Raw genomic sequence first — 114,476 nt, 5'->3', positions numbered from 1 at the left:
ATCGCCGGAGTGGACGGCGAGCGCATCGACGAGGTGATCGAGCGCGTCCGACGCTCGGTGCGCGCTCGGTTGGATGCCGACGAGACCGAGGACCGCGAGAAGCGGATCGCGGCGGCCGGAGCGCTGTTCGACACCCTGCGACACAACGTCCTGGTCGCGCAGCGGGCGGCCCTCATCGCAGCCCGCGACTCGGGGGAGCTGGAGGACGAAGCTCTGCGGGCAGTGTTGAATGGCTTGGACGTGGAAGAAATTGCGGCCGAGGCTCGCATCGCACGACGCACACCGTAGACGACGCACTATGTAGGAGCGCAGAGACAGTGAGGTCGACCGGGCTGGTCGCCGCCGCGGCGCTGGTGTTCACCCTTGCCGCGTGCAGCACTCCTGCTGCCGATCCTGTCGAACCCGGCTCCGCGACCACCGAGACCGCGGCGCCCGAAGGGCTCGAACGCGGGGAGATCGTGTCGTCGACGTTGCTCGGTCAGGTCGACATCGGTGTGGCCTACCTCGGCGGAACGGCCACGAAGATCGTCTACCGCACCACCGACGGGGTGAGCGGCGGCGGTACCGAGACGTCGGGAACGGTGTTCGTGCCAAGGGGTTCTGCGCCCCCGGGTGGTTGGCCGATCGTCTCGGTGGGACACGGCACCACCGGTGTCACCGACGAATGCGCGCCCTCGCTCTACCCGAACCTGTTGGGCACCATCGGATTGGTGACCCCGTTCCTCGAACGCGGCACAGTGGTCGTGGTGACCGACTATCAGGGTCTCGGCACACCGGGGGATCCGGCCTACCTCGACCGCGACGCCGCGGCCTACGACATCATCGACGCCGTGCGTGCGGCCCGCAACGTGGTTCCCGAGGTCGGCACCAGGTGGGGCGCAGTGGGTACCTCTCAAGGCGGACAAGCAGTCTGGGCTGCTGCCGAGCGCAACGCGGATTACGGGGACGGTCTGCAACTGGTCGGTGCTGCGGCGCTCTCGCCCACGGTCGATCTGAGTCGATTCTTCGCTCCCGAGACCGAACAGACCCTGTCGCGTCAGCTGCTGGTGCCGTACCTGTACGAGGGTCTGCGCATCGCGAATCCGAGTGCCGAACGCTCGGACTACATTCGCGGCAATTTCGCGGACAACGTGACCGCGTTGACCGCCTGCAGTGATCTGCTCGGCTTCTCCAAGGCCGACGCCGGTGCCGTCCTCGATCCGGCGGACGCCGTCCCGGCCACCGAGGAAGCCGCGGACCGGATGACGGACTGGCTCGAATCGGTGGCCCTGCCTACCTCCGGCACCGAGGTGCCGATGTTCGTGTTGGTCGGCGAGCGCGACGACCTAGTCGATCCGCGGTGGACCCGCGACGCGGTGGACGCGGCCTGCGGACTCGGCGACGACATCGAGTTTCGCTCCGAACCGCAGCAGGGCCATGCCGAGTTGGCCGCCAACGCGATCGGCGTCGACTGGCTCGTCGAACGCTTCCTGAACACGCCGACGTCCAGCACGTGCATCCGATGACCGCGGCTCTCGCGTGGATGGCGGTGATCGTGGCGCTCATCGTCACGGTGATCGCTCTGATCAGCCTGCGTGGTCGACGCGATCTGACCACGCCCGCCGAACGGGCCGTGCACTCCACACTGCACACCGCCTCGCTGGCGGCCAAGCCACTGCGCGACGGACTCGACGCCCGGTCGGCAGCCGTTGCTGCGCCGCACCTGCGCGTGCTGACGGGTGCCGACGCGCTGGGCATCTGCGATCCCGACGGTTCGCTGCTGGCCTGGGACGGGCCGTGGGACGAGCTGACACCGGCCTTCGTCGAGGCGGCGAAGCGGGCGGTGGACGGGCAGCGGCGCGTCCTGGTGCGTCTGCCGCTCGGTTCGATTCACGAGGTCAAGGCGCTGGTGGTGCAGCCCATGGTCGTCGACGAGTCCCCGGTGGTCGGGGTGCTGGGTGCCGCTGTCGTCGCCGAGCCGGGGCCGGGCATGCTCGGGGCCATCGCCGAGGTCGCGCGCTACGCCTGCGGTCAGATCGAACTCGCCGAACTCGACGCCTCGCGCGCACGCTTGGACCGCGCCGAGGTGCGGGCGCTGCGCGCGCAGATCAGCCCGCACTTCATCTACAACGCACTCGGCACGATCGCGTCGTTCGTCCGCACCGACCCGGATCGGGCGCGGGAGCTGGTGCTCGAGTTCGCCGACTTCACCCGCTACTCGTTCCGCAACGCAGGCGAGTTCACGGTCCTCGCGGACGAGCTGCGCAACATCGACCGGTACCTGACACTCGAACGTGCCCGCTTCGGCGACTCTCTGCAGGTCACGCTGCAGGTCGCTCCCGAGGTCTTGGGCGTCGCACTGCCGTTCCTCGCACTGCAGCCCCTCGTCGAGAACGCCGTCCGGCACGGCCTCTCCGGTAAGGCCGACGGCGGCCGCGTCACGATCATCGCCGCCGACGAGGGCACCGACGCAGTGATCAGTATCGAGGACGACGGTGTGGGCATGGATCCCGACGTGTTGCGCTCGGGAAGCCTGCATACCGAGGACGCGGCCCATGTCGGATTGGCGAACGTGGACGATCGGCTGCGGGCGGCCTTCGGAAACGACTACGGTCTCGTCGTGGACACCGCACCGGGCGCAGGCACCAAAGTGAGCATGCGGGTGCCTAAATTCAGGCCGGGTGTGCGGGCATGACGCAGGCCGCGAACACCACTTCCGGCCGGGGACTGACCGTCCTCGCCGTCGACGACGAGCGCCCGGCACTGGACGAACTCGCCTTTCTGCTGCGCCAGCAGGACACCGTCGCCGAGGTGTTCACAGCGCAGGACGCCACGACTGCCCTGCGGCAGCTCCAACAGACCTCTGCGCAGGCAGTGGTAGACGCAGTATTCCTCGACATCAACATGCCAGGACTCGACGGCCTCGAACTGGCCGGCATCCTATCGGCGTTCGCGCGGCCACCCGCGGTCGTGTTCGTCACCGCCCACGACGACCGAGCGCTCGCTGCGTTCGACCTCGGTGCCGTCGACTATCTGCTCAAGCCGTTGCGAGAGGATCGTCTCGCCGAGGCACTGCGCCGGGTGTTGCTCGCGCGCCGTCGACCGGCCGAGTCCGCGGACACCTCGGCCGACGAGGTCATTCCCGTCGAACTCGGCGGTACCACGACGTTGGTGCATCGGTCGTCGGTCGCCTGGGTGGAGGCCGACGGTGACTACGCGAGACTGCACACCTCCAACGGCTCGCATCTGGTGCGTATACCGATCTCCGCTCTCGAAAGTCGCTGGGCCGAGGCCGGATTCCTGCGCGTGCACCGCTCCTACCTGGTCTCGCTACGGTTGGTCACGGGGATCCGAAGCGTCGGTTCGGGTCTGGTGGTGTGCCTACGGGCCAGCGGAAACCTGGCAGCCTGTGAACTGCCGGTGAGCCGTAGGCACGCCAGAGAACTCAAGGACCGGCTGGTCCGCGGTCCGTTGCAATCGTGGTCGTCCAGGTGACGAGGAGTAGGCAGTGAGCCAGCCACACCGGCAGCGGGTGGTGCTCTCGCAACGTCGCGGCGCACGGATGGTGCGCACCCGCGTCGAGGTGCAGGAGCAAACCGAGGTCGGCGACGCCCTGGTCCGTAGCCTGGTTCGTGCACAACTGCTGCTGTCGGTGCGCCTGGCGGTGATGACGCTGTCGATCCTGTTCGCAATTCCCCTTCTGGGGCTGGGTCTGGCACGTGTGACCGACGTTCAGCTGCTCGGCATCGGGCTGCAGTGGATCGTGCTGGGGGTAGCGATCTATCCGATGCTGTTCGGCGTCGGCTGGATGTACACACGTCGAGCCGAACGCAACGAGCACGACTTCATCGTCCTGATGGACGATTGACGCGATCGACGATCAGATAGCGTTCACAGTCATGTACAGGCCGAGGGCCAGCAGTATCGCGATCAGGACCATGTCGCTGTACTCGACGAACCGGTCGACGACGGTGCTCATGGGTCGTCGGGCACGGTCGCGGAAGACGAGCAGCGCGACGGCAGGTGCAGCGACGCCCAGGCTCGATACGACCACGAACACCACCGTGGCGGCGATCTGGGCGGCCACTACCGAGGACGCGTCGACGATCACCGCCACGGCCGAAAGCGCGATGACGGCACTTTTCGGATTCACCGAACCGAGCAAGAACGCAGTGACGAAAGCCTTGGCCCCGCTGAGGTTGCGGGCCGTTCCGACCCACCCCGGTTCTTCCTGCGTCGGGCCGTTCCGCACCCGCGCGACCAGCTTGCGGATGCCGAGAAGGAGCAGCACGAGACCGAGAGCGACTCTCAGCCAGCGCACCCAGCCGGACGAGTCCGACGCCAGGACCGCAGTGTCCATGACCACCAACCCTGCGGCGGTGACGGCCGCGACGCCTGTCAGCCATCCGGCAGTGAATCGAGCGAGCACGGAACCGGTGTTCAGAGAGCCGAGGCCCGCCGCCACCGCGGCGGTGGGCAGATGCGCGAACACAGCGCCTGCCGCGAACGGCAGACATGCGGCGACGGCCGTCGATACCGTCATCGGGTCACGCTCGGCACGTGCATCGACTCAGTGTCCCACCCCGACTCCGATCACCACATGAGTTTCGGTGCTCGGAGCCACGATCAGGAGATCGGCGTCCAGTGAACCAATCCATCCCGATCGCGACGGTGATAGCGCTGCTCGCCGCAGCTGTGGCCACCGTCGGCATCGGTGTCTACGGAGTTCGGTTGGCCCGCACCACCTCCGACTTTCTGGTGGCCTCCCGCTCCGTCGGACCACGCTGGAATGCCGCCGCCATCAGCGGTGAATATCTTTCTGCTGCATCGTTTCTCGGGGTCGCAGGGCTCATCGCGAAGTATGGAGCCGATGCGCTGTGGTATCCGGTCGGCTTCACGGCCGGCTACCTGGGTCTGCTGCTGTTCGTCGCCGCCCCCCTGCGCAGAAGCGGTGCGTACACGGTGCCCGACTTCGTCGAATTTCGGCTCGGCGCACCGTGGTTGCGGACCGTGGCGATGCTGGTGGTGGTGGTCATCTGCGCGCTGTACCTGGTGCCACAGTTCCAGGGCGCGGGCCTGACTCTGAACATTCTGCTCGGCGTGCCCGGTTGGGTCGGGGCACTGGCCGTGGGGTTGATCGTCATCGCGAACGTCGTCGGCGGCGGAATGCGCTCCATCACCTTCGTCCAGGCGTTCCAGTATTGGCTCAAGCTCACTGCGATCGCCATTCCGGCTCTGGTGCTGGCCGTGCACTTCTTCGCCGACGACCGAAGCGTCGGCAGCCCGGCCCCACCCACGGTGACCGAACAGACCGTCGTCGACATCACCACCGACGTGCTCGTGCAGGTCGACTCGCCGATCGTGGTGTCCGTGACAGGAACCTTGGACGAGCAGAGCGTTGACGGACGTGTGAATCTCGACGCAGGCGAACACCGACTCGGCTCGGGTACGTTGCTCACCCTGGACGCAGGTTCTCCGGTTCCGGTGGTCGCCGGCGCGCCGACCACCGACCGCGCCTGGGCGATGCCGGGCGGGGGACTGGGCGGGGCACACCCGCTCTACCAGGTGTACTCGCTGATCCTGGCCACGTTCCTCGGCACCCTCGGGCTGCCGCACGTGCTGGTGCGGTTCTACACCAACCCGGACGGCCGAGCCGCGCGACTGACCTCGCTCACCGTGCTGGCGCTGCTCGGCATGTTCTACCTGTTCCCGACGGTTCTCGGCGTCTTCGCCCGGCTGTACGTACCGCAGCTGCTGATCACCGGAGCATCGGACGCCGCCGTCCTGCTGTTGCCCGGCTCGGTACTGTCCGGCATTCCGGGCCAGCTGCTCGCCGCACTGGTGGCCGCAGGTGCCATCGCTGCTTTCCTGTCGACCTCCTCGGGTCTGCTGGTCAGCATCGCAGGCGTGCTCAGCACCGACGTCCTCTCGGGCAAGGTCCGAGACTTTCGCGTCGCTGCGATACTCGCCGGCGCGGTACCGCTGGCACTGTCCATCGGCGTTGTCTCACTCGACCTCTCGCGCACCGTCGGGCTCGTCTTCGCCGTCGCGGCATCCACCCTGTGTCCACTACTGGTGCTGGGCATCTGGTGGCGGGGACTCACCGCAGCGGGAGCGGCAACCGGACTGCTCCTCGGTGGCGGCATCTCACTCGTCGCCGCATCGATCTCCGTCGTCACCCCCATCTCCGACGGCGTCCTCGGCGGCTGGGCGGCAGCGATCCTCGGCTACCCCGCCGCAGTCAGCGTGCCGATCGCCTTCGCCTCGATGATCGCCGTCAGCCTGGCGACCCGAAAAACGATCCCGTCGGACATCTCCCGTATCTTCGCGCGACTGCACCTCCCCGAAGGCCTCGACATGGGCAAAGATCGCGAGCGCGAACTCTGAAACACCTGGGTCATTCCGCAGGCTCCACTCCTGACCGACTGGGTCATTCCGCAGGCTCCACTCCCGCAGGGCCGCTCAACTGCCATTCTCGACCGCTCGTCGCACACTCCCGCAGCCCATCGTGTGATCGACACCACCTCCTGATTTTGTGACCTGACTCTCACTACTGTTCCGAGTCAGCTACAGCTCACATCTACTTCAGGAGTCCAAGGTGACCGCACCGGAAACCAATTCGCCACCGGACGCGCAAGCGTTCGTCGACATGCAGGCCAGTCCCGAGTTCCAGGAACTCAGGCGTCGCCTGCGTAGCTTCGTGTTCCCGATGGCCGGGTTCTTCCTGGTCTGGTACGTCATCTACGTGCTGCTGAGCACCTACGCCGTGGACTTCATGTCCACCAAGGTGTGGGGCAACATCAACGTCGGTCTGCTGCTCGGCCTCGGCCAGTTCGTCACGACATTCGCCATCACCGGCATCTACGTGAAGTTCGCCAACCGTGAACTCGATCCTCGCGCCGCAGCCCTGCGCGCCGAGATGGAAGCCTCCCAGGGAGCCAAGTCGTGAACATTCTTGCCCAGGCCGCCGACACCACCGTCGGTGAACCACTCGTCAACATCGCGATCTTCGGCGCGTTCGTCATCATCACGATGGCCGTCGTCATTCGCGCATCGAAGAAGAACGCGACCTCCGCGGAGTTCTTCACCGCGGGCGGCGGCTTCTCCGGGCCGCAGAACGGCGTCGCCATCGCCGGTGACTACCTCTCGGCGGCAAGCTTCCTCGGTATCGCCGGCGCCATCGCCGTCTACGGCTACGACGGCTTCCTGTACTCCATCGGCTTCCTCGTCGCCTGGTTGGTTGCGCTGTTGCTCGTCGCCGAATTGCTCAGGAACACCGGTAAATTCACGATGGCGGACGTGCTGAGCTTCCGGCTCAAGCAGGGTCCGGTTCGTACCGCGGCCGCACTGTCCACCTTGACGGTCTCGCTGTTCTATCTGCTCGCGCAGATGGCCGGAGCAGGCGGACTCGTCGCACTGTTGCTCGACATCTCCGACCGCACCGGGCAGTCCATCGTCATCGCCATCGTCGGCGTGCTGATGATCGCGTACGTGCTCATCGGCGGCATGAAGGGCACCACCTGGGTCCAGATCATCAAGGCCGTTCTGCTCATCGCCGGTGCCGCGTTCATGACCGTGCTCGTGCTCGCCAAGTTCGGCCTGAACTTCTCCGAGCTGCTCGGCAGCGCGCAGGCCATGGTCGCCGGATCGGCAAGCGAGGCGGTCGCTGCCCGTGACGTCATCGAGCCCGGTGCTCAGTACGGCGGCAGTGCCACCTCGAAGATCAACTTCCTCTCGCTCGGTATCGCACTCGTCCTCGGTACCGCGGGTCTGCCGCACGTGCTGATGCGCTTCTACACCGTTCCCACCGCGAAGGAAGCTCGTCGCAGCGTCGTGTGGGCCATCGCGCTCATCGGTGCGTTCTACCTGTTCACCCTCGTGCTCGGCTACGGAGCCGCAGCGATCGTCGGACCCGACCGCATCCTGGCCTCGGCCGGCGGTCAGAACTCCGCTGCTCCGCTGTTGGCCTTCGAGCTCGGCGGCGTGATTCTGCTCGGTGTCATCTCGGCGGTCGCCTTCGCGACCATCCTGGCCGTCGTCGCCGGATTGACGATCACCGCCTCGGCGTCGTTCGCTCACGACATCTATGCGAGCGTCATCAAGAAGGGCAAGGTGGACGACAAGAAGCAGGTCAAGGTCTCGCGCATCACGGCCGTCGTCATCGGTCTGCTGGCCATCGGCCTCGGCATTCTCGCCAACGGGCAGAACATCGCCTTCCTGGTGGCACTCGCCTTCGCTGTCGCCGCAGCTGCGAACCTGCCGACCATCCTGTACTCGCTGTTCTGGCGTCGCTTCACCACCACGGGCGCGCTGTTCAGCATGTACGGCGGCCTGATCTCGACCATCGTGCTGATCATCTTCTCCCCGGCCGTCTCCGGATCGCCGACGTCGATGATTCCCGGCTCGGACTTCGCCTGGTTCCCGCTCTCCAACCCCGGCATCGTCTCGATTCCGTTGGCATTCATCCTCGGCATCGTCGGAACACTGATCTCGAAGGACACCGAGAACACCGACAAGCAGGCCGAAATGGAGGTTCGCTCTCTCACCGGTATCGGTGCGGAGAAGGCCAGCGCTCACTAGTCGACCGCAGCTCCACCGAAAATGTCCGTGTGAGGAAGCCCTCACACGGACATTTTTCGTACAGCGGTTACCATCCCTGCTGTGGCCAAGCTGAAGGTTTCCCTCGACGTCCCGCTGACCCCCGAGCAGACGTGGGCGCACGCGTCCGATCTGTCCGGCTACGAGCAGTGGCTCTCCATCCACGAAGCGTGGCGCGGTGAGCTGCCCGAGCAGCTGGCCGTCGGCACCACCCTGGACTCCATCGCCAGCGTGAAGGGCATGCGCAACCGGGTGTCCTGGAAGATCGAGTCCTACGATCCGCCCAAGAAGCTCGAGCTCAAGGGAAACGGTAAGGGCGGAGTCAAGATCGGCCTCGATCTCACCGTGAAATCCAAGGGCGACGGTTCCGAGATCACCATCGACGTCAACCTCGGCGGTGCGCCACTGTTCGGCCCGATCGGCTCCGGCGTCGCACGCGCACTCAAGGGCGACATCGAGAACTCGCTGAAGACGTTCGTCAAGATCTACGCCTGACGGTGTAGGAGTGGAGATGCATGCCCGGTAGGCACAGTGCGCCGTCGTCCGCGACGAGCAGCAGAGGGTTCGCCAAGTACGTCGTCGTCGCCGTAGTTCTGCTGCTCGTGGTCGGCGGCGGAGCGTTTGTCGCGCTGAAGGCCTTCGGGTCCGCCTGCGGCGACACGCAGTCCTACTCGCTGGCCGCTGATCCGGCGATCGCACCCGTGCTGGAGCAGATCGTCGACAACACCTCCGCCGAGGACCTGGGTTGTGCCGGTATCGAGGTCACCGCCACCGAGTCGGGTCAGGTCTCGGCCGCGGTGGCCAAGGGCGACGATGTTCCCTCGCTCTGGGTTCCTGATTCGTCGCTGTGGATCGGCAAGACCGTGCGGTCCACCGCGTCGTTGATCGACCTGGCGAGTCAGTCAATTGCCGGTACACCGGCCGTGCTCGCTGCCCGCAAGGACGAGGTGCCGTTCTTCGACACCTGGCTCACCGCATTGAAGCTCGAAGGCCTGCGTATCGGTAACCCATTGGCCAACACCACGTCCGACGCGGCCATCCTCGGAGCGGTGGCCGAGGCAGGATCGGACGAGGAGCTGCTCGACGCGGTCGGGTCGGCGCTCGTTCCCATCGCGCAGGCTCAGGCCGCCACCCGCGGCGAAGCCGATCCGACGGTACGGCTCGACGATCTGGTCGCCGACGGAGGCGTCGCGGTGGTCTCCGAGCAGGCCTTCCTGGCTTATCAGCAGGACACGGGCGTCGAACTGGGCGCGACGGTGCCGCCGACGGGCACCATTTCCCTGAACTTTCCGCTGGCGGTGACCGAACCCGCAGGCGATCGACACGAGACCGCGAAGTCCGTCGGGACGGCACTGGCCGCGGCCATCGAATCCGATCGAGGACAGCAGGCGTTGTCCGACGGCGGGTTCCGGTCCGCGGACATGGCCCCGCTGGACGCCGATCGTGGGATTGGGGACGTCACACCCCTGACGATCGCCGATCAGCAGGCCGCCGAGTCGACGTTGCGTCAGTACCAGGTGTTGGCGCTTCCGTCACGGACGCTGGTGATGGAGGACGTCTCGGGATCGATGAACTACAGCGCCGGGGCCGATTCACGTATCGCATTGACGGTGCAGGCCAGCGAAACCGGAAATCGGCTCTTCCCCGACAACGCGTCGATGGGGTTGTGGGCTTTCTCGATCGGACTCGGCGGCGAATCGCAGGACTACCGTGAGCTCGCACCGATCCGGCGAATGGACGAAAAGGTCGGCAACACCACGCAGCGTGAGGTGTTGCTGCAGCAGACTCGAACGCTTCCGACCCTGGTCGGAGGTGGTACCGGTCTCTACGACACCACGTTGGCAGCGTTCCGCTCCGTGCAGGAGGGCTACGACCCCGATGCCGTGAACAGCGTCATCATCCTCACCGACGGCACCAACGAGGACCCCGCCAGCATCTCGCTCGACGAGCTGCTGTCCACTCTCCGAGCCGAGCAGGACCCGTCCAAGCCGGTCGTCATCGTGACCATCGGCATCACCGACGACGCAGATGCCGGTGTGCTGCAACAGATCTCGGCCGCAACCGGTGGGACGAGCTTCGTCGCTCGAAATCCCGCCGAGATCCCCAACGTCTTCGTCAATGCGCTGAGAAGCCGTTCTGGTCGCTAACGACGGCATCGACCCGAAAGGTTCGCGACGACAACGAAATTCGCGGCAATCATGGGCTGTGTGCAGGTTTTCCGAACTGAAATATTCGAATAGTCGATTTCGGGCAACTATTTGCCGGCGTTGGGTCTAGCGTTCGAGATAGTTCGCAGCGGTCTTCAGACCACGGCAGGTTATTGACACTCCCGGTCGTCCTCTCCTCGCCAGCGAACTTCGCTACTTTCTGACCGGAGGACACCCCGTGATACCCGATACTCTCACCACCGCCCAACACGACACCATCTACAACATCTTCTCGTTGGTCATTGCGTCGCAGCTCTTTGCTGCGTTATTCATGATCGCCTGTCTCCCTAGGATTTTGCCCCGGTACAGGCAGGCCATGTGTGTTGCAGCCGTCGTCTGTGGCATCGCCGCGTACCACTACTTCCGAATCTTCAATTCGTTCAACGACTCGTTTCAGACCGACGCGGTCGGTGGACGCGGCACCTACAGCCAAGTTGTAGGAGAGGGGTTCAACGAGGGTTACCGATACGTCGACTGGCTGCTCACTGTGCCGTTGCTTCTCCTCGAGTTGGTCGCCGTACTGGCGCTCGCGCGCAAGCTTCAGACCAGTCTGCTGCTGCGGCTCATCCCCGCTGCGGCGTTGATGATTGCACTCGGATATCCTGGAGAACTGAGTGGGGACAACGGAATTCGAAACCTCTTCGGAACGCTGTCGTCCATTCCCTTCGTCTACATTCTCTACGTCCTGTTCGTAGAGGTCACGAAGTCCCTCGACAATCAACCGGAACAGGTGCGCAAGTCGATCGGTCAGCTCAGGCTTCTGCTGCTGATCACGTGGGGTGTGTACCCGATTGCATACCTGTTGCCGCAGTTGGGCATCGACGGTGCCGCGGCCTGGACCGGTAAGCAGATCGGTTACTCGATAGCCGACATTCTCGCGAAGGTTCTGTACGGTCTGATCATCTACCGAATTGCGCGGATCAAGTCCTTCGCTGACGATCCGACCTTCGCCGCGAGTGAACTGTCCACGAGTGAAGCCATGGAACTGGACCCGAGGCACGAGGAGGATCGACCGATTCCGAGAGGCGCCGCCTGAGTCATCTCAGCCAGTAGCGAGCCGGAGCCCGAGGTTGAGCTCCTGTACCGGTGACCCGCTATGGTATGCACCACACGCAGCGAGGCACTTCGATGCGCGGAGGATCCGGGGCCCCATCACGTCGGTGATGATGGGGATCGAAGCAGGGGGAGCCAGCGATGTCGGGACGTCACAGCGGTAGTAGTTCCAGGTTCGGCCGCGTGTGGACCTGGGCGGTTCTCGCGCTGACTGCGGTGGTCTTCGTGGTCGGTGGCTGGTTCGGAGTGCAGGCGGTGCGCGCATCCGGCGCGAATTCCTGCGATTCGCTCGATACCGTGTCGCTGGCGGTGGACACCTCGATCGCCGAGCCGGTCGAGCAGATTCTTTCGCAGGCCGACGAGGTCGCCCGCGGTTGCGTGAACTTCGAGGTCCGGCCCGAGCGGCCCACGGACACCGCCACCGAAATCGCGGGAACCGATGACGATCGTCCGGACCTGTGGATCCCGGATTCGACGCTGTGGCTGCTCAAGACCCTGCGCTCGACCGGTGCCCTGCCCGAGCTGGCGAAGACATCCGTCGCCAACACACTGCCGATCCTGGTGTCGAGTTCCGATGCGGTGCCGGTGACCGATACCTGGCTCAGTGTGCTTCAGCTTCCCGGTCAACGCATCGGTGACCCTCTGACCAGCAGTGCCTCCAATGCCGCGATTCTCGGTGCGCTGGCCGAATCCGAGGTGGCGATCTCGGACGCGAAGGCCGTATCGGCGGCACTGGTTCCGATGGCGCAGGATTTCGGGCGCATCGCGGACACTCCGCACGACACGCCGGATCTGGTGGCCCAGGTAGCCGCCGAGGGCGGTACCAGTGTGGCCACCGAACAGGCACTGCTGGCGTACGAAGCCGGAAATCCGGGATCGACTCTGACCGCATCGGTTCCGCCGACCGGAAGCTACTTCCTCAACTACCCGCTGGCGGTGACCGCTCCTGCCGGGCCCGACTACGATCGCGTCAAGCAGGCAGGAGCGGCACTGGGCTCCGTTCTCGCCACCGCCTCGGCCGCTGAGACCATGGTTGCAGCAGGCTTCCGAACGTCCAGTGGCACACCACTTCCCGAGGGCCGAGGCGTCGGGCCCGTCGCGTCGCTCGAGATCAAGAACCCGTTGTCGATCGAGACGACGCTGCGGGATTGGGCCGTGCTCGCGCTACCGCTCCGCACCCTCGTCGTCGAGGACGTGTCGGGTTCGATGGCCGCGAGATCGGGCGACTCGACGCGCATCGCGTTGACCGTCGATGCATCGGTCGGTGCCAACGATCTGTTCAGCGACCAGACCCAGATGGGTCTGTGGGCATTCTCCATCGGACTCGGTGGTGGAAAACAGGACTATCGAGAACTGGTACCGCTCGGCCCGGTGAGCAATACGTTCGACGGCAAGCCGCAGCGTCAGGCGATCCTCGACGCCATCCGGGGCCTGCCCAGCCTCGTCGGGGGCGGAACAGGGCTCTACGACACCACGTTGGCGGCGTTCCGGCGGGTGAAGGAGGGGTACGACCCCGACTACGTCAACAGCGTCATCATCCTGACCGACGGGGCCAACGAGGACGAGGGCAGCATCAGCCTCGACCAGCTGCTGGCGTCACTGCAGAAGGAACAGGATCCGGTGCGTCCCATCGTGATCATCACGGTCGGCGTCACCGGCGATGCAGATCCGGTTGCACTGCAGCAGATCTCGGCTGTCACCGGCGGTACGAGCTACGTGGCCGAGGATCCACGGGATATCCCGGAGGTGTTCGTGAAGGCGCTGAACTCGCGCACCGAACGCCTCGCGGGGGAGTAGATCAGCTCCACAGGAAGCTGATCGCGATGGCTGCGGCGCACGCGAGCGTCACCACGATCAGCGTCACCGCGTCGGAGGCCTTGAAGCGCGCCTCGGTGGCGGTGATCATTCCGGTGCCGCCGCGGGCGGTGATGGCCCCACCCATCTCGTCGGCCCGTCGGATGGCCACCGACATCACCGTCGTGACGATGTCGACCAGGGAGTTGTCCGAGGCGCTGTTGACGACCGGTTTGGGGCGAAGGCGTCGGGCAGCGTTGAGGGTGCGCATCTCCTCGATCAGCAGCGGAAGCGACCGCAGGCTCAGGGCCACGGCGATCGCCCACTCGTCGACCGGCAGTTTCAGCTTCTTCAGCGGTGTGCCCAGTTTGGAGACCGCAGGGGCGATGTCGCTCATCGACGTAGTCCAGCCGATCATCATCGATGCGCCGAGCAGGACGAAGATGAACAGCGTCGCGCGCAGATACACGAGCACTGCCGCGCCGCCGATCGGCAGATTGATCAGAGCTCCGACGCCGAACAGGGCCCAGATCCACCACGGTGGACGTGGCACTGCCGTGATCGGGACGTGCGCGATGATCGCGGCGATGACCAACAGCACGAAGACGATGCCGAGCGCGGGCCAGGTCGGTGCCACCACGAGAGTGATGGACAGCAGCACGACGACGACGAGCTTGGTGCCGGCCCACAGCCGATGGATCGGCGAGAACCGCGGAACCTGACGCAGTACGACGGTGGTCACGAATGCACGCTCCCCAGGATCGAATCGGAGACGATGTGGCCGTCGGCCATGGTGATGGTGCGGCTGCAGACGGTGTCCATACCGTCCACGTCGTGCGAGATGACGACGATGGCGACGCCGCGATCGCGCAGTCCGGCGAGAACGCCGATGATGTCGTCGCGTCCGGGTGGATCGAGCCCGGCCAGGGGTTCGTCGAGAACCAACATTCGAGGCCGTCGCGCGATGAGCCCGGCCAGTACGACGCGGCGCATCTGGCCACCGCTGAGCGAGTCGATATCGCGAGCGGCCAACGATCTGTCCAGGCCCACGGCGTCCATTGCGGCCGATACTGTGGCAGAACCGGTTTCGGGTCCAGCGGCGGCCGCGATGTCCTCGGAGACGGTGCGCCGCTGCAACTGGAGGCGGGAGTGCTGAAACGCGAGGCCGACGTCGCCGACTCGTGCGGTCATCGCCTTGCCGTCGAGCTGTGCGGTGCCTGCCGTCGGGCCGGTGAGGCCGGCCATGATCCACGCGAGAGTGGACTTGCCCGAACCGTTTCCGCCGAGAACGAGCACACCCTCACCGCGCTTGACGGTGATGTCGATACCGTCCAGTGCGGCCTGCGCCCACGGGGTGCGTCGGTTGTAGGTGTGCTGGACGCTGTTCAGCTCGAGGAGCCGACCACTCGAATTATCATGCAGTGCAACGGGATTCTCTGTTCGAGCGTGCATCCACATCGAGTCGTGCTGCACCTGATATCCCTCGTGCAGATGTACGACGCGATCTGCGGCGACGGTGTCCGAGACATGGTGGGTGACGAGGACGACCGACATCGTGTGCCTGCGGGGCAGTTCGGCGAGGAGCGAGACCAGGTGTTCGCGCCCCGAGGCGTCGATCATCGCGGTTGCCTCGTCGGCGATGAGCAGTGCGGGACGGCGAGCCAGTGCTGCGGCAACGGCGAGTCGCTGCATTTCGCCGCCGGACAGGGAGGCGGTGTCGCGGGCTCCCATGCCGCCGAGTCCGACCTCGTCGAGCAGCGCCTCCACGTCGGGACGCGAATCGCCGGGCGGCAGTCCCCACACCACGTCGTCGGCGACGCGGGTGCCGAGGATCTGGCTTTCGGGGCGCTGCAGCACCACCGCGGTGCCGCCGTACCGTCCGAGACCGGTCGAGCCGGGCCGACTCACGGTGCCCTCCGACGGTTCGAGGCCGGCGAGGATCCGCGTCAGCGTCGATTTCCCGGAACCGTTGTGGCCGACGATCGCCACGAACTCACCGGTTTCGATGCGAAGGGCGACGCCCGTCAACGCGGCTGTCGTACTTCCCGGGTAGCGGAATCCGACCGCATTCAGCGTGACCGGCAGCGGCCCGATCTCGTCGTCGGCGCTCGAGCCCAGAGGCTCGGGGGTGGGAATGGTGGAGAGACGGTCGAGGATGGCGGTGAGGATGAGCCACGCGAACAGCGTTCCGGTGACGATGCCGAAGGCGATCGACCCGCCGGCCCACCACCACCAGTTGTCGAGCACGGCCGTGGAGCCGGTGCGGATCACATCGGCAACGCCTTGCAGCGCCGATGTCCGCTCGAGCAGCCGAGAGATGCCCTCGAAGGTATTACGGAGAGTCTCGAGAAACAGCTCGCGCAGCGGAACGAGAACGAGCAGGATCAGCACTGTCAGGGCTCCGAGCACCGGCCCGACGACCATCGAGGTGACCAGAACACCGAACAGTCCCTGCTTCTTGCGCTTCGCCCGCCCCACCAGGCCGCCCAGTAGGGCGGCGCTGGCGACGGTGATGGCCGTCTGAGTTCCGGCTGCGACGAATCCAACGAGGGTGCCGGCCACCGCAGCCGTGACCAGTGCCCGAGTCCGATACCGGAGCGCAACCACCGACATGGGAATCGCGGCGACGACCTGAAGGATCGCCGCCATCGGTACGAGCACGCCGATCACCGTCAGGGCAACGGTGAAGCTGCTCATGACGGCAGCGGTCGCGAGTTCCTGCGGACCGAGGGGCCCTGACTTGGGCGTGGACGAAGAGCTGACGGTCACTGCTCCAGTGTGCCAGCCTGAGATCAGCGGCTGCGCTGGCTCGTGGCAGGCCCTGCTGCGCGACGGCTGTGGCCGCCACCACCGCTCCGCGGCTGACCACCACTGCGGGGCTGTCCGCCACTGCGCGGCTGACCACCGGAGCGGGCCGGGCCGCCGCGGCGCGCGTTGTTGCTGTTGCGCGGGGTTCCGGCGCGGGCCGGTGCCGGCTCGGCCTTCGGTGCGGGCTGGACGTAGCGAGCCTGCTCGCCGACGAGATTCGCCACTGCGGGCGAGTCGGCGGTGACGCGGATGGGCGTGACCTTGATATCGGCCTTGCGCAGGAGAACTGCGGTGTCCTTGCGCTGCTCGGGCAGGACGACGGTCACGACGTCGCCGGCGCTTCCCGCGCGCGCCGTGCGACCGGAACGGTGCAGGTACGCCTTGTGCTCGGCCGGGGGATCGACGTGAACGACGAGCTGGACGTCGTCGACGTGGACGCCGCGGGCCGCAACGTCGGTGGCGACGAGAACGCGGGCCTGACCGGAGGAGAAGGCTGCGAGGTTGCGGTCACGGGCGGCCTGCGAAAGGTTGCCGTGCAGGTCGACGGACGGGATTCCGGCGTCGGTGAGCTGCTTGGCGAGCTTGCGGGCCTGGTGCTTGGTGCGCATGAACAGGATGCGGCGTCCGGTGCCCGAGGCGAGCTGGTGGACGAGCTTCTTCTTGGCGTCGACGCCGTCGACCTCGAACACGCTGTGCGTCATGGCCTCGACGTGTGACGTGGCCTCGTCGACGGAGTGCGTGATCTGGTTGTGCAGGAAGCGCTTGACGAGCTTGTCGACACCGTTGTCCAGGGTCGCGGAGAACAGCATGCGCTGGCCCTTGTCCGGGGTGGCGGCGAGGATGCGGGTGACGACGGGCAGGAACCCGAGGTCGGCCATGTGGTCTGCCTCGTCGAGGACGGTGATCTGAACGCCGTCGAGCGTGAGGTGGCGCTGCTTCATCAGGTCCTCGAGGCGTCCGGGGCAGGCGACGACGATGTCGACTCCGCCCTTGAGTGCGGAGACCTGGCGAACCTGCGAGACGCCACCGAAGATCGTGGTGACCTTCAGCGAGTATGCGGCGGCGAGGGGCTCGATCGCGACGGCGATCTGGGTGGCGAGCTCACGCGTCGGCGCGAGAATCAGGCCACGCGGGCGGCCGGGCTTGCGGTTGCCGGGAAGCTGCCCGGCGAGGCGAGCGACCATCGGGATGGCGAAAGCGAGTGTCTTTCCGCTGCCGGTCTTTCCGCGTCCGAGCACGTCGCGTCCCTGCAGTGTGTCGGGGAGCGTATCGGCCTGGATGGGGAATGCCTCGGTCTTGCCCTGGCTCGCGAGTACGTCCGCGATGGCCTGGGGTACGCCGAGCGCAGCAAAAGTCTGTGGGGTCGTCATAGTGATGAAAAGTGCCTTTCGGGCAGGGTGTTGCACCTGCGGGCCTTGGGCCGAGATGCAAAGGTGGCGAGACTGCCGGTGGGCAGTTTCGATCGCCGTAAGAGAAGCCTGTGCAGGGTGCACATGGTGATTCGGGAGCAATTCCACGACGTCTGGCGTGCACTTGTGCGCGCCGTTGTCGAGTGTAACCGAGTTGTGGCTCGGTCTCTTCCCGCGGCAACCTGTCATGCGGCGTCGTCATCGAAGAGGCCGGTGAGTATCACGTTCTCGATTCGCGAGTTGTACAGCTCCACCACCGGCATCGGCGGCGCACTCGAATCATAGGTGTGCCCGGTCGGTGGGATGAGTGTATATCGGTGTCGTGCGTTGTGTTTGTCTCGTCTTGCTTCGGCCGTCCAGCCGTCGCCTTCTTTCGCGTAATTGCATGCGGCACAAAGGCCTGCGCCGTTCTCGGCACTGGTAGTGCCGTTCGCGGAGTGGGGTCTGATGTGGTCGTGGTGACGGATCGGCGCGTCGCACCACGGGGTGCGGCAGGTGCGATCGCGGAGATCGATGAGGCGTCCGAGCGCGGTGGGAAACGCGCGCGATCCGGACTCGACGGCCGTCAATGCGCCGGACTTCGGGTGGGCGTAGAGGCGGCGCAATGCGACGTGCGTCTCACTGTCGAGTGTGTCTCGAATGAGTTGCCGTGCGACGTCGGACGGAATGTCGCCGTAGCCGTGCATGTATGCGGACGTGTCACCGCCGGCAAGGAGGGTGGAATCCGAGATGACGACGTCGACGGTCACCGGAGGGCCCTGTGCTGCGGATGCGCCGGTGACGCGCTCGAATACGAGGTCGGCCATGATCTGGTCGCGGGTGCGTGTGTCGCCGCCTGCGTTGATGATGGTGTCGGCGTCTCGTCGCAGCGTCGCCCACATGCAGACCATCTTCTCCATCGAGGTGAGGACCGTGAAGAAGCCCATCGATTCAGGTGCTGGCCGGGTGCTGGTGCGCCGGGCGGCATAGGCCTTGGCGCGTCGTTTCACCTGGGAGGCGGCGTCGAGTTCGTTAGCGAGTGCGCGGGCGCGGCCTTCGATGGTGCGGTCGCCGGCACCGGCGAGTGTGGCGGGATCTGCGCAGAGTCGCTCGTCGATGGTGCGGCGATCGTCGACGGTGAGGCATGCGGTTTCGCGAGCGAGGATCATGGCGCGCCACTCGTTGAGTTCCCCGGCTCGTAGGCGAGCCAGGGTGTGCGGCATTTCGTGTACGAGCGCACGAGCAAGGCCGAGGTGGGTGCCGCCGCGGTTCGGTGATTCGCGTCGGGCCAAGCCGATCTGTGACGCAATACCGATGCGCCACTGGGCTTTCGGTCTGCCGCGCTCTCTGCGTTCGTCGCTGATGGCTGTTGCGACGGCGTCGGTCACCACCGCTTGTGTTGCCACGCTGGCGCACTTGACGGTCTCGAGAGCGGAGATCAAATCGATGCCCGCTGCTGCGTCGACAACGACATCGGACGCCTGTAGGCGCGCGACGAAACGCAACACTTCATCGGATGTCAGCGGCGAATCTTGTACAGCTGTGACCACGAGTTCCTCCCCAGTACTCGAATGCATGTTCGATGGTACGGGTGATTTTGGGCAGCGCAATAGCCGCAGGCAATCGGGGAGGGTGGAGCGCGGAGTCGACTCAGATGGTGCCCTCGGCAGGATTCGAACCTGCGACCTACCCTTTAGGAGAGGGTTGCTCTATCCCCTGAGCTACGAAGGCTGGTGATCGTTCTGCTGATCCGAAGCCATTGTCCAGCAACGACTTTCGATCCATCGAACAATCGGTTGCGGATGGGTTCACTGTCTGGGTGCACAGCTGGCCCACATCGCGCTCGCTAGTCTAGCGGCCCACCGTGGCGATCGTGAAGCAGGTTGCCGCTGCTCGTCACCGTCCCGGTCAGTGACGTGATCAGGTTCAGGGCGGTGAGGTGCTGGTGAGCGGTGTAGTCGGCGATCGATTCGATGCCGACGAAGCACAGGATATCGCGGGCGAAAGCGTCGAATGTCGTCGCGAGAATTCCCGCCGATGCGAACACTCCCACGATGATGAGCTGGTCACGGTCGCGTCGGCGCAGTTCTACTTCCAGATCGGTGGCGTAGAAGGCGCTGTAGCTGCGCTTCGCGATCGGAACGAAGTCCGGCTCGGAAATCGCCGCTTCCTCGGCGGACGGGCCCAACCCCCACATCGGTCCCAGCAGTCCGCGCTGCTCGATGGCACTTGCAGCCCGCGGGCCACTCGCCAGGATGGGTACCTCAACGGCCCGGGCGCGCGTGACCACCTTCGACGCCTCCGCAGCGACCCGCGAGCGCACCGAGTGGTGCAGCACGTTCAGGTAGTACGGCTGCATGTCGTGGACCAGTACGGCGGCACGCTCGGGCTGGACCTCCCACTCGGGACCGCCCGCACAGTCCCGCAGGCTCTTGGCGTCGTACTCCTCGACTTCGACGCTGAATGTGGCCACGTCGATCACCCTTCCCTCCCGCAAACGCGCGCGCATTTGCCAGACGCGCGCAGGCTCGTCACACCATTCCGCTCGCATCTGACAAACGCGCGCGCGTTTGCGAACCCTGAGGCCCCGACCGAGCCCCAGACCCAGGCCGCACATGAGGACCTAGCCCACCACCTAATCCGCCGCAATAGCTTCCACGATGTTCAGTCGAGACGCATGCACGGCAGGGGGAGCCGAACCCAACAGTGACAGGCCCAGGGCCACGAGTCCGTACAGCAGCACCGACCAGCTCGCGGTGTAGGCGACCGGAATTCCGATGCTGGCTCCGAGGATCAGGGTGCTCAGATATTGCAGACCCGCACCGATGATGAGGCCGAGGACACCGCCGACGATGCCGACCGACAGAGCCTCGGCGAGCACCATTCTCGCCAGGGTTCCCCGGCCGCCGCCCATGGCCCGCAGCACCCCGAGTTCGCGGCGACGCTCCAGTACCGACAGCGTCAACGTGTTGAGCAACGCGACCGCAGCGACGAGCGCGACGATCCACTGCAACGCGATGGCCAGTGCACCGGACTGTCGGATGGCCGCACTGGTTCCCTCGAGTGCGGCTGCGCCGGTGTAGACGAACGCCTCGGGCGGCAGCGTCGAACGCAGTGAATCCTGCACGGCGGCAACGTCTCCGTCGACACCGATCTCCAGGTAGGTGGCCCCGGGCCGGTCGTACCACCGCTGCATCGAGTCCAGCGAGATCGCCATCGTGCCGCCGGCGGCGTTGATGTAGTCGACCAGATCCAGCACCCGCACGTTCTGTACGCCGGTCGGCGTCGGGAGGTCGATGTAGTCGCCCACCGAGACGCCCAGCGTTCTGCCGAACCCCTCGGACAGCACCACCCCGTCACCGGCGAGCACCTGGGACCGCACGTCGTCGGTGAGCGACGCGAGCGTCACTGCATTGCTTCCGTCGGCGACGCCCTGGATGGATACCGTCTCGCCGTCGATCGTCGCGTATGCCCACTGCCCCTCGACGACGCGAGAGACACCGGGAGTCGATGCCACCGCGTCGGCCACCTCGGTGGGGACGATCGGGCCCGACGGTATGGCGTCGGGCGAGGTCATCGACACGTACAGGTCGGTGTTCGCCAACGACGACAAGGACTCGGCTGCGGAGTCGGTCATGTTGGTCAGCGAACCCGACACTCCCACACTGACTCCCACCGCGATCACGATCGTCATCACGGTTGCCCAGATACGCCGCGGGGCGCGTTCGATGGTGGCGGTCGCGAGGCGTCCGGCACCACCCCAGCGGCGGGGGACTGCTGCGGTCACCGACACGATCGGCCCGGTCGCGCCGACGCACAGCGCGACGACGCCGAACATGAACAGGGCGCCGGCTCCGAGGGTCAGCTGTCCGTCGACGTTGACGGCGAACACGAACGCCCCGGCGATGGCGAGCACCCCGAATGCGGTCGTGGCCAGGGTGAATCGCAGACCGGGGCCACCCGAGGTCTCTCCGCCGCCGACCGCGAGCGCCTCGATCGGCGAGATGCGATACACCTGCACGGCGGCGACGGCCGAGGCTCCGACACAGGCCAGCACGCACGCCACGATCGCCACCGGAATCGCGAAGCCGGGCAGCACGTACTCGATCCGCGCATCGAACGCCTGCGACAGGAACGGCGGCAGACTCTCGATCGCGATGCGGCCCATGGCGATTCCCAGCGGGACTCCGACGGCTCCGCCGACCAGACCCACCAGCACGGACTCGAACAGCAGATCTCGCACGATATCGGCGCGCCTGCCACCGACGGCTCGGAGCAGAGAGATGGTGGGTCGACGCTTCGCGATGGCCATGTTCATGACGTTGAAGACGAGGAAGGCCGCGACGACGAACGCGATGAGCGAGACCATCAATGTGGCATTGCGAGTCAGGCTCATCGCCTGGTTCGCGCGATCGGCCCGGAAGTCCGGATTCATCACCGACACTCGTCCGGCCAACGCCGTGTCGAGGTCCGACCGCAGCGTCTCGCCGTCGCCGAGGACGAAGATCGAATCGAGCTGATCGGGGCGGTCGGTGAGCGCCTGAGCCGTCGGGAGAAGCGCGACGGCGAACATACCTCCGCCGATACGCTGCGTCCCCGGGCCGTCGACCACGCCGACCACCGCCGTCGGGACGTCGTCGATGGTGACGGTATCGCCCTGCGTCAGACCCGTTGCGGCTCCGACCAAGACACCGGACGGGTCGGTCAACAACCCCGCCGCGTCGCCGACGGCACCCTCCAAGTCCGACTGCAGTGCCGTGATGGACGAGTCGACACCGAGAACGGTGAGATCTCCGGCGTCGGACCGAACCGTGCTGCGCAACAGAGGAACCGCTGTTTCGACGCCGGGAACAGCACGGACGGCGTCGAGTTCGCTCTGATCGAAGCCGGAGTCGGTGACACCGACGACCTCGTAGTTCGCGTTACCGGCGATCGACACTGCAAGACGCTCGACGGATCCGGTCAAGGATCCGTATGTGCCGAGGACGGCGATGAGCAACCCGGCTGCGACGGCGACGACGCCGGCCGACACCAACGAACGCACCCAGTGCATGCGAAGGTCGCGAAGGCTGATGACTCGAAATCTGCTGAGCGCGGTACCGATCACCGATCGAGACCGGCCGTCAAGGTGTCGGTCTCGACGCGTCCGTCGATCATGCTGACGATGCGATCGGTGGACCGTGCCGCCTCGAGGTCATGGGTCGCCATCACCACTGCTCGACGCCCCTCGCTGGCGTGCGCCACGTCGGCGAGGATCTCGAGGACGTTGTGGGAGGTCTTCGAATCGAGATTGCCGGTCGGTTCGTCGGCGATCAGCAGTGCCGGATCCATCATCAACGCTCGCGCGATCGCGATGCGCTGGATCTGACCGCCGGACAACTGGGCCGGACGGTGCTCGGATCGGTTCGAGAGTCCGACCATCGCGAGCAGACGCATCGCGTCGGATCTGGCCTTCTTGATGGGGGTGCCGTCGAGCAGCTTGGGGACGGCGACGTTCTCCCATGCCGACATCGTCGGCAGCAGGTTGAAGAACTGGAAGACGAAACCCACCTGGTGGCGTCGGAAATCGGACTGGGCGTTGTCGTCGAGGGTGGTGACCTCGACGTCGCCGAATCGAATGGAACCCGACGTCGGGGTGTCGAGTGCGCCGAGCATGTGCAGCAGCGTCGACTTACCTGCACCGGACGGTGCGACGAGCGAGACGAACTGGCCGCCCTCGATCGTGAGATCGATACCGTCCAAGGCGCGGACGGGTTGCTCGCCGGTGGGGTACTCCTTGACCACACCGGCCAGCTCGAGCTTCAACTTCGTCATGCCACGATCCCCTGCTCCTCGAATACTCCCGACGCTACCTGCCGTCGGGTCGAGAAACCGGCCGGAGTTCTCAGATCACGCTGCGCCGCGCGAGGATTCGAGTCGGCGGGCCACCAGGGCGGCCTGCAGGTGTCGGATTCCCGAGGGGCGGGTGGGGTCGAACCCGGTGAGCTGCGCGATCCGCTTGAGGCGGTAATCGACGGTGTTGGTGTGCAGATGGAGCTGGCGCGCGGACCGTTGACGGTTCAGATCGTGCGAGATGTGGATCTCGAGGGTCTCGAGCAGCTCGGGTGAGGAGTCGAGTGGTTCGAGGATCTGCGTCAGGTGGCGTCGACCAGGTCCCGGGCGCGTGAGCTGGTATTCCAGCACCAGGTCGTCCATGCGGTACAGGCCGGACGGGCGGTGCAGCTGATGCGCCAGCGACAGCAGTTCGTGTACCTGATCGGCTGCGGTGGGGATGTCGGCGGTTGCGGCCTGCTCGGCGGTGACGGTGACAGGAACCTCCGCGGCGGTACCGATGCGGTGCACCAGGGCCTCGACCCATTCGTCGTCGTGAACACCGGGGATCAGCACTGTGCCGCCCTCGGTGCTGAGCAGGGACAGCGGCGTGCGACCGCAGATCGTGGCCAGCTCGGCCTGAACACGCCGCAGTTTTCGGCGGGCGGCGACGGTCTTCTGGATGTTGGGGTCGTTCTCGTCCGGGTGGGGCGGCACCGAGATGGCGAGCACGAGGTAGCTGTCGGCGAGTTCGATGCCGGACTGGCGAGCCATCGAGACGGCGTTGTGGCCGCTGAGCAGCGAGGTCACCAGGGTGTGGGCTGCCGTGTGGTGCTCGCTGGCCACGGCCTGAAGCTCTTCGACATAGCTCTTGCTGGCGGCGATGGACACCTTCTCCGACAGCAGCACGAACATGCGTGCGGCCTCGATCAGCTGTGCTGCGTCGCCCTCGCCTGCTCGCTTCGATACGAGATTCCAGCCGATCTGGATGCCCTCGTGATACACGCTGAGAACCGATTCGAGCGGAACGCCTTCGCGTGCCCACTGGCTGGCCTTGGCGCGCAGCTCGGCCAGGTCGGACTCGGCAGGAGCGCGTCGTTCGTCGAGCATCTGCACGGCGATACTGATGCATTTGACGGTGAATTCGGTGACGTCCCCGTGGAGCTGTTCGCCCGGCAACGACCCGCAGGGAGTGTTGGCGGCGAAGTGGCCGACGAGGAGCCGCGCCACCGCGCGGAAGTCGCGAAGAGGAGCCGACGCAGGCTGACCCGCGACCATGATTCCGAGGCTAGTCGAGTTGTGAACGGTCACAGATCAACCCTTCGTGTTGAGTTCTTCAGGTCATCGGAAAGCAAACTTACTAGCGCGTATCGATGCGCTCGTTCGCCTCAATCTATGCAATTCCAGGCAAAATCGGGGCGTTTTCGTACTTCAAGTTTGTTTCCTGGCCTCTAACAGGATCGATCATAGGTTGTTATCAACGCGTTATCCACGGTTTCGGCAGAACTCGTTGTGACTTTTCCCGAGCGGGTGCCCCGGGCGCTTGCGACTTGCCCTAAACAATCGTGAAGGTGTCCTCGACCAGGCGGCTGCGCATCTACGTTGATCTCGGTCGGAGTGGGTAGGCAGACGGCGAAGGGGCGGGTATGCGCAGTGATATCGGGCAGTTCGCGGTTCTGCGGCAACTGTTGCCGACCGTCGAGGAGAATCTCGCTCGCCATCGCGCCGCAGCCGTTCACTGGGAACCGGCCGACTTCGTCCGGGCCGAGATGTACTGGGGTTCGCGTACCTCGACCCTGACCGAGGCCGCCAAAGCGGCATTGGTGACCAATCTGCTCGTGGAGCAGAACATTCCGCTGTACCGGCGGGACGCCGCGGCCGCCGAGGTCGGTGCGTGGCCGTCGTGGCTGACCGAGTGGAGCGCGGGACGGACCCGACACGCGGCGGCCGTCACCGATTACCTGGTTGCCACCCGCAGCGTCGATCCGATCGCTCTCGGCCGCGCTCGGACGCAGTGCATGACCGTGGGTTTCGACGCCCCCATCAACGGAGCGCACCTTCTTCGTTCGCTCGTCCAGGTGGCTCTGGACGAGTCGGTCTCGAGCGTCTGTCATCGCAACACCGTGGCTCAGTGCCACGATCCGGTGGCCGATCGCCTGCTCGGACGTATCGTCGCCGATCAGGAACTGCATGTTCGCTTCTTCTCGGACCTGGTCTCGGCGGCGCTCGAGGTGGCACCGTCGCTGACGGTCACCGCGATCACCGAGGTCGTCATGAACTTCCAGCTGCCGGGTAGCAATCTGCCGGGATTCGCGCGCAGCGCGATGCTCATCTCGCGGGACGGTATCTACGATCTTCGCCGCCATCTCGACGACGTGCTGCGGCCCATGTTGGCCCAGTGGCGCATCTTCGAGCGCGCCGATCTCGGTGCCGGCGGTCGCAGCCGTGATTTGCTGGCCGCTCACCTGGACCATCTCGACGCGCAGGACGCCGCTACCGAGATCGGCCGCACGCGAAATCAGCAGTACGCAAACGCATTGCGCGCCAGCTGACACCACATACCCCGGGGGTTCGTGGACCGGTGCCTCTTCGATTCGATTCGAATCGAAGAGGCGCCTCGGCGGAGTCCATCGACTAGCCTGAACTCCTATTCGTCATACGCCCGAGGCTCGAGTTCTCGCGCACCGACCGGAGGCCCGAAACGTGACAGGCTCTCGACCGATCATCGTCGGCATCGACGGATCCGCCGCAGCGGACAAGGCGGTGATCTGGGCGGCGCTCTGCGCGCACCGACGTGATCGCCGATTGCACATCGTCACGGCCGTCGATATGCCAGGAGTCGTCGATCTGAGCGAATTCGCTGGAGAGGCAACCGAATTCGTTGCCACGGCCAAATCCAGACTGGTGGCGGCAGAAACTCTGGCAGCATCGGTCGTCGACGATCCCGCCTTCGAAGTGACCTCGAGCGCCGTCGAGGGCGGCGTCATGGACGTACTCATCGGTGTATCGGCACAGGCCGAGATCCTGGTGATCGGGGCGAGCGAAACCGGGGCTGTCACACTCTCGTTGGCCGCGCACAGCGTCTCACCGGTCGCGGTGGTGCGGGGCCGAGACATCGACGGCCGTCCCGTCGCCGAGGGTCCGGTGGTCGTCGGCATGGACGGCTCGGACGTCAACCAGGCGGCGGTGGAATGGGCGTTCGTCGAAGCATCGGCGCGAGGCGCAGTGTTGATTGCGGTGCACGTGTGGTCCGACGTCGACCTGACCCGGTCGTTCGGCCGCGCTCCCACGGACTGGCAGGCCATCGCGGACGGTGAGGAGGCCTTGCTGGCCGAGAGCCTTGCCGGCTGGCAGGAGAGGTTCCCCGACGTCGAGATTCAGCGGGTCGTCGCGCAGGACCGGCCGGTACGGGTTCTCAGTGGGCTGTCCGAGACGGCAGCGTTGATCGTCGTGGGGAACAGAGGGCGCGGCGGCTTCGGGGGAATGCTGCTGGGGTCCACGAGTTTCGCGCTCGTCAACACTGCGGACTGCCCGGTGCTGGTCGTACGTCAGGCGCTCACATAGCGACGGTCAGCAGAAAGCTCACGTCTTCGAGTGCCTCGACACTGTGGCGGGCGTCGGGGATGACGAGAAGGTCGCCGGTCGAGCCCTTCCAGGATCGCTCGCCGCTGATCAGTTCGAGTTTGCCACTGAGCACCAATACCGTCGACTCGCCGGAGAGGTCGTGTTCGGCCAGCTTGTTGCCGGCGGCGAGCGCCACGACCGTCTGCCGCAGGTGGCGCTGGTGACCGCCGTACACAGTCTGCGAACTGCGGCCACTCGACGCGCCGACGGCAAGCTTGAGCTGTTGGCGGGCAAGGGCAGTGAGTGACTTCTTGTCCATGATCGTCAGTATGACGCACCGTTCGCAGTAGCGACGGGGGAATCCTGAACGCGCTCAAGAAGGTTGGGTAGGCTTTCCGTACTCGATGAAGCGGAACCGGGTGCCGTCGACCCGGCTGCTGCGCCACTCGCCTGCCGTCGCGGTCCAGCCGTGCGGAATCTCGGGAGCCCTCGTATCGCCGTCGACGTCGAGATCGACCTCGGTGACTTCCAGATGGGTCGCGATATCCATTGCGCTGCGATAGATTTCGCCGCCTCCGATGATCCAGACCGGGCTCTCGCCGACCAGGGCCACTGCGTCGGCGACACTCGGTGCGCTGTCGGCACCGTCGGCGGTCCACGAGGGGTTGCGGGTGACCACGATGTTGCGACGGCCCGGCAGCGGACGAAACTTCGCGGGCAGTGAGTCCCAGGTCCTTCGGCCCATGATCACCGGATGCTCGGCCGTCTTCGATTTGAAGTGCGCCATGTCTTCGGGGACGTGCCAGGGGATCGATCCCGCGTCCCCGATGACGCCCGCGGTGCTCTGAGCCCAGATCAGACCCACGAAGTGCGGGGCACTCACACCGCTACCGGGGCCTTGATCGCCGGGTGGTGCTGGTAGTCGACGATCTCGATGTCCTCGTAGACGTAGTCGAAGATCGAATCCCGTTGCGCGAGTTTCAGAGTGGGATACGGGTACGGCTCACGTGAGAGCTGCTCGGTGACCTGCTCGCGGTGGTTGTCGTAGATGTGGCAATCGCCGCCGGTCCAGACGAACTCGCCGACCTCGAGGCCGGTCTGCGCCGCCACCATGTGCGTGAGCAGTGCGTAACTGGCGATGTTGAACGGCACACCGAGGAACATGTCTGCGCTGCGCTGGTAGAGCTGGCACGAGAGCTTGCCCTCGGCCACGTAGAACTGAAAGAACGCGTGGCAGGGCGGCAGTGCCATCAGGGGAATCTCGCCGACGTTCCAGGCCGAGACGATCATGCGACGCGAATCCGGATCGGATTTCAGCGTCTCGATGACCTGCGAAATCTGATCGATGTGCTCGCCCGACGGGGTCGGCCACGACCGCCACTGCACGCCGTACACGGGTCCGAGTTCGCCGTCCGGAGCTGCCCACTCGTCCCAGATGCTGACGCCGTGCTCCTGCAGCCACGTGGCGTTGGAGTCCCCGCGCAGAAACCACAGCAACTCGTAGACGATCGACTTGAGGTGGACCTTCTTGGTGGTGATCAACGGGAAGCCTGCTGCCAGGTCGAAGCGCATCTGATGCCCGAATGCGCTGGTGGTGCCGGTTCCCGTGCGATCGGATTTGGCCGCCCCGGTTTCGAGGATGCGGCGCAGCAGATCTTCGTACGGAGTCGGAACCATCACGACGGTCATCTTAGCTGCATACTGGACGCATGCCGGAATTACCCGAGGTGGAAGCCCTTGCCGGCTTTCTGCGCGAGCATGCCGTCGGTGCCGTGATCGGCCGAATCGATATCGCTGCTCTCAGCGTTCTCAAGACGTTCGATCCGCCGATCACCGAGCTGCAGGGCACGGACGTCACCGATGCCGCGCGCTTCGGAAAGCACCTGGCGCTCCGAGCCGGGGATCTGTGGCTGATCACGCATCTCTCGCGCGGAGGATGGCTGCGGTGGGTGGACAATCCCAGCGCCGCACCGCCGAAGCCGGGCAAAGGGCCTCTGGCGCTGCGAATCCACTTCTTCACTCCCGAAGGAGCGACGCCCGCCATCGATCTGACCGAGGCCGGTACCAAGAAGCGGTTGGCTGTGTGGGTGGTCCGCGACCCGCAGCAGGTCGCGAGCATCGCACGGCTCGGACCCGACGCGCTGACGGTCACCGAGCTCGAATTCGCCGAAATCCTCGGAAGCACCACCGCACGGTTGAAGACCTCGTTGGTGGACCAGTCGCTGCTGGCAGGCATCGGCAATGCCTACTCGGACGAGATATTGCACGTCGCGAAGCTCTCCCCGTTCGCCTCGTCGAGCAAGCTCGATCCCGAATCCGTCGGGGTGCTCTACGAGGCGATGCGTTCCGTCCTGTCCGACGCGGTGGCCCGCTCGGCCGGGCAGGATGCGGCGCGTCTTAAGGGGGAGAAGAGATCGGGAATGCGCGTGCACGCCAGAACCGGGCTGCCGTGCCCGGTGTGCGGCGACCCGGTCCGCGAAGTCGCCTACGTGGATCGCTCTTTTCAGTACTGCGCGACCTGCCAGACGGCCGGCAAGATTCTCGCCGACCGTCGTATGTCGCGACTGCTCAAGTGACGGGTTCGAGCTTCTGGCTGTCGTAGCCTCGGTAGCCCTCCCACGCCTTGCGGCGGTCGCTCCGCGGATCCTTCTGCACTCGGGTGCGAGTATCGAAGATCATCGTCTTACGGCCTGATTCGTCGTACGCCGGCCAGGATTCCAGAGGCTGTCCGTGGGTGGCAAAGGCAATCCACTGCGATTGCACCTGCTCGGTGACCTCGGCGAAAGCCTTCCGTCCGCCGGCCAGCGTGAGTGCCTTGCCGAACATCGTCGCGTTGATGCCGAACACGGCGAACAACTCGAAGCCGTGGGTGGCGTCGAGACCGAGCACCTTGAGTGATCGCGGAGCGAAGTCGAAGCGATAGAAGTACGTGGGTGCATGACGCGAATGTCCCTCGGCCACTTCGAGAGACGGCTTCCAGAAGGTGAAGTCGCCACCGAAGTCGATGGCTGCCCGCTCGCTGGGGTAGCCCCGGTAGCCCGAAGTGACCACCGCTTCGGCGTCGGGATCGGTGAGAGAGAACAGCTTGGTGATGCGCTCGGGGTTGGTGGGCAGTGCGTCGAGGAACTTCGGAAACAGCGTTCCCTCACGGGCATTGGTGCCGATGATCAGTGGGACGCGGTGCGCGGTTCCGTTCGCGTAGGCCTCGACCGGGCTGACCGGGAGGAAGTCACCGTCGATCACCGGGCCGAACGGGAGCAGGCCGGGAGTGCGATGCAATGTGGTGAGCCCCAGCTTGGTGCCGGCCCGCCCGAGCCGAAGCACCTCGGCGTTCTCCAGGGTCTCGGCAGCGTTCTCGGTGGTGCCGCCGAGGTAGCCGACGTACTCGCGCGCCCACTGATCGGCACGCTCCTTGGTGGCCGTCATGCCCGGGGCGGAGCTTTCGGAGATGGCCTGGGCGAACAGGCCTTTCGCGGAGGGAACTGTCATCAGAGTGGTGACGGCATTGCCGCCGGCGGATTCACCGAAGATGGTGACGTTGTTCGGATCACCGCCGAAGTTCGCGATGTTGCGCTGTACCCATTCCAGGGCCGCAACCTGGTCTCGCAAGCCCAGGTTGGAGTCGAACGGCCGCTCGGGAGTGGAGAACTGGGACATGTCGAGGTAGCCCAGTGCACCGAGTCGGTAGTTGACCGATACGTAGATGATGCCGTCGCCGTCCTGCAGCGAGCGGCGCACCAGGGAACCGCCGCCGTACAGGGGAGTGGCCGACGTGCCGAGGGTGTAGGCACCACCGTGAATGAACACCATGACCGGACGCGGACTCGCGCTCGGTGTGCTCGGGGCCAACACGTTGAGCGTCAGGCAGTCCTCGCTCGACGGTTGGTACTTGCCGATCGCGAGCATCGTGCCCCGCTTGTGCTGAACGGAGGCGTTACCCCACTCGGTCGCGTCGCGCACGCCCTGCCACGGCTCCGTGGGCTGGGGCGCTCTGAACCTCAATGGACCCACGGGTGGGGCGGCGTAGGGAATGCCCCGCCAGGTGGTGAGATTCCCGACCGGCTTTCCCTCGATCATGCCGTCCGTAGTGGTCACACGTGTTTTCACAGCCATTTCGCGATACTACCGGGCGGTTCTTACCCGGTGGTAAGAACCGGCAGAGTTCGGTACCGGGCAGACTCGAGAGCATGCCTTTCGAGTATCGAGCCGAGATAGTGGAGCTGCTGCGAGCGCCCTCGCACGCGTACTTCGGGAGATCCAAGGACGGTCCGGCCGATGTGCCGACCGAGCTGCCGGACAGTGTCGAGATCGTCGCCCACAAGGGCATTCGCGGCGATCGATTCTTCGGGGTGAAGGCGCACACCGAGGCGGCGGTGAGCTTTCTGTCCGTCGAGGCCTGGGACGCCGTGGGCGAGGTACTCGGTGTCGACGTTCCCGATCCGTCCGTGGCCAGGCGGAACGTGGTGGTCCGCGGGCTCGAACTCGACCCTTTGCGCGGTCTGGAATTCGAGCTCGATTCCGGTGACGGCTGGATTCGTTTTCGGGGCGGCCGACCGGCCCATCCCTGCGCGTGGATGGACCGCATGGTGGTCGACGGTGCACGTAAGGCGTTGATCGGCCGCGGCGGGCTTCGCGTCGAACCGTTGTCCGACGGCATTCTGCGGGTCGGGGAGCTACTGGTCCGCTCGCCCGTGGAACTCGATCCGTCTCGCGCAGCGCTGTCCGTGAGGCGTGCGCAGCCGATCTGACCGTGTCCTCGGTCCTCCCTCACGGCTCGATGCTGCCCGTGCTCTTGCTCACGAAGTAAATCTGTGCCCATAATGTGGGTATCAGTGTGGTGGATCACACCGAGCCGTGTGCCAAGGCAGCGGTCACTCTCACCGAGCGGGAAGAATTGCCGATGTCCGACATGTGGATCGTGATCAACACCGTCGTCGCCGTTCTGGCGGTGGTGGTCTTCATCGTTCGCTTTCATTTCAACCCGGTCGTCTCGCTCGTCCTCGGCGCGGCGTATCTGGGCCTGGCGACGAAGCTGGGAGTCTCGACCACCGTCGACACCATCACCGGTGGCTTCGGCGAGATCATGGCCGAGGTGGGCCTGCTCATCGCCTTCGGTGTGCTGATGGGCTCGGTGCTGCAGGAGATGAACGCCATTCAACGCCTGGTCGGCACGTTGCTCAGAACCTTCGGACCCAAACGGCTGCCGTATGCGCTCTCGCTGACCATCGCGACGCTGCTGCAGTCCATCTTTCTCGACGTGCTGTTGGTGATCTCCGCTCCGCTGGCCCGCAACCTCGCCCCCAAGATCGGCAAGTACGGCACGGCGAGGATGGCCACGGCGCTGGCCATCGCCCTGGAATGCGGAATCGTGTTCATGGTCCCCGGTGTCGCGACGCTCGCTCTGGCCGGACTGCTCGGGGTGCCGCTGGGCAAGATGATGATCTATGGACTGATTCTGATCGTTCCGGTCGTGGTGCTGTCGGTGGCCATCATGTCGTTCGTGTTCCGACACGGATGGTGGAACGAGGAGAAGGACGAGCAGCAGATCACCGTAATCCCAGAGCCTGTGGTCCCGGAGCCTGCCGATTCCGACGACGAGCCGGTCGAAACCGGAGGTGGCGTTGCCCAGAAGGTCCGCACGGAGAAGCAGACGTCGCTGCTCGTGTTGCTCTCGCCACTGCTGCTCGCGCTCGTCCTCATTGCGATCGGAGCCGTTCTCGAAGTCGCCGAAATATCGGTTCCTGTAGTCGAATTCATTGCCAGCCCGGTCATCGCACTGCTCATCGGATTGGTGGGGACGTGCCTCATCGGTCGCTACCATGTCGGTCAGGGCCGGGTGGAAAAGGCACTGGCTCGTGGCTTCGCCGAGAGCGGTCAGATCCTCATCCTCACCGGTGTCGGTGGTTCGCTCGCGGCCGTCATCAACGAAGCGGGACTCGGCGACATCCTCGGCGGGTACTTCACGGCCAGCACCGCGGCTCCGCTGTTGATGGTGTGGGTCATCGCTGCCGCGCTGCACATCGCCGTCGGATCGGTGACGATCTCGGCCATCACCTCCGCCGGCATTCTGGCCCCGGTCGCACCGCTGATCGGTCTCGACCCGGTGTTCATCGCACTCGCGGCCGGTGCCGGATCACTGTTCGCCGTGCACGTCTCCAGCAACACCTTCTGGCTGTTGCAGTCCTTGATGGGACAGTCGACGCGAGGCACACTCAAGACGTGCTCGGTCGGTGTGTCGGTCGCGTCGGTCATTGCGATCGCGCTGATCGTGCCCATGAGCTGGATCCTGTGAGCGCCTCTCCTGTGAATACCGAAAGGAACACGATGGCCCTGCCGCTCAGCGGAGTTCGAGTTCTCGAACTCGGCAACTACATCGCCGCACCCACTGCAGCCCGCATGCTCGCGGACTTCGGTGCCGAGGTCATCAAGGTCGAACGACCGGGAACCGGAGACGAACTGCGCAACTGGCGGTTGTACTCGGGCACCACGTCGATGCTCTATCGCACGATCAACCGCAACAAGAAGTCGATCGTGCTGGACCTGCGCACCGAACAGGGACGCAAGGACGTCGTCGACCTCGCAGCGACATGCGACATCGTGCTCGAGAACTTCCGACCCGGCACGCTGGAGAAATGGGGTATCTCGCCGGAGGTGCTCTCTGCCGCCAATCCCGAGCTGATCATCACCCGAATCTCGGCCTTCGGCCAGACCGGCCCCATGTCGCAGCGACCCGGATTCGCCGCTGTCGCAGAGGCATACGGCGGCTTCCGCAATCTCGTGGGCGATCCGGATCGGCCACCTGTTCGGGTCGGAGTCTCGATCGGGGACTCCATCGCCGGGTTGTATGCGGCGTTCGGATGTGTCATGGCGTTGTTCCAGCGACAGACCCAACGGGCGGCCCAGGCGCCGGACCTGTCGCTGGCGCAGCGATCCATCGATGTGGCGCTCAACGAATCCATACTGTCGATGATGGAATCGCTCATCCCGGACTACCTCGCCTACGGAGTAGAGCGAGAACGGACCGGCGGGCGGATGGAAGGCATCGCCCCCTCGAACGCGTACCCGTGCAACGACGGTCATTCGATCATCATCGCCGGTAACGGCGACGCCATCTTTCAGCGCTACATGGAGACCATCGACCGACCCGATCTCGGGGCCGATCCCGATCTCGCGTCCAACGCCGGCCGATGGCGTCGACGCGACGAACTGGACGCCGCTATCTCAGCGTGGACCGGATTGCGTTCGCGCGAGCAGGCTTTGAAGATTCTCGACGCGGCCGGGGTGCCGTCGGGCCCGATCTACACCGCTGCAGACATCGTCGCCGACGAACAGTACGCCGCCCGCAACATGATTCAGCACTTCCAGGTCGACACCGGCGGTGACGAGCCCGCCGACGTCGGATTCGTCGGTGTCGTCCCGGTGATCGGCGACGCGTCCCTGCCGATTCGCTCGGTCGGACCGGATCTGGGCGAACACACCAGGGAAGTTCTCTCGACCCTGCTCGGCCGTACCGACGAAGAGATGGGCCAGTAGATGTTTCGATTTGCTCCCGCCGCCGAGCTTCGCGACGTCACCATGCGTGACGGTCTGCAGCTCACCGGAAAGATGCTCTCCACCGAACGCAAACTCGAGATCATCAGGGCTCTCCTCGAACTCGGCGTCCCAGCGCTCGAGATCGGGTCGATGGCGCGAGGTGACAAGGTGCCGCCCATGGCCAACACCCTGGAAGTGATCGGCGAGCTCACCGCCGACGAACTCGAGAGCTGCTGGGTCTGGGTGGCAACACCACGTCACGTCGAGAAGGCGGCAGCCGCGGGTGCTCGTCACTTCCAGTACTGCTTCTCCGCCTCGGATTCGCACAATCAGGCCAACATCGGCCGTACCACCGAGGTCTCCCTCGCCGCCATGCCCGACGCCGTCGACATCGCCAGGTCGGTGGGCGGCGAGATCGAGCTGTGCATCGCGACGTCGTTCACCTGTCCCTTCGAGGGCCAGGTGCCACCGGACCGGGTCATCGAGATCGCCAACGACGAACGGGCAACCGGTGCAACGGATATCGTCATCTGTGACACCCTGGGACAGGCCGTGCCGGTACAGGTGTCGTCCCTGATCGAGCGCGTGCGGGGCGAAACCCCCGACCGTCGAGTGGTGTTCCACGGTCACGACACCTGGGGTCTCGGCGTCGCGAATACGCTCGCCGCCATCTCGGCCGGTGCCACGATGGTCGACGGTTCGCTCGGCGGACTCGGCGGTTGCCCCTTCGCCCCGGGCGCCAGCGGCAACACCTCCTCCGAGGACATCCTCTTCGCGACGAGGCCGGACTGGTTCGAGCCGACTACGTTGGAGCGCATGGTGTCCGTGTCGGAAAGTCTGTTGGCCGAGCTGGAGGAGCCCATGCGATCGAAGACGGTCCAGGGCGTGCGATCGAATGCGCGCGCCTTCGAGTGGGTCGCATGAGCCGCATCCTCGTCACCACCGAGATCCCTGCTCCCGGTATGGAGATTCTCCGAGCCGCCGGGGAGGTGGACCTGAGAGCGCTCGATCACGAGCAACTCGTCGACGCCTGCGCCTCCGGTGAATACTCGGTCGTCGTATCCCAGTTGCGTGACCGGTTCGATGCCGATCTGCTCGCGTCGGCGTCGATCGTCGGAATCTCCAACTACGCCGTCGGATTCGACAACATCGACGTCGCCGCCGCCACGCAGCACGGGATCACGGTCGCCAATACTCCCGGGGTCCTGACGAATTCGACCGCCGACATCGCGATGCTGTTGATCCTGTCCACCGCTCGCCGCGCCGTCGAGGCCGATGCGTTCGTCCGCTCCGGCTCGTTCACCGGCTGGGAGCCCGAACTGCTTCTCGGCAGCGATGTCTCGGGCCGGGTGCTGGGTCTGGCCGGGTTCGGACGCATCGCGCGCGCCACCGCTCGGCGGGCGCTCGGTTTCGGCATGACGATCAAGTTCTGTCCCCGCCCACCCGGTGATCGCGACGTCTCCGACGACGAGCTCGGCGAGTTCGCCGGTCGCGTCGAGCATGCATCGTGGGACGAGATCGTCGCCACCAGTGACTTTCTCTCGCTACACGTTCCGCTGTCGGACGCCACCCATCATCTGGTCGACGCAGCCGCGCTGGAGGCGATGAAACCGTCGGCGATCCTGATCAACACCGCACGCGGGCCGGTGGTCGACGAGTCCGCTCTGGTGACCGCGCTGCGCGAGGGAACCATCGCCGCAGCAGGATTGGACGTCTACGAGCGCGAACCGACGCTCGAACCGGGACTCGCAGAACTGTCGAACACCGTGTTGCTCCCGCACGTGGGGAGCGCGACGGTATCGGTACGCTCGGAGATGGCCAGACTGTGCGCAACCAATGCGGCCGCGATGGTCGGTGGCTCACCGCCTCCACATCCGGTGAATCCAGAGGCCTGGGCTCACGACGGGTAGCGGCCGCCCAGTGTTCTCGTGATCTGCTCGGCGTGGGAGATGAGCAGATCGACCCATTCCTCGCACTGCGACTGCGGCATCCGCAGCGTCGGACCGCTGATGGTGACGGCACCGACGATGTCGGCGGCCGAATCGAACACCGGTGCGGACAGCCCCGAGGCGCCGGTCTCGCGTTCACCGGTGGTGATCGCGTAGCCGTCGGACTTGGTCTGCGCCAACAGGGCCCGCAGCGTCTCCGCCTCGGTCACCGTCTGCTCGGTCATCGACTCGAGTTCGCGCGAGAGCACCCGCTCGGCCAGTTCGGCGTCCCAGGCCAGCAGGACGCGGCTGGCAGATCCCGCGCTGAGCGGAATGACCTTGCCGACGTACATGTCTCGGCGTAACGCGTGGCGTGTCTCGGCGATCGCAACACACACCCGGTAGTTCTGCTCGGCTCGGAAGAAGCATGCCGTCTCGGTCGTCAGATCGCGCATGTCCTTGAGGACCGGGTTGACCACCGACAGCACGTCGAGGTCTTTGGTCGCCGTCGCGGCCCAGTAGGCCATTCGCACGCCGATTCGGATACGGTCGCCGCTTCGATCCAGAAAGCCCTGTTGCACCAGGTTGGTGACGAGGCGCTGGACGGTCGAGGTGGGCAGGCCGGTGCTGTGCTGGATCTCGCCGAGAGTCATCGACGGACGATCGAAAGAGAAGGCGTCGAGAATCTCGGTGATCTTGCCCAGCACGAGAAGCGGCTGCTGCTTCGACGCGCTCTCGGTGCTCACCCGATCAATCTACTCGGACGCACGGCCGAGGAGGCGGTCGATCGGCGCTCAGCGGCGGGATTCGAGGAGCCGAAGCCAGATCTCGCTGACCGTCGGGTACGACGGCACCGCATGCCACAGGTCGTCGAGCGACACCTTGCCGACCAGAGCCACAGTGGCCGCGTGTACCAACTCGGCGACTCCAGGACCGACGAAGGTGGCGCCCACTATCGTGTCGGTGCCGCGGTCGATCACCAGTTGCGCGCGGCCGGAGTAATCGTCCTGCTGGAGAGACGAACCCGCGACGGCGATGTCCTGTGCCACTATCTCGACGTCGATGCCTTCTTTTCGGGCCTTGGCCTCGGTGAGTCCGACGGAGGCCACCTCGAGCGGAGTGAACACCACCTGAGGAACCTGGCCGTGATCCGCGGTCGCACGGAAACGCTTGCTGTCCAGCGACTTTCCCTCGGCCCTGGCGGCAATGACGTCACCGGCCACCCGGCCCTGGTACTTGCCCATGTGGGTCAGGGGCGCGCGTCCGTTGATGTCGCCCACCGCATAGAGCCACTCGTGGCCCGAAACGTTCAGGTGATCGTCGACGTCGATGTAGTGCCCCTCCTCGAGACCGAGGGTCGACAACCCGAGGTCCGCACTCGCCGGGGTGCGGCCTGCGGCGACCAGGATCTCATCGGCGACGATCTCGGTGCCGTCGACGACGAGACCGACCGGGCCACCGTGGATTCGGCCGATGCCGGTGTCGGCCGGGTTCTCGCGGGACACGGATTCGAGGGAGGCGTCGAGCATGATCGTGGCACCCCGTTCCTTCAGCGCGCTCGCGACGAGTTCGCCTGCGAACGGCTCGGAACCGGCCAGCAGCGACGATCCGCGCACGATCATCGTCACCTTCGCCCCGAGCGAGAGCAGCCAGGTGGCCGCCTCCGTCGCGACGACGCCACCGCCGATGACGGCGATGTGCCCCGGGGTCTCGTGAATGTTGGTGGCGTCGCGCGAGATCCACGGCCTGGCGCCCCGCAGGCCCGGTGTGTTCGGGACGGATGCCGTGGTTCCGGTGGCGAGAACGACCGCGTGCCGGGCGGTCAGCGTGCGGCCGTCGACCTCGACGGTCTTCTCTCCGGTGAGGCGTCCGTGGCCACGAACGACCGAGATGCCTGCGGACTCGGCCCACGACACCTGTGACGAGTCGTCGAGACCGTGGGTGAAGGATTCACGCCTGGCCAGTACGGCGTCTGCGTCGAGGGGTTGATCGCCGACCAGTTCTTTGACTCCCGGCATGTTCCGGGCGGTGTCGAGCACCTCGCTCGGCCGCAGCAGCGCCTTGCTGGGCATGCACGCCCAGTACGAACATTCACCGCCGACGAGTTCGTGTTCGACGATGGCGGCGGTACGGTCACTGCCCTGTATCGCGTACTGGGCGGCATTTTCACCGACGGGGCCACCGCCGATGACGATGACATCGAATTCCGAGCTCTCTGGGGCCATTGCTCCACAGTGACATAGGCTCGCCGCTTATGGCGACCACTCGGAACAAGATTCTGATCACTGGAGCGAGCTCGGGGCTCGGTGAGGAAATGGCCAGACGGTTCGCAGGCATGGGTCGCGATCTGGCGCTGTGTGCTCGACGGGTGGACCGACTCGACGAACTCCGCGCCGAGTTGATGCACCACAATCCGAACATCACCGTGGCGGTCCGAGCACTCGACGTCACCGATCACGATGCCGTCGGTGAGGTGTTCGGGGAACTGCGAGACGAATTGGGCGGCCTCGATCGAGTGATCGTCAATGCGGGCCTCGGCAAGGGCGCGAAGATCGGTACCGGGCGAGCCGACGCCAACCTGCAGACCGCACGCACCAACTTCGTCGGAGCGCTGTCGCAGGCCGAGGCCGCACTGTCGATCTTCCGGGAGCAGAAGCGCGGGCACCTGGTGTTCGTCTCGTCCATCAGCGCCGATCGAGGTCTGCCCGGTGCCAAGGCGGCCTACTCGGCCAGCAAGGCGGCGGTGGCCTCGCTGGGAGAATCGTTGGCTACCGAGTTGTCTCGAACCGACATCGTCGTCACGACGCTGTTGCCCGGTTTCATCGCCACCGACATGTCGGCGGGCGCAGGCGACAGTGCTGCTCTCACAGCCACTCTGGACCAGGGAGTGTCGGCGATGGTCGACGCGATCGAGAGCGAGACCCGCCGCGCCGCGCTCCCTGGCCTCAAGTGGCGGGGGATCGACGCGGCGTTGCGGTTCCTGCCGAACGCGCTGACGGATCGAATGGTGTAACTCAGGGGTCTTACTGCAAGTACCCCTCGACTCGTCCGACGCTGTTGGCGGTTGCAGTGTCGGGGTCTTTGCCCGCATCGATGCGCGCGCGACGCTGGCGGAGCAGGTCCCAGCACTGATCGAGTGCATGCTCGAGAGATGCCAGTTGGGCCTTCTCGGTGTCCGGGTCGATGTCGCCGGACTGGGCCTCGGTGCGGAGCTTGTGCTCGGTGGCGATGAGCTGCTGGATCTTGGTGTGGATATCGTGCTCGTTCATGGCGACAACGGTAGACCTACCAGGGTTTGGCGGCCAGGTTCCGCGTTGCCAGAGCTCGTTGCACAGCCGCGGTGAGCTCGACCGTCGATCCGGCCAGCGCGTCGTCGGTGCACACGAGTGAGAGCGTGTAGTTGCCGTCCAGCCGAGAGAGGTAGGTCGACATCCTGATCGTCGACAGCGCGCCCGACGGGTTCGGATGGATCGCGCGCGTCGCGAGCCCGCAGGACCGGTGGGAGCCGAGTGTGGTGACGCCGTCCGGAATGTCACCGATGTTGGAGCACAACACTTCTCCGCGGCCGGGGGTCGAGGTGAGTTTCGCGGCGATGCGGTGGGGGAGCAGTTGGACGATCTCCGCGGGATAGCCTGCGGGCGCTCCGACAGGCGTGCCGAAGGCCGCCTTGCACGCTGCCCGGACGGCCGCGGGCGAGTCGTTGCCGCGGACGGCAACGGTGGCCATGCCGATGGCATTGGCGTCGCCGGATCCGGTGCGGAAAGGAATGTCGACGGTCACTGCGGGTGATCCGAGTTCGCTCATCGTGGCTGCGACAACGGAGACGAACAGCGAATTGGCCGATCCGCCGACGCGTCGGGCAGCCGAATCCCACTCCGCAGCATCGATGTCCACGATCACCGACCGCATCCTGCGCGCGTGGTGCGGGGCGATTCCTCCACTGTCGGCGGTGGTGAACGCGCGCAGTTCGGCGCGGGCCTTCTTGCTGACCCACAGCCTCGCCGTCGCTGCGATGGAGCGCAGGAGGACGGTCAGAATCATCGAGATCGCGTCCCTCACATCCGAGCCGGGGTGCAGCACCGGTGTGGGTGCGGATCCGGAGAATGCCTGGGCGGCAGCGTCGATCAGCTCGCGAGCATCGGCGAGTGCGTGCGAACACACCAGCGACACCACGGTGCCGCCGTGTGCGATGGGCGCGGCCGTCAATCGCCAGCCGGGCCCGTACTGCGGGTCGAGCCGAACGCCTGCCTGCGCATCGGCCCAGCCGATGATGTCGTCGACCTCATCGGTGCCGTAGTCGACCGGAAGCGACTCGGACGAGATGTCCCAGCGCAGTCGCGCCCCGGGTATGCGCGGCGTGCCGACCCGACGGCCGAGGTGCCCGACGGCGAGTCGGTCGTGCACCCTGTCGAGTTCTTCGGTGCTCACTGTTTCGGTGGTGCGCCAGATGCCTTGGAGCGCAATGGGAATTCCGTAGCCGCGGTGGGTCCGGAGAAATATCTCGTCGATCACCGACAGGCGCGTGGATTTCACGGGCTCGCGGTGCCGTGTCGTCCCGCACCCGATGCGAATCTGCTCGCGCCGCTCAGCGCGTCGGCGTTGATCGAGATCGCCCCGTGCCGGAACTCGTTCTTCAGGGCGGACTCCTCGTCGAGGCCGTCCTGTTCGAGGAGGGACAGTCGATCCTCACGCATACACGTCTGCGGGAGCAACGCGAGCTCGGCGGCCAGGGCCTCCGCTTCCGACCGAGCCCGGCCCACCGGAACCACTCGGGTGACGAGTCCGATGTTCAGCGCTTCCTCGGCATCGACGGCACGACCGGTGAGGATCATGTCCATCGCTCGGCCGGTGCCGACGATGCGTGGCAATCGCACCGTGCCGCCGTCGATCAGTGGAACTCCCCAGCGCCGGCAGAAGACACCGAACGTCGCGTCGTCCTCGGCGATCCGTAGGTCGCACCACAGGGCGAGTTCGAGACCGCCCGCGACGGCATACCCCGACACAGCTGCGATGACCGGCTTGGACAATCGCATTCGCGTCGGGCCCATCGGACCGTCACCGTGTTCGGTCGCGTGGTTCGAGCGCGGTGTGCCCAGGGCCTTGAGGTCTGCTCCCGAGCAGAATGTGCCGCCCTCGCCCCACAGCACTGCGACCGAGGCGGATTCGTCGGCGTCGAACTCCTCGAACGCCTGGATCAACTCCTGGGCAGTGGGGCCGTCGACGGCATTGCGTGCCTCCGGGCGCGACAGGACGATGGTGGTGACGGGGCCTGATCGTTCGATCCGTACCGGCATGGTTACGAACCTACTCGAGTCCCCTTGCGTGAAGCGCTGAATCAGTGCTTCAATCCTTCAATGCCCTACCGGCGAACACCCGCAGTGCAGGCCAGGCTCGATGCCGGCCGCACGAAACTCCTCGCTGCCGCCGTCGAGGTTCTGTCCACGAAGGGATACGCGGGCTTGTCGGTGGCCTCGGTCGCCGCGGCTGCCGGTGTGTCCGCGGGCAGCGTCTACACGCACTTCGACGGCAAATCCGACCTCGTCGTCGAGATCTTCCGTCAGGTCTGCACCCGAGAAGTGGCTGCGGTGGTCGCCGTCGCCGCACACGGCAGCACGTCCGAGCGAGTCACCGCAGTGGTCCAGACCTTCGCCGGACGTGCCCTGAAGAACCGCACGATGGCCTACGCACTGCTCGCCGAACCGGTCGATCCAGCAGTGGACGCGGAGCGGTTGGTGTTCCGGCGCAAATTCACCGCTGCCTTCGCCGACGCGATCGTGGCAGGAATCGCGGCCGGAGAAATTCCCGATCAGGACGCGGCGATCTCGGCCGCAGGCCTTGTCGGTGCCGTCGGCGAAGTGCTGGTCGGTCCGTTGTCCTCGCACGAGTCGGTGGACGTGGTTCCCGGGCTCGTTGCTTATTCGTTGCGTGCGTTAGGAGTTCGAATTGAGCACACATGAGGTATTCAATCAGGCAGTCGATCTGACGCCCTACGACGTGTCCGACGACGCATCGCTGCTGGAGGGCCTCGACCGGGCCGGGGGCGGTTGGGCGGTCGACGAGGTGCGGCTCCTGGGTGCTCGCGCAGGCGGAGTCGAGGCCCAGGAGTGGGGCAGGCTCGTCAACGAGAACCCACCGGTGCTGAAAACTCACGATCGATACGGCCATCGCATCGACGAGGTCGAATTCCACACGCACTGGCACGATCTGATGACCGTCGCCGTGCAGCACGGACTGCACGCCAGCCCGTGGACCGACGATCGAGTGGGTGCGCACGTGGCCCGCGCCGCGAAGTTCTACGTGTGGGGACAAGCCGAGGCCGGCCATATGTGTCCCATTTCGATGACCTACGCCGTCGTTCCTGCGTTGCGGCACAACCCTTCTCTGGCCGCGCAGTACGAGCCTCTGTTGGCGTCCCGGGAGTACGACTTCGGACTGCGCGTGCCTTCGGGCAAACGCGGATTGATCGCCGGTATGTCGATGACGGAGAAGCAAGGCGGTTCGGACGTTCGGGCGAACACCACCACGGCCACGCCGTCGTCGGACGGAACGTACTCGATCGTCGGCCACAAATGGTTCACGTCGGCACCGATGTCGGACATGTTCCTGACGTTGGCCCAGGCACCCGGCGGACTGTCGTGTTTCCTGTTGCCGCGGGTGCTGCCCGACGGTACCCGCAACCGAATGATGCTGCAGCGCTTGAAGGACAAGCTCGGCAACAAGTCGAATGCATCCGGTGAGCTCGAGTACCACGGGGCCACCGGCTGGCTCGTCGGCGAAGAAGGTCGCGGCGTGCGCACCATCATCGAGATGGTCAACATGACCCGGCTGGACTGCGTCATCGGGTCCGCGGCCGGAATTCGCAACGCCACCGTGCGCGCAGTCCATCATGCGCGACACCGAGCCGCGTTCGGAGCCGCGCTCGTCGATCAGCCGCTGATGCGAAACGTATTGGCAGACTTGACCATCGAATCCGAAGCGGCGACCGCGGCCATGATTCGCCTGGCGCAGGCCACCGACGGCTCGGCCCGCGGCGATGAACAGGAGAGTGCGCTGCGCCGAATCGCGTTGGCCGTCACCAAGTACTGGGTGTGCAAACGAGCACCGGCCCACGCCGCCGAAGCACTCGAATGTCTCGGTGGCAACGGCTATGTCGAGGAATCCGGTATGCCTCGGTTGTTCCGCGAATCGCCGCTGATGTCGATCTGGGAAGGCTCCGGCAACGTCGCCGCACTCGACTCCCTCCGCGCACTGGCCCGTCAACCCGACAGCGTCGAGGCGTTCTTCGGTGAGATCGGCAAGGCGTCGGGTGTGGATTCTCGCCTCGACGACGCCATCGCCCGCGTCGGCAAGGAACTCTCCGACACCTCCGACATGGAATACCGGGCTCGAAGAGTCGTCGAGCTCATGGCGCTGACCTTCCAGGGCGCACAGTTGGTGATGCACGGGAATTCCGCTGTCGCCGATGCTTTCTGCGCCAGTCGACTCGACCGAGACTGGGGCATCGCCTTCGGCACCCTGCCGACGGGAGTGGATACCGGGGCGGTGTTGGCGCGGGTGTGATGGTCGGTGGGTCGGCTCTGGGATTCACGCCCCTCGTGGGAATTCGCACCGCCTGTAGGGTGCGCGTATTCCTACGAGCGCCGTAGCTGTAGGGAGAGGTAGCTCGGCGTACCGTCCACTCGGCGGGCCGAGGAGCAACGCACGACGGTGCGCGGACTGTAGCCGGTCGATGATGACGTGCGGAGTCGACAAGTCCCGCCAGTCGAATCTGAAGACGGCCCTACCCTGCTCGGCGAGCCGGTTGTGGCGGTTCTTCTCTGCGATGATTGCTTGCCGTGGCTGCGGACCGTACTTGTCTTCCCCGTCGAACTCGGCGATCACTTCGGCCAGGTCGGGAAACAGGAAGTCGGTACGGGCGATGCGTCGACCGCCTTCGTCGAAGATCGTCTGATTGCACAGCGGAGTCGACACTGTCTGCAGGATCAGTCGCGATCGACTTTCGCCGACACTGTCGCTGCGTGCACTCATCGCGCCGATGGCATGCCGAGCGCGTCCGGCACCGCTTCGGTGTTGCGCCGCATCGCACGATTTCTCGAGTTGGTCGATCGTGGTGAGGCCGTGGCGCAATGCCCGATCGCCGAGACACACCGCGACCTCGACTGGATGAGTCCTGGCGACGTCGACGACTGTGCGCGCTGGGCGTGTGACACGCATACCGTCGAGATGAAGCCACTCGTCGTCCAGTAGATCGGTGCCGTGAAGGAACCGGCGTCGACTGCGCTTGCCCGAGTGGCTGCGACGGGTGGTCATCGTCACCGTGTCTAGCGGTAAGTTCCACACGTCGAGTCCGAGAACCACCGCTGCGGATACATGACTGAGTACGACGTCGTCGCCGGAATCGGCATAGGTCGCCTGAGCCAGGAGTGCATGCTGCTGCGCAGAGTCCAGTGTTGCGAAGACATCCCCACGTACGAACCAGCCTCTACGGATTGCAACGATGGACTTGTGCGCGCGTGCCCGTCGAAGGTCGTCATCGGTGAAGCCCGACGCGAGCGCATCGGCACGGGTGAAGAGTCCACGTTGGTCGAAGTCCATGCTCGATTGGACGCACGGGTGACCTGTTTGGATCCGCTGAGCGCAATCTACGGCCCGTCCAGGAATCCGCACCGCCTGCAGGGTGCGTAGATTCCTAGCAGGGCCGTAGATCCACCAACCGATCTCAGACCGAACGACCCCGCTGCGCCCGGTACCAGCGCACCAGTGCATCTGTCGATGAATCCGACTGCGCGGCAGGAGCTTCGGAGTCGGTGAGCACCGGAGTCAGCTCCAGGGCCTGGGTCTTGCCGAGTTCGACGCCCCACTGGTCGTAGGAGTCGACTCCCCAGATGACGCCTTCGATGAAGACCTGATGCTCGTACAGGGCGATCAACTGGCCGACGACCGACGGGGTGAGCTTGGGGGCGAGGATCGAGGTGGACGGTCGATTACCCGGCATCACCTTGTGCGGCACCACATCTGCCGGGGTGTCCTCGGCGGCGATCTCCTCGGCGGTCTTGCCGAAGGCGAGCACCTTGGTCTGTGCGAAGAAGTTGCTCATCAGCAGGTCGTGCATCGAGCCGGTGCCGTCGCGGGTGGGAAGATCGTCGGTGGGCTCGGCGAAACCGATGAAGTCCGCAGGCACCAAACGTGTTCCCTGGTGCAGCAATTGGTAGAAGGCATGCTGACCGTTGGTGCCCGGCTCGCCCCAGAAGATCTCGCCGGTCGGCGTGGTGACGGGGGAGCCGTCGGCCTTGACGGACTTGCCGTTCGACTCCATCGTCAGCTGCTGCAGGTAGGCCGCAAAGCGCGAGAGGTCATTCGAATACGGCAGCACTGCACGGGTTTCCGCGCCGAAGAACGAGCTGTACCACAAGCCGATCAGGCCGAGCAGCACCGGTGCGTTCTCGGCCAACGGCGTCAACCGGAAGTGCTCGTCGATCCGATGAAAGCCGTCGAGGAACTCGCCGAACGCTTCCTTGCCCACAACGGCCATGACCGACAATCCGATGGCCGAATCGACGGAGTAGCGTCCGCCCACCCAATCCCAGAAACCGAACATGTTGGCGGTGTCGATACCGAAATCCGCGACGCGCTCGGCGTTGGTGGACACGGCGACGAAATGCTTGGCCACGGCGTCTTCACCGAGCGCGTCGACGAGCCAGCGTCGGGCGGCGGTGGCGTTCGTCAGCGTTTCGAGAGTGGAGAACGTCTTCGACGCGATGATGAACAGCGTCGATGCCGGGTCGAGTCCGTCGAGTGCGCCGACGAGATCGGCGGGGTCGACGTTGGAGACGAACTTCGCGGAGATCCCGGCGTCGGCGTAGTGACGCAGCGCGTTGTAGACCATGACCGGTCCGAGATCGGATCCGCCGATGCCGATGTTGACGACGGTGGAGATTCTCTCGCCCGTTGCACCGACCCACTCGCCCGAACGTACTCGATCGGTGAATTCGCCCATGGCCGTGAGGACTTCGTGTACATCCGCAACCACGTTCTGGCCGTCGACGGTCAACGACGCGTCGGCCGGTAGACGCAGCGCGGTGTGCAGAACCGCGCGGTCCTCGGAGGTGTTGATGTGTTCTCCCGCGAACATGGCGTCGCGCTTGCCTTCGACATCGGCGGTACGGGCGAGTTCGACGAGCAATTCGACGGTCTCACGAGTGATGCGGTGCTTGCTGTAGTCGATGTGCAGATCGGCAGCATCGAGAGTGAACGTGCGCGTTCGGTCGGCGTCCTCGGCGAACAACGTCCGCAGATGAGTATCGGCAATCGCGGAGTGGTGATCGGTCAGCTTCTGCCAGGCATCCGTGCCGGTGATATCGACGCTCATACCAACCAACAGTAATCCCGTGCACAGTCACGCGCGCGTCGTTCTCGTTTGTATCCGGCACTGCGGAGGCATCATGGAGGTATGGACCAACGTGCATTGATCGAATCGATTCCGGCAAAACTGTGGATCGGCGGCAAGGCCGTCGACGCCGAGGGAGGCAAGACGTTCGCGGTGAACGATCCCGCGACCGGGAAGCCGCTGACCGAGGTGGCCGACGCGTCCCCGGCCGACGCGATGAAGGCGCTCGACGCGGCCGCCGCAGCGCAGAAGAGTTGGGCGGCAACACCGCCCCGCGAGCGCAGTGAGATTCTGCGGGCGGCGTTCGAGAAGGTCACCGAACGCGCCGACGACATCGCCCTGCTGATGACCCTGGAGATGGGCAAGGCACTGGCAGAGTCCAAGGCCGAGGTGAAGTACGGTGCCGAGTTCTTCCGGTGGTTCGCGGAGGAAGCCGTACGCATCGGTGGCCGCTACACCCCGGCACCGGCAGGCAACGGACGAATTCTCGTGACCAAGGCTCCGGTGGGTCCGGTCCTGGCCATCACCCCGTGGAACTTTCCGTTGGCGATGGGCACCAGGAAGATCGGGCCCGCTCTGGCCGCCGGCTGCACCATCGTGGTCAAGCCCGCGCGGGAGACCCCGTTGACGATGCTGCTGCTCGCGCAGATCTTCGACGAGGTCGGTCTGCCCGAGGGTGTGCTTTCGGTGCTCACCACATCGAAGTCCGGCGACGTCACCGGGCCACTCCTGGAGGATTCACGCTTGCGAAAGCTGACGTTCACCGGCTCGACCGGCGTCGGCAAGTCGCTCGTCGAGAAGTCGGCCACTCGCTTGCTGCGGACCTCGATGGAGCTCGGCGGCAACGCACCGTTCGTGGTGTTCGACGACGCGAACATCGACGACGCCGTGGAGGGTGCGATGCTGGCCAAGATGCGCAACGGCGGCGAAGCATGCACCGCCGCGAACCGGCTGCACGTGCACAACAGCGTCCGCGAAGAGTTCACCACCAAGCTCGTCGCCAAGATGTCCGAGATGAAGCTCGGACCGGGCGTGGATCCCGATACGAAGCTCGGACCACTGATCAACGCGGATCAGCTCGAGACCGTGCAGGAACTCGTCGACGACGCGGTGGCCCACGGCGCGTCCGTCGCTCTCGGCGGAGAGGCACCGGGCGGCGACGGTTACTTCTACCCGGCGACCGTACTCACCGACGTGCCGTCGTCGGCACGGATTCTGAAGGAAGAGGTGTTCGGGCCGGTCGCACCGATCGTCGGTTTCGACACCGAGCAGGAGGGGATCGACGCCGCGAACGACACCGAATACGGCTTGGCGTCGTACATCTACACCGAGAACCTGGACCGCGCGCTACGGGTGGCCGACGCCATCGACAGCGGAATGGTCGGTGTCAACCGCGGAGTGATCTCGGACGCGGCAGCGCCGTTCGGGGGAGTGAAGGAATCGGGATTCGGCCGCGAAGGCGGATCCGAAGGAATCGAGGAATATCTCGAAACGAAGTACATCGCTCTGAAGTGAGCTACACCGGTTGGGCGTGCGCACCGCGCGCCCAACCGAGGGTGAATCAGTGGCCGAGGCGACCGCGGCCGAGGCGGAGCAGGAGCATGGCCAGCGTGTGGCCTTCCTGTCCGAGGCTGCTGAAACGCTCGAGAACCTTCATCTCACGGCTGTGCACCAGACGCGGTCCGCCGGAGGCCATGCGAGTGCGTCCGATGATCTGCGAGACCTCGGACCGACGTCGCACTGCGGCGAGGATCTCGGCATCGAGGCGATCGATTTCCTGGCGCAGGTCGTTGATCTCGGCTTCGCTGGTGGGCACTGCGGTCTCGGATTCGATCTTCGTCGTCATGGCCATCGTCTCTCCTCGGGTCACATCTTGGATCGCTGCGTCGTCCGTCACCGTTACGCCTTTCGTATTCGGAGCTGCATCGCCTGTTGGTTCGGTGCCCGTCTGGAACCAGGGGCGGTGCGACTATCGACAGGCTCCTGCGCGCACGACCGAACAACGGCGAACCCGATGCAGGCGATGACGTACGGTTTTTTCGATCACCGATCCAGTGTGCCATGGGTCAACCGTCCTGAAAAGTCGTCGGTTCGGCCGACGACCACGGGATGTGGGTTTGTCGGTACACGCCGGTAACCTGACCGGACGATGAACACATTCCTCCAAGGCCTCGAGTCTCGAAAGAACACGTCGTCCGACGCCCTGCTGGAGGGCCTGAACCCCCAGCAGCGCGAGGCCGTCGTGCACACCGGATCGCCGCTGCTCATCGTGGCCGGAGCCGGGTCGGGCAAGACGGCGGTGCTGACGCGTCGCATTGCGTATCTGCTCGCCGAGCGAGGGGTGTCACCCGGCCAGATTCTGGCCATCACGTTCACCAACAAGGCCGCTGCCGAGATGCGCGAGCGAGTCGCCGGCCTGGTCGGACCTCGGGCGAACGCGATGTGGGTCTCGACCTTCCACTCGAGTTGCGTGCGCATTCTGCGCGCGCAGTCGGCCCTGCTCCCAGGTCTGAACTCGAACTTCTCCATCTACGACGCGGACGATTCTCGGCGACTGCTGACGATGATCTCCAAGGATCTGCAGATCGACACCAAGAAGTTCTCGGCGCGGCTGCTCTCGACCGCGATCTCGAACCTGAAGAACGAGTTGATCGGCCCCGACAAGGCCGTGGAGGACGCCGACGGCGACCCCGCCGAGCTGCCGCGACTCGTGGCCAAGGTCTACGGCATCTACCAGCAGAGGTTGCGCGCGGCCAATGCCATGGACTTCGACGACCTGATCGGCGAGACGGTCGGCATCCTGCAGGCGTTCCCACAGGTGGCGCAGTACTACCGACGTCGGTTCCGGCACGTTCTGGTCGACGAGTATCAGGACACCAACCACGCCCAGTACATGCTGGTCCGCGAACTGGTCGGCACCCCCGATGCGGACGGCGCATTGGAGGGCACCGTCGCGCCGGGCGAGCTGTGTGTGGTGGGCGACGCCGACCAGTCGATCTATGCGTTCCGCGGCGCAACGATCCGCAACATCGAGGAGTTCGAGCGCGACTATCCCGATGCGCGCACCATCCTGCTCGAGCAGAACTATCGGTCGACCCAGAACATCCTGTCGGCCGCCAATTCCGTGATCTCGCGCAACACCGGCCGGCGTGAGAAGAAGCTGTGGACCGACACCGGCGAGGGCGAGTTGATCGTCGGCTATGTCGCGGACAACGAGCACGACGAGGCGTCGTTCGTGGCCTCGGAGATCGACCGACTCGTCGACGGTGGAGACGTGCGTTTCGACGAGGTGGCCGTCTTCTATCGAACCAACAACTCCTCGCGTGCGCTCGAAGAGATCTTCATCCGGCTCGGACTGCCGTACAAGGTCGTCGGCGGCGTCCGCTTCTACGAGCGGAAGGAAGTACGAGACCTCGTCGCGTACCTACGCGTGCTGTCCAACGAGGACGACACCGTCAGCATGCGTCGTATTCTCAACACTCCACGCCGCGGCATCGGTGACCGCGCCGAGGCCTGCGTCGCGGTGCACGCCGAACAGCGCGGCATCAGCTTCTCGCAAGCCTTGCACGACGCCTCCGCGGGCAAGGTGGCGTTGCTGAACTCGCGCCAGCAGAAGTTGATCGCGCAGTTCATGGAGTTGCTCGACGAACTCCGTGCCGTGCTCACCGCAACCGACGGGGACGGCAACGACATCGCAGACATCGGCGATGTCGTCGAAGCCGTACTCGACCGCACCGGCTACCGCGCCGAGCTCGAGGCCAGCAGCGACCCGCAGGACGGTGCGCGCCTCGACAACCTCAACGAACTCGTCAGCGTGGCACGCGAATTCACGTCCGAAGCACGCAACCAAGCCGCGGTTGCGGAGGAGGCGCTCGAGACCGGTGACGACGAGGACGACGGCGGCGTCGACGGGTTGGCCGAGCCGGGTTCGCTCGCGGCGTTCCTCGAACGAGTGTCTCTGGTGGCCGACACGGATCAGATTCCCGATTCGGGTACCGGCGTCGTCACGCTGATGACGCTGCACACCGCCAAGGGGCTCGAATTTCCGGTCGTCTTCGTGACGGGTTGGGAGGACGGCCAGTTCCCACACATGCGGGCACTCGGCGATCCCAACGAACTGTCCGAGGAACGACGTCTGGCGTACGTGGGCATCACCCGTGCGCGGCAGCGGCTCTACCTCACGCGCGCGATCATGCGCTCGGCATGGGGGCAACCCATCGCCAACCCGGAATCGCGCTTCCTGCAGGAAGTTCCGCAGCACTTGATCGACTGGCGGCGTGAGGATCCCGGCACCGGTGGCGGCCGAGCGATCGGTGGTGGCAGATCCAACAGTTACGGCTCGGGCGGCGGTTACGGCTCCACCGGTTACGGCTCGAACAGTTACGGCGGATCCTCGAATCGAGGTCAGAGCTCGTCGCCGAGTTTCGGGGCCGCCAAGGGGCGCAACTCCAACCTCGTTCTGGCCGTGGGCGATCGAGTCAGTCACGACAAGTACGGCCTGGGTACGGTGCTGGAATCGACCGGAGCAGGCGTCAAGGCGATGGTGTTGATCGACTTCGGTTCGGCGGGCCGCGTCAAGATGATGCTCATCGGCGGCGTCCCGATGACAAAGCTGTAAGGACTCCGAGAACGCGAAAGCCGGGCCCTGCGAAAGCGGGGTCCGGCTTGTTGTGCGGTGGAGGAGGACTCAGTCCATCTCGGGTCCGAGGGAGATTCCTCGGGAGGCGAGCCAGGGGAGCGGGTCGATCTTGAGCTCGCCCGGAAGGTGGACCTCGAAGTGCAGGTGCGGGCCCGTGGAGAAGCCGCGGTTGCCCATGGTTGCGATCTGATCGCCCGCCATGACGTTCTGACCGACAGTGACGGTCGAGGTGTCGATGTGGCCGTAGACGGTGATCGTGCCGTCGGCATGCTGCACGCGAACCCACATGCCGAAGCCCGCGGCCGGACCGGAGTCGATCACCTTGCCGTCGGCGACGGCGTAGATCGGAGTTCCGATTGCATTGGCAACGTCGACGCCTGCGTGGAGTACGCCCCAACGGGTGCCGAAGTTGGAGGTGTAGGTGCCCTGCGCCGGAAGCGCGAACAGTGGCCGGCGAGCGGCGGCTTCCCGGGCAGCCCGCTCTTCGCTGAAGCGTTGGCCCTTGGCGAGCAGGTCGTTGAACTGGCTCAGATCCACCGGTGCGGCGATGCTGAGGATCTGCGGTGCCTCCGACGGCGCTGCGCTGGACGAGTCGGCTGCCGGTTCGGTGGTCTGCGGAGTCGTCGTGGGCGGGACCACCGCTGCGGCGGGTGCTTCGCCTGCCGCGAGTGCGTACTCGGAGGTGGCAACCGCGGTGGGCGAGTCATCGTTGACAACGGCCTGGCCGGCAGCGACGACTGCACCTGCGGCTACCGCGAGAACTGCTGCTCGGCCTTTGAGCGCGGTGGGGGGAAGGGGAATGCGGTGTGCGCCGCCGCGACGGGCCACGGGGGTGGCATCAGCAGAAGTGGCGAACGTGGTGACGACGGTCGGTGACTCGTCGGCTGCGACCTGCGAGGTCCGGGCGAAATCGGCCTCGGTGTACTGGTACGGCGAGTAGGCGTACGCGTCGTAGGCATCGGTCTCGAACGCGGGCTCTGCGGCAGCGTCGGCGATGGGCTCGTAGCTGTAGACCGTGGTCGCGTCTTCGGCCGAAGGTCGAGAGAACCGGCTGGAGGTGAAGGACGCACGGTGTTGCTGCAAGACCTACTACCTCCGTTGTCCGTGACCTGGCTGTTACTGAAAGACTCGGCAGACGGTAACGAAATGATTGCGGGGCGCGCAAGTTAACAGCCCAAACCGGCGGCATATGTGAGATGGCTCACAAGGCGACCAGCGGTTATCTCGTGACGAGCCACATCCGTGATCGGACACGGGAACCCGTCGACGGCACACGGCAACAGTAACGGTTCTTGCACCGATCGAGCCGATACCGTGATCCGAGTGCCGACTCCCACCTTCGACGATTCGTCCGCCCGAGGCTCCGAGCGAGCGGAGCCACAACGCATCCGGCCTCAGGACGGAGAGTTCGGTCGGCCCGACGACCCGTCACCGACCTCGCGCGTGGCAACAGCAGTCGTACTTGCTCTGATCGCTGCGGTTGCCGTGGTGGTGGCACAGCTGATCGGTGTCGTCCGCAGCGCCGACGGTTCGCCGGTGGGTGACGGGGTCACGATCGCCGCGATCCTGGCCGGGGCCGTTCCCGTTGTCGTCGTCATCGGCGCTGCGGTGGGCGTGGCCGGCAAACGTCTCGAGTTCGCCGCAGCGCTGCTGGCCGGGTACGGCGCGGTGGCACTCGGACTCGCACTCCTCGATGTGGCCCTGCTGGCGGATCCCATCGACGCGAATCGGCTCGAGCTCTTCCGCCCGCTGAGCGCTGCGATGCTCGACGCCACCCCCGGTACCTACGTTCTGCTCTTCGGTCACGCTGTGTCGGTTCTGGCGGGTGTTGCGGGGTGGTCTGCGGTGCATCGCGCCGGTCTCGGTGACGGGTACGGCCACTCGGTGTATTCCGAGCACGTGGGGGGCGCTGCTGCGGGGCGTGTCGGACCGTTGCTCGCGGCATCGATCGGCGCGTCCGGTGTGCTGGCGGCGGTGGCGGCATTCGCGTCGCTGTACCGCTCGGACGATCCGGTGGTGATCGTGACGGCGGTGGTGGAATCGCCGGTGTTCGTCGCGGTGGGATCAGCAGTGGTCGGGATCGCGGCGCTCGTGGTGGCCGCATCTGCGTTGGCCTCGCTGTCGCCGATCGTGGCCTCGGGTGCGTCCGTCGGTGCCGGGCTCGGGGTGCTCGCGTTCGCCGGGGTCGGTCTGCTGGCGGGACTCGGTACCGGAGCCCGAGTGGATGCCGGCCTCGGTGCATACCTGGGAACGGTCGCTGGGCTCGGGCTGCTGATCTGTGGCGCGATGCTGGCACCCGTCGCCGCGGCGCGTGACCGTCGAGCACTGGAGAGAGCGCAGCAGCGCGCGACGGGTGCGCGAGATGCCCGCGGTGTCGCCGGTCCAGGAACGACGCGATGGCACGCAGCGGCCGGGAGTGCAGGCGTCGCGTCGGGCGTGCTGTTCGTTCTCGGATCGTTGTTGCCGATTCTGGGGACCGACTCGGGCATTGTCGTGCCGCAGATTCTGGCCACCCGCGTGGTGTTGGTCGCCGGGTTCGTGATGATTCTGGGTTCGGTTCCGCTGTTGTTCTCCGAGTTCGCTTCGACGGCGAGGCCGTTCGTGTCGATGTTCTGGCTCGGCGCGGTCTCGGCTGCGGCCGGAGTGTTGCAGTCGGTGGTGCTCGCCGAGGACGTGGACGGGGTGAGTACCGGCATCGGAGCTCTGGCGATCATCGCGGGCGTCGTCGCTGCCGTGGCCACCGGAGTGCTGGCGCTGTTCGCCGGATCGGCCGAACGCGACGACGTCGACACCTCGGCCGACGCCGGGTTCGACGTTCCGGTTCTGGGCGCTGCTCTGTTCGGCGGGGTTCTCCTTGCCATCGGACTCGCCCTGCCCTTGTACCGAGGCAGCGATCTGACCGCCGCAACCGTCACCGAATTTCCGTGGGGCTGGGACACCTGGGGTCAGATGCTGCTCGCCGTCGGAGTCGTGGTCGCTGCCGTCGTCGCGGCGCGTGCTCGGCCCGCTCGCGGCAGCGTTCTGCTCGGTGGGTCGGTCGTCGCGGGGATCGTGTACGTGGCGTCGTGGCCGCTGACATCTGCGCGTGCCACCGATCCGGAAATGGGTCCCGGCGTCGTGCCCTCGGTGGTCGGAATCGTCGTTCTCGCTGTCGCGGCGGCACTTTCGGCCCGCCGCGCCGATCGGTGACGGCCGTTTCATCGAGCCGGTAGCGGTGAGATAGGCCACATAGCATCCATGCGCCCGATGCGCTGTCGGGGCACCTGGATAAAGTCCATGCTCAGACCCGCTCACACCCCTGGAGCGGGCGTCAACGTAGACGAGACGGTGAGCTGATGGATCTCTTCGAATACCAGGCGAAGGAATTGTTCGCCAAGCATGGCGTACCCACCTCCGCCGGTCGTGTCACCGACACGGTCGCCGGAGCAACACAGATTGCCGAAGAAATCGGCAAGCCAGTAATGGTCAAGGCACAGGTCAAGGTCGGCGGCCGCGGCAAGGCCGGTGGCGTCAAGTACTCCAAGGACGTCGCAGCAGCCACCGAGAACGCAGAAGCGATTCTCGGACTCGACATCAAGGGCCATGTCGTCAAGAAGCTTCTCGTTGCAGAAGCCTCCGACATCGCCGAGGAGTACTACATCTCCTTCCTGCTCGACCGCACCAACCGCACCTACCTCGCCATGTGTTCGGTCGAGGGTGGCGTCGAAATCGAGGTGACGGCGGAGGAGAACCCCGACGCACTCGCACGTATCCCGGTCGACGCCGTCAAGGGCGTCGATCTTGCTTTTGCTCGTGAAATCGCCGAAAAGGGCAAGCTTCCCGCCGAGGTGCTCGACGCCGCTGCGGTGACCATCCAGAAGCTGTGGGAGGTCTTCATCAACGAAGACGCTCTCCTGGTCGAGGTCAACCCGCTGGTTCGCACCCCGGACGATCAGATCCTCGCCCTCGACGGCAAGGTCACGCTCGACGCCAACGCAGACTTCCGCCAGGCCGGCCACGCCGAGTTCGAGGACAAGGACGCAGCCGATCCCCTCGAGGCCAAGGCGAAGGAGAACGACCTCAACTACGTCAAGCTCGACGGACAGGTCGGCATCATCGGAAACGGCGCCGGACTGGTCATGTCGACCCTCGACGTCGTCGCATACGCAGGCGAGGCACACGGCGGCGTCAAGCCGGCCAACTTCCTCGACATCGGCGGCGGCGCGTCGGCCGAGGTCATGGCCGCAGGCCTCGACGTCATCCTCGGTGACGAGCAGGTCAAGAGCGTGTTCGTCAACGTCTTCGGCGGTATCACCGCGTGTGACGCAGTCGCCAACGGCATCGTCGGCGCGCTGAAGAAGCTGGGCGACGACGCCAACAAGCCGCTGGTCGTCCGTCTCGACGGCAACAAGGTCGAAGAGGGCCGCAAGATTCTCGCCGACGCCGCGCACCCGCTGGTGACGCTCGCCGGAACCATGGACGAGGGCGCCGACAAGGCCGCCGAGCTGGCAGCGAAGTAGAGGAAACCATGTCAATCTTTCTGAACAAGGACAACAAGGTCATCGTCCAGGGCATCACCGGCGGCGAAGGCACCAAGCACACCGCCCTGATGCTCAAGGCCGGCACCCAGGTCGTCGGTGGCGTCAACGCACGCAAGGCCGGCACCACGGTCAAGCACGTCGACGCACAGGGCAACGACATCGAACTCCCGGTCTTCGCTTCGGTTTCCGAGGCCATGGAGAAGACCGGAGCCGACGTGTCCATCGCGTTCGTGCCGCCGGCATTCTCCAAGGACGCCATCGTCGAAGCGATCGACGCGGAGATCCCGCTGCTCGTCGTCATCACCGAGGGCATCCCCGTGCAGGACTCCGCATACGCGTGGGCCTACAACGTGGAGAAGGGCAAGAAGACCCGCATCATCGGTCCGAACTGCCCCGGAATCATCACTCCCGGTGAAGCATTGGTCGGCATCACGCCCGCCAACATCTCGGGAACCGGCCCCATCGGCCTGGTCTCCAAGAGCGGCACGCTGACCTACCAGATGATGTTCGAGCTCCGTGACTTCGGCTTCTCGACGGCCATCGGCATCGGCGGCGACCCCGTCATCGGAACCACCCACATCGACGCCATCGAGGCATTCGAAGCAGACCCCGAGACCAAGGTCATCGTCATGATCGGTGAGATCGGTGGCGACGCCGAAGAGCGTGCAGCCGACTACATCAAGGCCAACGTGACCAAGCCGGTCGTCGGCTACGTCGCAGGCTTCACCGCTCCCGAGGGCAAGACCATGGGCCACGCAGGCGCCATCGTCTCCGGCTCGCTGGGAACGGCGCAGGCGAAGAAGGACGCACTAGAGGCCGCAGGCGTCAAGGTCGGCAAGACGCCGTCCGAGACCGCTGCCCTCGCGCGCGAGATCCTGGAATCGCTGTCTGTGAAGTAACTTTCACGCGAGAGAGGCCCGCCACCGATTCGGTGGCGGGCTTTTTCGTGCGCGCCCCCAGTTCGCGTCAATGGACCACTGCATGCGTCTGGGCGGTGCAATGTCACATTCACGCGAAGGGGTCTAGATTGATCCGCGTGCACAAGATCTTCACCACCGCCTTCAGCTCGGTCTATCCGCACTATGTGAACAAGGCCGAACGCAAAGGTCGGACCAAAGCCGAGGTCGACGAGATCATTCGATGGCTCACCGGTTTCGACCAATCGGACCTCGACCGCCATCTCCAGGCCGAAGCGACGTTCGACGACTTCTTCGCGGCAGCGAACCTCAACTCGAACGCGGAGCTGATCACCGGAGTCGTCTGCGGCATACGCGTCGAGAACGTCGAAGACCCCTTGATGCAGAAGATCCGCTACCTGGACAAGCTGATCGACGAACTCGCCAAGGGCAAGAAGATGGAGAAGATCTTGCGTGGCTGACCCCGACACGGGGTATTGAAATCATGCTGAATCGAAGTGTGGTCATCGAATCGTTGTCGGACTTCACTTGGCGTCATGACAACCACCGAGAATCGTGCACTCACCAAAACCTGGTCCGACGCCCCCACCACTGCTGCCGGATGGATTTCCCGCGCGGGTGAGGTAGCTCAACTCCTCGCTGTCGATGCCGTCGCCCGCGACAAGGGCAATGCCGCGCCGCATGACGAGGTTCAGCTCCTCAAGGACGCCGGGCTCGTCACCCTGCTCGGTCCCATCGAACACGGCGGCGCGGGCCAGGATTGGCCCACCGCGTACCAGGTCATTCGAGCCGTCTCGAAGGCCGACGGCTCGATCGGCCAGCTGCTCGGGTACCACCTACTGTGGTTCTGGGCCGCACGCCTGGTGGGCACCCCCGAGCAGATCGAGGCCGTCGAGGCCGACGCCACGAAGAACAAGTGGTTCTTCGGCGGAGCCGTCAACCCCCGAGACAACGACGTCACCGTCACCGACGAGGGCGACACCATCGTGTTCGACGGTTCCAAGACCTTCTCCACCGGCAGCCGAGTCTCCGACGTCACCGTGCTCGAGGGAGCCCTCGAAGGCAGCACCGATCACGTCTTCGCGATCGTGCCGTCGAACATCGAAGGACTGTCGTTCCACGACGACTGGGACAACATCGGCCAGCGGCAGACCGAGAGTGGCAGCGTCACCATCGACAAGGTTCGCGTCGACTGGGCCAGTGCAGCGGGGTTCGTGAACAAAGCTTTTCAGCCGCGCGTCTACAACACCCTCAACGTACCGACCATTCAGCTGGTGTTCGTCAACTTCTACCTCGGAATCGCGAGGGGTGCACTCGAGGAAGCGGCGTCGTACACCAAGAACAAGACCCGTGCGTGGCTACACAGCACGGTGGACAAGGCCGTCGACGAGCCGTACATCATCGACATCTACGGCGACCTGACGTCCAAGCTGTGGGCCGTGGAAGCTCTCGCCGACGCAGTGGCGTTGGAAGGAAAGAAGATTCACGACAATGCCTGGAACGTCACCGCCGAGGAGCGCGGCGATCACGAGGTGCGAGTGGCTGCAGTCAAGGCACGCGCCACGGAGGTGTCGCTCGAGATCACCGGGGCGGTGTTCGAGGCGCTCGGCGCACGAGCGACAGCCAGTAAGTACGGGTTCGACCGCTTCTGGCGCAACGTACGCACGCACACCCTGCACGATCCGGTCGCGTACAAGCGACGTGAGGTCGGGCGCTGGGTTCTCACGGGCGAACTGCCCGAGCCGACCTGGTATTCCTAGAACGCACTGGTAGGAGAACAAGAATGAGCACCGAAAGAATCGCCGACGCAATCAAATTCGCGTATTGGGTACCCAATGTCTCGGGAGGGTTGGTCACCAGCACCATCGAGCAGCGCACCAGCTGGGATTACGAATACAACAAGAAGCTGGCGCAGACGGCCGAGAACAACGGATTCGAGTACGCCCTGAGTCAGGTGCGCTACGAAGCGAGTTACGGGGCAGAGTTCCAGCACGAATCCACCAGCTTCTCGCTCGCGCTGCTGCTGGCCACCGAAAGGCTCAAAGTCATTGCGGCAGTGCATCCCGGGCTGTGGCAGCCGGCGGTCCTCGCCAAGCTCGGTGCCACGGCCGACCACCTCTCGAACGGTCGCTTCGCCGTCAATGTCGTCAGCGGATGGTTCAAGGACGAGTTCACCCACCTCGGTGAGCCGTGGCTCGAGCACGACGAAAGATACCGTCGCAGTGCAGAATTCCTGCAGGTACTACGTAAGATCTGGACCGAGGACGACGTCGACTTCCGGGGCGACTTCTACCGGATCCACGACTTCACGCTCAAGCCCAAGCCCCTCAACACACCTGAGCGACCCAATCCCGAACTGTTCCAAGGTGGCAATTCGTCTGCCGCACAGGAGAATGCCGGACGATACTCGGACTGGTATTTCAGCAACGGCAAGGATTTCGCCGGCGTCACCGAGCAACTCGACAATCTCCGTCGCGTCGCGCGCGATCACCAACGCGAGGTCAAGTTCGGGCTCAACGGGTTCATCATCGCGCGCGATACCGAGAAGGAAGCCCGAGACACACTGCGCGAAATCATCGAGAAGGCGAACAAGCCTGCCGTCGAAGGCTTCAAGGGGGCGGTGCAACAGGCGGGCAATTCGACGGGCGACAAGAAGGGAATGTGGGCCGACTCCACGTTCGAGGACCTCGTTCAGTACAACGACGGCTTCAAGACCCAGTTGATCGGCACCCCGGAGCAGGTGGCCGAACGCATCGTCGCCTACCGTCGCCGCGGCGTCGACCTGATTCTCGGTGGCTTCCTTCACTTCCAGGAGGACATCGAATATTTCGGAGCCAGGGTGCTGCCGCTGGTTCGAGAGCTCGAAGCTGCCGAATCGAACGACCAGCAGCTGGTCGCGTCCCACTGACCTGGAGTTCCTCGAGCGGTCGGGTCCGTGCAGTAGCGTGAGTTCTCGGACCCGACCGACCTGGGTACGTCACTATCAGGATGAGGAGACGCGATGACCTACTCGCCCGGCAGCCCTGAAAACGGGGGCTCCAACTCTGGTGGCTACGGCGGAGGTGGACCGTCCTACGGCCCGTCGTCCTCGCCCAATCAGCCGTCCCCCAATCCCCAAGGTCATCCGGGTCAGAACCAGACGTTTCATCAGCCGTCGGTGTCCAATCCCTTCGGCCCGCCGGTCCCCGGAACGTCGGCACCGGTGAATCCTGCGCCACAGCCGAAGTCGGGCGGGTCGGGGCTGTCGAATCTGCCGAAGATCCTCACCTTCGTCATTCTCGGGCTCGGCATAGTGAACTTCCTGCTCGGATTGCTGGACCTCGTCACCGCCGAGGTCACCTCGTCCCAGGAGCTGCCGAGCAGCATTCAGACCTCGTTCAGCACCACGTTCTTCGCCTCCGGTGGAAGCGCGGTGTCGGTTGCACTGTTGCTGGCGGCGGGCTTGATCGCCGGAGCGTCGTTGCTGCAGAAGGACACGAAGAATCAGGGCGTGGTGGCCGCGCTGGCGATCACCGGCTTCCTGGTGTTGGCGTTCCAGTCGTTGAGTCTGCCGAGCGCCGAGGGCAACGAGTTCGCCAGCACCTCCAGTTCGCTCGGCATCGGCGCGATCCTGGTGCTCGTTCTCGGCTTCGTCCAGGCAGCTGCCGCGGTCGCAGCTCTGCTGCTCGGTGCGGGCATCGTCAAGGCCCCGGTCCCCAAGCCTGCAGGCTTCGGCGGCCAGAACCAGAACCAGAACCAGCAGCCCGGATTCGGCCAGCCGAACCCGTACAACGCGCCGACGACGTCGTTCGGTGGACCGTCGCAGTCGCAGGCATACGGCAATCCGCCGTCGTACGGACAGCCTCAGGGAACGTCGTCGAACTTCGGTCAAGCACCGAGCGGACAGTCGTCGGGGCAGCATTCCTACAACCCGGGTGGCCAGCCGTCGTACGGACAGTCCGCCCCCAACCCGTCTCCGCAGGGCGGCTACGCGCCGCCGCCGTACACCGGTCCGAGCGGACCTACCGCCGGGCAGGCGTACCCACCGAACCACTACCAGTACGGGCAGCCGTCCGGATACGGTCAGCCCCCGGCGAAGTCGGACGAGCCGGAATCGGGCGATCAGTCGACGCCGTACGGCGCGCCCACGCAGTCGTTCGGTGCCACTCCCGCCGAGGACGAGAAGAAGCGCGACTGATTTCACGTCCCTCCAGGACCCCTTCGCGGCGCGCCTGACCGGTGCGCCGCGAAGATGATGCGAGTCTCGTTGCGATGAGCGATCTATTGAACCGAGAGACGCGACGCGCGGCCGCGCGGACTCCCAGTACCGGGCCGACGCCCGATCAGTCGCGCGTGCTCGCCGGGGTGGCGTTCAAGACTTCCGGACTGGTCGTGGTGATCGCGACGACGCTTGCTCTGGTCACCCTCGTCTCGGTCAACAGTGATCTGACCGGGACACTCGGGGCGATCGCCGGGTCGTGGTTCGCGGTGCACCTCGTACCCCTGAGCATCGGCGGTACATCCCTCGGTGTCGCACCGCTCCTGCCGGCGCTGATCGTCGGCTGGTCCGTGGCGCGCACCGTTCACCGCGCAGTCGACATCGACACCGACGGCCGGATGGTGCGGTGGGTGTTCGCCGCCTCGTTGGCCGGTCCACTCGCCGTGACCGCCATCGCCCTGGCTGTTGCACAGGATGCGTCCACCGTCATCGGACTGTCCAGCCCCAACGCACTCGTCGCCTTCTCGTGGGTCGCAGGCGTGCACGCGGCCGCGTCGGGAACGGGTCTGCTGCTCGCGCGCTGGGACTCCGTGGTGATCCGCCGCGGGCTTCCGGAGTGGGTTCGCGCACTCGTCGCACCGTTCGTTCGCGCGATCTCGATGTTCGCCGCCGGCGGCGCGGCCGTCGTACTGATCGCCCTGCTCGTCTCGTGGGAGACCGCAGGAGCGCTGGTCGAGAGCGGACGCGATGTCGTCGGCATGCTCGGCCTCACAGTGCTGTCGGTGCTCTATCTCCCCAACGTCCTCATCGGTGCTCTCGCCGTGGCCACCGGTTCCTCTGCCGGGTTCGGCGACGCGTCGGTCAGCCTCTTCTCGACGACGGGAGGGCCGCTCCCGCCACTGCCGATCCTGGCCGTCCTCCCCGAAGGATCTGCGCAGACCATCTGGATCGTCATGCTGGTCGTCCCGATCGGTGTCGGGCTGTTGCTCGGCCGCGACTGCGCGATTCGCAGCGCCGACATCCAGGTCGCCGTGTCCTCGGTGTGGGTCGTGGCCGCCGCCACTGGAGCGCTCGCCGCGCTGTTCGGCTATGCCGCAGGCGGCAACCTGGGCACGTTCGGAACCGTCGAGGTGACCGAGTGGAGCTTCGGGTTGCTGACGTTCGCGTGGCTCGGTGTTGTCGGCTCGGCCTCGGCCGCCGTCACCGTGTGGCGTCGAGCAGAACCCGAGCCGATCCAGGACGAGCCGATCGCGAGCGAGCCCGTTGCCGCTGCGGTACCTACGGCCGAGTTGGCGATCGAGGCCGCTCCCGACGAGCCTGCGGACGTCGAGCCGGTCGAGGAGGTCGTCGAGGCGGAGGTCGTGAACGACGTCCCGGCCGAGATGCCCCCGGCCGAAGAACCGGAGGCGACCGTCCAGACCGTTGCCGACGAACCGTTGGACGCCGAAGTCGTCGCTCCTCCCACGGACCAGGACGGACCTGCCCGGTAGGTGTGCGGGGCGCAGAGACTAGGCTTTCCGCTGGCTCGAACGATCCGCCTCGATATTTCAGGAGTAGTGCGCTGACTGCCTTGCGTGAGACACCCGCGCGGGTCGTCGTCCTCGCATCGGGGACCGGCTCGCTCCTGCAGTCGCTCATCGCCGCGACTGCCACCGAGAACTATCCCGCGAGCATCGTCGCCGTCGGAGTCGACCGAGATTGCGACGCTGCCCGCCGTGCGGACGAGGCCGGGTTACCGAACTTCCGAATCGGGCTGAAGGACTATGCCGATCGGGCCCGGTGGGACATCGCACTCACCGATGCCGTCCTGGGTCACGAACCCGATCTGATCGTCACCGCCGGTTTCATGAAGATTCTCGGGTCCCGGTTTCTCGATGCTTTCGCCGGACGCATCATCAACACTCATCCTGCTCTGCTGCCGTCGTTCCCCGGTGCCCATGCCGTGCGGGATGCACTCGACCACGGCGTCAAACTGACCGGTTCGACGGTTCACCTGGTCGATTCCGGTGTCGACACCGGGCCGATCCTGGCGCAGGAAGCCGTGCCGGTTCTGGACGGCGACGACGAAGCCGCGTTGCACGAACGCATCAAGATCGTGGAGCGACGGTTGCTGGTCGACGTGATCGCAGCCGTGGTCGCCACAGGTGTCACCTCCGATGGACGAAAGGCTCAGATAATCCGATGAGTGAACGTAAAGCAGTGCGCCGCGCGCTGGTCAGCGTCTACGACAAGACCGGACTGGTCGAACTGGCGACAGGCTTGCACAGCGCAGGCGTCGCTCTGGTGTCCACCGGTTCGACGGCGAGCAAGATCGCCGACGCCGGAATTCCGGTCACCAAGGTCGAAGACCTCACCGGATTCCCCGAGACGCTGGAGGGACGCGTCAAGACGCTGCATCCTCGCGTCCATGCCGGCGTGCTCGCCGATACCCGCAAGCCCGAACATCTTGCCCAGCTCGAGGAGTTGGGCATCGAGGCGTTCGAGCTCGTCGTGGTGAACCTGTATCCGTTCACCGAGACCGTGGCCAGTGGGGCGACGCCGGACGAATGCGTCGAACAGATAGACATCGGTGGCCCGTCGATGGTGCGCGCCGCAGCCAAGAACCACCCGTCGGTGGCGGTCGTCGTCGACCCGGCCCGCTATGAGGACGTACTCACGGCCGTCGCCGGTGGCGGATTCACCCTCGCGGAGCGCACATCACTTGCGGCACAGGCTTTTCAACACACGGCCGCCTACGACGTCGCGGTGGCGTCGTGGATGAGCAGTGTGCTGGTGGAGTCCGAGTCCTCGTTCCCCGAGTGGATCGGTGGAACCTGGGACCGTTCGGCAGTACTGCGCTACGGCGAGAACCCACACCAGAAGGCTGCCCTGTACGTCGACTCCTCCGCTGCGGCAGGCATCGCGCAGGCCGAGCAGTTGCACGGTAAAGAGATGTCGTACAACAACTTCACCGATTCCGACGCGGCCTGGCGTGCGGCGTTCGATCACGCCGAGCCCACCGTTGCCATCATCAAGCACGCCAATCCCTGTGGCATCGCAATCGGCAAGGACATCGCCGAGGCGCACCGCAAGGCCCACGCCTGCGATCCGGTGAGTGCGTACGGTGGTGTGATCGCCGCCAACCGTGAGGTCACCGTCGAGATGGCCGAGCAGGTAGCCGAGATCTTCACCGAGGTCATCATCGCGCCGTCCTATGCAGACGGCGCACTCGGAGTGTTGCAGCGCAAGAAGAACATTCGCGTCCTGCTCGCGGTCGCACCGCCCACCTCGGGCGTCGAACTCAAGCCCGTCTCCGGCGGGGCACTGCTGCAGCAACGGGACGTGCTGGACGCGGACGGCGACAACCCGGCCAACTGGACCCTCGCAGCGGGAGAGCCGGTTGACGAGGCGACCCTGAAAGATCTCGAATTCGCTTGGCGTGCAGGCAGAGCCGTGAAGTCCAACGCGATCCTGCTCGCCCACGACGGTGCGTCGGTCGGCGTCGGAATGGGCCAGGTCAACCGCGTCGATGCTGCCCACCTCGCCGTGCAGCGAGCCGGGGATCGCGTCGTCGGTTCGGTCGCGTCCTCGGATGCGTTCTTCCCCTTCCCCGACGGTCTGCAGGTGCTGATGAGCGCAGGCGTCAAAGCTGTTGTGCAACCAGGTGGTTCGGTTCGCGACAACGAGGTGATCGCCGCAGCACAGGATGCGGGAGTGTCGCTGTATCTGACGGGTTCGCGGCACTTCGCCCACTAGCCTGCGACGCCGAACTCGCAGTTGTGCAGCCTTCTACACCATTTCGGGGCGCATAACTGCGATCTCGACGTCTGTGGATGACCGAGAAAGTTATCCACAGATCAGCCTGCTGACCGTTTGTACGGTGTCGGCCATGCCAGTGTCGATCCATGGAGATCGAGGCAGGGCCGTTTCGTGGGTCGGTTGCGCTGCAGTCGGGGCGGGTGAGCCGTCATCAGCTGAGCCGCGACTACGTACGAGTGTTCCGCGACACGTACGTGCGCGCTGGAACGACCCTCGATGCGCGGGCCCTGGCTGTTGCGGCGTCGGTGTGTGTCGGAAACGGCGCAGTCGTCGCGGGTATTTCGGCGGCCGCCATGCACGGCGCACGATGGATCGACGCCTCGGTGCCTCCCACCGTGCTGGTGCCGGGAAAGTCGCACCGACTACCAGGGCTGAGCATTCGTCGTGACTCGATCGAGCCCGCTGAAGCGCTCGTTGTCAGAGGGGTGGCGGTGACCACGCCGGTGCGGACCGCGTTCGATATCGGGCGGTGGGTTCCGCCACCGCAGTCCGTGATCTACATCGATTCGCTGATGGCTGCAACGGGCCTCCGCCGAGATGCGGTGAGTGCATTTGCGTCGCTGCATCCCGGGTGTAGGGGTATTCGGAGACTGGTCGCCTCCCTCGTCCGTGTAGACGGAGGCGCGGAATCGCCGCAGGAGACGCGCACACGACTGTTGCTGATCGACGCTGGACTTCCGACACCGACCACCCAGATCGAGATTCGAGATGCGCATGGTCGATTTGTCGCGCGGATAGACATGGGGTGGGAGAGATGGCGTGTCGGGGTGGAATACGAAGGGGTGCACCATTGGCTCGACGAGCGCCAGCGAACCCGAGACATCGAGAGGTTCGAGGAACTCGGGCACTGTGGGTGGCGCATCATACGAATCAATTCCGAGCAGATCCGGCTGCGACCACACGACATCGTGGCTCGCGTCGGGGCCGCGCTTCGAGCAGCGGGAGCTCCGGTCCAACGAGATTACGGTTGTGCAGGGGATTTGGCCAGTTCAGGTGGCATAAGTGCGAACTCGGCGGAAATACAACGGAGCACTCGATGGCAGCAATTGCCAAACGCTCGTAGCGTGGAGAAGTGACCTCTACCAAACCTGGCATCTCCACTCTCGGCGAACTCAAGGCATCCGGACATCGGCAGCGGTCGATCAAGGAAGAGTTGCGGGAAAATCTTCTGAAGGCATTGCGTGACGGCACGGATCCGTGGCCGGGGATCGTCGGTTTCGGCGGCACCGTGTTGCCGCAGTTCGAGCGCGCGATTCTGGCCGGTCACGACGTGGTGCTGCTCGGCGAGCGTGGGCAGGGCAAGACGCGTCTGTTGCGCACCCTGAATCTGCTGCTCGACGAGTGGGTGCCGGTGATCGCCGGAGCCGAACTGGGCGAGCACCCGTACGAGCCCATCACCCCGGCGAGCATCAGGAAAGCCAAAGAACTCGGCGACGATCTGCCGGTCGAGTGGCGGCACCGCAGCGAGCGGTACGCCGAGAAGCTCGCGACCCCGGATACGTCGGTGGCGGACCTCGTCGGCGACGTCGACCCGGTCAAGGTGGCGGAGGGGCGCAGCCTCGGCGACCCGGAGACCATTCACTTCGGTCTGGTTCCCCGCAGCCACCGCGGCATCGTGGCGATCAACGAGCTGCCCGACCTCGCCGAGCGTATCCAGGTGTCGCTGCTCAACGTCATGGAGGAGCGCGACATCCAGGTTCGCGGCTACACCTTGCGTCTGCCGCTCGACGTGATGCTCGTGGCGAGCGCGAACCCCGAGGACTACACCAATCGCGGACGCATCATCACTCCGCTCAAGGACCGCTTCGGCGCGGAGATCAGGACGCACTACCCCCTCGAACTCGACGCCGAGGTGGCAGTCATCGACCAGGAAGCGGAGCTGCAGGCGACGGTTCCGACCTATCTGCTCGAGGTGCTGGCGCGATTCACCCGATTGCTGCGGGAGTCGCCGTCGGTCGATCAGCGCTCCGGCGTCTCCGCTCGGTTCGCGATCGCAGCGGCCGAAACCATCGCTGCCGCAGCCGTTCACCGGGCCGCGATTCTCGGAGAGGCAGAGCCCGTGGCTCGGCCTGTCGACCTCGGGACCATCATCGAGGTGTTGCGCGGCAAGGTCGAATTCGAGTCGGGTGAGGAAGGCCGCGAAATCGAGGTCCTCGAGCACATGCTGCGCCGCGCGACCGCCGATACCGTGCGTGCTCACCTCGGCGGCATCAACCTCGCCGCTCTGGTGACGGCCATCGAGACGGGCGAACCGATCGTCACCGGCGACCGCATCACCGCCAAGGCGCTGCTCGACGAGCTGCCCGACGTCGAGGTGATCGGCGACATCCACGAGCGTCTGAACGCCACGTCGGACGGCGAGAAGGCAGCTGCCGTCGAACTGGCTCTCGAAGGTCTGTATCTGGCGCGTCGCATCTCCAAGGATCCCGACGATGACGGTCAGACGGTGTACAGCTGATGCGTCGCTCCAGATACGGGCGGTATCACGACGGGCCGGACCCTCTTGCGCCACCGGTGGATCTGCGCGAGGCGCTCGACGCCATCGGCGAGGACGTGCTCGAGGGCGCGTCCCCGCGTCGGGCACTGCAGGAGATGCTGCGGCGCGGAACGAAGAACATGCGTGGGCTCGACGACCTCGCGGCTCAGGCCGCCAAACGTCGACGAGATCTGTTGAAGAAGAACAACCTCGACGGCACGTTGCAGGAAGTCCGTGAGCTGCTGGACAAGGCGGTGCTCGAAGAGCGCAAGGCACTTGCGCGTGCCCTCGACGACGATGCGCGGTTCCAGGAGATGCAGATCGGTGATCTATCACCGTCCACTGCCCAAGCGGTGCAAGAGCTTTCGGACTACGACTGGCGTTCGTCGGAGGGGCGCGAGAATTACGAGAAGATCAAGGACTTGCTCGGACGCGAAATGCTCGACCAGCGGTTCGCCGGGATGAAGCAGGCCCTCGAAGGTGCTACCGACGAGGACCGTCAGGCCATCAGCGAGATGCTGAAGGACCTCAACGAATTGCTCGACGCCCACAACAAGGGTGAGGACACCGACGAGCAGTTCGACGAGTTCATGAACAAGCACGGTCAGCACTTCCCGGAGAGCCCGAAGAATGTCGACGAGCTGTTGGACTCCCTCGCCCAGCGGGCGGCAGCAGCGCAACGGCTTCGTAATTCGCTGAGTCCGGAGCAGCGTGCCGAGTTGGATGCGTTGGCGCAGCAGGCCTTCGGTGATTCGAATCTGTTGAGCCAGCTCGATCAGCTCGATCAGAATCTGCAGCAGGCCCGGCCCGGTGAGGACTGGGACGGCTCGCAGAACTTCCGTGGCGAGAACGGCATGGGCCTCGGCGACGGTACCGGTGCGCTTCAGGACATCGCGGATCTCGAGAACCTGGGCAATCAGCTCTCGCAGCAGTACAACGGCGCTGCCTTGGACGACATCGACGCCGACGCGTTGCTGAAGCAACTCGGGCCCGAGGCTGCGGCCGATGCGAGGATGCTCGCCGAGCTCGAAAAGGCGCTGCAGCAGCAGGGTTTCATGGACAAGGGTGCCGACGGCCAATGGCGTCTCTCACCCAAGGCGATGCGGCAGCTGGGGCAGTCCGCACTCAAGGATGTCGCAGGAAAGCTGTCCCGACGCGGCGGCGAGCGAGACACCCGCAAGGCGGGCGCGATGGGCGAGCCCACCGGTGCGTCACGTGCGTGGGAGTTCGGCGACACCGAGCCATGGGATGTCACGCGCACGGTGAACAATGCGGTATTACGTTCGGCGGCAACGGGATCGGGCTTTCCGGTGCAGCTGCAGGTGACCGATGTGGAGATCAGCGAGACCGAGACCAGAACGCAGGCCGCGGTTGCATTGCTGGTCGATACCTCGTTCTCGATGGTGATGGACGGGCGGTGGGTGCCGATGAAGCGCACAGCGCTGGCTCTCAACCATCTGGTCAGCACTCGCTTCCGCGGAGACGATCTGCAACTCATCGGATTCGGTAGGCATGCACAGACATTGACGGCGTCGGAGCTGGCTGGGTTGGACGGGGCCTACGATCAGGGCACCAATCTGCACCACGCTCTGATGCTCGCGGTACGTCATCTGCGGCGTCATCCCAATGCGCAGCCGGTCGTGCTGATCGTCACCGACGGGGAGCCGACGGCGCATCTGGAACCGGACGGTCACGCGTACTTCGACTATCCGCCGTCGTCGAGGACACTCGGTCTGACCGTCCGCGAGCTCGATACCGTCGCGAAACTCGGTGCGCAGGTGACGATCTTCCGGCTCGGAGACGACCCAGGTCTGGCACGAGTGGTCGACAAGATGGCCGAGCGAGTGGGCGGACGCGTCATCGCCCCTGATCTGGACGGACTCGGTGCGGCGGTGGTGACCGACTACCTCAAGCGTCGGCGATCCTGATTACTTCTCTGCTGCCTTGATATCGACCGATACTCCGCCCCAGAAGGCGAAACCGGTGACGATGACGCGTGGTGCGCCGGGGTGCGTCGCGCTGACGTGTTCGAATCCGCCCATGATGCCCATGCCGCGGACTTCGACGCTCACTCCGGGCGGCACGGTGACCTCGACGCCGCCCATGATGGCGACACAGTTGATGGTGGTTTCCTCGGCGGTGAACGATGCGCGGCGTAGGTCGAGTTCTATGCCGCCCCAGAATGCGATTGCGTCGATGCGTGCGGCGGGGGTCCACTCGCCCTTGCGCACGGCACCGCTCATGATCGCGATCACGCGGTCGTTCGAGGAACCACCGGACGGTACGGCCGCTGGGGGAGGGGAGAGCACCAGGTCGCCGGTCAGCACATCGAGCTCGCCGTAGGTTTTCGCCTGGTACACCGCAGCGGTGCGCTCGTCGTATTCGCTGACGGTGAGTTGGCCGTTCGCGAACGCGTCGCTCAGCAACTGCGCGACGAGGTTGCGGTCCGCATCGGCCGCGCGAACCTGGCTTCGATCTCGGTCGGGGAGATGATCGCTCACCGCCCGGACACTACCGGTGCCGGGGTCAGGCCGCATTCAGGATCGTGCGGCTCCCGAGCGGTGACGCAAGAGTCATCTGCATGGTGGCGTAGACGGCAACCATGATGCAGGACTTGTCGGCGGCATCGGGCCTGGTTCCGGTTCGCAGCTCGATGGTGACGGTCGTGTCGGTCTCGGTGACCGACGCGTCGGCTCCGTAGCACTCGGGTGTGCCGGTCACGAAGTGCACCGCAATGGTGTTGGGGGATACCTGGCTCCACGACTCGAACGGAGTGGTGGTGGCGCGGATCAGGCCGGGGGTGGCCTCGAACATCGTGCCCACGTCGCCGACGGGAACTTCGTGCGGAACCGGAGGGGCGCTGGGTTGCTGGACGAGTCCCATGGGTGTTGTGGAGTCGATGCTGGGCGTTGTGTCCTCGTCGCTACCGGCGGCGGTGCTGCAGCCGGCCAGCAGCAGGCACAGCATGACACCCGCGGCGAGAAACCTCATGAGTCCAAAGTAGCGCTGGGAGCTGAGGAGAACCTTTGTGTTCGGCTCACGCGAGGAAGACCGTCACGAGCGCGATGACGGGGATAGAGACGAGCGTGGTCACGAACGCGGTGTCGCGGGCGAGCACCACCCCGCGCTGGTAGCGGCTGGCGAAGACGAACACGTTCTGCGCGGTGGGCAGTGCGGAGACGACGACGATGGCGAACAGATCGTGCCCGTCCAGACCGAAGACGAACCTGGCCATGAGGTAGCCGAGCACCGGCTGCAGCGCCATCTTGAACACGGTCGCCAGGGCCACGTCCCGCCGCGGACTGATGCCTTTCTGCAGGACTCTGGCACCGTAGAGGGACAGACCGAAGGCGAGCAGCGCCCCGGGCACGGACAGGTTGCCGACGAGTTGGAACGGCTGCATGAGCGCCTCGGGGAGCTCGTATCCGGTGATCGACAGCACGAGGCCTGCGGCTCCGGCCACCACGATCGGATTGCGGAACGGCGTGGTGACGGTCTTGAACAGCGAGACCTTGTCGATCTTGGTGGAAATGTCGAGGATGGTGACGGCGATCGGCGTGTAGATCATGATCTGGAACAGCAGCAGGGGAGCGACGAAGTTCGCGTCGCCCAGAACGAACACGGCGATCGGGATGCCCAGGTTGGCGGCATTGACGTACGAACTCGCGAGTGCGCCGATGGTCGCGTCGGGCACGGCCCGTTTCAGCGCGAGCTTCGCGATGACGAAGTAGATGGCCCCGACGAGCAGTGCCGTGGAACCGGCGACGGCCAATACGGGCGAGAGAATCACCGACAGATCGGAATTGGCCAACGTGACGAACAGCAATGCCGGTGTCGCGACGAAGAACACGAGACGACCGAGGACGAATTGGCCGTGCTCGCCCAGCACATTCAGGTGAGCAAGAAGGTATCCCAGGGCGATGACGACGAAGATGACGGTGAAGCCCTCGAGAACGCCGGACATCGTCGAAGTGCTCATTTCTTGCTGGGAACGACAGAAAGGCCACGTAGCCGAGGGCTACGTGGCCTTTCTCGAAAGCTGATTCAGCGGCTGGTGAACGGCAGCAATGCCATTTCACGAGCGTTCTTCACTGCGACAGCGACCTGGCGCTGCTGCTGCGGGGTGAGCCCGGTGACCCGACGGCTGCGGATCTTGCCGCGGTCGGAAATGAACTGACGAAGAAGGTTGATGTCCTTGTAGTCCACCGTGGTGACCTTGGCGGCGTTCAACGGGTTCTTCTTCGGTCGACGACCCGCCTCTGCGCGGACCTTCTTCGACGGTGCTCTCTTGACTGCCATCTCTACCTTTTCCCTTACCAGCTCGACTTGTGGACGCCTGGCAGTTCCCCGCGGTGAGCCATCTCGCGCACTTTCACGCGGGACAGCCCGAATTTCCGTAGGTAACCGCGCGGACGTCCATCCGCAGCGTCACGATTGCGCAATCGTACCGGACTCGAATCGCGTGGCAGACGCTGCAGTGCCGCCTGGGCCTGCGCGCGCTCGGAGTCGCTGCTCGAGGGCTTGCGGATGATCTCCTTGAGCTCGCCGCGACGCGTTGCCCAGCGGGCGACGACGACCTTGCGTTGCTCGTTCTTCGCTATCTTCGATTTCTTGGCCATGGCTATCGCTCTTCCCTGAAGTCGACGTGCTTGCGCACGACCGGGTCGTATTTCTTCATGACCAGTCGGTCGGGGTCGTTGCGGCGGTTCTTGCGGGTGACGTAGGTGTAGCCGGTGCCGGCGGTCGACTTCAGCTTGATGATCGGACGGACGTCCGTGCTCTTGCCCATCAGATCTTCTCCCCGCGTGAGCGGATCTTGGCGACCACGGCGTCGATGCCGTCGCGGTCGATGGTCTTGATGCCCTTGGCCGAGAGCGTGAGGGTGACGCGGCGTCCGAGGCTGGGCGCGTAGTAGGTCTTGCGCTGGATGTTGGGATCCCAGCGGCGGCTGGTGCGCACGTGGGAGTGCGAGACCGACTTTCCGAAGCTGGGGGTGCGGCCGGTGACCTGGCAGTGCGCTGACATGAGTGCTCCCTTCTTGCCGTTATGACAATCGTTTTCGACAAAGCGTTCATCCGAATGTAGCGTGCATCCTCAGAGAATGACAATCGTTGTCGAGAAGAAAGGTGCCCGTGAACTACTCACCGGACGATCGAACCCCGATGGTCCTCGTCTCCGGCTGGACCGGAGCCATGGACGCGGTCGTGACATCGCTGCTCGCGCCGGGAACTGTCGCTGTTCGCCACGATCTGAGCCGCGTCACCGAGGGCGTCGTGCGTCGCACGCTGTACGTCCTGGGTGAGAATCCGCGCGAGACGATCCTGGAACTGGCGCACGGCTGTGTCTCGTGCACTCTCCGTGAGGATCTGCTGCCACTGCTGCGTGCACTGTCCACGCGCAGCACTGTCGATCGCATCGTGCTCGTCATGGACCCGGCGCTCGAACCCGAAGCGTTGTGCTGGGCGGTGGACAACGTCATCGTCGCCGACGTGGTGGGGCAGATCGACGGACCCGCCTCGCGAGATGTGCGTATCGAGGCCGTGATCGGCTGTCTCGACGCCGCAACCTGGTTGGCCGACGCCACCGGCGACGACACCCTGGCCGACCGTGGCGTCGTCGCCAGTGGCGACGACGATCGAACCGTCGCGCAGCTGGTGGTAGGGCAGGTCGACTACGCCGACGCGCTCGTCGTCACCGCAGGTCCCGATGTCGACGCCTGGGAGCGGGCCAGGCTCGCGGCTGTCCTCGCGCGGTTGGCACCGAACGCACCTGTCGTCTGGGTTCCGCAGGACTCGATGGTCGACGGACCGGCAGTTCTCGCGTCTGTTCCCTTCGATGCCCGGCGCGGTGAGATCACCGACGCCCACTCGCCGCTGTTGCGCGGCCAGCCGCCCCTGTCCGTCGACTGCGGAGTCACGCTCGTCGAATTCACTGCGACGCGGCCCTTCCACCCCGAACGACTGCACGAGGCCATCGACGTGTTGCTCGACGGCGTCGTCACCGCCCGCGGACGGGCATGGGTGGCCACGCAACCCGACGAAGCGCTGTGGATCGAATCCGCGGGCGGCGGACTTCGGGTGGCGAGCGCCGGACAGTGGCTCGCCGCCATGACTCCGGTGCAACAGGATCGCGTCGACACCACCAGGCGGGCGATGGCTGCGCTGCGGTGGGACGAGCAGTTCGGCGATCGAGACACCTCCCTGGTGATCCTCGTTCATCAGGCCGACCCCACCGAGATCGACCGAACCCTGCAGTGGGCGTTGGTCTCCGACGACGAGATGACCGATCCCGCCCAGTGGGCCACGTGGACCGACCCGTTCGGCCAATGGCACGAAGACCCCTGCGAGAGCAGTGAATCCCCGTACGCAGAACAAGCACGAGAGGCAACAGAATGAAACCAGGCATCCATCCCGACTACCACCCGGTCGTGTTCCAGGACTCGAGCACCGGGAACAAGTTCCTCACCAGATCGACCGTCACGTCCGCCCGCGAGACCGAGTGGGAAGACGGCAACACCTACCCGCTGATCGTCGTCGACGTCTCGTCGGAATCACACCCCTTCTGGACCGGGGCTGCGCGCCTGATGGACACCCAGGGACGCGTCGAGAAGTTCGAGAAGCGGTACGGCCGCCGAAGCCGAAAGGACGCCTGAGTCATGGCTGTTCCGAAGAGAAAGATGTCGCGCTCGAATACCCGAAGCAGGCGGGCGCAATGGAAGGCCGTTGCTCCGGATCTGGTGACGGTGCGTTTTCAAGGTCGAGAGTTCAGAGTGCCGCGGAGATTGGTCAAAGCAGTCCAGGCCGGGGTGTACGACCCGAGCTGACCTCCGACGGGTCTATCTTGACGATCATGAACGATGGACCCAGTTCGCGAGATGTGAAGCGATGGCGGCAATACCTCGCTGACGAGCGGGGCGAGGCCGCCGTCTATCGCGATCTGGCCGGCCGACGCAGCGGCGAGGAGCGAGAGATACTGCTCGCACTCGCCGATGCGGAAGGCCGCCACGAGCAGCATTGGCGAAATCTACTGGGTGAGCGAGTCGGCATGCCGCTGAAAGGCGACATCCGCACTCGAATCCTCGGGGTGTTGGCACGCCGATTCGGTTCGGTGTTCGTGCTCGCGCTGGCACAACGAGCCGAAACCCGCTCGCCGTACGCCACCGACGCCGACGCCACGGAGGCCATGACGGCCGACGAGCAGATCCATGCCGAGGTCATCAGGGCGCTGGCAGCCCGCGGTCGCAATCGACTGTCCGGCACCTTCCGGGCTGCGGTGTTCGGGGCCAACGACGGTCTGGTGAGCAACCTGGCTCTGGTCCTCGGCATCAGCGGCTCCGGGGTGTCGAATCAGATCGTCCTGTTCACGGGTCTCGCGGGCTTGCTCGCCGGCGCGCTGTCGATGGGTGCGGGCGAATACGTCTCGGTCCGCTCGCAACGCGAACTGCTCGAGGCGTCGTCCCCGGACAGCGCGGCGCGAGATGCCGTCCGACACCTCGACGTCGACGCCAACGAACTGGCACTGGTGTACCGAGCCCGAGGAATGACGCAGCAGGAGGCCGACGCCAAAGCGGCGGAAGTACTGCGGCTATTGCCTGCGGACGAGATGGCTCCCGACGTCGACCAGCACGAGTCGATCGGAACCGGCCTCGGTGCGGCCGGGGCCAGTTTCTGCTTCTTCGCCTCCGGTGCCGTCATCCCGGTCCTGCCGTACCTGTTCGGCCTCGAAGGTTATGTGGCACTTGCCGTTGCGGCTGTCCTTGTTGGGCTGGCACTGATCTGCACGGGCCTGGTGGTGGGACTGCTCAGTGGTGGGCCGCCGGTCAAACGTGCTCTGCGCCAGCTGGCTATCGGCTACGGGGCGGCCGGTGCGACATATCTGTTGGGCTTGGCATTCGGTGGGGGAGTGTAGAGACCGGCGTCCTGGGCAGGTTTGCACACTAGTGGGTCCCATCGACGGGATCCCGTCCGAACAGGGCACTTCCGTGCATTCAGTCCCACCACCTGTCGAAATAATTCGCTCGCGTGGGCAAGGTTTCGCTCGATAGGGTCCTCGTCATGCGCGCAACCGTTCTGTCTGGTGCCGCTCTCGACACGAGAGCCGTTACGAGCCTTGTGCTGCGCGCGTATTCACCGGAGCGATTGGCCGCTCTCTGCGGCAAACAAGCTCAACTTGTGAATCGACCCATCGAATAGCGCCCTCTTGTGTAAGGGGGCAGGAAGGAACATCGTGCCCCCGAACAAGGTGGGCTTGCGTTTGCTCAATTGGGCGTCACAGCTCGAGGACAAGACACTCGAGCAGGCCCGTGAGACAGCGTCGATGCCGTTCGTGCATCCGCACGTCGCCCTGATGCCCGACGCTCACAGCGGTATGGGAAGCGCAGTCGGAACCGTGATCCCGACATTGGGTGCAGTGATACCGGCTGCAGTCGGAGTCGATATCGGCTGCGGAATGATCGGCGTCCGAACAGAATTCACCCTCGCCGACGTCGACGGCCGCAATCTGACGGACTTGCGACTCGCCATCGAGGCAAGCATCCCGCTGTCGCCGGGCAACTACAACGCCGGTGTGGATCGATGGCAGTTCACTGCGCCCAAGCTGGTCGAACTCGAGGAGTTGGCGGCCAAGGACGGTGTCGAGCTGAATCATTCACCGCAGTGGCGTGAACAGCTCGGTTCGTTGGGCGGCGGCAATCATTTTGTCGAGCTGTGCCTCGACGAAACCGATCGTGTATGGCTGTTTCTGCACAGTGGGTCGAGGGGCGTCGGCAACAAGATCGCGAAGAAGCACATCGCGATCGCGCAGCGTCTGTGTGCCCAGTGGTGGATCTCGTTGCCCAACAAGGATCTGGCGTACCTGCCCGAGAGTGCGCCTGAATTCGGACGGTACATCCGAGATCTGAAGTGGGCGCAGCGGTTCGCTTACCTGAACCGGGCCGAGATGATGGACCGGTTCGGCGCGTTGTTCGCCGAATGGATGGGAACCGACGATCATCGCGAGGTCGAGCGGATCAATTGCCATCACAACTACACGGTGAAGGAAACGCACGCTCAGAAGGATGTGTGGCTCACACGCAAGGGCGCGGTAGACGCACACGAGGGTGTCAAGGCGATCATTCCCGGGTCGATGGGAACTCGTTCGTATGTGGTCGTCGGTAAGGGCTCGCGGGCGGCGCTGCGCTCTGCTCCTCACGGTGCCGGGCGGCAGTTCTCGAGGACCGAGGCCAGGAAGCGGTTCACCCACGAGAACCTGCGCGAGCGGATGGTAGGGATCGAATTTCGCGACAGTGCCGACTTCATCGACGAGATTCCCGATGCCTACAAGTCCATCGATGTCGTGATGGAGGACGCCCGCGACCTGGTGACGATCGAGCACGAGTTGCGGCAGATCCTCAACGTCAAGGGGACCTGAGCGCGGGTTCGTCCCGTGGTTCGGCCACACTTCTGTCCTGTGCGGCTGAACGACAAAAGACGCGCGTCGAGATCTGCTCTCGGCGCGCGTCTTCGGTCCACAAGGAGATGAAGCGGAAGCTCAGTCCTCTTCGGGGCAGGAGAAGGTGACCGTAACGTTGCTGCGGTCGATCGGTGCGAAGTACACCGAGCGCATGGCTGTTGCTTCGCGATCTGCGTAGGCGCATCCATTGATCGGGCCATCGAGCTTGATCAGCATGAGGTTGCCGGTGTCTTTGATCGTCGCGCGAGCCTCGGAAATGGAACTGCCCTCGATGTCATCCTCGAAATCGGGGACAGCATCTGCTGCATTCGCCATCGGCGCGAATCCGATCGCGCAGGCAATGGACAACGTGGCAACGGCCAACGACTTCTTCAACATGACATCTCCTCGGTTTCAATCTGTTGGCTCCTGCTGACTGATTGCGGCCACAGGGGCGTGTGCAGTCACCGGAGGTGTATAACTCACGTTGAACTTCAGCCAGCCAGTGCTGACCTTAAGTTTCGTGCTCAGACTAGCAGCGCATGCGGTGTTCCGGCGCGCCAGTCGCCGATCGACTATGTCGCATATGTTGCTTATATCTGGTTGCGCTGTGGGAAGGGACGATGGACGTCGGACTACGTGTGCCATGGCCAATCTTGCCCAGTTCATTGCACTGACGCGTACCTGCCGCAACCAGGAGTTCCTAGATTCCCCGTCCGAGCTATCTTCCCGACCCCGACGGGATTGTCCGCGTTCGTCCCGTTGTGCGTCGTTGTTCTCGTACTGTTCACTCAACTGCTTCGCTTGGTTAACGGATAGAGCGGGCGTCGCCTTCACCATCGATTCATGACGCTCAATCCCGCAGGCGAGACCGTCGCGACCGGTATCCCGGGCACGCTCGCCGAGAACATGACCATGGCCGAGCAGCACGATTGGCATCGGTCGTTCCTGCGGCGGCACCCGGTCAGTCGACGAAATTTCCTGGTGGGGGCGGCCGCGACGGCCGCCGCGGTAGGCGTCGGGAATTCGGTGTTCGCACGTAACGCCTACGCGCAGGATGCTCCGCTGGCGGTGGCTGGGCGGCACATGGGATTCGGAAACGACCCGGCGACACAGCTGCGATTCTCCGCCCAGCTTTCGCGCAATCCCGGGATCACCGGAGTCTTTCTCGATCACGGACCCACACCGGCACTCGGCGCGACGACGTCCGCGGAGGTGCGCAACCTGATCAGCCAGGTGCCGCAGACCGACGGCGGCATCCTCTCGGCCGAGCAGTATTACGTGCACGTACCCGTGGACAATCTGACGCCGAAGCTGCCGCATTACTACCGCTGGCGCACCGCCGACGGCTTCGTCAGCGACATCCGCAGCGCATCTCCTGCCGTGCCGACCGGTCGTATCGCTCCGTTCCGGTTCACGATGATGGGCGATCAGGGCAACGACGAAACCCCCTCGCAACCGGAGGGTTTGGTTGCCGGCGACTACGACGATCTGTACTACAAGGCAGACAACGAACCGTCGGTCAAGCACGCGCGCAACATCAATCGTCAGATCGCGGCCTCGCACCCGGATTTTCACATTCTGGCCGGTGATATCGCGTACGCGGACCCGTCGGGTTCTGGTGTTCCGCCTCAGTTCGCCAAGCACGGACAGACCCCACCGAAGGGATTCGACAAGTTCAACCCGTTCGTCTGGGACGGCTATTTCCAGGCGATCGAAGCCAGTGCGTCGACCGCGCCGTGGTTGTTCGCCACAGGCAACCACGACATGGAGGCGCTGTACAGCCCCAACGGATACGGCGGCCACGCAGCGCGTTTGGATCAGCCGACCAACGGGCCGAAGGGCTGCCCGTCGGCCTACTCGTTCGTCTACGGCAACACCGCGGTGCTCTCGCTCGACGCGAACGACGTCAGCTACGAGATCAAGGCCAACACCGGGTACAGCGGTGGAGCCCAGAACACCTGGGTGGAGCAGACTTTGGCGAAATACCGGGCCGATCCGAACATCGACTTCATCGTCTGTTTCTTCCACCACTGCGCGTATTCGACCACCTCGACGCATGCGAGCGACGGCGGTGTGCGCGACGCATGGGTGGCACTGTTCGACAAGTACAAGGTGGATGTGGTGCTCCAAGCGCACAATCACGTCTTCGAGCGCACCGATCCGATTCGTGGCAATCGCGCGACTCGGGTCGCCGGTGACAACGCCACGGTCAACGGAAAGACCGACGGCACCGTGTATTACACCGTCGGCGGTGGTGGTCGTCCGCGCTACACCTTCCAGGACGGCGAGGGCGTGAGCTACCGCGGCAACGAGTTGCCCGACACCGCAGTTCCGAACAGCTACGTGTGGGCACCGGACGGCACCAAGTCGGCCGAGTCCATCACCTGGTCGAGGGTTCGATTCCTGAACTACTCGTTCGTCAGAGTCGATGTGGTGCCGGGTCTTCCGGGCATCAAGGCCAGCACGATGACCATCGGTGCCATCGACGAATACGGCAATGAGTTCGATAGGTTGACGTTCACTCGAGACATCCCGGTGGGCCCGATTTTCGGCTCTTCCTAGGCTCTCCCATGTGCGCGGAAATTCGACCCCTGCTACGAACTTCCGTGCACGTGCGGCGAAGCCGCTCTACAGCCACTTCTGACGCTTGAACACCACGTACAGTGCTGTCGAGCAGAGCACCATGGCGACCAGGGCGAGTGGATATCCCAAGTGCCACTTCAATTCGGGCATGTCCTCGAAGTTCATGCCGTAGATGGCGGCGACCAGGGAGGGTGCGAAAAGAATTGCACCCCAGGACGAGATGCGCTTGACCTGCTCGTTCTGTTCCAGGCTCACCTGCGTCATGTTGCGCATTTCCTCGTTCTGTTGTTGCGCAACCATGGTCGAGTGCACGGTCATCGCGTTCTGCAGGATGGACCGGAATGCCTCGATGCGGTCGGAGATGCGGATCGCATGGTCCAGGACGTCGCGAAGATTGCGCTGCAGTTCGACGTCGACGTGATACTTGTCCGATCCGCGCTTGAGGGATTCGATCATCTCGACCAAAGGCTTTGCGGCGCGGTCGAATTCGGACACCTCACGCAGCAGTGAATAGATGCGACGCGACACGCTCGGATCGCCGGTGAACAGTTGATCCTCGATCTCGTCGATGTCGGTCTGCAATCCCTTGATGACGGGAACGTACTCGTCGACCACTTGGTCGAGGATGCCGTACAGAATCGCCTCTGGCCCGAGTCCGAGCAACTCGGGGGATTCCTCAAGCCGGTGCCGCACCTTCCCGAGCTCGGGCGATTCGGCGTGACGAATGGTGACCACAAAATCCACGCCGAGAAAAATGTGCAATTCGCCGAATTCGACCTTTTCGGTCTCGTCGATATATCTGGCGGGGCGCAGTACGACGAAGAGCTGCTCGGCATAGCGTTCGAGCTTCGGTCGCTGATGGGCTGCGATCGCGTCCTCGACGGCCAAACGATGTAGGCCGAATTCGTCTGCAACTGCGTTGATTTCACGGAGCTCGGGACGATAGAGGCCGATCCATGCCATTCCGTGGCGATCCCGCATGCACTCGAAAGTGATATCGAGGCTTTCGGGATTCGCAGTTCGCTTCCCCTCGACGTAGACGGCGTTGTCGACGATCGGCACTTCGGGTCACCTCGGTTCGAGAAAGAAGCGTGCCGGACGGCACCCGATCGAGACTATCGCCTGAACGTAGGGCGATGCAGCAGCGAGTGCACCCAGGACCCTCGCATGTTGCTGTGAATCCGCCGTCGATGCCGTGACATGCTGATCCGATGCTTCTCGACCTCCTCGGCTACCTCGGTATCGCAGTCTTCGCGGCGTCGGGTGCTTTGATCGGAGTGCATCGCCGGTTGGATCTGTTCGGAGTCTGCGTCGTCGGAATCACGACGGGTATCGGCGGTGGAGTCATTCGTGATCTTCTCCTCGGCATTCATCCGCCGACGTCGCTGGACACGTGGCCGAACGTCACCGTCGGCTTCTGTGCGTCGCTGGCCGTCTTCGTGGCGCACCGACAGATGGGCAAGGTGCGACGCGGTGTTCTCGTGCTCGACGCATTCGGCATGGGACTGTTCGCTGCGACCGGCGCGACGATCGCGTTGGCGGCCGGCGGGAGCTCCCTGTCGGGAGCCCTCATCGGCACCACAACCGCGGTTGCCGGCGGCGTGATTCGAGACGTGCTGGTCAACGAGGTACCGCTGTTGCTTCATCGGGATCTGTACGCTCTGCCCGCCCTGCTCGGCGCGACGACCGTCGTGTTGGCCGATGTTCTGACCCTTCCGGAGAACGTGGGACTCGTCGCGGGAACAGTGCTCGCGACGGGGTTGCGACTGCTTGCGCTGTGGCGAAAGTGGAACCTCCCGCTGGCCCGCAACCTTCCGAGCCTGTAGGCGGTCGTCGGTGGAGTAGGTACCCCTCTCAGCCGTATCTCAGTCGACCAGGACAAACTGTACGAATGCGGATTTTGGTGGTCGACGACGATCGAGCAGTGCGTGAGTCGCTGCGTAGGTCGCTGACGTTCAACGGGTACACCGTGGACCTGGCGGTCGACGGGCTGGATGCGCTCGAGCAGGTGGCTGCGGCGCGGCCCGACGCGTTGGTGCTCGACGTGATGATGCCTCGGCTGGACGGCCTGGAGGTGTGTCGTCGACTGCGCAGTGTCGGTGACGATCTGCCGATCCTCGTCTTGACGGCACGGGACTCGGTCTCCGAGCGTGTCGCGGGCCTCGATGCCGGTGCCGACGACTACCTGCCCAAGCCGTTCGCGCTCGAGGAACTGCTGGCCAGGCTGCGAGCGCTGCTTCGCCGCACCGCGATGGAGGCGGGTATCGACTCCGAGACCATGACGTTCGCGGACTTGTCCTTGGACCCGGTCACCCGTGAGGTCTCGCGCGGCGAACGCTCGATCAGCCTCACCCGAACCGAATTCTCGTTGCTCGAGATGCTGATGACCAATCCGCGCCGAGTGCTGACCAGGAGTCGCATCCTCGAGGAAGTCTGGGGCTACGACTTCCCGACGTCGGGCAATGCGCTCGAGGTGTACGTCGGCTATCTGCGGCGCAAAACCGAGGCGGAGGGGGAGTCGCGGTTGATCCACACCGTTCGCGGTGTCGGATACGTCCTGCGCGAAACGCCTCCGTGATGGTCGCTCCGTTCGGACGCAAGACGCCCGAGAGTGTCGGCTCGTCGCCGGCGGCGATGCGACCTCCCATGCCGCTGACGCGGTCGGTGTCTCTGCGGTGGCGGGTGACGTTGCTCGCGGCGTCCGTGGTCGCGATTGCGGTGGCGGTCATGGCGATCGCGGCGTACACCGTGGTTTCACGAGCGTTGTACGGCGACGTGGATACGCAATTGCGTTCGCGTGCATCGGCTTTGGCGGAATCGAGTCTGGTCTCCTACGACCCGCGGTTCGTGGCGGGAGCCACGCTGTACAGCACCGACGTGAGTGTGGCGCTGATCTATCCGGATATGACCAGCTACAACCCGCCCGGGCCGAAGGTCCCGATCGGGGACGCCGAAGTCGCCGTGGTGCGCGGGGATCAGGAATTCTCGCTGCGCACGCTCGACGATCAGCGGGTGCTCGCGCAACGAACCCAGGACGGCAGCACCCTCATCGTTGCGCAGAGACTGCTGCCTACCGGCAAGGTGCTCGATCGCCTGGCCTGGGTGCTGCTCGTCGTCGGTGCCTTCGGAGTGGTGTTGGCTGCCGGAGCCGGAATGGCTGTGGGACGCACCGGCTTGCGGCCGATCGCTCGGTTGACCGCCGCGGCCGAGCGCGTGGCGCGAACCGATGATCTGACGCCGATCCCGGTGACCGGCGACGACGAATTGGCGCGTCTGACCGAGAGTTTTAACACGATGCTTCGGGCGCTCGCCGAATCTCGCGGCAGACAGAGCAGATTGGTTGCCGACGCCGGTCACGAGCTTCGGACTCCGTTGACCTCGTTGCGGACCAACATGGAGCTGCTCATCGCAGCGGGGCGCCCCGGTGCACCGTCCATTCCCGACGACGACATGGCGGAGTTGCGGACCGACGTGGTTGCGCAGATTCAGGAACTGTCCACGCTGGTGGGAGATTTGGTCGATCTGGCGCGCGAGGATGCGCCGGAGACGGTGTTCGAGCGCGTCGACCTGGCCGACGCCGTCGAACGCAGTCTCGAGCGGGCGCGCCGTCGCCGCAACGAGATCGACTTCGATGCAACGCTGATGCCGTGGTTCGTCTACGGCGATCAGGCGGGACTGTCGCGGGCCGTGCTGAACGTGCTCGACAACGCAGCAAAATGGAGCCCGAGCGGCGGCGAGGTACGAATCTCGATGCAGCAGATCGGGGATGGCCTGCTCGAATTGACGGTGGACGACGCCGGGCCGGGTATTCCCGAGGAGGATCGTGAGCTGGTGTTCGAGCGCTTCTACCGCTCGACGGCATCGCGCTCGATGCCGGGATCCGGTCTGGGACTTGCCATCGTGCGACAGGTGGTCGTCAAACACGGCGGCACCATCGGGGTCGAGGTGTCCGAGCGGGGTGGTGCGCTGATCCGAATCGTGTTGCCCGGTGAGGGAGCGTCGGAACCCGGGACACTCTCGGCAAACTGATAGCCGGATCTCAGCGCCCTCTCAGTACCGCCCTGCACAGTGAGTAGCAAGAAGGCGGGCGGACCTCTGGGTCCCTACTGAAGGAAGCAGCAACGATGAGCGACGACCGTAACGAATCCGAACAGACCGGACAGGGTGCCGGTGGCGAGCAGCATCCGGCGGACCGGGCTTCGCGCGGCGACGAGCAGAACTACTCGACCCAGCAGCATCCGACCCGGCAGCATGAGACACAGCAGCATCCGACCCAGCAGCTCCCCCCTCAGCAGGGTTATCCGCAGCAGTACGCCGGTTACGGCCAAGGTGCATACCAGCCCGGCTACGGACCGTACGGCCAGCAGGGTGACCCGCGCAGTACCCAGCACACGCAGGCGCATCACGCCCAGCCTCAGAATGCTGCACCGCAGACGAATTCGGCACCGGGCACGGTGAAGGCGCGCCCGGGTCGGTCCGCGTTGGTCGCCGGAGCGATCGCGCTGGTTCTGGTCGGGGGCGGCATCGGCGGCGCAGTCGGTGCGATTGCCACCAACAATGCCAACGGGAACGGTGGGGGAGCCACCAACTCGCTGAACTCCTCGGTCACCGCCGCGCAGCCGGCCGCCAACTTCCCCGACGGCTCCGTCCAGGCGGTGGCCAACAAGGTCCTGCCGAGCGTCGTACAGATTCAGGTGAAGGGCTCACAGGAGGAGGGCGAGGGCTCGGGCGTCATTCTCAGCAGTGACGGCTTGATCCTCACCAACAACCACGTCGCGACGGGCGCGGGTGCCAACGGCCAGCTCACTGTCGCGTTCTCCGACGGCTCGGTGGCCGACGCCACGATCGTCGGTGCCGATTCGGTCTCGGACATGGCCGTCATCAAGGCCGAGGGCAAGTCGAATCTGACGCCCATCGAGCTCGGTTCCTCTTCGAATCTGGAAGTGGGACAGCAGGTTGTCGCTATCGGTTCCCCGCTGGGTCTGGCCGGCACCGTCACCACGGGCATCGTCTCCTCGCTGAACCGGCCCGTGTCGACGTCCGGCGAGTCCGGCAATCAGAACTCGGTGATCGACGCCATCCAGACCGACGCCGCGATCAATCCGGGCAACTCCGGTGGTGCGCTCGTCAACACCGACGGTCAGTTGATCGGCATCAACACCGCGATCGCCACGATCGGCGGTAGCGGGGGATCGGGAGCGCAGAGTGGCTCGATCGGACTCGGGTTCGCAATCCCGGTCGATCAGGCCAAGCGCATTGCCGACGAACTGACCACCACGGGCAAGGCGACTCAGGCCATGATCGGGGTGCAGGTGCCGTCGCAGGACGATGCCAACGGCGCAACCGTCGTCGAGGTCACCGAGGGCGGACCGGCAGCGGCTGCGGGCATACCGCAGGGCGCGGTGATCACCAAGGTCGACGATCGCGTCGTCTCCAGCGGTGACGCGTTGATCGCAGCTGTGCGATCGCACGCTCCGGGGGATTCGGTCACCATCACCTACACCGAGGGCGGTAGCGAGAAGACGGTGAACGTGACGCTCGGCACTGCCGAGCCCGTAGCTGCGCAGCCGCAGACCCAGCGCCAGGAACAGCAATTGCCGTTCCAGGTCCCGTCGTTCCCGGGCGGTCGCTGATGTTGCGGGAAGCAGGCAGGCACGGCACGGTTGCAACGATTTACGCACAGCGTGAGCCGGGTAGAGGCCTAACTACTACGGTGAGCGGTATGGAACTCGACGCACCACTGGCAGGGCGCGCGTTGGTTGTCATCGTTGACGACCGAACCGCGCACAGCACCGAGAAGGATTCGACGGGCCCACTCGTCACGGAACTGTTGACCGAGGCAGGCTTCCTGGTCGACGGTGTCGTCGCTGTGACGGCGGACGAAGTGGATGTCAGGAACGCCCTCAACACCGCAGTGATCGGTGGTGTCGATCTGGTGGTCTCGATCGGAGGCACCGGCGTCTCGCCCCGTGATGTGACCCCGGATGTCACCGCGGAGGTGCTCGATCGCGAGATCCCGGGTATCAGTGAGGCGCTGAGATCGTCGGGACTGGCGGCCGGTTCTCTGGATGCGGGTCTCTCACGCGGGTTGGTCGGTGTTTCCGGCAGCACGTTGGTGGTGAATCTCGCGTCCTCGCGGGCCGCTATCCGCGACGGGATGGCGACGCTGACGCCATTGGCAAGTCAGGTCATCGCCGAGCTGTCCGGGTTGGACGCATAGCGATACCGATGAGCAACGAGCCGAGAGACGATCGATCGGCCGAAGACGACGCGAGCCGGGCCCGAGCAGAACGGGCCCGGCTCGCTCGTATCTTCGGTGAGGTACTACCGGAGACGACCGGGGACGAGCGAAACGACGCTCCGGACGCGGAGTCGAGCGGTTCGAAGTCGGACGAATGGTTGAAACAGCAGCGACCACCTCATTACTTTTGATGTGATCCACGACACATTTTCTTGGCTGGAATGACAGGTCTGTTAGTTACTCGTTTACCTAGCGTTAGCGAGCTACCCGGTAGTAGCTACGGTCGCTAACGGTCGAAACGGGCTCGGTGGACGTATTCCAGACCGGACTATCGGGCCGATCCGATCATGGATGCGCGAGGGTATTCCCACATCAGGGTCGGTTTACTCGTATGAGGCGGATGTAACAGTTCGGCCCCTGTGAGAGATGCTGTGACGCGGGTTATCGCTAACACGGCTGTGAAAGTTGTTCACGCCGCGGAAACACATCACAGAACGGCAACGTTCGAGGGCCGATCGTAGGGATTGTCACGGTCAGGCAACTCCTCTAATGTTCCCCTCAGCTTCCGACAACGAGGGCGTGGGACCGACCGGTGCCGCGCCCTTCACCACGGGACTGCAGGATCGAGGATGTGGCCTTCACGGCTCCATCCGGCTCGGGCTCGTACGCATCGTTGCGTCCGATCTAGTTCGAGGGTGAAAGCCACAAGCTTCCCCGTGCGACACCGCGCTGGGACTGAACATGATGAGGAATAAATGACGGAGATCCAGAAGTCGCGGCGCAGCCGGGGACTCAAGTCCATGAGCGTTGCAGTTGCTGCCAGCGCCTCGGTAGTCGGCCTGGTGCTCGGTACCGGAACCGCTTCTGCCGCTGTCGACAGCGCGAAGTCCATCGTCGACGCCGATGGCAACACGGTGACGTTGACCCTGTCCGACTCCTTCGTCAGTGGCGTTGCGCCTCTCGACGGAAACCCGCTCACCCGTGAGTGGTTCTACGACGGCCGCGCGACCTTCGATGTTCAGGGCCCCACGGCTGACGAATTCGAGGGCACCCTCACCGCCGGCCTGCAGATCGGCTACCCGTTGAGCCTCGACGGTGGAGTGTCCATCGAGTGGGCTTCGCCTTCCGCCAACCTCGGCATCAGCAGTGGCAACGACTCCACCATCGGCATCGATGGCACGCTCGGCGATCTCATCCCCGATCCGACTACCGGACTTCCCGATCTCGACGCGGTCCCCCTCAAGAGCACCGCTACCTCGGGCAGCGGCCTCGACGTCGGCGTCCAGCTGATCCCGCAGGCAACTGCGACCATCGATCTCGCTCCCGGCGGCGGCGTCGTTCAGTCCGAGAGTGCAATCGCCACCTTCAACGAAGAGGCGAACATCTCCAAGACCGAAGGTGACGCTGCAGGCGCACAGGGCTCCATCCAGCTCGCTGGCGTCCACGGCACAGCAACGGGCATCCTGGGCAACGTCACGGTTCGTCCGTACGTCACCCTGCTCAGCGCCAAGGGCGACTCGATCACCACGTACGGCCCCGCAACCCGCCTCAACTGATCTTCTTCGGTTGATTCTGGTTCGCTAGTTCCTCCGGTTCAGGCCCGCATGGATTCTCCGTGCGGGCCTGAACTATGTTCGCCGTAAGCACATTTCGACGTTCAAGGAAAGGTTCAGAAGTAGTGATGCATCGCAAAGCCCGTCTCACAGTGTTCGCAGCAGGAGCCGTCGCAGCTCTCGGATTGGTTACCGGCTGCAGTAGCAGTGACGAGGGGGCCACCGGTCAGAACACCGATGCATGCAACACCTTCGCCGCCGACCACAACACCTTTGTCGGCCTGGTCACCGCCGGACCGGGGTCGGCAGCCAACATCGAGAAGTGGACAGCCGACAAGCAGGCTGCCGTCGACGCGTTGAAGTCGGTACCAGGCACGGCCTCCGGCGACGTCGCGTCCGCTTCCTCCACGTTCGTGGAAGCGCTGCCCGCCGACACGCTCGAACTGTCGGAAACCGACAGCGCATCCGGCAAGGCCTTCGTCGACAACGGTGCAGCCGTTGCCTCGGCGTGCGAGGCCGACGGCACCACGATCACACTCGACGAGTTGCCTCTCACTACCTTCACCAACTGATCGCCTGAAGGCCCTCTCTGCCTGCCTCATCACCCCCCGAAAGAATGAATGCGCCATTCACGCTGTCAGACAACGTGAATGGCGCATTCAATCGGACAGGGTGACCATCACAGCCGCATCGGCCGCGTCCGGACGGCCAGGGGTCAGTCCTTGGAGTGCTTACCCAGATCCGGCGCGGAATCGATCGCGTCGCCGCTACCACCGGTGGTGTCGGCTCCGGTCGACAGTTTCTGTCCCGCTGCGGTTCCCCCGGCGAGGATGTCGCGAATCTGCACCAGCACGTCGACGTCGCTCAGTTCCTTCTCCGGCTGACTGACGAAGCGCTTCTTGGCGGTGTTCACCGGCAGAATGAGCACGAAGTAGACCACTGCGGCGATGATGATGAAGTTGATGATCGCCGTGATCACCGCACCGATGTTGACGAACGATTCCGGGGACGACGTGATGTTGAAGCCGAAGCCGTATTCGTTGCTGCCACCGAGGGCTGCGACAAGAGGATTGATGATGTTCGTGGTGAATGCGGTGACGATGGCGGTGAATGCCGCACCGACGACCACCGCGACTGCGAGGTCCACGACGTTGCCGCGCAACAAGAAATCTTTGAAGCCCTTTAGCATGAGCCCTTCTCCCAACGTTCGGATTGTTCTGTCCGGAGAAACGTTAGTGCAGGGTGACGGTCAGCGCGCTGACCAACGATGCGGCGGCCACCGTCGTCGCGTCGTTCGTCGGTAGTGCCAGCAGCACCACCCGATCTCGCTGCCGACTGTCACCGGCGTCGGCCGAGATGAGCACGACCATCGCTCCCGACGCCAGCACCCGCGCCGCGGGCACTGCGTTCGGGTCTTCCTGGGACTCGACGGTCAACACGTCGACCCGATCGCCTTCGCGCAGTAGGTCGGTCACTGCGGCATCGGCGAGATGCACAGGTACGACGCGTGCCTCGGTCCCCAGGGCCGTCGTAGCGGTCCGAGATCCCAGTAGGCGCACGTCGGTGAGTAGTTCGCCCGCTCGGACCGGCCCGGTGAGCGTCTGACCCTCCACAGCTCCCGTGTCGACGAGCGCGCCTTCGGGAACACCGGCCGAGTCCCAGTCGGCGACCACCACATCGGCCGAGGTCAGCACCGTCCCGGGCGTCAAATCGCGTCCGGCCGTGATCACCTGGACCCGATTGTCGCCTGAGGCGTCGTCGACGAACAACACCAGTGCGACCGCGACCAGCACACCTGCCGCGATCCGTCTGACTTTCGGGGATCCGACCCACACCGGACGCAGCGTGATGCGATCGAGCAGCGTCGAGTCGAGTCGGTTCGTGCGAGCGGTCATGCTGGAACGCTATCGCCGACAACGGCGGCTCCGACGCCGAAAAGGCCGGGCTGTGGATAACAGCCCGGCCTGTGGATGAAGCGAAAGTTACTGGCTCGCAGCAGCTTTCGTGGTGGTCGAGGAAGAAGATTTGCTCGACGACGACGAATCGGAAGATTTCTTCTCGGCGGGCTTGGAGTCGGACTTCGATTCGGTCTTGCTCTCCGATTTCGCGGCCGCCGCGTCGGACTTCTTCTCGCCTGCGCCCTCACTCGAGGTGCCCGAGCCGCCGCGGCTGTCGGTGCGGTAGAAGCCACTGCCCTTGAAGACGATGCCGACCGAATTGAACAGCTTACGAAGCTTGCCCGAGCACGCCGGGCACACCGTCAACGTGTCGTCGGTGAAGGACTGAACGATGTCGAATCGGTTGTCGCACTCGGTACATGCGTATGAGTAAGTGGGCATCGTGTTTCCTCCGCGCTGGTCACCGAGGAGATTCGGCGCTCTACTGGCCGAGGTCGAACACCGCCGGTGTCTTGTCTGTTCGTCGAAACTGGGGAGAGCATTAGCACTCTACAGTCAGGAGTGCCAACGAATCGAATCGTACCGTTATTCCGTACTCAAGCGTACGAGTCCGTTGCTCGGGGTCACCACGTGCGTCACCCGTCTGTCGTGTGGTTCTGCCGGTAGACGATCGACCAGTTCGCTGTCGCGTACCACCGCGACCAGCACGGCGTCGGGTGCGCACAGGTCGAGGGTGCGGTCGTAGAAGCCGGCACCCCGGCCCAACCTGGTCCCGCTCCGGTCCACGGCCAGCGCTGGAATCAGCACCAACGAGCACGCCGACACGGCGCCGGGATCGAGGAGAGGTCCCGACGGTTCCAGCAAACCGAACGGGGCCGTCACCAACGACTCGCGTCCGGCGTACCGAGCCCAGCGCAGCGGGCCCGGTTCGTGCGCACTCGGGAGCAGAACGGTGGACCCGGCCGCGGCCATCGCGTCGAGCATCTCGATGGATCCCGGCTCACGGCCGACAGGGACGTATGCGGCGACGGACGGGTGTTCGGCCGCCAATTCGGCGAGGACGTGACAGAGTGCAGAAGACTCCATCGCGCGTTGCGCACCGTCGAGCAGTCGGCGTTCGGCGAGAACATGCTTCCGCCATCGATCCTTGGACGTGTTTTCCGTGAATTCGGGAACGGTCACAACGATTCGTCCTCCCTTCCTGTGCAGTCGTTCAACGATATGCACTCGGGGGTAGAACGCAGCACACGCCGAGCAGATCACCAGAAACCATGGATAGGGTGAGCACCATGACAGAAGCCGTTACAGCGACGACCGCCGCCACGCCCGTGCATTTCCGCACGGCCATCGTTCCCGCAGCGGGCATGGGTACCCGGTTCTTGCCGGCGACGAAAACCGTTCCGAAAGAACTGCTTCCAGTGGTCGACACTCCCGGCATCGAGCTCGTCGCAGGCGAGGCCGCTGATTCCGGCGCGCAGCGACTCGTGATCGTCACGTCCCCCGGCAAGGACGGCGTCGTCGCTCACTTCGTCGAGGACCTCGTACTCGAGAACAAGCTAGAGGCCAGTGGCAAGCTCGAGATGCTCGAGAAGGTGCGGGTCGCACCCGGGCTGCTCGACGTCCAATCGGTCATTCAGCACGAGCCACTCGGACTCGGGCATGCCGTCGCCTGCGCCGAGGAAGTTCTCGACGACGACGAGGATTCCGTCGCCGTTCTGCTGCCCGACGATCTGGTGATGCCCCGCGGTGTGCTCGACGTCATGGCCCGCGTGCGCGCCAAGCGCGGTGGCTCGGTGCTGTGCGCCATCGAGGTCCCCGACGACAAGGTCTCGTCCTACGGCGTCTTCTCCGTCGAGATCGTGCCCGACGCGGTCAACCCGAACGTCCTCAAGGTCACCGGTATGGTCGAAAAGCCCAAGCAGGAGGACGCTCCGTCCAACTTGGCAGCGGCCGGACGCTACCTGCTCGACCGCGCGATCTTCGACGCACTGCGTCGGATAAAGCCCGGTGCCGGCGGCGAGTTGCAGCTCACTGACGCCATTGCGCTGCTGATCGAAGAGGGTCATCCCGTGCACGTGGTGGTGCACCGCGGATCGAGACACGACCTCGGAAATCCCGGGGGATACCTGCGCGCTGCGGTTGACTTTGCTCTACAGCGTGACGACTACGGCCCGGCGCTGCGCGAATGGCTGAACGAACGCCTGAGCGACAGCTGGGCACCGGAACTGACCACGTACGAATAGCATCGCGGGTCGATGCCATAGAGGAAGGGCCAGATGCGCTCGGTCGAGGATCAACAGACCAGAGTGACCGCCGCGGCGGTGGCTCCACGGCCTGTTCGGGTCGCCATCTCGGAGGCACAGGGCCTGCTGTGCGCGGAAGAAGTGGTCACCGAGCGTCCCCTTCCCGGTTTCGACCAGGCGGCGATCGACGGCTACGCGGTACGAAGCGTCGATGTCGCGGCCGCGGGAACGGACCTGCGCAACGAGGACGACGAACGCATCGATCTGACGCTTCCTGTCGTCGGTGAGGTGTCCGCGGGGTCGCGTCAACCCATCCGCTTGCAACCGCGTCAGGCAGTGCGAGTCGATACCGGCGCGCCGCTGCCCACGCTGGCCGATGCGGTGTTGCCGTTGGATCGAACCGACAGCGGCCGTGCCCGAGTCAAGGTGTTCCGTCCGGTTCGCTCGGGTGACTACGTCCGCAAGATCGGAGACGACGTGCAGCCCGGTGACGTGGCGGTCCGTGCGGGAACGATCATCGGCGCAGCTCAGGTGGGACTGCTCGCAGCCGTCGGTCGTGACAAGGTGCTGGTGCACCCGAGGCCGCGTCTGTCGGTCATCTCTGTGGGCGGCGAGTTGGTCGATACCGATCGGACCCCCGGGCCCGGCCAGGTGTACGACGTCAATTCCTATGCACTCGCCGCAGCAGCGCGCGACGCCGGAGCCGACGTCAACCGCGTAGGGATCGTCAGCACCGACCCCAAGCGCCTGCGTGAGGTGGTCGAGGGTCAGCTGATTCGATCCGAGATCGTGGTCATCGCCGGAGCGGTGGGTGGCGGCGCGTCGGACGGTGTGCGTGAGGCGCTCGGCGAACTCGGTGACATGGAAGTCGAGCGAGTTGCCATGCACCCCGGATCCGTTCAGGGCTTCGGTCAACTCGGACGCGACGAAGTACCCACCTTTCTGTTGCCGGCCAACCCCGTCAGTGCGTTGGTGGTGTTCGAGGTCATGGTGCGTCCGCTGATTCGCATCGCTCTCGGCCGACGGCAGCCGCTGCGCCGGACCGTCACTGCTCGCACCGTCGCGCCGATCACCTCGATCGAGGGCCGCAAGGGATTCCTCCGCGGCCAACTGATGCGCGACGAGGGGACCGGCGAATATCTGGTCCAGGCACTCGGCGGCGCACCCGGATCGTCCTCGCATCTGCTGGCCACGCTCGCCGAGGCGAATTGCCTGGTCGTCATCGATCCCGAGGTCACCGAAATCCGAACCGGCGAAGAAGTGAAGGTCTCGTTCCTCGCGCAGAGAGGCTGACGCCATGTGAGCGGTAGTTCGTAGTGGGGTACGAATTTCCATGCACATGCGCGCAGCGCATACGATCGACGGATGCCGCGAACGTGGTCGAGCCACCCAGGTTGGCCGGCGAAATTGGGTCCAGTGAGAGTGGCCGGCGGAACTGTCACGTTGCGGCCGGTACGGGTGCGCGACGCGGCCGCCTGGAGTCGGATTCGTACTGCGGATCGCGCCCACCTCGAACCCTGGGAGCCCAGTGGCGAGGGCAGCTGGAATTCGCGGCACCACATCTCCTCGTGGCCGACCCTGTGCTCGGGCCTCAAGTCCGAGGCGCGCAAGGGACACATGCTGCCGATGGTCATCGAAGTCGACGGTGAATTCTGCGGGCAGATCACCACCGGAAACATCGTGCGGGGAGCACTGCGTTCGGCCTGGATCGGGTACTGGGTCTCCAAGGACGTCAACGGCAAGGGCGTAGCCACCGCGGCTCTGGCGCTCGGTCTCGATCATTGCTTCGGTCCCGTCGGACTGCATCGCGTCGAAGCGACGGTGCGGCCGGAGAACCTTGCCAGCCAAGCAGTTCTACGTAACGTCGGCTTTCGCGAAGAGGGACTGCTCTACAAGTATCTCGACGTCGACGGCGAATGGCGCGATCACAAGCTCGTCGCGATCACCTCGGGTGAGGTGCAGGGAACCGTCGTCGATCGGTTGGTGCGCGCCGGCCGGGCCGCGTGGGCCTGACGCCCGACCGCGTCTCGAGTCTCATGTTGTCAAAGTGACAGGAGTGTAATTCCGGTCGGCGCGTCTGCGTCGTTCTCACCCGTCCTCCACATAGCCTGATGACGTCTCGACTGTCGCCGTCATCCAAGGGAGGAGAACTTCGCCGATGCCGAACTCGATCATCTGGATCGGTCTCGTAGCCGTCTGGCTCTTCGTTCTTCTGCCCATGCTGATGACCAAGCGCCCCCAGATCATGCAGACGACTGATGCCGCGCTCGCCACGCGTGTGCTGCATCGGGGTGGCACCAAGCGAAAGCAGCGCGGGCCCGCAACCGGGCACCGCAGCGATCCGCACTGGCGACCGGAGGACGACCTTCGGGTTTCCGCGCCGGCTAGCGAGATCTTCGGCCCGAAAGTCGCGACCGTTCGTCCAGACTCACCCGATCTACCCGGTACCGCGGAGGACCCGATGGACACTCACGCAGCAGAGAACGACCTCGACAGCGATGCACCGGTCGAGGGACCTTCGCGCGGGAGGGCACCGTCGCACGAACCGGGCGTGGTCGACGACGATTTCGTCCCTCGCCGACGCGGCCGCGGTGGTTTCGATCCCGAGGCCGACGCGCTCGCCCGAGCTGCCCGGTACGCCTTCCGCCAACGCGCAGTTCTGGGGCTGGTCTTCGCGGCCATCACCACAGCGGCATTGGCGTTCATCATCTCCCCGACGGTCTGGTGGCTGTGCGGGTTGTCCGTCGCCGTCCTCGCCGGTTATCTGTACTACCTGCGACGGCAGGTGCAGATCGAAGAAGAGGTGCGGCAGCGTCGGCTCACCCGAATGGGTCGGTCTCGGCTGGGCGTGGAATCGGAGACCGACGACGAGCTCGCGCTCGTCCCACAGCGTCTGCGTCGCCCCGGTGCGGTGGTGCTCGAGATCGACGACGAGGATCCGGAGTTCGAGCATCTCGACCACTACGAGGAGCCGTTCCAGGCGAACCGTGACGAGGATGGAGACTTCCGCAGAGCGCAGGGCGCGTAGGTACCGCCCGAAGCGGCTTTGCTAGAGTTACGCAGCCGGTCGGCACGACGGCAACGGGGCTGTGGCGCAGTTGGTAGCGCGTCTCGTTCGCATCGAGAAGGTCAGGGGTTCGATTCCCCTCAGCTCCACCGAAAACGGAAACCGCCACTCATCGGGTGGCGGTTTTTTCGTTGTCCGTCACGTTCACTCGCGCGCGGGATGTGGGACTCGACTCGTTCCCACGGCTAAGGTTCGCTCATGCGCTGGTGGCGGGGGTACGTGACCGATGATGTTCGTTGGGCTCTGTTTCAGGTGCGGCAGTCGACGGTCGTGTCGTTGGCCAACTGCCCGGTTCTGCCCGCGATCCTGCGCGGGCACGCATTGCGGGGCGCGCGCGTACGAGTCGGGTCGGCGGCGCTGGTGTACGGCGGACAGATCATCCAGGGGCGGGGCACGCTGCGGCTCGGTGCGGGCTCCTTCGTGAACCACGGCTGCTACTTCGACACCGTGGCGGACATCCGCGTCGGCGACGGGGTCTTTCTCGCAGACCACGTGCGGGTGCTGACCAGCACCCACGAGATCGGTGGACCTACTCGTCGAGCCGGTCGGCTGGTCGGTCGGCCGGTGTCGATCGGAGCCGGAACGTGGGTGGGCTCTGGTGCAGTGATCATGCCGGGCGTTCGGATCGGCCCCGGGTGCATCATCGGTGCGAATGCTCTGGTGACGAAGGATTGTGACCGTGACGGGGTCTACGTCGGCAGCCCGGCGCGGCGAGTGCGGAGCCTGGACGGCTAGTCGGCCCACAGGGCCCAAACGGGAAATGCCCCTGTTTCGGCTCGGCATGGCGGGATCGAAGTTCGTCCGATGGGTTGCTTTCGTAATTCGTATTGTTTAAGGCCGACAATTCGGCAAAGTATTTTCCTCTGGTAATGAGGTAGCATCATCTGCGTCCGCGGCTCGGATATCGAGAATGCGCAATTCACGTAAGCACATCGAGCCACACGATTGCCAAAAACAATTTGTCAGGGGTTGGCACGGGTGAACACACTGTCGGTTGTTGTTCCTGCATTCAACGAATCGGCCCACATGGGTGATTGCCTGGATGCATTGCTCGAACAACGTGAGTACATTCACGAAATCATTGTCGTCGACAACAATTGCACCGATGACACTGCTGCGATCGTGCTCGATCGCCGACGTCGATTCCCGATGGTGACCCTCGTGGCCGAGTCCGAGCGGGGCGTCGTGCACGCACGGAACACCGGTTTCGATCACGCGAGCGGATCGATCATCGGACGCATCGACGCCGATACACACATCGGGCAGGGTTGGGCGAAGTCGGTTCTGGACTTCTTCGATCGGCGGCTGGACTACGCCGCGGTGACCGGCCCGATCAACCTCTACGACTCGCCCTGGGCCGCGCCGTATCGGGCCTACGTCAGCTACACCACCAAGCGCAAGCCGGATGAGCTGCGCGTATCCGCCGCGTCCGGCAACAACTTCGCCATCCGCCGCACCGCTTGGCAGGCGGCCCGCGATCGAGTGAGCCTGCGGACCGATCTGCACGAGGACATCGATCTGTCGCTGTGCCTCTACCGCGTCGGGTTGCAGATAGCTCAGATCAAGTCCATGTGCGTCGAGGTGTCGGGGCGTCGACTGCTCACGCCGCCTCTCGAATACCGCCACTACGTCGCGAGTTCCTATCGGACCTGGTCTTTCCATGGTCTGGCGAACAAGTCGTTGCGTCGATTGTTGGTCGCGGACATGATCCTGCACACTCTGCATTGGCCGCTGACGCGAATGCTGTCCACGTGTGATTCACGAATTCTCCCGGTTTCGCATTCCGATACCAGCGTTACGTCGGACCGGCATTTGTCATCTCTCCCTCGAGGCGAATTCGCGACGGCCGCGTCCGGAAAGTGAATTTTCGGAGAATTCGATCTCGAATGACAGCGATGTGATCAGTTCTCCGTCAGTCACCCCCGACGATCGGGAAGTTCGGGGCGAACGGCATTTCCTTCGCGGCGGAATGCGTCCGCCGCTGACCACGGTCGAGCCGTCCCCCGCCGTCCGTAGGGCGGCTCGTCCACCGGCGGGTGGAGGCCCTCCCGAGGACCGAGTCGCGGAGAGACGGTCGAGAAGTTGCTTAGCAGTTAAAACAGGCTTGAAGTATGGTTGATCGATTGACGATCGATGTACCCGTCGCGCCGGTAGATTGACGGGCGATATTGTGAACGGATCGGTTCCGAGCACTGCATCTGCCCCTGCAACTTCTCTACGGAGTGTGAATGACGTTCGAGATCGTCGACCTCGCTGAAACGTGGGTCGCCGGTCTTCCCGTTCGCAGCCCCAAACGGGCGCTCGGTCGCCTCAACGACCCGGCCCTCGACCAGGCGTGGTCGGCAGTTCTCAACCAAGAGACTTCGGGTCCGCTCGCTTCTATTTATACCGACTTCGCCCCTGGTATCGGCTCGTACAATACGCAGATAGTCGGTTATCTGTGTTCTTCACTAGGTCAAGTTGCACGCGGACATCTGGTTGCCAAAGTGCCGGCGGCGAAATACGCGCGATTTTCTGCGGTGGGGTATTTCCCCGAGGTTCTCACGCGACTGTGGACTCAGATCGATCATGCCGAGGAGCAGGGCGAAATAGTGCGATCGTTCACCGGCGACTACGAGTGCTATCCGCACGCGTACAAGATCGACCTCTATCTGGCGATCACTGCGCCCGGAGGTTCGTGATGAGCTTTCGTGTTACGGCACGCAGCGCCGAGTTGTTCAGTGGGCTGGTGGCACCGCGAGTGCAACCCGGCGCGGAATCGAGCGGCAGTGAGTGGATGCGATTCCTGCGAGATCGTGTGCGCGAGAAGAACATCGACGCGGTCCAGGTCAGCACCGTGTACGTCCCGGATCCGCACGGCACGGTCAATGCCGTCGTCGCCGTTCCGGTGGACTCGCCCGGTGACGTCGCCGTGGGAGATGTGTTCGTCTCGATACCGACCGGTGTGTTTGCCGTTTTCACGCCGAGCGGCGCGTTGGCGGATCCGATCGAGGATGTGTGGGCTCAGGTGGACGAGTGCGTTTTGTCCGGATCTGTATTTCGCGCATACAAAGAGGAAGTCGAAGTCGTTACAAACTCGGGAGAGGTGGAACTTTTCATTTCAATCGTCTTGTGAACGAGGTGCTCTTCATGCAATTGTCACTTTCGAATCACAAAGTCGCCGTCGAACCGGTTACCATTGGCGGGCGCTGGCAGTCCGCAATGGCGATGTGAATTCGATGTTCACCTCGTTCGGTCGATGTATAGGCAGCGCGAACAGAGCGTCGATGTCATGGCAAGGTCGACAGAGCAGGGGTGTTCCAGCATGGTGAGACAACTCAGGGCAGAAGCAACACGCGCGGCCGCATTGCGCGCGGCGGCAGATCTCTTTCTCGAAGTGGGGCACGCGAATGCCACGCTGAGTCAGGTGTCTGCACAATCCGGTGTGACCAAGGGCGCGCTCTACTTCCACTTCGCGTCGAAGGAGGAGCTGGCCCGCGCCATCGTCGACGAAGGTCATGAGCGCGTGTCGACCGCGTGCGCAGGGATGGTCGACAGCCGTAGCCCGGCACTCGAATCCGTCATCGGAATTTCGTACTCGGTACTCGAGCTGGCGGCCTCGGACCCGCTGGTTCGTGTCATGTACCGATTGCAGATGGAGATCGACGGATCCGACACCGCCCGAGGCAGTGTTTTCGGCACGTGGGGAAACATTTTCGAGCATCTCTTCGAGCGCGCCATCGTGCACGGCGATGTCGCAGACCACCTGGACTCGGGCAACGCGGCCTTGCTGGTGTGCGAGATGCTCGCTGGCGTTCTGATGGTGTCCGAGGCGCAGTCGCGTCTGGAGGACGCCCCGTCGCGCATGGAGAAGGTCTGGAACACGGTCCTTCCCTCGCTGGTGCCGACCGACAAACTTCCCTACTTCCGCGAGTTCGCGGCACGCAGTCTGTCCAGTTTCGTGCGTGAGAACGTCTCGTCGGGATCGGTCACCGTCTGAGGGAATTCCGTGATCTCGGGGTGCTTGCCGCGCATCGGGTAGCCGGGCACACTGTGTGATATGGAACACACTGCACAAGATCGAAGAATGTCGGACAACGAGCTCCGTAAAGCGATCGGGACCCTGCAGCAACGCGCGGATGTTGCCCGTAAGCAGGGTGCCGACGATGACGCTGCGCGCATCGAGCGCACCATCGCCGATTACCGAGACGAGATGTCGCAAAGATTGTGACGACTCTCTCGGTCGTCACCGCGTAGGGTCGAAATCGAACTGACACGTGGCGACCGGTGGGGGATGCAGGCTTCGATGGCTACATACGATCTGCGCGGCAAGAAGACGTTGATCACGGGAGCGGGTAGCGGAATCGGCCGGGCAACGGCCATCGCTGCCGCTGGAGTGGGAGCCGAGCTGTTCCTCACCGACATCAACAGCGCCGGGTTGGCGGAGACGGTGGACATGGTCGGTAGCGCGGGCGGCACTGTCAGCCACTCGCTGCCGTTCGATGTGTCCGACTTCGAGGCGGTCAGTGCGTTCGCGGACGACATCCACGCCGAATTCGGCAGCCTGGACGTCGTGATGAATGTCGCCGGTATCTCCGCATGGGGAACTGTCGAAAATCTCGAACACCGGCACTGGAAGTCGATGATCGACGTCAATCTCATGGGGCCCATACACGTCATCGAGAAATTCTTGCCCCCGATGATCGAGGCCGGGCGTGGCGGCCATCTGGTCAACGTGTCGTCCGCTGCGGGGTTGATTCCCCTGCCGTGGCACGCTGCCTACAGCGCCAGCAAGTACGGCTTGCGGGGAGTGTCCGAGGTGCTCAAGTACGACCTCAAGCGCCACGGAATCGGCGTCAGTCTGGTGGTGCCCGGTGGTGTCAAAACCGGTCTGGTGCAGACACTTCAGATCGCCGGCATCGACCGCGACGATCCGCGCGTACAGAAGTTGCAGCATCGATTCGAGAAGCGCGCCGTGGAACCGTCGGTGGTCGCCGACGCAATTCTCGCCGGAATCGCCAAACGCAAATACCTCGTGTACTCCTCCAACGACATTCGCTTCGGATACTGGGTCGCTCGAAAGTTCGCTCCGCCCTACGAGTTCGTGCTGCAGAAGGCGAACGATCAGTTCTCCAAGTTGCTCGAGCCGCGTAGGGACGGGGGATCGTCGAAATCGACGTCCAGCGTGCGCGCGCCCGGGCCCGAATAGGACAGCTCGTCGTGCGGATTGGCCAGTGCACAACCGGCCAGCGACAGGCAACCGCACCCGATGCACCCGGTCAAGTTGTCTCTGAGCCGAATCAATTGCTCTATCCGAGAGTCCAATTCGCGATGCCACCGTGTCGAGAGCCCGGCCCAATCCTCGCGCGTCGGCGTCCGCTCGTCCGGTAGTTCACTCAACGCCTGCCGAATGGTCGCCAATGGAATCCCGACCTTCTGTGAAATGCGGATGAAGGCCACGCGGCGCAACGTCTCACGGGGAAATCTGCGTTGATTGCCCGATGTTCGACGGCTGCTGATCAGACCTTGCTTCTCGTAGAAGTGCAAGGCCGATACCGCAACCCCGCTGCGCTCGGATAACTGGCCGGGAGTCAGTTCTCGAACGTTCCACTCGGGCATCGGCACGACCTCGACAATACTTCAGGTCCTGCTCCCGTCGGGTGCCGACTCGCGTCGTGTTCGGTGTCCCGCGAGAAGTTGCAGCGCTCTACAGGACGGTCCGCACCCTGTCGGCCGGCCGGGCCAGCACGGTGCCCTTGTCGGTCACCACGATCGGGCGTTCGATGAGAATCGGGTGCTGGATCATGGCCGCGATCAACGTGTCGGCGTCCGCGTCGGCGAGTTCCAGTTCCTTGTAGACACTCTCGCGCGTACGGATGGCCTGACGGGGTTCGAGGCCGGCGTCAGTGAGCAGTGTGCGGAGTTCGTCCTCGGTGGGCGGCGACTCGAGGTAACGGATCACTCGCGGAGTGACGCCCGCTTCTTCGATCAATTTCAATGCGGTGCGGGAGGTGTTGCACCGGGGATTGTGATAGATGGTCGCGGACGAAGTCATGTTTGCGATCCTGCCACGCGGGTAGCCAAGCCGACAGATTCACGCCAGGAACGGGAGTAGCTTTCATGACCGATAAGCGCATTGTCATTGCAGGTGGCCACGGACAGATCGCTCAACATCTGACTCAGGTGCTCACGGCGAACGGAGATCGTGCGGTGTCGCTGATTCGCAACAGCGACCACATCGATGCCGTCACCGCTTTGGGCGCGCTGCCGCAGGTGATCGACCTCGAATCGGCATCTGTCGACGACGTTGCCGCAGTACTCGAAGGTGCCGACGCAGTCGTGTTCGCGGCAGGTGCGGGCCCCGACAGCGGTCCCGAGCGCAAGGACACTGTCGACCGCGCGGGCGCTGTGTTGCTGGCCGACGCGGCAGAGAAGGCCGGTGTCAGTCGCTATGTCCTGATCAGCTCGTTCGGTGCAGGTGAGCCGGTCGCGGAGGATCTCGACGCGGGTTGGAAGGCATACATCGAGGCCAAAACGGCTGCGGAAGATAATGTTTCGGCCAGGAGCGGCTTGCACTGGACGATTCTGCGACCAGGCAAGCTGACGGACGAGGATCCGACCGGCTCGGTATCCCTGACCGAGCCGCCGTTGGACCCCGGTGAAGTGACGCGCGCCGACGTGGCAGCGGTGATCGCGCAGTTGCTCGACACCGGATCGGCTGTGCACAAGACGCTGATGCTGACGTCCGGCTCGAAATCGATCGTTTCCGCAGTCGACGCGCTGGGATAAGGCTGCGACCGTGCGCGTACATATCGATTCGTCGAACACGACCCCCGTGTTCGAGCAGCTGCGAATGCAGATTCTCGGGCTGGTGCGATCCGGCGATCTCATCGCAGGCACCAAGATTCCGACGGTTCGCGGCCTGGCCGAGGAGCTGAAGATCGCGCCGAATACGGTCGCGAAGACCTACCGCGAGCTCGAGCAGCAGGGGGTCATCGAAACTCGAGGCCGATCCGGCTCGTTCGTCGCGTCGGGTGGCGATCCCTCGCGAGACATCGCGGCCCGGGCGGCGACGGAGTTCGTCCGAGCCGTCCGGTCCATCGGTCTCGACGACGACCAGGCCCGTTCCTTCTTGGAATCCGCTCTGAAAGGTGCGAGCGGGAGTTAAGTTGACGCTTCAAGTTACTTCTGTCAGGGTAGTCCTGCCCATGCAGCCCTGACAGAAGGATGTGTCATGAATTCCACCGTCGTCCGTGACGTCGTCGCCCTCGTAGCCCGAATCGGATTGGGAGTCGTCTTCATCGCCCACGGTTGGCAGAAGCTGAACACTTTCGGTCTCGACGGTGCCGCAGCGAGCTTCGAGATGATGAACGTTCCGCTGCCCACCGCATCCGCGTACTTCGCCACGTTCGTCGAACTGGTCGGCGGTGGCGCGCTCGTACTGGGAATCTTCACTCCCATCGCAGGTCTGCTGCTGTTCCTGAACATGCTCGGTGCCGCCATCTTCGTCCACTTCGAGAACGGTGTGTTCGCAACGGAGAACGGCTACGAGCTCGTTGTCGCCCTCGGTGTCGGCGCGCTGCTGCTGGCCGCATTCGGTGCCGGACGCATCAGCATCGACGGACTCACCAAAGGCAAGACCGCACTGGGTGCATAACCCGGGCTAACGCCAGCTCGGTAACCACAGCTGTTGCTGCCACATTTCCGGCGTGATCGGCATCGCGGTGAGAATCGGCCACAGCCAGACGAAGTTCGCGATCACCACGGCGAGGTACAGGGCCACCAGCAGTAGTCCGGTACCTCGCCGCTCGGCCGATGCTCTCGCTTTCCCGATGATGTCGCCCAGCACCAACGCGAAACCCATCACCATGAACGGCGCGAGTGCGACCGCGTAGAAGTAATACATCTGTCGATCGAGGGTGGCGAACCACGGCAGCAGTGCTGCGGAGTACCCGACCAGCACTGTGGCGTAACGCCAGTCGCGTCGGACGAACACCGACCAGATCGCCCATGCCAGCATCGGCAGCGCCAGCCACCACATCGCCGGCGTGCCGATGAGCATGATCGCTTTCACGCACGAGGACGCCGAGCAGCCGGACACGTTCTCGCCGTCGGCGAAGTAGTACAGCATCGGTCGCAGGCCCATCGGCCACGTCCACGGCTTCGATTCCCACGGGTGCCGGTTGCCGGCCGAATTGGTCAGTCCCTCATGGAATTGCAGCACACTGCTGCTGTAGAACCACAGTGAACGCAGCGCGTCGGGAACGAACGAGAACGGGCCTCCGACGCCGACACCGTCGCCGACTTCGTGTCGGTAGACGCTGGTCTCCGAGGTGAACCATGCCCACCACGTCATCAGATACACCGCGATCGGCACGACCACCAGTGCGTACAGCGCAGGCCCGATGTCGCGCACTGCCGTTCCCCGCCACGGGCGTCGGACGCCGTACGAGCGCCGTGCAGCTACATCGAATGCCACACTCAACAATCCGAAGAATGCGATGAAGTACAGACCCGACCACTTGGTGCCGCAGGCGAACCCCAACATGACACCGGCCCCGAATCGCCACCACCGCACTCCCATTCGCGGCCCGAGCACGCTGGCGTCCATTCGACCTTCGGCGCGCACTCTCGACAGTCGTTGCCGCATGTCGTCGCGGTCGACCACCAGGCAGCCCAGCGCGGCAGTGACGAAGAGAGCGAGAAAGATGTCCAGCATGCCGATACGGCTGCTGACGAACGTCACTCCGTCCACCGTCAGCAGAATGCCCGCGATCGCCCCGACGAGGGTCGATCGCGCGAGGCGTCGCACGATGCGAATCACCAACAGCACCAACAAGGTTCCGGCCACCGCCGAGGAGAAGCGCCAACCCCAGCCGTTGTAACCGAACAACGCTTCCCCGACGGCGATCAGCTGCTTGCCGACCGGCGGATGCACCACGAGTCCGTACGCCGGATTGTCCTCGATTCCACCGCCGGTGAGAACCTGATAGCCCTGCGGGGCGTAGTGCTTCTCGTCGAACACGGGTGTCCCCGCGTCGGTGGGGTAGCGCAGCATCGTGAATCGCGTGACTGCGCAGATGACGGTGATCACGACGGTGACGATCCAACCGCGTCGGGCATCGGTGTCGTGGAACCAGTCGCGCGCGGCGACGGTCGGCCCGGGACTGACCATCGACCGGTCGCCGGAGCGCTCAGAGGTCAGCAAGGTCACGTACCGATCGTAGGCGTTGATCGGCAGTGCCCGACAAGCCGCTGTACCGCGTGCGGGACACTGGAGCCATGCTCATCCTTGCCGCCACCCCGATGGGCGACGTCGGTGATGCCTCGCAGCGCCTGCGTGATGCCCTCGGCAGTGCCGATGTCGTCGCCGCCGAGGACACCCGGCGCACCAAACAACTCGCGTCGTCGCTCGGCGTGGTGATCACGGGCAGAATCGTCAGTTTCTACGATCAGGTCGAGACGGCCCGCCTCCCGGCACTCGTCGAGGCAGTGGCCGAGGGCAAGTCTGTCCTGCTGGTCACCGATGCCGGGATGCCGTCGGTGAGCGATCCGGGCTACCGCCTCGTGGCGGCATGCGTCGACGCCGATCTGCCGGTGACCTGCCTGCCCGGTCCTTCGGCAGTGACGACGGCGCTCGCGTTGTCCGGTCTGCCCGTCGAACGGTTCTGTTTCGACGGGTTCGTCCCGCGTAAGCAAGGACAGCGACGCACCTATTTCCAGTCGGTGCTCGCCGAACCGCGTGCCATCGCGTTCTTCGAGGCACCGCATCGCCTCGTCGCGTGCCTCGAGGACGCCGTGCACGTCCTCGGTCCCGACCGGCGCGCCGCGGTGTGCCGTGAGCTGACCAAGACCTACGAGGAGGTGCGACGCGGCGGCCTGGGCGAGCTGCTCGAATGGGCGCGGGGCGGCGTGCGCGGCGAGATCACCGTCGTGCTCGAAGGCGCTGTCGCCGTCGCCGAGGAGCCCGAGGATCTCGTTGCCGACGTCGAAACGCTGGTGGCGTCGGGCATGCGGTTGAAGGACGCCTGCGCTCAGGTGGCGGTCGGTGGCGTGTCCAAACGCGAGGTCTACGAGGCCGTCCTCGCCGCGCGCAAAGAGCAGTAGCGGGTCAGCCCAGCACTTTCTTGCGCAGGCCCTCGGTCGCCGCCTCGAGGATGGTCTTGGTTCCCTTCTTCACGAGGAAGCCGGGCAGTGGAGCCTTGGGGTCGACGGTCAGCTCGAACTCGACGTGCGTGCCGTTGCCCTTGGGCGTCAACGTGTATCGACCTTCTTGAGCCTTCTGCTGGTTGCTCTCCACCAGGCTCCACGACACCTCGTTCTCACTCCAGGTGTATTCGACCAACTGCTCGTCGTTGACGCCGATGATCGAGACGTTCATCTTGACGTGGTTCGGTCGGCCGTCCTCGAAGCGATCGACCACCTCGCACTTCTTGTGCACCGGAGACCACGAGGGGAGGCCTTCGACGTCCGCGAGGACGTCGAGAATTGTCGCTGCGTCGGCGTCGATGTCGACGGACTTGTTCACTGTGACTGCCATGGGGAGAAGGTATCTCAGCTTTCTGTACGGGGGCTGACGTTCCGGGCGAACTCGCCGATGGCGCGTAGGGCGCGTTGGGCTTCGGGGACGAAATCGGCTGCCTGGAACACGTGGACCTGATCCTCGTACACCTGGAGTTCGCACTCGACTCCGGCGACCGCCAGGCGTTCGGCCATGAGTTCTGCGTCGGCATAGACCATTTCGGTGGAACCGACCTGAATCAGCACCGGCGGCATGCCGGTGAGATCACCGTCGACGGGCGAGACTCGCGGGCCCCGTTCGCCGTCGACGACGATGCGCGCATCGACGCGATCGGCCAGAGCGGTCAGCGCCGGAACTGCGTTGGACGGAAAGACCGAACACTTCGACGCGTTCTCGTGATCGAGTTTGCCGGAAGGGTCCATATCGGTGAGTGGGGACATGGTGAAGATCCCTGCGGGGGCGGGCAACCCGACGGTGCGCAGGGCCAGGGTGACCATGAACGCCAGGTATCCGCCGGCCGAGTCGCCACCCAGGACGATTTGCTCCGGTCGGTATCCGGAATCGAGCAGGAAGCGATACGCGTCGACGCCGTCCTCGACGGCGTGGCCGATCGGGTTGCGCGGCATCATCCGATAGTTCACCGACAGCACCGAGCCGTCGACGTGCTTCGAAACGCGTGAGGTCATCCGACGATGGGTGCGCAGGCCGCAGCAGACGAATGCGCCGCCGTGCAGGTAGAGCACCACGCGATCTGTTCCGGTGCCCTCGGCGCGGATCCACTCGGCCTCGCACTCGGCGAGCATGACGCGACTACGGGTGGTGCCGCTGATCTGCGGTACGAGCAGTCCGGCGTAGTCGACCAGTCCCATCGGCCACGGAAGTGAGGGGGCCTGTGCCCACACGGTCAGAAACGGACGGACGGTGAACTGCAGGTACTTGGACAGGATCTGCGACTGCAGGCTCGCGCCACGGATGTCGCGTCGGCGCGCGGTGGCTGCCGGGTCGGTCGATTTCACTACGGTGAGCGCCGGATTCATGACCGTCGCCTCCATCCCCGTTGTCGTTGCGCGGTGCGTGTGCGCCGTGCGTTGGAACCCCGCTCTATTTGGAACCCCTGCTAACGGACAATAGCGGGTAGCTTTTCGCGACCCGACGTAAGGTCGTGTTCTGAGTCACATTCGGTGCCGTACCGTGACCGAAAACAAATGGAAAAGGGACAGCTCATGGCACTCATGCCCATCACCGAATCGATGTTTCTGATCGCCGAGTCACGGGAACACCCGATGCACGTGGGCGGTTTGGAGTTGTTCGTGCCGCCCGGCGACCCGCACGACTTCGCCGAGGAGGTGCACAGCAAGTTCACCACCGGTGAGGTGCACGAGCTCTTCCGCAAGCGTCCCGCGCGTCCGGTGCAGATCATGGGCAACCTGGCCTGGGCCTTCGACCCGGACGTCGACTTCGAGTATCACGTTCGCCGCACGGTGCTGCCTGCGCCGGGGAGGATTCGGGAGCTCTTCCAGTTCCTCTCGCTCAATCACAGTGCGCCACTCGATCGATACAAACCGATGTGGGAGCTGCACATCATCGAGGGATTGGCGGACGGCCGAATTGCGTTGTACACCAAAGTGCATCACTCGCTGGTCGACGGTGTGAGCGCCCTGAAGTTGATGCAGCGAACGCTGTCCACCGACCCGGACGATCGAAGTGGGAAAGCAACGTGGGATCCGTCCCTGTTCGGCAGACGCAAGAAGCAGGTCGCTACCGAGCAGCCCGGGCGATTGGCGCAGCTCGGCGGCGGCTTCTCGATGGGACGCAAGATCGTCGGTGACTTGGTCGACTTCGCGCCTGCATCTGCGCGAATCGGGATGCGTGCGTTGAAGAAAGAGGGAGCGCAACTGCCGTTGCAGGCACCGAGGACGATGTTCAACGTGGCCATCGGCGGTGCGCGACGTTTCGCCGCCGAGAGTTGGTCGATCGAGCGAATCCGCACGGTCGGGTCGGCCCTCGATGCGACGCTCAACGACATGGTGCTCGCGATGTGCGCAGGCGCTCTGCGGGCGTACCTCATCGATCAGAACGCGCTGCCCGAGGATCCGTTGATCGCCATGGTGCCGGTGTCGCTACGCAAAGAGGGTGACGACAGGGACGCCGGGAATTCGGTGACGACCATCCTGTGCAACCTGGGCACCGACGAGTCCGATCCGATTCTTCGGCTCGAGCGCATCAAGGATTCGACCGTCAAGGGCAAGCAGATGATGAGCGAACTCAACACCCTCGAAGCGCTCACCGTCGGCGCAATCACCATGGCCCCGTTGCTGTTCGGCCCGGTGCCGGGATTCGTCGACTACACCCCGCCGCCGTTCAACGTCATCATCTCGAACGTGCCCGGATCCAAGGAGGATCTGTACTGGAACGGCGCGAAACTCGACGGCATCTACCCGGCGTCGATCGTCGCCGACGGGCAGGCGCTCAACATCACCGTCGCCAGTAACGGTGACTCGCTGAACTTCGGGCTCATCGGCTGCAGGCGCAGTGTGCCGCACCTGCAGCGCATGCTGACGCACCTGGAGAACACGTTGGAGGAGCTCGAGAAGACGTTGTGAGAGCGGCTTCGCCGCATGTGAACGAAAATTCGTAGTGGGCTACGAATTTCCGCTCACATGCGCGGAGCGCTCTACTCGTACTTGGGGAACACCGGCGTCGGGGTCGGTAGTGCAGTGCCGGGCACCGAACGTGTTGCCACATCGGTGAATTCGCGGTTCGACGCCCCGAGCAGGTCGAGGATGCGCGACGCAGAATCCGGCATGACGGGCTGAGCCAGGATGCTCACGATGCGCAGCACCTCGATCGTCACGTACAGCACGGTGGCCATGCGATCGGGATCGGTCTTGCGTAGCACCCACGGCTGCTGCAGCGAGAAGTAGCGGTTGGTCTCGCCGAGCACCGACCAGATCGCTTCGAGTGCGGAATGGAGTGCCTGCACGTCGAATTCGCGTCGGCAGATCTCGAGCAACGCGTCCGCGCGGGCCAGCATCGCTTCGTCCTCGGCGGTGAACTCGCCCGGGGTCGGGAGCGCGCCGTCGAGGTTCTTGGCGACCATGGTCAGCGACCGCTGCGCGAGGTTGCCGAGTTCGTTGGACAGGTCGGCGTTGACGCGGGCGACGATGGCCTCGTGGCTGTAGCTTCCGTCCTGACCGAACGAGACCTCGCGCAGGAAGAAGAAGCGCACCGGATCGAGACCGTAATTCTCCACCAACGACTTCGGGTCGAGAACGTTGCCGAGGGACTTGGACATCTTCTCGCCCTTGACGTTCAGGAACCCGTGCACGAACACCCGCTTGGGCAGCTCGATCCCCGCGGACATCAGGAACGCAGGCCAATAGACGGTGTGGAAGCGGGTGATGTCCTTGCCGATGATGTGCAGATCTGCGGGCCAGAACTTCCGGTACGCCTCGGAGTCGGTCTCGGGGAACCCGGCACCGGTGAGGTAGTTGGTCAACGCGTCGACCCACACGTACATCACGTGCGCGGGATCGCCGGGTACCGGCACACCCCAGTCGAACGTGGTCCGGGAGATCGACAGGTCGCGCAGGCCGCCCTTGACGAAGTTGACGATCTCGTTGCGACGGGTGTTGGGCGCGATGAAGTCCGGCGACGCGTCGTAGAGCTCGAGCAGTTTGTCCTGGTACTGCGACAGACGGAAGAAGTACGACGGTTCCTCGGTCCATTCGACGGGAGTGTTCGTCTCGGTTGCGACGCGGGAGCCGTCGTCGTTCAGGGTGGTCTCGGCTTCGGTGTAGAACGCTTCGTCTCGCACCGAATACCAGCCGGAGAACGCGTCGAGGTAGATGTCGCCGTTCGCCTCCATCCGCGTCCACAGTTCCTGGCTCGCAGCGTGGTGGTCGGCGTCGGTGGTGCGGATGAAGCGGCCGTAGGAGATCTTCAGCAGGTCCTGCGCCGTCTGGAACGCATCGGAGTTGCGGGCGGCGAGCTGCCGCACGTCGACGCCCTCGGTCTGCGCGGTCTGCTGCATCTTCAGCCCGTGCTCGTCGGTGCCCGTCAGGAATCGCACGTCGTAACCGTCGAGGCGCTTGAAGCGCGCGATGGCGTCGGTGGCGATGTACTCGTAGGCGTGCCCGATGTGCGGAGCGCCGTTGGGGTACGCGATTGCGGTGGTGACGTAGAAGGGTGGCCGTGAGGCATCAGCTGGCGCAGTCATGGTTCGCCTACTCTAACCAGCGTGAGTAGAGACCGTCCCGCACCGCCGTTGCCCGAGCCCGTCGGCACCCTCGTCGACGCACACACCCACCTCGACGCGTGTGGGGCGACCGACGCGGCGAGCGTGGCCGCGATAGTGGACAAGGCGGAGTCCGTCGGAGTCACGCGCGTGGTCACGATCGCCGACGATCTCGACGCTGCGCGGTTCGCCGTCGACGCGGCGTCCTGGGATCCGCGGGTGTGGGCCGCCGTCGCCATTCACCCCACCCGGGCGAACGTGCTCGACGACGCGGCCAAGGTCGAGATCGAGCGCTTGGCGTCCGACCCCCGGGTGGTTGCCGTGGGGGAGACCGGGCTGGACTACTACTGGCCCGGCAAGCTCGACGGGTGCGCCACCGTGGCGGAGCAGCACGACGGATTCCGGTGGCACATCGACCTGGCGAAGCGTCTGGGCAAGCCGTTGATGATTCACAATCGCGAGGCCGACGAGGATCTGCTGGCTGTTCTGACGGCGGAGGGCGCGCCCGAGACCGTGATCTTCCACTGCTTCTCCGGCGGTCCCGCGACTGCGAAGGCGTGCGTCGACGCCGGCTACGTGCTCAGTTTCTCCGGGACGGTCAGTTTCAAGAATGCGCACGCGCTGCGGGAGGCTGCTCTGCTCATTCCCGACGACTTGATGCTGGTGGAGACCGACGCGCCGTTCCTGACTCCGCATCCGTACCGAGGCGCGCCCAACGAGCCGTACTGCTTGCCCTACACCGCGCGAGCGTTGGCCGAGATTCGAGATCAGGATCCGGCCGAGCTGGCCGCGAACGCGACTGCCAATGCGGAGAGGGTGTACGGCCTCTAGCAGCTGAGGTTGCGGCGTGGGTGCTAATTCGTTACCGTACCGTGACCGAACTCGGGCGTTTCGACCCCGAAGTCACGCTTGCAACCGCCAGGAATACGAAACTTGTCGACTATCAGACGCCTCAACTCCGCTCGTTCGACCACGCTCTACCTGGTCATCGCGGCCCTGTTGATGACGCTCGTCGCCGGCGGTGTGATGGCCGTGAGCCGTCACAAGACCGTGACCATCGACGTCGACGGCAACATGATTTCGCTGAGCACGATGAAGACCGACGTCAGCAGTGCGTTGGCCGACGCCGGCTATGCGCCGTCGGACAAGGACCTCGTTGTTCCCGCTCCCGACTCCGGGTTGAGCGACGGCGACACCGTGGTCCTGCGCCGCGCCCGTGAGATCACGCTCAACGTCGACGGGCAGCCCGAGAACATCTGGACCACCGCGCTGACGGTCGAGGAAGCACTCGAGCAGACCGGCCTGGCCGAGGACGTGCACGTGTCCGCCTCGCGCTCGGAGCGACTGCCGCTCGACGGCACGGAGTTGGACGTGGCACTGCCCAAGCAGGTCTCGCTCGTCGATGGAGGAGCCCCCGCCGCGCCGGTCACCCTGGCCGCACCGACCGTGCGTGAATTCCTCGAAGCAGCAGGCGCGCCGCTCGAAGAAGCCGACACCGTCAGCCCCGATCCCGACGCCACCGTCACCGACGGAGCCGAGATCGTCGTCACGCGTGATCGCACCGTCACCAAGACCGAGACCACCGACACCGATGCTCCGGAGCAGCGCATCGAAGATCCCACGATGAACATGAGCCGTACCGTCGTCGAGAACCCGGGTGCGCCGGGCGTCTCCGACATCACGTGGAATATCAACATGGTCAACGGCGTCGAGGTCGGTCGCGAGAAGGTCGACGAGCAGGTTCAGGTGCCCGCCCAGCCGAAGACGGTTCGCGTCGGAGCGAAGCCCGGTACCGAGGTGCCGCCGGTGGAGAACGGCGCGATCTGGGACGCCCTCGCGCAGTGCGAGGCGACGGGCAACTGGGCCATCAACACCGGCAACGGTTTCTACGGTGGCGTGCAGTTCGACCAGAACACCTGGGAACGTCAGGGCGGCCTCAAGTACGCACCGCGCGCCGACCTCGCCACCCGTGAGGAACAGATCGCGATCGCGTCGGTGACGCAGAAGTCGCAGGGCTGGGGCGCATGGCCTGCCTGCACCTCGCGCTTGGGTTACCGCTGACTGTCTTTCTGGGTCATTCCGCAGGCTCCACTCCCGCGTTTCTGGGTCATTCCGCAGGCTCCACTCCCGCGTTTCTGGGTCATTCCGCAGGCTCCACTCCCGCCCCCGTAGAGTTTCGGCCGTGTCCGAACATGTGAGGGGATCCGCGGCCCTGCTCGGTCCCGCCGAGGTCCGCTCTCTGGCCGCCGAGCTCGATGTGCGTCCCACCAAGCAACTCGGGCAGAACTTCGTGCACGACGCCAACACTGTTCGACGCATCGTCGCGTCCGCAGGCGTGGGTCCGCAGGACACGGTCCTCGAGGTCGGTCCCGGCCTCGGTTCGTTGACTCTCGCTCTGCTCGATGTGGCCGACGCGGTCGTCGCGGTCGAGATCGACCCCAAGCTCGCGACCCGGTTGCCCATCACGGTGGCCGACCGCGCCCCCACTCTCGCCGAACGGTTGACGGTCATCGAAGCCGACGCGTTGCGCGTACGGGCCGAGGACATTCCGAGACACCCGACGGCATTGGTGGCGAACCTGCCGTACAACGTCGCGGTGCCTGTGCTCATTCACCTGTTCTCGGAGCTACCCAGCCTGCGGGTGGCCGTGGTGATGGTCCAAGCCGAGGTGGCCGATCGACTCGCGGCAGTGCCCGGAAGCAAGATCTACGGCATCCCCAGCGTCAAGGCCAGGTTCTTCGGCGACGTCAGAAGAGCAGGCGCAGTAGGCCGTTCGGTGTTCTGGCCGGTGCCCAAGGTCGAATCGGGACTGGTCCGCATCGATCGGTACGCCGAGCCGCCGTGGTCCACCGACACCGCGCATCGCAAGGCCGTGTTCGCCGTGATAGACGCCGCATTCGCGCAGCGACGCAAGACATTGCGAGCAGCGCTCGCCGGGTGGGCCGGCTCACCGGTGGCGGCCGAACGCCGGTTGCGTGAGGCCGGAATCGACCCGACGGCACGCGGCGAAACCATCGATGCCGCAGCGTTCGTCCGCTTGGCCGCTACCGAAGCCTGAGGCACCTTCTACAGGTGGATGTCCTTCAGGGCAGTCAGTTCGGTCCACGTCGACGCCCCCTCGCGCGCAGCCGCCACCGGTGCATAGCGGTCGGCGTCGATCAGGGTGCCCAGCTCCAGTCCGGTCAGCGACGCGATGTCGGCCACCGGAACCTGGTACGTCCGGTACGGGCCGAGGGGCGGGGGATCGGTGTCGAGTCGCAGCGGCTTGTCGAGGATCGGGTCGAGAGACGGCGTCTGATCGAGAACGTATCCGGTGCACGCGGGTGACGAATCCTGCGACCAGACTGCGATCTTGAAGAACTGCCGCGGAATGGCGACGCCTCGGTAGATCGGATCGTCGTCGGCGAAGATGCAGCCGCTGAAGACCGAGAGCTGTCGGCCGTACTGCTCGGCGTTGTCCAATACGTAGTCCTCCAGCCCCAGCCACAGTGTCTTCGACTGGTTCAGTGTGGCCGTCTGTGGGGCACACACGGTGTAGTGGAACGTGTCCTCGTTGGCGCGCTCCGCCACTGCACGCTCACCCCACACCGGATCCCGTCGTCGCACCAGATGCCCACGATCGAGGTCGTTGTTCTTGTACAACTCGTTGCCGGCCTGCTGCGCAGCCGGTAGCCGATCGTCGAGTCGCCAGTTGTCGCTCCGCCCGACGTCCTTCAGGCTCGCGCCGTCGATATTGACGCCGGTGACCGCGGCGAGGCGTCGGGCAGGGTCTATCGACACCGAGAAGTGCGTGTACGGAAGTACCACCACGTCGACGCGGTCGGGTAGCGGAACGTCGATGTCGGCCAGGAACTTCGGGTCGAAACCGAGTGGTGTCGTCATCTGCCCATTGACTCACGTACCGGTTACCGGAGAGTGAACCGCCGCGAGGTACCGCTCGGTCAGCCTCGCGTGTCGCTCGGCCACGATGCGGCATTCCTCGCGCAGTTCCGGTGGATCGAGCACCGTGAAATCGGTGTCGAACGCGGCCAGCCACCGCGCGATCGAGGGCAGCGAATCGCCGGACAGCACCAACGCGCACGTGGTCTCGTCGATGGATTCGAGTGCGCCCCATTGTTCGTCGACCATCGGTGCGATGGTTTCGATCGGAGCATGCAACGCGATCCGCGCCCGAACCTGAGCGATCGCCCGATCGATTCCCTTCGAGACGAACGCCGCCGCACCGCCCGGCGGCAGCTCTCGTGGCGTGAACCGCGGACCCGTCGGAATCTTCGGAGTCAGGCGATCCACTCGAAACGACCGCCAATCCTGCCGCAGCACATCCCACCCCAGTAGGTACCAGCGCGCGCCCGCCCGCACCAGGCTGTAGGGCTCCACCTCGCGCCTGGACTCGGAACCGTCGTGCTTGCGGTAGTCGAAGCGCAACCGCTCGTGTCCGTGGCAGACAGCCGCCACCGTGGACAGCACCGATGCATCCACCGCCGAGCGTGGCGTCTTGTCCACCACGTCGATCCGCAACGCGTCGAGCCGATGCTGGATGCGCGACGGCATCACCTGCCGCAACTTCGTCAGCGCCCGCAACGACGCCTCCCCGATGCCCGCGACAGAGCCCCCGGCGGCGGACTGCAACCCGAACGCCACCGCCAGCGCCTCGTCGTCGTCGAGCAACAGCGGAGGCATCTCCGCACCGGGGCCGAGCTGATATCCGCCACCGACACCGGGCGTCGCATTGACCGGATAGCCGATGTCACGCAGCTTGTCGACATCACGCCGCAGCGTGCGAGGAGTGACGGCGAGCCGCTCTGCCAACTCCGCGCCCGCCCAATCGCGACGCGTCTGCAGCAGAGACAACAGTCGCAGCAACCGAGCCGAGGTTTCCTTCATGTCGCCACGATGCCACGCAATGCGGACATATTCGGTCCGCATCGTGCATCTCGAAGTCCACTCGATGTGCCATTGACCGCCCAAAAGGCCACCGAACGATGCTCCTATGTTTGTCAAGTGGTCTGGGGCGGCTTGAGTAGGCCGTAGATTTCGCGGGCGATGGCGCGTTTGAGGCATCGGGTGATCTCGCGTGGGGTCTTGCCTTCTGTCAGTCGCCGGTCCCGATACTGCTGGGTTCG

General features: G+C 64.8%; 113 protein-coding genes and 2 tRNA genes (1 of these 115 running past the window's edge). 71 read left to right on the top strand and 44 right to left on the bottom strand.

Translation table 11 applies throughout. The features are described 5' to 3' along the window. The 5 genes from MTX35_RS04070 to MTX35_RS04050 form a co-directional block, all read left to right on the top strand. On the top strand, positions 1–288 hold the 3' portion of the coding sequence (locus tag MTX35_RS04070) for a Na+/H+ antiporter (RefSeq protein ID WP_243593747.1). 1,341 nt of this gene lie to the left of the window's left edge; 288 of the gene's 1,629 nt are visible here — the last part of the coding sequence; its start codon lies beyond the left edge, outside the window; the stop codon is at positions 286–288. 29 nt (positions 289–317) lie between these two features. Continuing rightward, a complete protein-coding gene (locus MTX35_RS04065) occupies positions 318–1,505 on the top strand; it encodes a S9 family peptidase (protein ID WP_243593746.1) in 1,188 nt (395 codons plus the stop codon). Next, a complete protein-coding gene (locus MTX35_RS04060) occupies positions 1,502–2,674 on the top strand; it encodes a sensor histidine kinase (protein ID WP_243593745.1) in 1,173 nt (390 codons plus the stop codon). The genes MTX35_RS04065 and MTX35_RS04060 overlap by 4 nt, the downstream gene beginning before the upstream one ends. Continuing rightward, positions 2,671–3,474: a LytTR family DNA-binding domain-containing protein gene (locus MTX35_RS04055; RefSeq protein WP_243593744.1), complete on the top strand. Its 804-nt coding sequence runs from the start codon at positions 2,671–2,673 to the stop codon at positions 3,472–3,474. Before MTX35_RS04060 ends, MTX35_RS04055 begins: the two co-directional genes overlap by 4 nt. A gap of 67 nt (positions 3,475–3,541) precedes the next feature. Further along, the gene (locus tag MTX35_RS04050) at positions 3,542–3,847 is read left to right on the top strand and encodes a hypothetical protein (RefSeq protein ID WP_279393009.1); all 306 of its coding nucleotides are present in this window, start codon (positions 3,542–3,544) and stop codon (positions 3,845–3,847) included. A gap of 12 nt (positions 3,848–3,859) precedes the next feature. Here MTX35_RS04050 and MTX35_RS04045 read toward each other — a convergent pair whose 3' ends face one another. Further along, on the bottom strand, positions 3,860–4,522 hold the full coding sequence (locus MTX35_RS04045; RefSeq protein ID WP_243593742.1) for a GAP family protein: 663 nt from the start codon (positions 4,520–4,522) through the stop codon (positions 3,860–3,862). Between the two features lie 101 nt (positions 4,523–4,623). Here MTX35_RS04045 and MTX35_RS04040 point away from each other — a divergent pair, with 101 nt between their 5' ends. The 7 genes from MTX35_RS04040 (at position 4,624) to MTX35_RS04010 (ending at position 13,634) form a co-directional block, all read left to right on the top strand. Continuing rightward, positions 4,624–6,366: a cation acetate symporter gene (locus MTX35_RS04040; RefSeq protein WP_243593741.1), complete on the top strand. Its 1,743-nt coding sequence runs from the start codon at positions 4,624–4,626 to the stop codon at positions 6,364–6,366. Positions 6,367–6,628: 262 nt separating this feature from the next. Next, entirely contained in the window at positions 6,629–6,928 is a 300-nt protein-coding gene (locus tag MTX35_RS04035) for a DUF485 domain-containing protein (RefSeq protein WP_032378306.1), read from the top strand. After that, positions 6,925–8,559, top strand: a complete 1,635-nt coding sequence (locus MTX35_RS04030) for a cation acetate symporter (RefSeq protein ID WP_243593740.1) — start codon at positions 6,925–6,927, stop codon at positions 8,557–8,559. The genes MTX35_RS04035 and MTX35_RS04030 overlap by 4 nt, the downstream gene beginning before the upstream one ends. Positions 8,560–8,640: 81 nt before the next feature. After that, a complete protein-coding gene (locus MTX35_RS04025; RefSeq protein WP_243593739.1) occupies positions 8,641–9,072 on the top strand; it encodes an SRPBCC family protein in 432 nt (143 codons plus the stop codon). 20 nt (positions 9,073–9,092) lie between these two features. Beyond that, entirely contained in the window at positions 9,093–10,724 is a 1,632-nt protein-coding gene (locus MTX35_RS04020) for a substrate-binding and VWA domain-containing protein (RefSeq protein WP_243593738.1), read from the top strand. 238 nt (positions 10,725–10,962) lie between these two features. After that, positions 10,963–11,820: a bacteriorhodopsin-like gene (locus MTX35_RS04015; RefSeq protein ID WP_243608880.1), complete on the top strand. Its 858-nt coding sequence runs from the start codon at positions 10,963–10,965 to the stop codon at positions 11,818–11,820. 158 nt (positions 11,821–11,978) lie between these two features. Beyond that, entirely contained in the window at positions 11,979–13,634 is a 1,656-nt protein-coding gene (locus tag MTX35_RS04010; protein WP_243593737.1) for a VWA domain-containing protein, read from the top strand. 1 nt (position 13,635) lies between these two features. Here MTX35_RS04010 and MTX35_RS04005 read toward each other — a convergent pair whose 3' ends face one another. From MTX35_RS04005 to MTX35_RS03965, 9 genes are all read right to left on the bottom strand, one after another. Next, positions 13,636–14,373, bottom strand: coding sequence for an energy-coupling factor transporter transmembrane protein EcfT (locus MTX35_RS04005; protein ID WP_243593736.1), 738 nt, complete (start codon positions 14,371–14,373; stop codon positions 13,636–13,638). Further along, entirely contained in the window at positions 14,370–16,400 is a 2,031-nt protein-coding gene (locus MTX35_RS04000) for an ATP-binding cassette domain-containing protein (protein WP_243593735.1), read from the bottom strand. Before MTX35_RS04000 ends, MTX35_RS04005 begins: the two co-directional genes overlap by 4 nt. 23 nt (positions 16,401–16,423) lie before the next feature. Then, positions 16,424–17,809, bottom strand: a complete 1,386-nt coding sequence (locus MTX35_RS03995; RefSeq protein WP_243593734.1) for a DEAD/DEAH box helicase — start codon at positions 17,807–17,809, stop codon at positions 16,424–16,426. A gap of 224 nt (positions 17,810–18,033) precedes the next feature. Further along, entirely contained in the window at positions 18,034–19,377 is a 1,344-nt protein-coding gene (locus tag MTX35_RS03990) for an HNH endonuclease (protein ID WP_243593733.1), read from the bottom strand. 105 nt (positions 19,378–19,482) lie between these two features. After that, positions 19,483–19,558: transfer RNA gene (locus MTX35_RS03985), tRNA-Arg, on the bottom strand. A gap of 115 nt (positions 19,559–19,673) precedes the next feature. After that, the gene (locus MTX35_RS03980; protein ID WP_243593732.1) at positions 19,674–20,300 is read right to left on the bottom strand and encodes an isochorismatase family protein; all 627 of its coding nucleotides are present in this window, start codon (positions 20,298–20,300) and stop codon (positions 19,674–19,676) included. Positions 20,301–20,462: 162 nt separating this feature from the next. Further along, positions 20,463–22,880 (bottom strand): FtsX-like permease family protein, encoded by a 2,418-nt coding sequence (locus tag MTX35_RS03975; RefSeq protein WP_243593731.1) that lies wholly within the window; start codon positions 22,878–22,880, stop codon positions 20,463–20,465. A gap of 50 nt (positions 22,881–22,930) precedes the next feature. Further along, complete coding sequence (locus MTX35_RS03970; RefSeq protein WP_243593960.1) at positions 22,931–23,632, bottom strand: ABC transporter ATP-binding protein; 702 nt, start codon at positions 23,630–23,632, stop codon at positions 22,931–22,933. Between the two features lie 84 nt (positions 23,633–23,716). Further along, complete coding sequence (locus tag MTX35_RS03965; protein ID WP_230592574.1) at positions 23,717–24,916, bottom strand: CdaR family transcriptional regulator; 1,200 nt, start codon at positions 24,914–24,916, stop codon at positions 23,717–23,719. A 368-nt stretch (positions 24,917–25,284) separates the two neighbouring features. Between MTX35_RS03965 and MTX35_RS03960 the strand changes: the two genes are divergently transcribed. Then, a complete protein-coding gene (locus MTX35_RS03960; RefSeq protein WP_243593730.1) occupies positions 25,285–26,190 on the top strand; it encodes an acyl-ACP desaturase in 906 nt (301 codons plus the stop codon). Between the two features lie 151 nt (positions 26,191–26,341). Beyond that, on the top strand, positions 26,342–27,202 hold the full coding sequence (locus tag MTX35_RS03955) for a universal stress protein (protein ID WP_243593729.1): 861 nt from the start codon (positions 26,342–26,344) through the stop codon (positions 27,200–27,202). On the opposite strand, the gene MTX35_RS03950 is transcribed toward MTX35_RS03955, so the two are convergent. From MTX35_RS03950 to MTX35_RS03940, 3 genes are read right to left on the bottom strand one after another with little or no spacing between them, the layout of a single operon-like run. After that, a complete protein-coding gene (locus tag MTX35_RS03950; protein WP_068050089.1) occupies positions 27,195–27,521 on the bottom strand; it encodes a cupin domain-containing protein in 327 nt (108 codons plus the stop codon). The two genes, MTX35_RS03955 and MTX35_RS03950, sit on opposite strands and share 8 nt — an antisense overlap. A 54-nt stretch (positions 27,522–27,575) precedes the next feature. Next, on the bottom strand, positions 27,576–28,085 hold the full coding sequence (locus tag MTX35_RS03945; RefSeq protein WP_243593728.1) for a dihydrofolate reductase: 510 nt from the start codon (positions 28,083–28,085) through the stop codon (positions 27,576–27,578). Further along, on the bottom strand, positions 28,082–28,882 hold the full coding sequence (locus tag MTX35_RS03940; RefSeq protein ID WP_308198105.1) for a thymidylate synthase: 801 nt from the start codon (positions 28,880–28,882) through the stop codon (positions 28,082–28,084). The genes MTX35_RS03945 and MTX35_RS03940 overlap by 4 nt, the downstream gene beginning before the upstream one ends. Before the next feature lie 29 nt (positions 28,883–28,911). On the opposite strand from MTX35_RS03940, the gene MTX35_RS03935 reads away from it, so the two are divergent. Next, the gene (locus MTX35_RS03935; RefSeq protein ID WP_243593726.1) at positions 28,912–29,778 is read left to right on the top strand and encodes a DNA-formamidopyrimidine glycosylase family protein; all 867 of its coding nucleotides are present in this window, start codon (positions 28,912–28,914) and stop codon (positions 29,776–29,778) included. Here the strand turns inward: MTX35_RS03935 and MTX35_RS03930 are convergent. Then, on the bottom strand, positions 29,771–31,315 hold the full coding sequence (locus tag MTX35_RS03930) for a carboxylesterase/lipase family protein (protein ID WP_243593725.1): 1,545 nt from the start codon (positions 31,313–31,315) through the stop codon (positions 29,771–29,773). The two genes, MTX35_RS03935 and MTX35_RS03930, sit on opposite strands and share 8 nt — an antisense overlap. 74 nt (positions 31,316–31,389) lie before the next feature. On the opposite strand from MTX35_RS03930, the gene MTX35_RS03925 reads away from it, so the two are divergent. From MTX35_RS03925 to MTX35_RS03905, 5 genes are all read left to right on the top strand, one after another. After that, a complete protein-coding gene (locus tag MTX35_RS03925) occupies positions 31,390–31,950 on the top strand; it encodes an MOSC domain-containing protein (RefSeq protein ID WP_243593724.1) in 561 nt (186 codons plus the stop codon). 152 nt (positions 31,951–32,102) lie between these two features. Continuing rightward, positions 32,103–33,494, top strand: coding sequence for a GntP family permease (locus MTX35_RS03920; protein ID WP_243593959.1), 1,392 nt, complete (start codon positions 32,103–32,105; stop codon positions 33,492–33,494). A 32-nt stretch (positions 33,495–33,526) separates the two neighbouring features. Then, the gene (locus tag MTX35_RS03915) at positions 33,527–34,735 is read left to right on the top strand and encodes a CaiB/BaiF CoA-transferase family protein (RefSeq protein ID WP_243593723.1); all 1,209 of its coding nucleotides are present in this window, start codon (positions 33,527–33,529) and stop codon (positions 34,733–34,735) included. Continuing rightward, entirely contained in the window at positions 34,736–35,659 is a 924-nt protein-coding gene (locus tag MTX35_RS03910) for a hydroxymethylglutaryl-CoA lyase (RefSeq protein WP_243593722.1), read from the top strand. Next, positions 35,656–36,645: a D-glycerate dehydrogenase gene (locus MTX35_RS03905; protein WP_243593721.1), complete on the top strand. Its 990-nt coding sequence runs from the start codon at positions 35,656–35,658 to the stop codon at positions 36,643–36,645. The genes MTX35_RS03910 and MTX35_RS03905 overlap by 4 nt, the downstream gene beginning before the upstream one ends. Here MTX35_RS03905 and MTX35_RS03900 read toward each other — a convergent pair. Together MTX35_RS03900 and MTX35_RS03895 are read right to left on the bottom strand one after the other, a co-directional pair. Further along, a complete protein-coding gene (locus tag MTX35_RS03900) occupies positions 36,633–37,409 on the bottom strand; it encodes an IclR family transcriptional regulator (RefSeq protein ID WP_243593720.1) in 777 nt (258 codons plus the stop codon). The two genes, MTX35_RS03905 and MTX35_RS03900, sit on opposite strands and share 13 nt — an antisense overlap. A 48-nt stretch (positions 37,410–37,457) precedes the next feature. After that, a complete protein-coding gene (locus tag MTX35_RS03895; RefSeq protein ID WP_243593719.1) occupies positions 37,458–38,888 on the bottom strand; it encodes an NAD(P)/FAD-dependent oxidoreductase in 1,431 nt (476 codons plus the stop codon). 29 nt (positions 38,889–38,917) lie between these two features. On the opposite strand from MTX35_RS03895, the gene MTX35_RS03890 reads away from it, so the two are divergent. Further along, positions 38,918–39,676 carry an SDR family oxidoreductase gene (locus MTX35_RS03890; RefSeq protein WP_243593718.1) on the top strand — a complete coding sequence of 253 codons (759 nt, stop codon included), beginning with the start codon at positions 38,918–38,920 and terminating at the stop codon, positions 39,674–39,676. A gap of 10 nt (positions 39,677–39,686) precedes the next feature. Here the strand turns inward: MTX35_RS03890 and MTX35_RS03885 are convergent, their stop codons facing one another. Genes MTX35_RS03885 through MTX35_RS03875 form a run of 3 tightly spaced genes read right to left on the bottom strand, consistent with a single transcriptional unit; the run spans position 39,687 to position 41,957 of the window. Continuing rightward, a complete protein-coding gene (locus MTX35_RS03885) occupies positions 39,687–39,932 on the bottom strand; it encodes a DUF2630 family protein (RefSeq protein WP_243593717.1) in 246 nt (81 codons plus the stop codon). A gap of 16 nt (positions 39,933–39,948) precedes the next feature. Then, entirely contained in the window at positions 39,949–41,196 is a 1,248-nt protein-coding gene (locus MTX35_RS03880) for a hypothetical protein (RefSeq protein ID WP_243593716.1), read from the bottom strand. After that, positions 41,193–41,957 (bottom strand): crotonase/enoyl-CoA hydratase family protein, encoded by a 765-nt coding sequence (locus MTX35_RS03875; protein ID WP_243593715.1) that lies wholly within the window; start codon positions 41,955–41,957, stop codon positions 41,193–41,195. Before MTX35_RS03875 ends, MTX35_RS03880 begins: the two co-directional genes overlap by 4 nt. A gap of 60 nt (positions 41,958–42,017) precedes the next feature. Between MTX35_RS03875 and MTX35_RS03870 the strand changes: the two genes are divergently transcribed. Together MTX35_RS03870 and MTX35_RS03865 are read left to right on the top strand one after the other, a co-directional pair. Next, on the top strand, positions 42,018–42,620 hold the full coding sequence (locus tag MTX35_RS03870; protein WP_243593714.1) for a TetR/AcrR family transcriptional regulator: 603 nt from the start codon (positions 42,018–42,020) through the stop codon (positions 42,618–42,620). After that, complete coding sequence (locus tag MTX35_RS03865) at positions 42,607–44,223, top strand: acyl-CoA dehydrogenase family protein (protein ID WP_243593713.1); 1,617 nt, start codon at positions 42,607–42,609, stop codon at positions 44,221–44,223. The genes MTX35_RS03870 and MTX35_RS03865 overlap by 14 nt, the downstream gene beginning before the upstream one ends. Before the next feature lie 24 nt (positions 44,224–44,247). Here MTX35_RS03865 and MTX35_RS03860 read toward each other — a convergent pair whose 3' ends face one another. Next, on the bottom strand, positions 44,248–45,258 hold the full coding sequence (locus MTX35_RS03860) for a hypothetical protein (RefSeq protein WP_243593712.1): 1,011 nt from the start codon (positions 45,256–45,258) through the stop codon (positions 44,248–44,250). A 124-nt stretch (positions 45,259–45,382) separates the two neighbouring features. After that, positions 45,383–47,032 carry a glucose-6-phosphate isomerase gene (gene pgi / locus MTX35_RS03855; protein WP_243593711.1) on the bottom strand — a complete coding sequence of 550 codons (1,650 nt, stop codon included), beginning with the start codon at positions 47,030–47,032 and terminating at the stop codon, positions 45,383–45,385. An 81-nt stretch (positions 47,033–47,113) separates the two neighbouring features. Here pgi and MTX35_RS03850 point away from each other — a divergent pair, with 81 nt between their 5' ends. Beyond that, positions 47,114–48,565, top strand: a complete 1,452-nt coding sequence (locus tag MTX35_RS03850; protein ID WP_243593710.1) for an NAD-dependent succinate-semialdehyde dehydrogenase — start codon at positions 47,114–47,116, stop codon at positions 48,563–48,565. Between the two features lie 46 nt (positions 48,566–48,611). Here the strand turns inward: MTX35_RS03850 and MTX35_RS03845 are convergent, their stop codons facing one another. Then, entirely contained in the window at positions 48,612–48,902 is a 291-nt protein-coding gene (locus MTX35_RS03845) for a chorismate mutase (protein ID WP_243593958.1), read from the bottom strand. Positions 48,903–49,199: 297 nt separating this feature from the next. Here MTX35_RS03845 and pcrA point away from each other — a divergent pair, with 297 nt between their 5' ends. Further along, positions 49,200–51,668, top strand: a complete 2,469-nt coding sequence (pcrA, locus tag MTX35_RS03840; RefSeq protein ID WP_243593709.1) for a DNA helicase PcrA — start codon at positions 49,200–49,202, stop codon at positions 51,666–51,668. Positions 51,669–51,737: 69 nt separating this feature from the next. Here pcrA and MTX35_RS03835 read toward each other — a convergent pair whose 3' ends face one another. Next, complete coding sequence (locus tag MTX35_RS03835; RefSeq protein WP_243593708.1) at positions 51,738–52,772, bottom strand: M23 family metallopeptidase; 1,035 nt, start codon at positions 52,770–52,772, stop codon at positions 51,738–51,740. A gap of 240 nt (positions 52,773–53,012) precedes the next feature. Between MTX35_RS03835 and MTX35_RS03830 the strand changes: the two genes are divergently transcribed. The 13 genes from MTX35_RS03830 to MTX35_RS03770 all read left to right on the top strand — a co-directional run bounded on the left by MTX35_RS03830 (position 53,013) and on the right by MTX35_RS03770 (position 69,526). Beyond that, positions 53,013–54,878 carry a hypothetical protein gene (locus MTX35_RS03830; protein ID WP_243593707.1) on the top strand — a complete coding sequence of 622 codons (1,866 nt, stop codon included), beginning with the start codon at positions 53,013–53,015 and terminating at the stop codon, positions 54,876–54,878. A 146-nt stretch (positions 54,879–55,024) separates the two neighbouring features. Next, positions 55,025–56,188 (top strand): ADP-forming succinate--CoA ligase subunit beta, encoded by a 1,164-nt coding sequence (sucC, locus tag MTX35_RS03825; protein ID WP_032377331.1) that lies wholly within the window; start codon positions 55,025–55,027, stop codon positions 56,186–56,188. Between the two features lie 8 nt (positions 56,189–56,196). Beyond that, the gene (sucD, locus tag MTX35_RS03820; protein WP_222089956.1) at positions 56,197–57,108 is read left to right on the top strand and encodes a succinate--CoA ligase subunit alpha; all 912 of its coding nucleotides are present in this window, start codon (positions 56,197–56,199) and stop codon (positions 57,106–57,108) included. A 137-nt stretch (positions 57,109–57,245) separates the two neighbouring features. Continuing rightward, positions 57,246–57,587, top strand: a complete 342-nt coding sequence (locus tag MTX35_RS03815) for a DUF2200 domain-containing protein (RefSeq protein WP_243593706.1) — start codon at positions 57,246–57,248, stop codon at positions 57,585–57,587. A 75-nt stretch (positions 57,588–57,662) separates the two neighbouring features. After that, positions 57,663–58,886, top strand: a complete 1,224-nt coding sequence (locus MTX35_RS03810; RefSeq protein WP_243593705.1) for an acyl-CoA dehydrogenase family protein — start codon at positions 57,663–57,665, stop codon at positions 58,884–58,886. Between the two features lie 23 nt (positions 58,887–58,909). Beyond that, positions 58,910–60,034 carry a dimethylsulfone monooxygenase SfnG gene (gene sfnG / locus MTX35_RS03805; RefSeq protein ID WP_243593704.1) on the top strand — a complete coding sequence of 375 codons (1,125 nt, stop codon included), beginning with the start codon at positions 58,910–58,912 and terminating at the stop codon, positions 60,032–60,034. 93 nt (positions 60,035–60,127) lie between these two features. Next, the gene (locus MTX35_RS03800) at positions 60,128–61,303 is read left to right on the top strand and encodes a DUF5336 domain-containing protein (RefSeq protein WP_243593703.1); all 1,176 of its coding nucleotides are present in this window, start codon (positions 60,128–60,130) and stop codon (positions 61,301–61,303) included. 74 nt (positions 61,304–61,377) lie between these two features. Next, entirely contained in the window at positions 61,378–62,814 is a 1,437-nt protein-coding gene (locus MTX35_RS03795; protein WP_243593702.1) for a DUF6350 family protein, read from the top strand. A gap of 71 nt (positions 62,815–62,885) precedes the next feature. Continuing rightward, positions 62,886–63,509, top strand: coding sequence for a phosphoribosylglycinamide formyltransferase (purN, locus tag MTX35_RS03790; RefSeq protein ID WP_308198104.1), 624 nt, complete (start codon positions 62,886–62,888; stop codon positions 63,507–63,509). Further along, positions 63,506–65,059 carry a bifunctional phosphoribosylaminoimidazolecarboxamide formyltransferase/IMP cyclohydrolase gene (gene purH, locus MTX35_RS03785; RefSeq protein ID WP_243593700.1) on the top strand — a complete coding sequence of 518 codons (1,554 nt, stop codon included), beginning with the start codon at positions 63,506–63,508 and terminating at the stop codon, positions 65,057–65,059. The genes purN and purH overlap by 4 nt, the downstream gene beginning before the upstream one ends. Before the next feature lie 149 nt (positions 65,060–65,208). After that, a complete protein-coding gene (locus MTX35_RS03780) occupies positions 65,209–66,198 on the top strand; it encodes an endonuclease domain-containing protein (RefSeq protein ID WP_243593699.1) in 990 nt (329 codons plus the stop codon). Further along, positions 66,195–67,580 carry an ATP-binding protein gene (locus tag MTX35_RS03775; RefSeq protein WP_243593698.1) on the top strand — a complete coding sequence of 462 codons (1,386 nt, stop codon included), beginning with the start codon at positions 66,195–66,197 and terminating at the stop codon, positions 67,578–67,580. The genes MTX35_RS03780 and MTX35_RS03775 overlap by 4 nt, the downstream gene beginning before the upstream one ends. Next, positions 67,580–69,526, top strand: a complete 1,947-nt coding sequence (locus tag MTX35_RS03770; protein WP_243593697.1) for a VWA domain-containing protein — start codon at positions 67,580–67,582, stop codon at positions 69,524–69,526. Before MTX35_RS03775 ends, MTX35_RS03770 begins: the two co-directional genes overlap by 1 nt. Here the strand turns inward: MTX35_RS03770 and MTX35_RS03765 are convergent, their stop codons facing one another. The 7 genes from MTX35_RS03765 to rpmB all read right to left on the bottom strand — a co-directional run bounded on the left by MTX35_RS03765 (position 69,527) and on the right by rpmB (position 72,623). Beyond that, on the bottom strand, positions 69,527–70,099 hold the full coding sequence (locus MTX35_RS03765; protein ID WP_243593696.1) for a DUF1707 domain-containing protein: 573 nt from the start codon (positions 70,097–70,099) through the stop codon (positions 69,527–69,529). A gap of 25 nt (positions 70,100–70,124) precedes the next feature. Continuing rightward, positions 70,125–70,589, bottom strand: coding sequence for a hypothetical protein (locus tag MTX35_RS03760; protein WP_243593695.1), 465 nt, complete (start codon positions 70,587–70,589; stop codon positions 70,125–70,127). 46 nt (positions 70,590–70,635) lie between these two features. Beyond that, the gene (locus MTX35_RS03755) at positions 70,636–71,562 is read right to left on the bottom strand and encodes an AEC family transporter (RefSeq protein WP_243593957.1); all 927 of its coding nucleotides are present in this window, start codon (positions 71,560–71,562) and stop codon (positions 70,636–70,638) included. An 80-nt stretch (positions 71,563–71,642) separates the two neighbouring features. Further along, entirely contained in the window at positions 71,643–71,897 is a 255-nt protein-coding gene (gene rpsR / locus MTX35_RS03750; RefSeq protein ID WP_008719028.1) for a 30S ribosomal protein S18, read from the bottom strand. 14 nt (positions 71,898–71,911) lie between these two features. Then, positions 71,912–72,217: a 30S ribosomal protein S14 gene (gene rpsN, locus MTX35_RS03745; RefSeq protein WP_243593694.1), complete on the bottom strand. Its 306-nt coding sequence runs from the start codon at positions 72,215–72,217 to the stop codon at positions 71,912–71,914. A gap of 2 nt (positions 72,218–72,219) precedes the next feature. Further along, positions 72,220–72,390 carry a 50S ribosomal protein L33 gene (gene rpmG, locus MTX35_RS03740; protein WP_187346656.1) on the bottom strand — a complete coding sequence of 57 codons (171 nt, stop codon included), beginning with the start codon at positions 72,388–72,390 and terminating at the stop codon, positions 72,220–72,222. Further along, on the bottom strand, positions 72,387–72,623 hold the full coding sequence (gene rpmB / locus MTX35_RS03735) for a 50S ribosomal protein L28 (RefSeq protein ID WP_243593693.1): 237 nt from the start codon (positions 72,621–72,623) through the stop codon (positions 72,387–72,389). The genes rpmG and rpmB overlap by 4 nt, the downstream gene beginning before the upstream one ends. Before the next feature lie 137 nt (positions 72,624–72,760). Here rpmB and mrf point away from each other — a divergent pair, with 137 nt between their 5' ends. From mrf to MTX35_RS03710, 5 genes are all read left to right on the top strand, one after another. After that, positions 72,761–73,993 carry a ribosome hibernation factor-recruiting GTPase MRF gene (gene mrf, locus MTX35_RS03730; protein WP_243593956.1) on the top strand — a complete coding sequence of 411 codons (1,233 nt, stop codon included), beginning with the start codon at positions 72,761–72,763 and terminating at the stop codon, positions 73,991–73,993. Beyond that, the gene (locus MTX35_RS03725; RefSeq protein WP_243593692.1) at positions 73,990–74,250 is read left to right on the top strand and encodes a type B 50S ribosomal protein L31; all 261 of its coding nucleotides are present in this window, start codon (positions 73,990–73,992) and stop codon (positions 74,248–74,250) included. The genes mrf and MTX35_RS03725 overlap by 4 nt, the downstream gene beginning before the upstream one ends. A 3-nt stretch (positions 74,251–74,253) precedes the next feature. Then, positions 74,254–74,421 (top strand): 50S ribosomal protein L32, encoded by a 168-nt coding sequence (gene rpmF / locus MTX35_RS03720; protein WP_027496033.1) that lies wholly within the window; start codon positions 74,254–74,256, stop codon positions 74,419–74,421. A gap of 26 nt (positions 74,422–74,447) precedes the next feature. Then, positions 74,448–75,506 (top strand): VIT1/CCC1 family protein, encoded by a 1,059-nt coding sequence (locus tag MTX35_RS03715; protein WP_243593691.1) that lies wholly within the window; start codon positions 74,448–74,450, stop codon positions 75,504–75,506. Between the two features lie 315 nt (positions 75,507–75,821). Then, positions 75,822–77,006, top strand: coding sequence for an RtcB family protein (locus MTX35_RS03710; protein WP_374230238.1), 1,185 nt, complete (start codon positions 75,822–75,824; stop codon positions 77,004–77,006). A 120-nt stretch (positions 77,007–77,126) separates the two neighbouring features. Here MTX35_RS03710 and MTX35_RS03705 read toward each other — a convergent pair whose 3' ends face one another. Beyond that, positions 77,127–77,426 carry a hypothetical protein gene (locus MTX35_RS03705; protein WP_243593689.1) on the bottom strand — a complete coding sequence of 100 codons (300 nt, stop codon included), beginning with the start codon at positions 77,424–77,426 and terminating at the stop codon, positions 77,127–77,129. Positions 77,427–77,873: 447 nt separating this feature from the next. Here MTX35_RS03705 and MTX35_RS03700 point away from each other — a divergent pair, with 447 nt between their 5' ends. Then, positions 77,874–79,592 carry a metallophosphoesterase gene (locus MTX35_RS03700; protein WP_243593688.1) on the top strand — a complete coding sequence of 573 codons (1,719 nt, stop codon included), beginning with the start codon at positions 77,874–77,876 and terminating at the stop codon, positions 79,590–79,592. Positions 79,593–79,658: 66 nt separating this feature from the next. Here MTX35_RS03700 and MTX35_RS03695 read toward each other — a convergent pair whose 3' ends face one another. Continuing rightward, positions 79,659–80,675, bottom strand: a complete 1,017-nt coding sequence (locus MTX35_RS03695) for a magnesium and cobalt transport protein CorA (protein WP_243593687.1) — start codon at positions 80,673–80,675, stop codon at positions 79,659–79,661. A 149-nt stretch (positions 80,676–80,824) separates the two neighbouring features. Between MTX35_RS03695 and MTX35_RS03690 the strand changes: the two genes are divergently transcribed. From MTX35_RS03690 to MTX35_RS03655, 7 genes are all read left to right on the top strand, one after another. Then, the gene (locus tag MTX35_RS03690) at positions 80,825–81,439 is read left to right on the top strand and encodes a trimeric intracellular cation channel family protein (protein WP_243593686.1); all 615 of its coding nucleotides are present in this window, start codon (positions 80,825–80,827) and stop codon (positions 81,437–81,439) included. 65 nt (positions 81,440–81,504) lie between these two features. Then, entirely contained in the window at positions 81,505–82,191 is a 687-nt protein-coding gene (locus tag MTX35_RS03685; protein WP_027496041.1) for a response regulator transcription factor, read from the top strand. After that, complete coding sequence (locus tag MTX35_RS03680; RefSeq protein ID WP_243593685.1) at positions 82,191–83,642, top strand: HAMP domain-containing sensor histidine kinase; 1,452 nt, start codon at positions 82,191–82,193, stop codon at positions 83,640–83,642. The genes MTX35_RS03685 and MTX35_RS03680 overlap by 1 nt, the downstream gene beginning before the upstream one ends. A gap of 95 nt (positions 83,643–83,737) precedes the next feature. After that, positions 83,738–85,246 carry a S1C family serine protease gene (locus MTX35_RS03675; RefSeq protein WP_243593684.1) on the top strand — a complete coding sequence of 503 codons (1,509 nt, stop codon included), beginning with the start codon at positions 83,738–83,740 and terminating at the stop codon, positions 85,244–85,246. 89 nt (positions 85,247–85,335) lie between these two features. Then, complete coding sequence (locus MTX35_RS03670) at positions 85,336–85,833, top strand: molybdenum cofactor biosynthesis protein B (protein ID WP_032377304.1); 498 nt, start codon at positions 85,336–85,338, stop codon at positions 85,831–85,833. Positions 85,834–86,609: 776 nt separating this feature from the next. Further along, positions 86,610–87,410, top strand: coding sequence for an MspA family porin (locus MTX35_RS03660; protein ID WP_243593682.1), 801 nt, complete (start codon positions 86,610–86,612; stop codon positions 87,408–87,410). Between the two features lie 125 nt (positions 87,411–87,535). Continuing rightward, positions 87,536–87,979, top strand: coding sequence for a hypothetical protein (locus tag MTX35_RS03655; RefSeq protein ID WP_243593681.1), 444 nt, complete (start codon positions 87,536–87,538; stop codon positions 87,977–87,979). A gap of 143 nt (positions 87,980–88,122) precedes the next feature. On the opposite strand, the gene mscL is transcribed toward MTX35_RS03655, so the two are convergent. The 4 genes from mscL to MTX35_RS03635 form a co-directional block, all read right to left on the bottom strand. Beyond that, positions 88,123–88,596: a large conductance mechanosensitive channel protein MscL gene (gene mscL, locus MTX35_RS03650; RefSeq protein WP_243593680.1), complete on the bottom strand. Its 474-nt coding sequence runs from the start codon at positions 88,594–88,596 to the stop codon at positions 88,123–88,125. A gap of 43 nt (positions 88,597–88,639) precedes the next feature. Continuing rightward, the gene (locus MTX35_RS03645; protein WP_243593679.1) at positions 88,640–89,302 is read right to left on the bottom strand and encodes an SAF domain-containing protein; all 663 of its coding nucleotides are present in this window, start codon (positions 89,300–89,302) and stop codon (positions 88,640–88,642) included. Positions 89,303–89,389: 87 nt separating this feature from the next. After that, entirely contained in the window at positions 89,390–89,746 is a 357-nt protein-coding gene (locus tag MTX35_RS03640) for an FmdB family zinc ribbon protein (RefSeq protein WP_243593678.1), read from the bottom strand. A 144-nt stretch (positions 89,747–89,890) separates the two neighbouring features. Next, positions 89,891–90,487: a 5-formyltetrahydrofolate cyclo-ligase gene (locus tag MTX35_RS03635; protein ID WP_243593677.1), complete on the bottom strand. Its 597-nt coding sequence runs from the start codon at positions 90,485–90,487 to the stop codon at positions 89,891–89,893. A 107-nt stretch (positions 90,488–90,594) separates the two neighbouring features. On the opposite strand from MTX35_RS03635, the gene MTX35_RS03630 reads away from it, so the two are divergent. The 12 genes from MTX35_RS03630 to MTX35_RS03575 all read left to right on the top strand — a co-directional run bounded on the left by MTX35_RS03630 (position 90,595) and on the right by MTX35_RS03575 (position 99,803). Then, the gene (locus tag MTX35_RS03630) at positions 90,595–91,548 is read left to right on the top strand and encodes a UTP--glucose-1-phosphate uridylyltransferase (protein ID WP_037192236.1); all 954 of its coding nucleotides are present in this window, start codon (positions 90,595–90,597) and stop codon (positions 91,546–91,548) included. Positions 91,549–91,581: 33 nt separating this feature from the next. Beyond that, positions 91,582–92,841 (top strand): gephyrin-like molybdotransferase Glp, encoded by a 1,260-nt coding sequence (gene glp, locus MTX35_RS03625; protein ID WP_243593676.1) that lies wholly within the window; start codon positions 91,582–91,584, stop codon positions 92,839–92,841. A 72-nt stretch (positions 92,842–92,913) separates the two neighbouring features. After that, entirely contained in the window at positions 92,914–93,561 is a 648-nt protein-coding gene (locus MTX35_RS03620; protein WP_243593675.1) for a GNAT family N-acetyltransferase, read from the top strand. A 145-nt stretch (positions 93,562–93,706) separates the two neighbouring features. Next, entirely contained in the window at positions 93,707–94,576 is an 870-nt protein-coding gene (glpR, locus tag MTX35_RS03615; protein ID WP_243593674.1) for a gephyrin-like molybdotransferase receptor GlpR, read from the top strand. A 55-nt stretch (positions 94,577–94,631) separates the two neighbouring features. After that, a tRNA-Ala gene (locus MTX35_RS03610) sits at positions 94,632–94,704 on the top strand. Between the two features lie 109 nt (positions 94,705–94,813). Continuing rightward, a complete protein-coding gene (locus MTX35_RS25620) occupies positions 94,814–95,350 on the top strand; it encodes a DapH/DapD/GlmU-related protein (protein WP_279395650.1) in 537 nt (178 codons plus the stop codon). 243 nt (positions 95,351–95,593) lie between these two features. Further along, positions 95,594–96,478 (top strand): glycosyltransferase family 2 protein, encoded by an 885-nt coding sequence (locus tag MTX35_RS03600; protein WP_243593673.1) that lies wholly within the window; start codon positions 95,594–95,596, stop codon positions 96,476–96,478. 365 nt (positions 96,479–96,843) lie between these two features. Beyond that, positions 96,844–97,296 (top strand): effector binding domain-containing protein, encoded by a 453-nt coding sequence (locus tag MTX35_RS03595; RefSeq protein ID WP_243593672.1) that lies wholly within the window; start codon positions 96,844–96,846, stop codon positions 97,294–97,296. Continuing rightward, positions 97,296–97,730, top strand: a complete 435-nt coding sequence (locus MTX35_RS03590; protein ID WP_335741472.1) for an effector binding domain-containing protein — start codon at positions 97,296–97,298, stop codon at positions 97,728–97,730. The genes MTX35_RS03595 and MTX35_RS03590 overlap by 1 nt, the downstream gene beginning before the upstream one ends. A gap of 189 nt (positions 97,731–97,919) precedes the next feature. After that, a complete protein-coding gene (locus MTX35_RS03585) occupies positions 97,920–98,594 on the top strand; it encodes a ScbR family autoregulator-binding transcription factor (RefSeq protein WP_243593670.1) in 675 nt (224 codons plus the stop codon). An 87-nt stretch (positions 98,595–98,681) separates the two neighbouring features. Continuing rightward, the gene (locus MTX35_RS03580; protein ID WP_243593669.1) at positions 98,682–98,825 is read left to right on the top strand and encodes a hypothetical protein; all 144 of its coding nucleotides are present in this window, start codon (positions 98,682–98,684) and stop codon (positions 98,823–98,825) included. A 75-nt stretch (positions 98,826–98,900) separates the two neighbouring features. Continuing rightward, the gene (locus MTX35_RS03575; protein ID WP_243593668.1) at positions 98,901–99,803 is read left to right on the top strand and encodes an SDR family oxidoreductase; all 903 of its coding nucleotides are present in this window, start codon (positions 98,901–98,903) and stop codon (positions 99,801–99,803) included. Here the strand turns inward: MTX35_RS03575 and soxR are convergent. Next, positions 99,719–100,219, bottom strand: coding sequence for a redox-sensitive transcriptional activator SoxR (gene soxR / locus MTX35_RS03570; RefSeq protein ID WP_308198103.1), 501 nt, complete (start codon positions 100,217–100,219; stop codon positions 99,719–99,721). The two genes, MTX35_RS03575 and soxR, sit on opposite strands and share 85 nt — an antisense overlap. A gap of 82 nt (positions 100,220–100,301) precedes the next feature. Continuing rightward, positions 100,302–100,649 (bottom strand): arsenate reductase (glutaredoxin), encoded by a 348-nt coding sequence (gene arsC / locus MTX35_RS03565; RefSeq protein ID WP_243593667.1) that lies wholly within the window; start codon positions 100,647–100,649, stop codon positions 100,302–100,304. 65 nt (positions 100,650–100,714) lie between these two features. Between arsC and MTX35_RS03560 the strand changes: the two genes are divergently transcribed. From MTX35_RS03560 to MTX35_RS03550, 3 genes are all read left to right on the top strand, one after another. Continuing rightward, a complete protein-coding gene (locus MTX35_RS03560; protein ID WP_243593666.1) occupies positions 100,715–101,383 on the top strand; it encodes an SDR family oxidoreductase in 669 nt (222 codons plus the stop codon). A gap of 10 nt (positions 101,384–101,393) precedes the next feature. Next, a complete protein-coding gene (locus tag MTX35_RS03555) occupies positions 101,394–101,762 on the top strand; it encodes a GntR family transcriptional regulator (RefSeq protein WP_243593665.1) in 369 nt (122 codons plus the stop codon). 66 nt (positions 101,763–101,828) lie between these two features. Beyond that, the gene (locus tag MTX35_RS03550) at positions 101,829–102,251 is read left to right on the top strand and encodes a DoxX family protein (protein WP_243593664.1); all 423 of its coding nucleotides are present in this window, start codon (positions 101,829–101,831) and stop codon (positions 102,249–102,251) included. Positions 102,252–102,257: 6 nt separating this feature from the next. On the opposite strand, the gene MTX35_RS03545 is transcribed toward MTX35_RS03550, so the two are convergent. Further along, positions 102,258–103,769 carry a dolichyl-phosphate-mannose--protein mannosyltransferase gene (locus MTX35_RS03545; RefSeq protein ID WP_243593954.1) on the bottom strand — a complete coding sequence of 504 codons (1,512 nt, stop codon included), beginning with the start codon at positions 103,767–103,769 and terminating at the stop codon, positions 102,258–102,260. Positions 103,770–103,876: 107 nt separating this feature from the next. On the opposite strand from MTX35_RS03545, the gene rsmI reads away from it, so the two are divergent. Further along, positions 103,877–104,701, top strand: coding sequence for a 16S rRNA (cytidine(1402)-2'-O)-methyltransferase (rsmI, locus tag MTX35_RS03540; RefSeq protein WP_243593663.1), 825 nt, complete (start codon positions 103,877–103,879; stop codon positions 104,699–104,701). Positions 104,702–104,705: 4 nt separating this feature from the next. Here rsmI and MTX35_RS03535 read toward each other — a convergent pair whose 3' ends face one another. Then, positions 104,706–105,134 (bottom strand): SRPBCC family protein, encoded by a 429-nt coding sequence (locus tag MTX35_RS03535; protein ID WP_243593662.1) that lies wholly within the window; start codon positions 105,132–105,134, stop codon positions 104,706–104,708. A 14-nt stretch (positions 105,135–105,148) separates the two neighbouring features. Beyond that, a complete protein-coding gene (locus MTX35_RS03530) occupies positions 105,149–106,153 on the bottom strand; it encodes an alpha/beta hydrolase (protein WP_243593661.1) in 1,005 nt (334 codons plus the stop codon). Positions 106,154–106,339: 186 nt separating this feature from the next. Here MTX35_RS03530 and MTX35_RS03525 point away from each other — a divergent pair, with 186 nt between their 5' ends. After that, positions 106,340–107,719 (top strand): wax ester/triacylglycerol synthase family O-acyltransferase, encoded by a 1,380-nt coding sequence (locus MTX35_RS03525; RefSeq protein ID WP_243593660.1) that lies wholly within the window; start codon positions 106,340–106,342, stop codon positions 107,717–107,719. A 71-nt stretch (positions 107,720–107,790) separates the two neighbouring features. On the opposite strand, the gene metG is transcribed toward MTX35_RS03525, so the two are convergent. Next, positions 107,791–109,335, bottom strand: a complete 1,545-nt coding sequence (metG, locus tag MTX35_RS03520; RefSeq protein WP_243593659.1) for a methionine--tRNA ligase — start codon at positions 109,333–109,335, stop codon at positions 107,791–107,793. 21 nt (positions 109,336–109,356) lie between these two features. On the opposite strand from metG, the gene MTX35_RS03515 reads away from it, so the two are divergent. From MTX35_RS03515 to rsmA, 3 genes are all read left to right on the top strand, one after another. Beyond that, the gene (locus MTX35_RS03515) at positions 109,357–110,184 is read left to right on the top strand and encodes a TatD family hydrolase (RefSeq protein WP_243593658.1); all 828 of its coding nucleotides are present in this window, start codon (positions 109,357–109,359) and stop codon (positions 110,182–110,184) included. A 102-nt stretch (positions 110,185–110,286) separates the two neighbouring features. Then, entirely contained in the window at positions 110,287–111,414 is a 1,128-nt protein-coding gene (locus MTX35_RS03510; protein WP_243593657.1) for a resuscitation-promoting factor, read from the top strand. A 121-nt stretch (positions 111,415–111,535) separates the two neighbouring features. Continuing rightward, the gene (gene rsmA, locus MTX35_RS03505; RefSeq protein ID WP_243593656.1) at positions 111,536–112,411 is read left to right on the top strand and encodes a 16S rRNA (adenine(1518)-N(6)/adenine(1519)-N(6))-dimethyltransferase RsmA; all 876 of its coding nucleotides are present in this window, start codon (positions 111,536–111,538) and stop codon (positions 112,409–112,411) included. Between the two features lie 8 nt (positions 112,412–112,419). On the opposite strand, the gene MTX35_RS03500 is transcribed toward rsmA, so the two are convergent. Together MTX35_RS03500 and MTX35_RS03495 are read right to left on the bottom strand one after the other, a co-directional pair. Further along, positions 112,420–113,235: a DNA/RNA non-specific endonuclease gene (locus MTX35_RS03500; RefSeq protein WP_243593655.1), complete on the bottom strand. Its 816-nt coding sequence runs from the start codon at positions 113,233–113,235 to the stop codon at positions 112,420–112,422. Between the two features lie 12 nt (positions 113,236–113,247). Beyond that, positions 113,248–114,237: a YafY family protein gene (locus tag MTX35_RS03495; RefSeq protein WP_243593654.1), complete on the bottom strand. Its 990-nt coding sequence runs from the start codon at positions 114,235–114,237 to the stop codon at positions 113,248–113,250. Positions 114,238–114,476: the final 239 nt, after the last annotated feature.

Source organism: Rhodococcus sp. ARC_M12, from assembly GCF_022810385.1.
Taxonomy (GTDB): Bacteria; Actinomycetota; Actinomycetes; order Mycobacteriales; family Mycobacteriaceae; genus Rhodococcoides; species Rhodococcoides navarretei.
This window is presented reverse-complemented; position numbering and strand designations above follow the sequence as displayed.

Excerpts from the sequence above, each read along its gene's own strand:
- MTX35_RS04060 (WP_243593745.1), top strand. The coding sequence starts at position 1,502 with ATGACCGCGGCTCTCGCGTGGATGGCGGTGATCGTGGCGCTCATCGTC.
- MTX35_RS04055 (WP_243593744.1), top strand. The coding sequence starts at position 2,671 with ATGACGCAGGCCGCGAACACCACTTCCGGCCGGGGACTGACCGTCCTC.
- MTX35_RS04050 (WP_279393009.1), top strand. The coding sequence starts at position 3,542 with ATGGTGCGCACCCGCGTCGAGGTGCAGGAGCAAACCGAGGTCGGCGAC.
- MTX35_RS04045 (WP_243593742.1), bottom strand. The coding sequence starts at position 4,522 with ATGACGGTATCGACGGCCGTCGCCGCATGTCTGCCGTTCGCGGCAGGC.
- MTX35_RS04035 (WP_032378306.1), top strand. The coding sequence starts at position 6,629 with ATGCAGGCCAGTCCCGAGTTCCAGGAACTCAGGCGTCGCCTGCGTAGC.
- MTX35_RS04020 (WP_243593738.1), top strand. The coding sequence starts at position 9,093 with ATGCCCGGTAGGCACAGTGCGCCGTCGTCCGCGACGAGCAGCAGAGGG.
- MTX35_RS04010 (WP_243593737.1), top strand. The coding sequence starts at position 11,979 with ATGTCGGGACGTCACAGCGGTAGTAGTTCCAGGTTCGGCCGCGTGTGG.
- MTX35_RS03995 (WP_243593734.1), bottom strand. The coding sequence starts at position 17,809 with ATGACGACCCCACAGACTTTTGCTGCGCTCGGCGTACCCCAGGCCATC.
- MTX35_RS03975 (WP_243593731.1), bottom strand. The coding sequence starts at position 22,880 with ATGCACTGGGTGCGTTCGTTGGTGTCGGCCGGCGTCGTCGCCGTCGCA.
- MTX35_RS03965 (WP_230592574.1), bottom strand. The coding sequence starts at position 24,916 with ATGGTCGCGGGTCAGCCTGCGTCGGCTCCTCTTCGCGACTTCCGCGCG.
- MTX35_RS03960 (WP_243593730.1), top strand. The coding sequence starts at position 25,285 with ATGCGCAGTGATATCGGGCAGTTCGCGGTTCTGCGGCAACTGTTGCCG.
- MTX35_RS03950 (WP_068050089.1), bottom strand. The coding sequence starts at position 27,521 with ATGGACAAGAAGTCACTCACTGCCCTTGCCCGCCAACAGCTCAAGCTT.
- MTX35_RS03935 (WP_243593726.1), top strand. The coding sequence starts at position 28,912 with ATGCCGGAATTACCCGAGGTGGAAGCCCTTGCCGGCTTTCTGCGCGAG.
- MTX35_RS03930 (WP_243593725.1), bottom strand. The coding sequence starts at position 31,315 with ATGGCTGTGAAAACACGTGTGACCACTACGGACGGCATGATCGAGGGA.
- MTX35_RS03925 (WP_243593724.1), top strand. The coding sequence starts at position 31,390 with ATGCCTTTCGAGTATCGAGCCGAGATAGTGGAGCTGCTGCGAGCGCCC.
- MTX35_RS03920 (WP_243593959.1), top strand. The coding sequence starts at position 32,103 with ATGTCCGACATGTGGATCGTGATCAACACCGTCGTCGCCGTTCTGGCG.
- MTX35_RS03915 (WP_243593723.1), top strand. The coding sequence starts at position 33,527 with ATGGCCCTGCCGCTCAGCGGAGTTCGAGTTCTCGAACTCGGCAACTAC.
- MTX35_RS03910 (WP_243593722.1), top strand. The coding sequence starts at position 34,736 with ATGTTTCGATTTGCTCCCGCCGCCGAGCTTCGCGACGTCACCATGCGT.
- MTX35_RS03905 (WP_243593721.1), top strand. The coding sequence starts at position 35,656 with ATGAGCCGCATCCTCGTCACCACCGAGATCCCTGCTCCCGGTATGGAG.
- MTX35_RS03895 (WP_243593719.1), bottom strand. The coding sequence starts at position 38,888 with ATGGCCCCAGAGAGCTCGGAATTCGATGTCATCGTCATCGGCGGTGGC.
- MTX35_RS03890 (WP_243593718.1), top strand. The coding sequence starts at position 38,918 with ATGGCGACCACTCGGAACAAGATTCTGATCACTGGAGCGAGCTCGGGG.
- MTX35_RS03885 (WP_243593717.1), bottom strand. The coding sequence starts at position 39,932 with ATGAACGAGCACGATATCCACACCAAGATCCAGCAGCTCATCGCCACC.
- MTX35_RS03875 (WP_243593715.1), bottom strand. The coding sequence starts at position 41,957 with ATGCCGGTACGGATCGAACGATCAGGCCCCGTCACCACCATCGTCCTG.
- MTX35_RS03870 (WP_243593714.1), top strand. The coding sequence starts at position 42,018 with ATGCCCTACCGGCGAACACCCGCAGTGCAGGCCAGGCTCGATGCCGGC.
- MTX35_RS03860 (WP_243593712.1), bottom strand. The coding sequence starts at position 45,258 with ATGGACTTCGACCAACGTGGACTCTTCACCCGTGCCGATGCGCTCGCG.
- pgi (WP_243593711.1), bottom strand. The coding sequence starts at position 47,032 with ATGAGCGTCGATATCACCGGCACGGATGCCTGGCAGAAGCTGACCGAT.
- MTX35_RS03850 (WP_243593710.1), top strand. The coding sequence starts at position 47,114 with ATGGACCAACGTGCATTGATCGAATCGATTCCGGCAAAACTGTGGATC.
- MTX35_RS03845 (WP_243593958.1), bottom strand. The coding sequence starts at position 48,902 with ATGGCCATGACGACGAAGATCGAATCCGAGACCGCAGTGCCCACCAGC.
- pcrA (WP_243593709.1), top strand. The coding sequence starts at position 49,200 with ATGAACACATTCCTCCAAGGCCTCGAGTCTCGAAAGAACACGTCGTCC.
- sucC (WP_032377331.1), top strand. The coding sequence starts at position 55,025 with ATGGATCTCTTCGAATACCAGGCGAAGGAATTGTTCGCCAAGCATGGC.
- sucD (WP_222089956.1), top strand. The coding sequence starts at position 56,197 with ATGTCAATCTTTCTGAACAAGGACAACAAGGTCATCGTCCAGGGCATC.
- MTX35_RS03810 (WP_243593705.1), top strand. The coding sequence starts at position 57,663 with ATGACAACCACCGAGAATCGTGCACTCACCAAAACCTGGTCCGACGCC.
- sfnG (WP_243593704.1), top strand. The coding sequence starts at position 58,910 with ATGAGCACCGAAAGAATCGCCGACGCAATCAAATTCGCGTATTGGGTA.
- MTX35_RS03800 (WP_243593703.1), top strand. The coding sequence starts at position 60,128 with ATGACCTACTCGCCCGGCAGCCCTGAAAACGGGGGCTCCAACTCTGGT.
- MTX35_RS03795 (WP_243593702.1), top strand. The coding sequence starts at position 61,378 with ATGAGCGATCTATTGAACCGAGAGACGCGACGCGCGGCCGCGCGGACT.
- purH (WP_243593700.1), top strand. The coding sequence starts at position 63,506 with ATGAGTGAACGTAAAGCAGTGCGCCGCGCGCTGGTCAGCGTCTACGAC.
- MTX35_RS03780 (WP_243593699.1), top strand. The coding sequence starts at position 65,209 with ATGGAGATCGAGGCAGGGCCGTTTCGTGGGTCGGTTGCGCTGCAGTCG.
- MTX35_RS03770 (WP_243593697.1), top strand. The coding sequence starts at position 67,580 with ATGCGTCGCTCCAGATACGGGCGGTATCACGACGGGCCGGACCCTCTT.
- MTX35_RS03760 (WP_243593695.1), bottom strand. The coding sequence starts at position 70,589 with ATGAGGTTTCTCGCCGCGGGTGTCATGCTGTGCCTGCTGCTGGCCGGC.
- MTX35_RS03755 (WP_243593957.1), bottom strand. The coding sequence starts at position 71,562 with ATGTCCGGCGTTCTCGAGGGCTTCACCGTCATCTTCGTCGTCATCGCC.
- rpsR (WP_008719028.1), bottom strand. The coding sequence starts at position 71,897 with ATGGCAGTCAAGAGAGCACCGTCGAAGAAGGTCCGCGCAGAGGCGGGT.
- rpsN (WP_243593694.1), bottom strand. The coding sequence starts at position 72,217 with ATGGCCAAGAAATCGAAGATAGCGAAGAACGAGCAACGCAAGGTCGTC.
- rpmB (WP_243593693.1), bottom strand. The coding sequence starts at position 72,623 with ATGTCAGCGCACTGCCAGGTCACCGGCCGCACCCCCAGCTTCGGAAAG.
- mrf (WP_243593956.1), top strand. The coding sequence starts at position 72,761 with ATGGTCCTCGTCTCCGGCTGGACCGGAGCCATGGACGCGGTCGTGACA.
- MTX35_RS03725 (WP_243593692.1), top strand. The coding sequence starts at position 73,990 with ATGAAACCAGGCATCCATCCCGACTACCACCCGGTCGTGTTCCAGGAC.
- rpmF (WP_027496033.1), top strand. The coding sequence starts at position 74,254 with ATGGCTGTTCCGAAGAGAAAGATGTCGCGCTCGAATACCCGAAGCAGG.
- MTX35_RS03715 (WP_243593691.1), top strand. The coding sequence starts at position 74,448 with ATGAACGATGGACCCAGTTCGCGAGATGTGAAGCGATGGCGGCAATAC.
- MTX35_RS03705 (WP_243593689.1), bottom strand. The coding sequence starts at position 77,426 with ATGTTGAAGAAGTCGTTGGCCGTTGCCACGTTGTCCATTGCCTGCGCG.
- MTX35_RS03700 (WP_243593688.1), top strand. The coding sequence starts at position 77,874 with ATGACGCTCAATCCCGCAGGCGAGACCGTCGCGACCGGTATCCCGGGC.
- MTX35_RS03690 (WP_243593686.1), top strand. The coding sequence starts at position 80,825 with ATGCTTCTCGACCTCCTCGGCTACCTCGGTATCGCAGTCTTCGCGGCG.
- MTX35_RS03685 (WP_027496041.1), top strand. The coding sequence starts at position 81,505 with ATGCGGATTTTGGTGGTCGACGACGATCGAGCAGTGCGTGAGTCGCTG.
- MTX35_RS03680 (WP_243593685.1), top strand. The coding sequence starts at position 82,191 with ATGGTCGCTCCGTTCGGACGCAAGACGCCCGAGAGTGTCGGCTCGTCG.
- MTX35_RS03675 (WP_243593684.1), top strand. The coding sequence starts at position 83,738 with ATGAGCGACGACCGTAACGAATCCGAACAGACCGGACAGGGTGCCGGT.
- MTX35_RS03670 (WP_032377304.1), top strand. The coding sequence starts at position 85,336 with ATGGAACTCGACGCACCACTGGCAGGGCGCGCGTTGGTTGTCATCGTT.
- MTX35_RS03660 (WP_243593682.1), top strand. The coding sequence starts at position 86,610 with ATGACGGAGATCCAGAAGTCGCGGCGCAGCCGGGGACTCAAGTCCATG.
- MTX35_RS03655 (WP_243593681.1), top strand. The coding sequence starts at position 87,536 with ATGCATCGCAAAGCCCGTCTCACAGTGTTCGCAGCAGGAGCCGTCGCA.
- mscL (WP_243593680.1), bottom strand. The coding sequence starts at position 88,596 with ATGCTAAAGGGCTTCAAAGATTTCTTGTTGCGCGGCAACGTCGTGGAC.
- MTX35_RS03645 (WP_243593679.1), bottom strand. The coding sequence starts at position 89,302 with ATGACCGCTCGCACGAACCGACTCGACTCGACGCTGCTCGATCGCATC.
- MTX35_RS03640 (WP_243593678.1), bottom strand. The coding sequence starts at position 89,746 with ATGCCCACTTACTCATACGCATGTACCGAGTGCGACAACCGATTCGAC.
- MTX35_RS03630 (WP_037192236.1), top strand. The coding sequence starts at position 90,595 with ATGACAGAAGCCGTTACAGCGACGACCGCCGCCACGCCCGTGCATTTC.
- glp (WP_243593676.1), top strand. The coding sequence starts at position 91,582 with ATGCGCTCGGTCGAGGATCAACAGACCAGAGTGACCGCCGCGGCGGTG.
- MTX35_RS03620 (WP_243593675.1), top strand. The coding sequence starts at position 92,914 with ATGCCGCGAACGTGGTCGAGCCACCCAGGTTGGCCGGCGAAATTGGGT.
- glpR (WP_243593674.1), top strand. The coding sequence starts at position 93,707 with ATGCCGAACTCGATCATCTGGATCGGTCTCGTAGCCGTCTGGCTCTTC.
- MTX35_RS25620 (WP_279395650.1), top strand. The coding sequence starts at position 94,814 with ATGCGCTGGTGGCGGGGGTACGTGACCGATGATGTTCGTTGGGCTCTG.
- MTX35_RS03595 (WP_243593672.1), top strand. The coding sequence starts at position 96,844 with ATGACGTTCGAGATCGTCGACCTCGCTGAAACGTGGGTCGCCGGTCTT.
- MTX35_RS03590 (WP_335741472.1), top strand. The coding sequence starts at position 97,296 with ATGAGCTTTCGTGTTACGGCACGCAGCGCCGAGTTGTTCAGTGGGCTG.
- MTX35_RS03585 (WP_243593670.1), top strand. The coding sequence starts at position 97,920 with ATGGTGAGACAACTCAGGGCAGAAGCAACACGCGCGGCCGCATTGCGC.
- MTX35_RS03580 (WP_243593669.1), top strand. The coding sequence starts at position 98,682 with ATGTCGGACAACGAGCTCCGTAAAGCGATCGGGACCCTGCAGCAACGC.
- MTX35_RS03575 (WP_243593668.1), top strand. The coding sequence starts at position 98,901 with ATGGCTACATACGATCTGCGCGGCAAGAAGACGTTGATCACGGGAGCG.
- arsC (WP_243593667.1), bottom strand. The coding sequence starts at position 100,649 with ATGACTTCGTCCGCGACCATCTATCACAATCCCCGGTGCAACACCTCC.
- MTX35_RS03560 (WP_243593666.1), top strand. The coding sequence starts at position 100,715 with ATGACCGATAAGCGCATTGTCATTGCAGGTGGCCACGGACAGATCGCT.
- MTX35_RS03550 (WP_243593664.1), top strand. The coding sequence starts at position 101,829 with ATGAATTCCACCGTCGTCCGTGACGTCGTCGCCCTCGTAGCCCGAATC.
- MTX35_RS03545 (WP_243593954.1), bottom strand. The coding sequence starts at position 103,769 with ATGGTCAGTCCCGGGCCGACCGTCGCCGCGCGCGACTGGTTCCACGAC.
- rsmI (WP_243593663.1), top strand. The coding sequence starts at position 103,877 with ATGCTCATCCTTGCCGCCACCCCGATGGGCGACGTCGGTGATGCCTCG.
- MTX35_RS03535 (WP_243593662.1), bottom strand. The coding sequence starts at position 105,134 with ATGGCAGTCACAGTGAACAAGTCCGTCGACATCGACGCCGACGCAGCG.
- MTX35_RS03530 (WP_243593661.1), bottom strand. The coding sequence starts at position 106,153 with ATGAATCCGGCGCTCACCGTAGTGAAATCGACCGACCCGGCAGCCACC.
- MTX35_RS03525 (WP_243593660.1), top strand. The coding sequence starts at position 106,340 with ATGGCACTCATGCCCATCACCGAATCGATGTTTCTGATCGCCGAGTCA.
- metG (WP_243593659.1), bottom strand. The coding sequence starts at position 109,335 with ATGACTGCGCCAGCTGATGCCTCACGGCCACCCTTCTACGTCACCACC.
- MTX35_RS03500 (WP_243593655.1), bottom strand. The coding sequence starts at position 113,235 with ATGACGACACCACTCGGTTTCGACCCGAAGTTCCTGGCCGACATCGAC.
- MTX35_RS03495 (WP_243593654.1), bottom strand. The coding sequence starts at position 114,237 with ATGAAGGAAACCTCGGCTCGGTTGCTGCGACTGTTGTCTCTGCTGCAG.